This is a genomic window from Phyllobacterium sp. RCAM01083, from assembly GCF_055685835.1.
Window position 1 is genome coordinate 80001 of record NZ_JBVFZN010000004.1, and the last position, 115343, is coordinate 195343.

Sequence of the window (115343 nt, forward strand, 5' to 3'; positions counted from 1 at the left end):
GAAAACCAACCGCACGACCACAAGGCCACACCGTCAATCCCTTCGAGGCCCTACTCGAAGGATCGTCACTCGCGCAACAATCCGAAAACCACCAGAGAGCTTCCTTTAGGGCGCATTCAGCAACCGCCAGCGGCGCCCCGCCCTCGTTGTGTCGGTATATAGACCCCACCAACCAAAACTGTCAACACGCCTTTTCCAAAAAAACGCACAAAACAAAACTTTCTCAAATCCTCACAACCAACCCTGGGGATAACTCTTCAGGACACTCACACAGAAGCCAGCAAATACGGGAATTCTGCTCCCGGACAGGGGAAATGTGACAGTTATAATCCGTTAACCATACGCTGTTTTCCGGTCTCCCGGCACGGAAATATCCATTTTTTCCCGCGATGAAGATGATCGGGCCGGCCAAATGAACCGACTCGGGGCGCGAAAACAAACAGCCCGGCTTGAGACCGGGCTGTTGCATTCAGAACAGGGTGGGCGTTTTACCCCTTGTTCTTGTTGTAGACGTCAAACACCACGGCCGCGAGCAGGACCAGTCCCTTGATCACCTGCTGCCAGTCGATGTTGACGCCCATGATCGACATGCCATTGTTCATGACACCCATGATAAAGGCGCCGATGACCGCCCCCATCACCTGCCCGACGCCGCCCATCGCCGACGCGCCGCCGATGAAGACGGCGGCGATCACGTCGAGCTCGAAGCCGAGACCGGCCTTCGGCGTTGCCGTGTTGAGACGAGCGGCAAAGATCAGCCCGGCCAGCGCGGCCAGAACCCCCATATTGACGAAGGTAAGAAAGGTCAGCCGCTCCGTCTTGATGCCGGATAGCTTTGCCGCCTTCTCATTGCCGCCCATGGCGTAGATTCGCCGCCCGACGGTCATGCGTTTCGTCACGAAAACGAACAGGGCGATCAGCAGCGACATGACGATCAGGACATTCGGCAATCCCTTATAGGAGGACAGGAGATAGGTCAGGAACAGGATGATGCCGGCAATGATTAGGTTCTTGGCGGCAAACAGGGCAAACGGCTCGCCCTGATAGCCGTGCTTCTCGCGTTTGGCCCGGCCGCGCAGGCTGAAATAGATCATCAGCGCCACGAGAAGGATGCCGACCAGCATCGAGGTGATGTTGAAACCGGAACCGCCGAAGAAGTCGGGAATGAAACCGGAGCTGAGCAACTGGAACTGCGGCGGGAACGGTCCGACGGACTGGCCGCCAAGAAGCCACAGGGCCAGCCCCTTGAAAACCAGCATCCCCGCCAGGGTCACGATGAAGGACGGTATCTTGTGATAGGCGACCCAATAGCCCTGGGCCGCGCCGATGAGACCGCCCATGATCAGGCACAGAATCGTCGCCGGGATATAATGGATATGCCATTGCACCATCATCACGGCGGCAAGCCCGCCGACAAATCCCGAGACCGACCCTACCGACAGATCGATGTGACCGGCGACAATCACCAGCAGCATGCCGAGGGCCATGATGATGATGTAGCTGTTCTGCAGGACGAGGTTGGTCAGGTTGACCGGACGGAACAGCGTGCCGTTCGTGGTGAACTGGAAGAACAGCATGATCAGGATCAGCGCCAGCACCAGCCCGTATTCACGCAGATTGCCCTTCATGGGCGACCCGTCCGTCTTGGCTTCGGTCTTCGTCGGGGTTGCTGCGGTTTCAACAGTCATGATGTTTTCCCTTCGGCACGGATAATGGCGCGCATGATCTTTTCCTGGCTTGCTTCCTTGGCTGGCATTTCGCCGACGATCCTTCCCTGGTTCATCACATAGATCCGGTCACAGACGCCGAGCAGCTCCGGCATTTCCGACGAGATCATGAGCACGCTTTTGCCCTCGCTCACCAGCTGGTTGATGATGGAATAGATTTCATATTTTGCCCCGACGTCGATCCCGCGGGTCGGCTCGTCCAGCATCAGCAGGTCCGGATTGGCAAAAAGCCATTTCGACAGGACAACCTTCTGCTGGTTGCCGCCGGAAAGGTTGCCGGTTTTCTGATAGATGCTGGATGAGCGGATATTGGTCTTGCGGCGGTATTCGTTGGCCACCTTCAATTCCGCCATATCGTCCAGCACACCGCCATGCGAGACACCGTCAAGGTTGACGATGGTGGTGTTATGCTTGATGTGGTCGATCAGATTGAGCCCATAGGTCTTGCGATCTTCCGTGACATAGGCAATGCCGTTTTCGACAGCCTTGCCGATGGTCGAGACATCCACCTTCCTGCCCTTGATGAAAACCTCGCCGCTGATCTTGCGGCCATAGGCCTTGCCGAAGACACTCATGGCAAATTCGGTGCGCCCTGCCCCCATCAGCCCGGCGATCCCCACGACCTCGCCCTTGCGAACGTTGAGATTGATACCGTTGATGACGGTCCGGTCGCTGTGAACGTGATGGTGAACCACCCAGTCCTTCACTTCAAAGACGACGTCGCCAATATCCGGCTCGCGCTGGGGAAAGCGATCCGCCAGCTGGCGGCCGACCATGGAGGTCACGATCCGGTCCTCGGAGATCGCGTCCTTGTCCAGCGTTTCGATCGTTGCTCCGTCGCGCAGCACGGTGATGCGGTCGGCAACCTTGCCGACTTCGTTCAGCTTGTGGGAAATCAGGATCGACGAAATACCTTGCGCCTTGAATTCCAGCAGCAGTTCAAGCAGTGCGTCGCTGTCCTTTTCATTGAGACTCGCCGTCGGCTCATCGAGAATGAGCAGTTCGACCTCTTTCGACAGGGCCTTGGCGATTTCCACCAGCTGCTGCTTGCCGACGCCCAGATTGGTGATCAGCGTCTGCGGATCTTCGCGCAGGCCGACCTTCTTGAGCAGCGCACGCGTGCGGGTTTCCGCAGCATGCCAGTCGATAATGCCGAACTTTGCCGGTTCATTGCCCAGGAAGATGTTCTCGGCAATGGACAGAAGCGGCACAAGGGCCAGCTCCTGATGAATGATGATGATGCCTTTCGCTTCACTGTCACCGATATCGCGAAAGTGCTGTTCCTGCCCATTATAGTGAATGTCACCCTCATAGCTGCCATGCGGATAGACACCGCTCAACACTTTCATGAGGGTTGATTTTCCCGCACCGTTCTCGCCGACGAGCGCGTGAATCTCGCCCTTGCGGACATTCAGATTGACATTGTTGAGCGCTTTCACCCCGGGAAAGGTTTTGGTGATATTGCGCATTTCGAGGATAGTATCCATGCAGATCCTCATCGACGCCTGCGAGCAGCACTATAGGCTCAGATGGCGTTTCTCTTGGCAAACTTATAAAAACCCAGCGGTCGCGCACCAGCGGAACATTCCTGGCAGGCATCACGACCGGCGTAACAACAAACCCTGCGCAATGATGCGCAGGGTTTGCCGGATATCCAAGACTTATTTGATCTGGGCTTCGGTGTAATAACCGCCGCCAATCAGGATTTCCTTCCAGTTGGTCTTGTCCACTTCCACCGGCTTCAGGAGATAGGACGGAACAACCTTGACACCATTGTTGTAGGTCTTGGTGTCGTTGATCTCCGGCTGCTCGCCCTTCAGCACCTTGTCGATGACATTCGACGTCACCTTGGCCAGTTCACGCGTATCCTTGTAGATCGTGGAATACTGTTCGCCGGCGATGATCGACTTCACCGAGGGAACTTCGGCATCCTGCCCGGAAACAAACGGGAACGGCTGGTCCTTGGTGCCGTAACCGACGCCGCGCAGCGACGACAGGATACCGATCGACAGGCCATCATAGGGCGACAGAACGGCGTTGACCTTCTTGTCCGTATAATAGGCGGAAAGGAGATTATCCATGCGGGCCTGGGCGACCGCGCCATCCCAGCGCAACGTACCGACTTTGTCCATGCCGGTCTGGCCGGACTGGACGACGAGCTTGCCGCTGTCGATCAGAGGCTGAAGCACGGACATCGCGCCATTGTAGAAGAAGAAGGCGTTGTTATCGTCGGGCGAGCCGCCGAACAGTTCGATGTTGAACGGGCCCTTTGCTTCGGGAAGACCGAGCGCCTTCACGAGCGATCCGGCCTGGAGTACACCAACCTGAAAATTGTCAAATGTCGTGTAGTAGTCGACATTGCCGGAATCGCGGATCAGGCGGTCATAGGAAATGACTTTGATATTCGCATCATGCGCCTGCTGCAGCACATTGGACAGCGTGGTGCCGTCAATGGCCGCGATGACCAGAACCTTCACGCCCTTGGTGACCATGTTTTCGATCTGGGCAAGCTGGTTCGGAATGTCATCTTCCGCATATTGCAGGTCGGTGGTGTAGCCGCGTTCCTTCAGCGCCTTCACCATATTGTCTCCGTCAGCAATCCAGCGTGCGGAGGATTTCGTCGGCATCGAGATGCCAACGGCGCCCTTGTCCTGAGCAAAACCCTGCGTACCCATCGCAGAAAGCGCGATCAGGCCTGCAGCAACCATCTTAAACATTTTCACTGGTATCCTCCCAATTTCCCTAATGGACGCTATTTTAGTCGAGCATGTTTTCCGGGTGGAATCGTCTTCGTATCAGCCTCCAGCTCCTCCCAGAGCACGATCCTTGCAACACTTATCTCAAAAGTATGACTTTTGGAATAGTCCTTTCGAACCACAACAAAAAGTCTTTCCCGGCGGGCCACCAGCGCAATCAGAAAACCGAACTCGCAACCGTTTACATCGATATAATACTATTATAGTATTTTTCAAAAATCACTCGCTAAAAGTCAAGAATGAAGTGAAGCTGCCTTGCTTCGCACGATAATTCCCCGGGAGGACAGACGTGAATTTGGTTCAATTGCTCAATGCCAATGGGAAGCGGCAGGTTGCCGCGCGGGTGGATGATACGTTCCGGCACGTGAAGCGGACCCGGTCGATTCTCGAACTCGCGCACGCGGCCATTGAAGCCAAGACATCCCTCTCCAGGATCGTCGAAGAGCGCGGGCTGGGCAAAGTGCTCGACATTGAGGCCGCCTATGCCGAAGGGCGGTTGCTGTCGCCCATCGATACGCACGATCCGGCCCACATCCATCTGACGGGAACGGGCCTGACCCATCTTGGATCCGCAGCGACGCGCGATGCCATGCACCGCAAGATCGACGATGCCAAGGAAGAGACCCTGACCGATTCGATGAAGATGTTCCGCATGGGCCTTGAAGGCGGCAAACCCAAGAAGGGACAGACCGGCGTACAGCCGGAATGGTTCTACAAGGGCAATGGCACGATGCTCACCGGGCCGGGGCAGCCGCTTTTGTCTCCAGCCTTTGCCGAAGACGCCGGCGAAGAACCGGAGATTGCCGGTATCTATGTGATCGGTTCCGACGGCACGCCGTTCCGCATCGGCTTTGCACTAGCCAATGAATTCTCCGACCATGTCACCGAGCGTGTTAATTATCTCTTTCTGGCTCACTCCAAACTGCGCCCCTGCTCCCTGGGACCGGAGTTGATCGTGGGGGATCTGCCGGCCGACATCCGCGGCAGTTCGCGTATCCTGCGCAAGGGCAAGACGATCTGGGAAAAGCCGTTTCTGTCCGGAGAAGACAACATGTCCCACACGATTGCCAATCTCGAACATCATCATTTCAAATATCCCGTTTTCCGCCAGCCCGGCGATGTCCATGTCCACATGTTCGGAACCGCAACACTGTCCTTCGCCGACGGCATCAAGACAGAGAATGGCGACGTTTTTGAAATCGAAGCGCCCGCCTTCGGCTTGCCCTTGCGCAATCCGCTGAAAATACAAAAGCCGGTAAAGGTGAAAGTGGCTACACTTTAAGGTGCAAAACTGCCAGACAGGTCCGCACGCCCTGCCCGCAACAATAATCGGTACAGATGATGACAATGACGCCGTCCGTTTTCGCACGCTATCCCGGCCTGTCCGGCAAGCCAGTTTTCATTTCCGGCGGTGCAACGGGTATCGGCGAAATGATCGTCCGTGCCTTTGCGGCGGAAGGCGCCAGGGTGGGGTTTGTTGATCTTGCCGAGGCGGAAGGCAGAAATCTTGCTGAAGAACTGAATGCTTCAGGTGGCAACGTGACGTTTCGCGCCGCCGACGTGACGGATATCGGTGCCTATCAAAGAACAATCCGCGAAATCGAGAAGATCCAAGGCGCGACAACGGTTCTCGTGAACAATGCCGCCAATGACACACGCCATGACTGGCGCGAGGTGACACCGGAGTATTTCGACCAGCGCATTGCGGTGAATCTGCGCCACATGTTTTTCGCCATCCAGGCCGTTGCGCCGGCAATGATTGCCGCCGGCGGCGGTTCCATCATCAACTTCGGCTCCGTCGGCTGGATGATGGCATCGGGAGGATATCCCGGCTATGCCTCTGCCAAGTCGGCCGTCCATGGCCTCACCCGCTCCTTTGCCCGCGATCTCGGCAAACACGCCATCCGCGTCAACACGCTGGTGCCGGGCTGGGTGATGACCCAGCGCCAGCTCGATCTGTGGGTCGACGATGCGGCCAATGAATTGATCGACCGCAGCCAATGCCTGGCTGGGCGGGTCATGCCCGACGATATCGCCCGGATGGCGCTGTTCCTCGCATCGGATGATTCCAGAATGTGCTCCGCCCAGAACTTCATCGTCGACGGCGGATGGGTCTAAGGCTCTAGTCAGTGCCCGAGGCTGCGAGGACGCGTTCGGCACCATCCTGAATGACGCCGCGCATGGCTTCCTTGGCAGCCGCAACGTCCCGGTCCCTGATGGCATCGGCGATGGCCCTGTGCCGTGCAACCGAATGCATGTGGCGCTCGGTGTTGGGTATGGGCGAGCTGATGGTGAACGTTGTCACCAGCGCCACCTCGATCAGGGCACTGATCGAGCGCATGAACGGATTGCCGGAGGCTTCCGCGATGGCAATGTGGAACTGCAGGTCGCTATGGACAAAGTGTGCGGGCGATTCCCGCGTGCTGCCCATCTCTTCAACCCATTCGTAGAGCTTGGCAAGCTGCGCTTCCGTGCGCCGCAATGCGGCGAGACCCGCAGCTTCCGGCTCCAGCGCCAGGCGCATTTCCACGATGCTCGACAGGAAGGCGGCGCTGGCACCGGCCTCGAAATGCCAGACGAGAATATCCGGATCGAAAAGGTTCCAGTTGGAGCGCTCCAGCACGCGGGTGCCGATCTTGGCCTTGGGCTGGATAAGGCCTTTCGCCGCCAAGGTCTTCAACGCCTCGCGCAGAACGGTGCGCGACACGCCAAAGCGCTCGAGCAGTTCCGCGTCCCCCGGCAGAATGCTGTTCTCGGGATAGGACCCGTTGACGATCCGCAGGCCAAGATCGCGCATGACGTGGCCGTGATGCGTACGCGAATGACCCGCCGTACGAAAATCATAATTGCTGAGTTCGTTTTCGACCAATTGTATCCCTGTGACTGGCGATTTGCTTCTTGACGCTGAAGCAAATATTGATCGGCTCCACGCGCTTCGCGGACGCAGCCTGCTTCGCCAGTTCCTCCCTGACCACTATTTATAATATTATATGATCAATAACAATTCTCAATCTGAACAACGCGCAAATCCGCTGCCGCTTGCCATGGGCGCTACCCTTGAAATCCAGCCGTCACGCCGGTCAATTGCCCTCCGCTGCGCAGATCACGCCGGAAGTCCGATGGGGACATGCCGGCAATATTGCGGAACGACTTGTTGAAGGCGCTGAGCGAGCCAAACCCGCTGTCCATCGCGACCTGCAGCACATTCGCCCTGTCCTGCAGCAGCATGGCCTGCGCGTAGGACAGCCTGAGAAGGCTCACATAATTGTTCAATGTCATGCCAGTCGATTTCTTGAACACGCTCATCGCATATTTGGGATGAAGCCCCGCCGACGTGGCTATGTCGATCGAGTCGATATCCTGTAGAAAGTTGCCTGCTATAAAATCACACATTCGCGCAACCACCCTGGACGACTGCTGACTGGATTGCTCACCAGCAGACATATTCGGGCAATCAGGCACCAGGCTATAAGGCTCGAAGCCAATGCGTTCGATCCGCAGAAGCAGTTCATTGACCGCATGTTCCGCCTTCACCGGATCGCCTGATCGGGCATAGGCGTACCATCGCGTAAAGTTTTCCCTGTCGGCCGCATCGGTTGCGGCGGTGACAAGGGTCGCTCCCTGCATCAACCGGCTTGGCACGCTCTCCGGCAGACGCATGCGAAAGAAATGCACGAGCGGCAGATGCGCACCCGCGTAAATCGAATCGTCGGAGGATTCGTCCATCCGGTGCGGCTGACCGCCCCAGAACAGGCACATGTCGCCCGCATTGAGGCGGATTTTGTGATCCTTCATCCGGTAGTGCACGGAACCGCGAATGACGTAGTTGACCTCGACCTGTGCGTGCCAATGCGGCATGGCCATGACCAGCGGGTGATTGTGAAACATTTGCAGGGCGGTTGGCAGACCTTCGACACTGCTCGCCCCCGGCTGATAGATCGGCCTTTCTCCCATCTTACTTTCCGCCCAATTCATGTTCCCTTTATGAGAGACAGGCGCTCCCTTGCCGCTAGTGTAGCCATGTTCGCAAAGATCGGGCAATTGAAAAGGGAGGATTTTCAATGAGCTTCAAATTTCTTGGCGCGACAGCACTTGTCGCAGCATTGGGCATGGGTTCGGCGACCGCTTCGGCCCAGCCAACCGAAATTACCATCTGGAGCTGGGATATCGCGGCTTCGTCCCTGAAAGCATCGCTGGAAGGCTTCAACAAGCAGTTTCCGGATATAAAGGTGAATGTTCAGGATCTAGGCAATAACCAGGTCTTCGAGAAGACGCTCGCTGCCTGTGCTGCGGGCGGGGATGGCCTGCCGGACGTCGTCACCATCGAGAACTACAAGGCCGAGATTTTCTGGAACCGTTTTCCCGATTGCTTCACCAATCTGAAGGAACTCGGCTACACCAGCGACATACAAGCCAAATTCCCGGATTTCAAACGCACCGAGCTGGAAGCCGGCGATGTCCCCTATGCCATGCCCTGGGACTCCGGTCCCGTCGCCGTTTTTTACCGGCGCGACTATTACGAAAAGGCTGGCGTGGATCCCAAGAGCATAACGACTTGGGATGATTTCATTGCCGCTGGCAAGAAAATTGCCGCTGCCAACCCCAGCGTTGTCATGGCTCAGGCGGACTTCAACGGCGACAGCGAATGGTTCCGTATGATCTCCAATGAACAGGGTTGCGGCTTCTTTTCCGCCGATGGCCAGACCATCACGATCAACCAGCCCGCATGCATTGCCACGCTGGAGAAGATCAAGCAGATGAAGGACGCAGGTACGCTCACGGCAGCCAATTGGGACGAAAAGGTTCAGGCCAATACCGCGGGTACCGTCGCGAGCCAGCTCTATGGCGGCTAGTATGAGGGTACCATCCGCACCAACTCTCCCAAACTTGCGGGCAAATGGGGCGTCTACCTCATGCCAAGTCTTACGCTCAACGGGCCCCATGCGGCCAATGTCGGCGGTTCGTCATTGGCAATCAGCAGCGGCTCGCCGAACAAGGCAGCGGCCTGGACCTATCTGAACTACGTCCTCGGCACCGATGAGGGACAGATCACCATGCTCAAGAACTTCGGTCTTGTACCCTCGCTGCTCGGTGCCGAGAAGCAGCCCTTCGTGTCTGAAGCACAGCCCTATTGGGGCGGGCAGGCCATCTGGACCGATATTCTTGGCACATTGCCAAGGATCGTGGCCGGTCGCGGCACCGCATTTCAAGGTGATGCAAACGGCATCTACAAGGCAACCCAGACCAAATATTTTGCAGGAGGATATCCCGACGCAAAGGCTGCGCTCGATGATGCAGCAAACCAGATCGCATCGGCAACAGGACTGCCAATCGCTCAATGAGCTCAGTGCCGGACAGGAGTGGGAGCGCCTGTCCGGCATTCCGTTGGAAGACCTGACTATCGCCGTGGAGGACAATCGATGCAGTTGCGCAACCGGGCCGCCTATGGGTTCCTTGCCCCCTATCTCATGGTTTTTACGGCCTTCTGGATATGGCCGATCATCAGTTCATTTGTGATGTCGTTTCAGAACACCCGTGTGAATCCCTGGGTTTTCAGTTTTGGCGCCAATTGGGGCCGTCTGTTCAACGATCCCGCCTTCTATAATGCACTGAAGAACACGATGATCATCCTGATCATTCAGGTTCCCGTGATGATCACGCTGGCGACAGTCATGGCAGTGCTGCTCAATTCCCCACTCCTGAGAGCACGCGGCCTTTTCCGCTTTGCCTTCTTCGCACCCATCGTGGTCGGTGAAGTCGCCTACGCCGCCGTGTTCCGTCTCATGTTCAATCTTGATTTCGGTGTCATCAACAAGCTGCTGAACAGTGTCGGCATAGCTTCCATTTCATGGTTTGCGGACGCCCCCGCGGCCATGGCGCTTCTTATCATCGCTGTGACCTGGCGTTGGGCCGGATACAATGCGATCATCATACTGGCGGGGCTCCAATCCATCCCCGGCGATGTCTACGAAGCGGCAACGCTGGACCGCGTGAGCAAGCTCCGGCAGTTCATCCACATCACCCTGCCGCTTCTGAAACCCATCATCCTGTTCTGCGTGATCCTGTCGATCATCGGATCGATGCAGCTTTTCACCGAGCCGTTCCTCATCACCAATCGCGGCGGTCCCGGCGGCGGAACGGAGACCCTGGGGCTGTTCCTCTACCGGCAAGGCATTACCTCGCTGAACTTCGGCTACGCTTCGGCGATCGCCTACACCATGGCCGCACTGGCAGTGCTGATTTCGCTGCTCAATCTTTGGATCGGGAGGGACGAGAAATGAAGTCGCAGTCACGCTCGGCCCTGGTCCGCTCGCTGGCACTGCATGGCGTCCTTATCCCGCTGGCGATCATCTGGCTGTTTCCGCTCTGGATGATGTTCGTGTTCGCGACCATGCCGGACTACGGCATTTTCAGCCCGCAGATCGAACTTCTCCCATCCACGCATTTCCTGGAGAATTTCAGCAACCTGCAGGCGGATACGGATTTCATCCGCGCCCTGACAATCTCCATCGGCGTCGCGATCGTCTACACCGTCCTGTCGGTCCTGCTCACCTCCATGGTGGGCTGGGCCCTCGCCCGTTACCAATTCGTCGGCAAGTCCCTGGTCATCGCGATCATTCTCGGCACGATCACCCTGCCCTATTTCGTCGTGGTGATCCCGCAGTTCATCCTGGTGGCGCGCGAATTCAAACTGGCGAACACATGGATTGCGCTCATCGTCCCGCCGCTCTTCAATTCGCTGGGTGTGCTGTTCATGCGGCAGGCCTTTTCCATGATGCCGGCTGAACTCTTCGATGCCGCGCAGGTGGAAGGGGTCAAGGAATGGCAAATTTTCCTGCGCATTGCCCTGCCGCTTGCCAGGCCGACCATGGCGGCGCTCGCGATCATTCTCTTTCTCGCATCCTGGAACAATTATCTCTGGCCGCTGCTGATCAATTCCCGGCCGGGCATGCTGACCGCTCCGGTTGCGCTCGGAACATTGATCGGTCTCACCAAGGTGTCGTGGGGCGGTATCATGGCCGGCGCCGTCATGCTCACGGCACCGATCCTCGTCATTTTCATTCTTCTGCAGCGCCACTTCATCGCCGGTATCGCCGCTGGCGCCATCAAATAGGGAAACGCCGCATGGCCGAACTTTCACTCAGGAATGTCGTCAAACGTTTCGGTTCCTACGAGATCATCCGCAACGCCTGCCTCGATGTGGCCGATGGCGAGTTCGTCGTCTTCGTCGGTCCCTCCGGATGTGGCAAGTCCACGCTCTTGCGCATGATTGCCGGTCTCGAGCACATAACCAACGGCGAAATCCATATCGGTGATACGCTGGTCAATGACGTCGAGCCTGCCGACCGCGGCATTGCCATGGTGTTCCAGTCCTATGCGTTGTACCCGCACATGACCGTCGAGCAGAATCTCGCCTTCGGCCTGCGCATGACCGGCAACCCGAAAGCCGATACGGAGCGCCGGGTTCAGCGGGTGGCTGACATTCTTCAGATCAGGGAGCTCATGCAGCGCCGCCCCAAGCAGCTGTCAGGCGGACAGCGCCAGCGCGTTGCCATTGGCCGCGCCATCGTTCGCGAACCGCGGGTTTTCCTGTTCGATGAACCGCTCTCCAACCTCGATGCGGAGCTGCGGGTGCAGATGCGCGTCGAGATTTCCCGCCTGCACAAGGAACTCGGCACGACCATGATCTACGTGACTCACGACCAGACCGAAGCCATGACCCTGGCCGACAAGATCGTGGTGCTGCGGGGCGGTAATATCGAACAGATTGGCGCACCGCTCGATCTCTACGATAATCCTGCCAACCAGTTCGTCGCCGGTTTTGTTGGCTCACCCAAAATGAACTTTATGAGCGCCGAGGTTGTTGCGGCGGATCCTGACAGCATCACCATCACCCTCGTGAATCAGGGCAAAATCCGTCTCACCCTGCCCATGAACAATCCGCCACCGGCACTTGGTGAGAAAGTGACGCTTGGCGTGCGTCCCGAGCATTTCGCCAAGGCGGGTCAGGGGGATGCCGACATGACCGTCACGGTGGATGTTGCCGAACATCTCGGCAACACCAGTTACATCTACGCCAACGTCGCCGGCGGGGAACAGCTGATCATCGAGCGTGAGGAATCGCGCAATGCACTCAAGACCGACACCCTGACCATCGCCATTAAATCCAGCCACGCCCTGCTGTTCGACAAAGCGGGAAACAGGCTTCGATAAACCGGACTTCGCCTTTCCAGCCACGCTCCCGGTGGCCACAACGCACCCAAAGAGGACATAGCATGACTGACACAGCATCCATTCGCTGGGGCATTATCGGCCCCGGCACCATCGCCCGCACCTTTGCCGATGGCATTGCCCATTCGGCAACGGGAAAGCTCATCGCCATTGCCTCGCGCAATCCGGACAAGCCGGAACTCGCAACCCAGTTTCCCGGCGCCCGCATCGTCAACGGCTATGATGCCTTGCTGCGTGACCCCGAGATCGACGCGGTTTACATCGCAACGCCGCACACCGGCCATGCCGAATGGGCAATCAAGGCCATCCGCGCCGGCAAGCATGTGCTCGTGGAAAAGCCGATTGCGCTCAGCGCCTATGATGCGGATGCGATCTTCCACGAAGCCCGCAAGGCCGGGGTCTTCGCCGGTGAAGCCTTCATGTACCGGGTTCACCCGCAAACCGCCAAGCTGATCGAGCTCATCAAAAGCGGCGTCATCGGCGATATCCGTATCATCCGGTCAAGTTTCGGCTTCAACATGGGCAGCGTCAGGCCGGATCATCGCCTCTTTGCCAACGACACCGCAGGTGGTGGTATTCTCGACGTCGGCTGCTATCCCGTTTCCATGGTTCGGCTGATTGCGGGCAGCGTCGAAGGCAAACCATTTCTCGAACCAGACTTTGTCTCCGGTGCTGGTCATCTTGGCCAGACAGGCGTCGACGAATGGGCGTCGGCGCTGCTTAAATTCCCGAACGGTATCGTCGCCGAAGTCTCCTGCTCGATCATGGCGGAACAGGACAATACCCTTCGTATCATCGGCGCACGGGGTCGCATCGAGGTTGGGGATTTCTGGTATGCCTCCGGCCAACAGGGCGGTACAGGCAAGATCGAGATTTTCCGGCCCGGCGGCGTACATGAAACCGTCGAGGTGAAGGAGAACCGCTGGCTCTATGCCTTCGAGGTGGACGCGGCGGGCAGCGCCATCCGCGAAAAACGGCAGGAATTTGCGGCACCCGGCATGAGCTGGACAGACTCGCTCGGCAATCTGCGGGTGCTGGATCAATGGCGCGCCGCAATCGGACTCGAGTACAGCATTGAAAAGGCGGCGAAGCGGACAAGGACGATCTCCGGTGCCAAGCCGGTGCCCGGCAAGAGTGTACCCAAAAGGGCAATCCCCGGTCTTACAAAACCCGCTTCCTCCGTGGCGCTGGGATTTGAGTTCTTTCCGAATTTCGCCGCCGGTTCCCTCACCTTGGATGCCTATTACGAGGCGGGCGGCAATCTGTTCGATACGGCCTATATCTATGCCGGGGGAAAGACTGAGGAAATCTTCGGCGACTGGCACACCAGCCGTTCCGTTCCCCGTGAGGACATTGTCCTCATCGGCAAGGGAGCCCATTCGCCGCTCTGCTATCCCGATGCCATCGGCAAACAGCTCTCGCGGTCACTTGACCGCTTGAAGACCGATCATGTCGACGTCTATTCCATGCACCGCGACAATCCCGATATCCCCGTCGGCGAATTTGTCGACGCCATGGATGCGGAAGTTAAGGCGGGCCGGATTCGCGGCCCGTTCGGCGGGTCGAACTGGACGCAGGAGCGGATGGACGAGGCCATTGCCTATGCGGTGAAGAACGGCAAGACGGCGCCCGGTGCCCTGTCGAACAATTTCTCGCTCGCCGAAATGCTGGACCCGATCTGGGCGGGTTGCGTCGCAGCCTCGGATGAGGATTGGAAAAGGTGGCTGAACACGAAGCAGATGCCGAACTTTGCCTGGTCAAGCCAGGGCCGCGGCTTCTTTACCGATCGCGCCGGCCGTGACAAGCGGGACGATGAGGAACTGGTCCGCGTCTGGTATTCCGACAGAAACTTTGGCCGGCGTGACCGGGCGATCGAACTGGCAGGTAAACTCGGCCGCAGTCCCATTCACGTGGCGCTGGCCTATGTGCTGGCCCAGCCCTTCCCCGTCATTCCGCTCATTGGGCCACGCACCCTCGGCGAGCTTGAAGACAGCCTTTCCGCACTCGATATCAATCTGACCCCGGATCAGGTGAAATGGCTGGAAGGCTAGGCGTGGATGTGGCAAGCAAGTGGATAAAATCAGCAAGGGGGAAGCGATGAAGTATTCGGCCTGTATCGAGTGGTTGTTCGCTCCCGAGTCGCCTGATTTCGCCAACCGTATCCGCTTGGCAAGGGATGCCGGGCTTGACGCGGTCGAGTTCTGGAAATGGACGGAAAAGGACATCCCGGCTGTCGAAAAGGCATTGGCGGAAACAAAACTTGCGTTGTCCAGTCTCGTCGCGGAGCCAATGATTCCGCTGACCGATCCTGCGTCCCATGATGCCTTTCTGGTTGGTCTGCGGGCCAGCGCCGAAATGGCAAACCGGCTGGGTGCCAAGGTGCTCATCGCGCAGGCCGGGGATGATCTTCCCGGCCGCACCCGCGCCGAACAACATCTGGCCTTGGTCGATTGCCTGACACAGGCGGCCGATGTGCTGGCTGGAACCGGCGTTGTGCTGGGGCTTGAACCACTCAACACCCTTATTGACCACAAAGGCTATTTTCTTCATTCAACGGTTGAAGGTCTTGATATTATCGATGAAGTAAACCGTCCGGAAATCCGCATTGTCTACGATATCTATCATTCTCTCGTCATGGGAGAAGCGACGGCAGACGTGCTCAAAAGCCGGATTGACCGCGTTGCTCATGTCCATATTGCTGACCATCCCGGCCGCAATGAACCCGGCAGCGGCACACTGGAATTGTCAAAATCCCTGCATTGGCTGTTTGACAACGGCTACAATGGATTTGTCGGACTGGAGTACCGGCCAACCGCCGATACGCAATCGAGTCTGGAGATGACGTTCCGCACACTTGGCCCACGTTAGAAGCGTGTTTTGCTATTGAAGTGCTGAGGGGGAAGCGGGTAAGCATGGATCGATCCTTGCTTCCCGCCTGCTGGCCATCAACGTATCGTTTTTGGCAACACCAAAGAGCGGATCAGACATGAAGGATGCCGATATCCATGACCGATCCGCGCAAACGTCACACTCTGCCAACCATTGCGGATGTCGCCGAACTGGCGGGTGTCTCCCGCGCCATCGCGTCCCGGGCGCTGTCAAGTGAACCAAGGCCCGTCTCGGCCGACAAACGGGAGCGGGTATTGGCAGCGGCTGCCAAGCTTGGCTTCAAACCCAACCTCCTGGCGCGGAGCCTGACGACGAAGACCGTCAATCTCGTTGCCGTCATCGTCAACCACATCCATGATCTCTCGGATCTCGACCTGTTCGATCTCCTGATCAGTCAAATCCAGTCCATCGGCAAACAGGTGATCTTTGTCCGCGTCGGCTCGGCCGAACGGATTGACGAATTCCTGCGCAACGGCATTGCCTATCACGTGGACGCGGCCCTCGTGTTCTCCGATTTCGCCGATGCGGAAACGGTGCGGAAAATGTTCCGCAATGACAGCGTCCTGATGCTCAACGGCATGCGGGATGTGAGCTCTCCCGCGATCATTCCCGATGAGCAGGTGGGGATTGCCGCAGCGGTCACAGATGCGCGAAACAAGGGCGTGCGCAGTGCGCTCCTCGTGACAGGCCGGTCCGCCTCGCCGGTCGAACAGACACGCATCGCCGTCTACAAATCGGAACTGCAGCGCCAGGACATCAGGCTGGTCGCGGAACTGCGCGGCGACTATTCCTACCAGAGCGGCCGCCATGTGGCATCCTCGTCCGATTGGCAAACAGCGGACGCGGTGTTCTGCACATCTGACGCGATGGCCATGGGTGTTCTCGATGTGCACCGGAACGACTTTCCGGACAACCGGCCGCGGACATTCCGTCTCTACGGCTTCGACGACGTGACCCTGGCGGAATACGAGGCTTATCCGATTTCATCCATCGGCTACGACAAGGCCGCCTATATCGATGAAATCCTGAAGTTTCTGCGGGAACCTGCCCTGTTCAACGCGGGCGAGAAACTCATCCAGGTGCCGACCTACTTCGTCGCACGGTCAAGCTCCTGATCAAAATGCAAAGGCCGGGAACGATGCCCGGCCCTTGCCTTGAAATTACCAGAGCGGCGTCAGCGCCGGCGGGTTGGATTTTTCGCCCCACCACTTCTTGTAATTCGCATCATAGGCGCCGGACTGGATGTAGTCGGAGACGAACATGTCAAGCCAGCGGACGAATTCCGGATCGCCCTTGGCAACGGCAATACCGATCGGATCGTTGGAATAGAGGCCGGGCAAGGTTACCAGATTCTCGTTCTTGGTGGCGAGATAGTCGAGCAGCGACGAGTCTTCGATGGCCGCAGCGACGCGCTTCTGCTGCAGGAGCAGCACGCCATCGGGCGAGAAATTGTCGGTATAGACCAGTTCCGCCGTCGGCACGCTCTTCTTCAGGAAGCTTTCGCCTGTCGTGCCGCGGCCGACAACCACCTTCTTGCCCGCCAGGTCTTCCAGCTTGGCGATGCCGGCATCCTTCTGCACGATAACGCGCAGGCCGGCACGGTTGTAGGGAATCGAGAAATTGACGCTCTTGGCGCGTTCCAGCGTCGCGGAGGTATTGGCCACCACGATATCGAGCTGGCCGGAGACCAGCATGGACACGCGGGCATCGCCGGAAACGTCGGTGAACTCGACGGGAACGCCAAGCTTGGCCGCCAGCATGGTTGCCACATCGACGTCATAGCCGACCGGATTATTCTTGTCGTCGCGGAAACCGATGGGCTCGCCGCCAAGCGACACGCCGATGCGGACCTTTCCCTGCGCGCGAATATCGTCGATCTTCCCGGCATGCGCCACGCCTGTAAAAGCCAGTGCACCGGTCAGCGCGAGTGCTGCCAGTTTTCCAATGAACCGTTTCATGAATGTCCCCTTTGTGTTGTTTGTTGCGGATCATATTTTCGGGCAAGCCGGCGTTCGGGTTCCTCCATCCCGGCTTCCCAGAACCAGTATTTGATTTCATCGTCGCAGCGGAAACTTGCCACGTCGTGATTGCCCTTGGCGTCGATGGCATGAATGACGACACCAGCCAAGAATCCGGTGGTCAGCTGTGCGAGGTCTTCCATCGCCATATCGACCGCTGCGCGCAGGGAATGGCCGAAGCGCATGGCAAGCACGATGCTGCGGGCCGTGCCGCAACGGATGGTCATTTCACCCGTATGGGTGCAGGCGGCGGCACCATAGCGGCTGTCGGCATAGAACCCGGCACCGGCGATGGGAGAATCGCCGAGGCGCCCTGGATATTTCCAGGCCCAGCCGGAGGTGGAGGTAACCGCGTGAATGCCGTTGGCGGAATCCTTCGACAGGAACACCGTGGTATCGCGGACGCGCTCCGGGTCGGTAATGGTGCGGCTCAGGGGCGCGAGCGGAATATCTGGAAAAGCTGCCAGCTCCTCCGGCGTCAATTCTTTCTGCAACCGCTCCCACCAGACGCGTTTGCTGTCTTCATATAACGTTTCATCAAGGGGAAAGCCGATTTCCGTGGCAAAACGGCGGGCACCATCGCCGGTCAGCATGACATGCGGTAATCGTTTCATCACCGCATGCGCGAGCGCCGCGACGGGCAGCGTATCGGGAACCGCGCCGACGGCGCCAACATCCCGCGTCGTGCCATCCATCACGCCCGCATCGAACTCCATGCGCCCGAGCATGTTAGGCCAGCCGCCGAAGCCGACACTGCGGACCTTCACTTCGCGCTCGACTTCGCTGATACCGGCGACCATGGCGTCAAGGCCATGCGCCTTCTGCTTGAGGAGCTCGACGCTCCTGGCAAAACCCGGCCAAGCCTCGTTGTTCGCAATCAGGATCATTGTCAGTCTTTACGCATTTTGGAGAGAAACTGGGCGATGCGTGGCTTGGCCATGCCGCCATCGGCTGCAAAGAATTCAGCTGTCGGCAGGTCGACAACGAGCTGTCCCTTGTCGAGAAAAACGATCCGCGACGAGATGGTGCGGGCAAACTCGATTTCATGCGTGACGAAAACCATCGTCGTTCCGTCATGGGCGAGCTTGGCGAGAATGGCCAGCACATCCGACGTCATCTCGGGATCGAGCGCACTGGTGATTTCATCGAGCAGGAGATAGCGCGGCTTCATGGCGAGCGCCCGGCAGATACCGACACGCTGGCGCTGCCCGCCGGACAGTTGCGCCGGGAAGGCATCGGCACGGGCACTCAGGCCAACGGAGTCCAGAAGCGTGCGCGCATCGGCTTCCGCCTGCTTGCGCGGTATTTTCAGCACTTCCACCGGTGCGAGCGCGATGTTCTGCACGGCAGTCATATGCGGGTAAAGATTGAAAAGCTGGAAGACCGTCGCCGACCGCTTGCGGGCTTCCGACAGCTCCTTCGGACGGGAAACATCGAAATCATCGATGGTGATACGCCCGCCATCGAGCTTCTCCAGGCCGTTCATGCAGCGGATCAGGGTCGATTTGCCCGAGCCGCTGGAGCCGAGAATCGACACGACTTCACCGCTATGGACATCAAGGTCTATTCCGTCGAGTACGGTCGCAGAACCAAACGCCTTGCGTACTCCTCTCACGCTGATCATTTCACAGACCTTTCCATGCGGTGTGCGCCCTCAACCGCTTCTCCAGCTTGGCTCCGCCAAAGGCGACGAGCTTGGCCATGACATAATAAAGCCCGCCGACGACAGCCCAGACGATGAATGGTTTCAGCGTGCGCAGATTGAGAATGTTGCCGATCTTCGTCAGGTCCACCACGCCGATCACCGATATCAGCGATGTCACCTGCAGCTGGTTCACCAGAAGACCGGTCAGCGGACCGATGGCAAACGCCATGGCCTGCGGTGCGATGATGCGGCGAAGGATTTGCCAGCGCGACAAACCGAAAACCCGAGCGGCCTCGATCTGGTCGCGGCCGATGGACTCGATCGCCGACACGGCAATGACATAGACGAATGCCGCCGTATTGCCCGACAGCGTGATCACCGCGGCCTCGACCGGCGTTACATTGATCTTGGCAAAAGCAGGCAGGCCGAAGAACACGAGAAACAGCTGGACCAGAACCGGGGAATTTTTCAGCACTTCCGCGACGATAGCCACGACCTGCGCCAGCACGGGAATGCGATAGAACCGGATGACGGCCCACAGAGAGCCGATGAAAAGGCCGATGATTGTCGTTGCCAGGAAAAGCGCGAGGGAAACACTCAGCCCCTGCGCGAGCAGGACGATGTCATAGGAGGTGAACGCCGTATAACGCATCAGGCGGCCTCTGTCTGATCACGGTTGAGATAGCGATGCAACGCGCCGATGGCGAGCGAGACCAGATAGGTCAGGCAGGCATAGGCGACGAGCAGAACCGCATAGATTTCAAAGGGCCGGAATGTATCCGATGCCACGATTTTGGCCGAACCGGTCAATTCGTTCAGCGTGATCGTCGAGAGGATCGACGATGTCAGGATGAGATTGATGAAAACCGAACCCAATGGCCGCACCGAGGTCCTCAAGGCAATCGGCATGACGATCTTGCGGAAGATCGTCGGTTTGGAAAGCCCGCTGACTTCGGCCGCTTCCAGGATGCCGGGATCGATCGACAGGATTCCGGACCGGATCACATCCGAGGTAAAAGCGCCGCCCGCGATGGAAAGTGCAATGACTCCCGTGGTGAACGCATCGATATAGATGCCGATCTCCGGCAGGCCGTAGAAGAAAAAGAAGAGCTGGACGATGAACGGAATGTTGCGGAACAGATCGACATAGACATAGGCAATGCGGGAGAGAAGCGGCGACGCGGATGTGACCAGCGCTGCAACGACCGTACCAATGCACAGGCTGCCGGCAAGCGCCAGCACGCAAGCCTCAGCTGTCAGGACCGCACCTTTCACGAGAAAAGGAATGTGCGGTGCCAATATGGTCAGATCAAAGGTCAAACGTCCGTCCGGCACAAAGTGAAACCGGTTTCAGTTTTGCCTATCGCAAGGATGCTGTCAAGCGGTGGCAGCAGAAAAATGAAGTGTAGCTTAGGCCAGGAACTCGGCCCGATGCGGCGAGAAACTGTCGATCAGGCGACCCTTTTCCAGCGCCTTGACCCCATGGACGAGATTGGACGGAACAATGAAACTGCCGCCCTGCTCCAGCACCTGGCTGACGCCATCGATGGTGACTTCGAAGCGTCCTTCTGCAACATAGCTCGCTTGAATGTGCGGATGCGAATGCAGCGAGCCGACGGCATCCTTTTCGAACTGCACTTCCACCAGCATCATTTCCGGCAGATAGGCCATGATGCGTCGGCTGACGCCGGGCTCGGTCCTGGTCCAGTCAGCGGCATCTTTTGCAACAAACAGAATATGATCAGCCATGTTCACAATTCCCGGTAGCGAAAGACCGGCAACAGCCAGTCCCGATGATTGGCATTGTGACCGGAAGCAAGGGGCGCGGTCAACCAGTCGACCGCGCCGCTTTCACCTAAGCGGCCAGACGGCGGCGATTGGCGATTTCAGCCAGCTTGAATGCACGCTCGAGGCAATCCGCCTGCTCATTGGCAAACCGGTTCTCGACAATTTCCATGATCAGCATGGTATCCGGCAGGAACGTCAGCTCCTCGAAGATTTCTTCCCAGGGAATGTCGCCCCAACCGATCGGCAGATGCAGGTCACCAATGCCAAGCGCCGTTGCTTCAGCCGGATGATAGAATTTGGTCATGCTGTTATAAGGACGGCCAAAGCTGTCATGCACATGCAGATGCCCGGTGACCGGTGCCATCGCCTTGATCTGTTCGCGCCAATCGAGACCAAGCCGCGTGCTCTCGATGTAGGCATGGCTGAAATCGATCAGGCCGCACACATTGGCACTGCCGATGGTCCGTACGGTTTCGCCGACCTGTGCCGGTGTCTGGCGGTATTCCGCATCGGTGACCGCGAAAATGTTTTCCAAGGCAATCCGCACGCCGTAACCCTTGGCAACCTCGGCCATTTCGGCAAGCGCATCGCGCTCCATGCGATCGAGATCGGCAATGTGTGACTGGGCCGGCATTTTGGCACTGCCGCTGTGATGCACGAGGATGCCCGCTTCAACGCGATTGCACAGTTCCAGCATCGCGCGGACCACGGCCTTCTGATACTCCAGACGCTCGCGGTCCATGAAATTGGAGACGATCTGGCCGTGCACACTGTAGCGCAGGTCGAACTGCCGCGTGATCGCGGTCAGGCGTTCGGCGCGTCCCGGAATAATCCGGCCGCCCGAGATGATTTCCTCGCCATAAAGCGACAGCTCGGCAGCATTGGCACCGAGACCGGCAATGGTGCGAAGGGCATCTTCCAGCGTGTCAAAATTGCCCTTGCCCGTGTAGGTGCAAAAGCCAACGGCGGAAATGGTTGAATCCGAACTCATGTTTGATCCTTTCAAGTCGGGTTATGCGGCCACTGTTTTCGGAGCTGGTTGACGCGTCGCTGCCGGAGCATCATCAAGGCGCAAACCGGTTTCCTGCGAAAACAGGTGAATATGTTCGGAGGGCAACTGCAGACCTGCAACCGCGCCTTGCTCGAAGAACTGATCTTCCTCAACTGACACCGCAAAGCTCAGCCCGTCAATCTCGACGTGAACGATCCGGCCGGAGCCGAGCTCTTCGATGAAATCGACATTGGCCGGAACGCTGTTCACGGTACCGGCGGGAACGAGACGGCAATGTTCTGGACGGATTCCGACGGAAACCGCGGTCCCCGCGTTCTGGCCGCCAAGCACCGGATCGATTGCCTGCGCGATGCCGTCCAGCAGCACGTGATCGCCGCCTGCGGCAATGGTCGTGTCGAAGAAATTCATCGCCGGCGAGCCGATGAAGGTTCCGACAAACCGCGTGCGCGGACGGTGGTAGATTTCAAGCGGCGTGCCGACCTGTTCCACATGGCCCTTGTTCATGACGATCAGCTTGTCGGCCAGGGTCATGGCTTCCACCTGATCATGGGTGACGAAAACCGAAGTTGCCGACAGCCGCTTGTGCAGCCGGCGGATTTCCACACGCATCTGCACGCGCAGCTTGGCATCAAGATTGGACAGCGGTTCGTCGAACAGAAACACCTTCGGTTCGCGGATGATCGCGCGGCCCATGGCAACGCGCTGCCGCTGGCCGCCGGAAAGCTGCGCCGGTTTACGGTCGAGCAGTTCTTCCAGCCCGACGATCTTGGCTGTTTCCGCAATGCGCCGGTCGCGCTCGGTACGCGGAACACCGGCAACCCTTAGGGCATAGCCGATGTTGGCGGCAACATTCATGTGCGGATAGAGCGCGTAGTTCTGGAACACCATCGAGCAACCGCGATCGCGCGGCTCGAGATTGTTGACCACTTTGCCGTCAATTGAAATTTCGCCTGACGTAATCTCTTCAAGACCCGCAATCATGCGCAGCAGCGTAGACTTGCCACAGCCGGAGGGTCCGAGAATGACGACAAACTCGCCGGATTTGAAGTTCAGGTCGACGCCATGCAGGATCTGTGTGCTGCCATAGGTCTTGCGCACATCCTTGATGCCAATTTCAGCCATTGCTACTTCCTTTATTTCTCGGTCGAGACCAGGCCACGGACAAACCAGCGTTGCAGGACGGCAACGACGACCAGGGGTGGCAACATGATGATGAGGGCGCCTGCCATGGAGACATTCCATTCAGGCAAGGCATTGACGGATGGCACCAGCGCACGCATGGCGACCATCGCCGTCTGATAGCTGGCATCGGTGGTCATCAGCTTGGGCCAGAGATACTGGTTCCAGGCATAGACGAACATGATTGTTGCCAGCGCCAGCATATTGGTGCGCGACAGCGGAAGCAGGATGTCGATGAAGAATCGCAGCGGCCGCGCGCCATCCATCTTGGCCGCCTCTGCCAGTTCATCGGGGAGCGTCATGTAGAACTGCCGGTAAAGGAATGTGCCTGTCGCGGTCGCGATCAGAGGCAGGACCAGACCGGAATAGGAGTTCAGCAGGTTCCATTGCAGTGACAATTCGATGCCGGTGATGGTCTGGACGATCCAGCGGACGGGTTGGAACACGTCTGAAGCGATGTTGTAAGTCGGGATGACGCGCACTTCGAGCGGCAGCATCAGCGTCAGGAAAACCATCCAGAAGAAGACGTGACGCAAGGGGCTCTTGAAATAGACGATGGCAAAGGCGCTGAGCGCCGCCAATGCGATCTTGCCCGCCATGACCAGCAGCGAGGTGATGAGGCTGTTGAACAGTGCCGGGCCGAGATTGGCACGATCCCAGGCGGCATGAACATTCTTCAGGAAGTCACCGCCAGGTGTCATGTTGAAGGGCACGGCCGTGACCTCTTGCAGCGACTGGGTGGACGCCGTGAAAATCATCCAGAACGGTCCGAGAATGAGGATCAGTCCCAGGATCATGATGAAGTAGGTGACGGCGTTGAGTATGGGGGTGCGTTCGATCATCGCCGGAATCCTACTTGTAATGCACGCGCCGCTCGACGAAGCGGAACTGGATGAACGTGAACACCATGATAAGTCCGATCAGGACGAGGCTCTGGGCTGCCGCGCCGGAGTAATTCAGGCCGCGGAAGGCTTCGCTGACGATGCGGTAGACCATGACATCGGTTGCCTTGTTGGGTCCGCCTTCGGTGGTCAGGTCGACGATACCGTAGGTATCCGGGCCAACGAAACTCTCGGTCAGATTGAGAACCAGGAGAAAGAACAGGGTTGGTGCCAGGAGTGGGACCTGGATATCGAGCGCGCGGCGCACCGGGCCCGAGCCGTCCATGGACGATGCTTCCAGCAGGCTGCGCGGGATGGATTGCAGGCCGGCCGTCATGAAGATGAAGTTGTAGCCGATCCATTTCCACGCAAAACAGATGATGACGAGGATCATGGCATGGCTGCCGTACTTGGCGGGATTCCAGAGGTCGGGCGACCAGGTGTTCACCACCGCGATCAGACCGCTTTCCGGCGCAAAGATGAAGCGGAACGCCAGACCCACCGCCGGTGCGGCAATGGCATAGGGCCAGATGTAAAAGAACCGGAACAGGCTTGAGCCCTTCAACTGACGGTCAACACAGATCGCCAGGATAAAGGCGATGAACATGGACAATCCGGTCGCCGTGAAAGCGAAGAACAGGCTCAGGGACACGGAGCGCCAATATTCGCTGTCGGCAAAAACATCGCGAAAATTGTCAAAACCAACGAAGAGACGTTCGCCCGCACCGCCAAAGGCCGGTTCCAGCGTGAAAGCCCAGTTGAAAACCGAAATAGCAGGCCAATAGAAAAAGAACAAAATGAGCAGGAGTTGCGGCAATGCAAAAAGGACGGGCAACCACCAGCTTTTGAAAACAGCGCGCTTGTTCATGAGAATATTCAATTCTGCCTATGGGATGAAAAGGAAATGGCCCGGTGCGGTTCCGCTCCGGGCCATTTGAAAGCCTGCACTTAGTTCAGGACTTTTCCGGCATAGGTCTTTTCAAAGCGGCGCAGGATGACATTGCCGCGCTCGACAGCCTGGTCGAGACCGGCCTGCACAGTCAACTTGCCGAAGAAGATGCCTTCCATCGCATCGGAGATTTCCTTGCGGATCTGCGGGAAGCCGCCGAGGCGGATGCCGCGGGTATTTGCGGAAGTCGGGGTGAAGGTCAGGCTGGCGATGGCCTTTTCACGGCCCTTGAAGGCTGGCTGGTCGTAGAAGCCCTTGGCTTTCATCGCTTCAAAGCCTGTCTTGGTGACCGGGATGTAGCCGGTGACCGTCGACCACCACTCAACCATGTCCGGCTGGGCGATGAAGTTGAGGAACGCAGCGGCACCCTTGTATTCAGCTTCGGGGCGGTTGTTGAGAACCCAGAGGGATGCACCACCGACCATCGAATTCTGGCGTGCCGTTCCCTTCCAGACCGGAAGCATGGTCACGTCCCATTTCGTGCCCTGCTTGATGGTCTTGCCGACTGTGCCGTGATCGGCAATCGACGACTGGATCATCTGGCAGGTTTCGGAGGTGAAGGCTGGAACAACGTCCATGCCCAGCTGCTTGGTCTTGACCACGAACAGGCCTTCATCGGTCATCTTCTTGAAGAATGTCAGATGGTCGACCAGCTTGGTCTTGTTGAGGGTAAGTTCCGCATCGAGCCCGTCATAGCCGTTGTTCTTGGTAGCGATGGGCTGGTTATGAATGGCGGAGAACTGTTCAACCGTCGCCCAGCTGTCAAAACTGAAACCGAACGGGCAGGCATAACCGGCCGCTTTCAGCTTGCGGGCTGCGGCTTCGACATCTTCCCATGTTTCTGGCGCATTCTGGATACCGGCCTTGGTGAAGGCATCGACATTGTAGTAGAACATCGCGGTCGACGAATTGAACGGGAAGGAGTTCAGCTCGCCCTTTGCCGTCGCATAGTAATTGGCGATACCGGGGAAATAATTGCTCCAGTCGATCTTGTAGCCATTGTCTTCCATCAGCTTCTTGGCCGGGACGAAAGCGCCCGAGAGCATCAGGTCGAGCGTGCCGCCGTCGAAGACCTGCACGACGGCCGGATGCTTCTTGGCGCGATAGGCGGCAATGGCGTTCTGGACTGTTTCGGGATAGCCGTTCTGGCTGGTGCAGACGATTTCGAAATTGGCCTGGGAGTCGTTGAACTTCTTGCAGGCATCCTGCACACGCTCGCCAAGGTCGCCGCTCAGGCCGTACCAGAACTCGAACTTGACCTTCTCGGCCATGGCTGGCGTCGCGCCAAACCCGGCGGCCAGCAGCCCTGCGGCCAGACCAATTTTCACACCAAAACCCTGCATTAAAGCCCCCTGAATACGGCAATTGAGAGAATGAACCCGGGGCAGCTCTGGATAAATCCGGCTGCCTCGCTCGCGTTCAACTCTGGACGGGCTGTGTGAAAGTTTGATCGACCTTAGACGAAACTATTGTGACAATTGTTCAGCCCAGCCGCCAGGCGGCAGCCGCGCTGCGGGCAGAATCTAGCGTTGGTTGCTTACAGCAAACCACGCGCGGCAAGGTTGCGCATGAGCGCCGCCATGCCGAATGTCCATTCGGGGCACTCCGTCGACAACCGCACGGTATTGGTGAGCGCACCAAGCTGCGGATTCGATATGGTGACCACATCGCCGATCTTGTGGGTAAATCCTTGCCCCGGCGTATCGCGGTCTTCGACCGGCGCAAACAGCGTTCCCATGAACAGCATGAAGCCATCCGGGTACTGGTGATGCCGTCCGGTGGTCTGGGCGACCAGATCCAGCGGATCGCGGCTGATTTCCTTCATCGTACTGCTGCCCTTCAGCACGTACCCATCCCGGCCTTCGACCATCAGGTCAAGATCGGCATTGCGCACGTCATCGATGGAATAGGTCGCATCGAACAGCCGGATGAACGGCCCGATCGATGAGGAGGCATTGTTATCCTTTGCCTTGCCGAGCAAAAGGGCGGAGCGGCCTTCGACATCGCGCAGGTTCACGTCATTGCCGAGCGTCGCGCCCTGCACCCTGCCCTTGCTGTTGACGGCGAGCACGATTTCTGGCTCCGGATTGTTCCAGCTTGAGATCGGATGCAGACCGACCGATGCGCCCCAGCCGACGGAGGAGAGGACCTGCGCCTTGGAGAATACTTCCGCATCAGGCCCGATTCCGACTTCCAGATATTGCGACCAGACACCTTCTTCGATCAGGGCAGCCTTCACCTTGGCAGCCTCCGGCGAACCGGCTTTCAGATCGCGCAGACTGTTGCCGATGATCGGCATGATGCGTTCACGGATCTTCAGCGCCAGCGCCGGATTGCCCGCGGCCTTCTCCTCGATGACGCGCTCGATCATCGAGCGGGCAAAGGTAACGCCGCAGGCCTTGACTGCCTGCAGATCACAGGGCGCGAGCAGCCGAAGCCGCGCGGCATCGGCTTCACTTTCGACGGACTGCGCCAGAACCGTATCCAGCGGCCCGAGTTCTTCTCCGGCCTGCGCAGCGACATAGGCGGCAGGCTCGTCCAGTTCCAGCAGGTCACGCATTGTCGCCGTCTGACGTGAGGTGATGTCAAACAGCACGCCGTCGCGCACCACGACAAGGGCGGGGCCCTGCACATCGGGGCGCCAGACACGGCCAACGAAAGTTCCGGTTCTGTAGGTCTCGGTCGATAGGGTCACGGTAAAGGCTCCCGGAAGAGAGTGCTGATACGATGGATTAGTGCGCAGCGTTGCGCTTGCCGAGCCGCATGCCCGTTCCGCCATCAAACAGGTGGCTGTTCGCCGGATCGATCCCGATGTGAATCCGGTCGCCCGATTTGATCGATAGCCGCTCGCGGAAGAGACACATGATTTCCTGATCGCCCAGTTTGCCGACCACCATGATTTCCGAGCCCGTCGGCTCGACGACGCTGACGTCAACCGGGATGCCGCCGGCGGCAATCTTGATGTGCTCCGGCCGCACACCATAGATCACGTCCGCTGATCCCGTGGTTTGGATGGTCTGCGGCACGGGCAACGTGATGCCTTCCGGCGTCACGAACTGCCCTGCCCCGGCCAGACGCCCCTTGACGAAATTCATCGACGGCGAGCCGATGAACCCGGCGACGAACAAATTGGCGGGATAATCGTAGAGATCGAGCGGCGTGCCGATCTGTTCGACCAAGCCGTCTTTCATCACGACGATCTTGTCGGCCATGGTCATGGCTTCGATCTGGTCATGCGTCACATAGACGATGGTGGTACCAAGCCGCTGATGCAGCCCCTTGATCTCGCTGCGCATCTGTACGCGCAGTTTCGCATCGAGATTGGAAAGCGGCTCATCGAACAGGAAGACCTGCGGATCACGGACGATGGCGCGTCCCATGGCGACGCGCTGGCGCTGGCCGCCGGACAATTGCCGCGGAAAGCGGTCGAGCAGCTTTTCAAGACCAAGGACTTCCGCCGCGCGGCCGACCCGGCTTTCCTTTTCCTGCTTCGGGGCATTCTTGAGCATGAGCGCGAAGCCCATATTGTCGGCCACCGTCATGTGCGGATAGAGCGCGTAGTTCTGGAACACCATGGCGATGTCGCGCTCCTTGGCAGGCAGGTCATTGACCACGCGGCTGCCGATGGCAATTTCCCCGGTGGTGATTTCCTCCAGCCCGGCGATCATGCGCAGCAATGTCGATTTCCCGCAGCCCGACGGGCCGACGAGAATGACGAACTCGCCATCTTCAATATCGACGGAGACACCGTGCATCACATTGACGTTGCCGTATTTCTTGGTGACATCCTTGATCGAGACCGAAGCCATCGCGCCCTCCCTGTTCTTGAAAACCTGTTCTAGCCGCCCTTGACGGCACCGGCGGTGAGACCCGCAATGATCTGGCGCTGGGCGAAAACGGTCAGCAGCAGCACCGGCAGTGTAACGACCAGCGCCGCAGCGGCCAGTGGGCCCCAACTGACCTGCTCGAATGAAAGCATGTTGTAGACCGCGACCGGCAAGGTCCGGGTTTCACGGCTGGCCAGCACAATTCCGAAGACAAAATTGTTCCAGGAGAAGATCACCGCCAGGATCAGCGAAACGACAATACCGGGCTTGGCAATGGGCAGCGCCACCTTGACAAAGACCTGCCATGAGGTTGCACCGTCGATCATGGCGGCCTCTTCCAGTTCCATCGGTGTCGTCTCGAAATAGCCGATCATGATCCAGATCACGATGGGCACGGTCACAACCAGATGGATGATGATCTGCGGCCACAGCGTTCCCAGCAATCCCATCGTCTGGAACAGCAGGAACAGGGGAATGAGGTAGGACAGGCCCGGCGTCATGCGCGCGATCATGACAACGATGGCCGCCTTGTCGGCGCGCAGGCGGGCAATGCCATAGCCGGCAGGCACCCCGACGAGCAGGGCCAGCAATGTCGATATGCCCGTCACAATCAGACTGTTCCAGAAGTAATGCAGGAAATCGTTCGTGGCAAAAATCTGGGTGTAGTTCGACCAGGCAAACCGCTCCGGGATGAAGATCGGCGGATAGGCGCCATTATCGATCTCGTATTTCAACGACAGCGACAGCATCCAGAGAAAGAAGAAAATGGCGGGCGAAACGATCACGAACACAACGAAAGCGGTGCCCAGTGATTTCAGCGGACTACGGCGGGCCATCGGCGTCTCCCTCAGCTGTTCCATTTGGTCCGCTGGCGCAGATAAAGCAGCGCCATGGACATGGTGATGATGACGACGAAGAAGACCACGGCAATCGCCGAGCCATAGCCGATGTCGTAGTAGGAAAAGGCAACATTGTAGAGATAGATATTGATCGTCTCGGACGCCGTACCGGGGCCGCCCTGCGTCATGGCAAAGATGATGTCAAAGCTCTTCAGGGCATCGATGGAGCGGATGATCACGGCAACCATCATGAAGGGCAGGATCATTGGCAGCGTGATGTAACGGAATTTCTGCCAGCCATTGGCGCCATCGATTTCCGCACTCTCGAAGGGATCGCGCGGCATGGAAGCAAGGCCGCCGAGCACGATGAGCATGACAAGCGGTGTCCACTGCCAGGTCTCGACCAGCACCAGTGACGGGATCACCGTGTTCTGGTTGAATATCCATTCCTGCGGCCCGATGCCAACCAGTGACAGGAGGTAGTTGAGAACCCCGAGCTGCGGGTGGTACATCATGGTCCAGACCAGAGCGATGGCCACGGGCGTGGCCATCATCGGCATGACGAAAATGCCGCGCAGCAGGCCGCGCATCGGCAATTTGCTGTCGAAGATCAGAGCCGCAATGGTTCCAAAAAACAACGGGGCGATGACGGAGAGAAGCGTATAGAGCACGGTGTGCCCCATCGATTGCCAGAAGCGTGTATCGCCTGCCAGGCGGGTAAAATTCGCAAGCCCGACGAAGCTCTGTTCTCCGCCGAGATGCCACTCATTGACGCTCATCCACAGGGTGAACGCCCAGGGAAACAGAATGACCGCCCCGACAATGACCAGCGCCGGAATGACGAACGGCCAGTAACTCGGCTTGAGCCGGCGTTTGCCCGTTCTGGCTTTGGTGGTTTGTGCTTCGGTTGTCATGGTCGGGGCGGCGATTGTCATTTGCCCTCGCTGCGCGCAAGGATGGGACGGAACTCTTCCGTTGCCCGCTTCATTTCCGTTGCGGGATCGGCGCCGCCGAGAAGATTGGTCAGGCCGACACCCATCACGTCGCGGAATTCCGTGACCGGGACAATGACCGGCAGGCAGAGCTGGCTGACCTTGGCCGATGCCGTCAGCACATCAACCCATTCGGACGGCATGGTCACACCCTTGCGGACCTCCGGATCGTTGAGGATCGAATTGCGGAAGGGAACGCCGGAGCCCGTTTGCAGCAGGCGCGCGCCCATCTGCTTCGAAATGGCCCATTGGCAATAGAGGTAAGCCGCTTCCTTCTTCGATGATCCCTCGGTCACGCCGATACCATCGCCGAAGGTCGGCGCAGCCTGTACAGCCGGCCCCTTGGGCATGACGCCGTAACCGACCTTGCCGACGACCCGCGATTTCTCCGGGTTTTCCAGCGGCGGGGCAAAACCGATGCCATCCAGCCACATGGCAACCTTGCCCTGCAGGAAGTTTGACTGGCATTCGGCCCAGTTGAAACCCGTTACGCCGGGCGGTGCGGACTTTGTCATCAGGCGCTGATAGAGCGTTGCGGCCTGGATTGCTTCCGGCGTATCGGTCTGGAGATTGCCGTCGTCGATCGTGCTCTTGCCATAACCGAGCATGAGGCTGGCCCAAACCGGCGTATTGGCGTTCTTCATACCGCGGGCAACGAACCCGTATGTACCCTTGCTCGCATCGGTGAGTTTTTCTGCGGCGCTTACAAGCTCATCAAAGGATTTCGGATATTCGATGCCCTTGGCGGCGAAGAGTTCCTTGTTCCAATACAGAATCCAGTAATCCACCGAGAACGGCAGACCGCCGAAACGGCCGTTCTTGTCCTTGGCAAAGGCAAGACCCGCTTCGGCAAAATCGCTTTCGACCAATGACGGCTCGGTGAGCGTGGGGTCCTTCAGGAACGGTGTCAGATCGGCAAGCCAGCCGCCCTTCTCGAACTGCCGCTTCTGCACGTGATAGCTGATATGGATGACATCGAAGCTCGGCTTGCCGGAGGTCAGTTCGATCACGGCTTTCTGGCGCTGCTGCTGTTCCGGCGTCTGCTCGGAATTGACCTTGATTCCGGTCAATTCCTCGAATTCCTTCTGGTACTTTTGCAGAATATCGCCGCGCGGGCTCTTGATCAGGTTCACCTCGAGGGTCGTGCCTGCATATTTCTTCCAGTCGACATTGGCGAATGCCGGCTTTAGGCCGGCAAAGCTCGCCGCGCCAAGTGCTGCTGATCCGGCAAGAAATTGCCGGCGTGTCGGTTGAATCCGTTTCATGCTTATCGTCCTCCCATAATCCATTGCAGCGCCGTAACTCCCATTTCCGGCACCGTTGCGTCTAAACCTTCAGAGCGAGATTCCTTGCATTGTTGATATGCTCGGCAATGGCATCCATCGCCGTTTGCGGGTTGCGGGTCTCGATTGCCGCAATGACCGCCAGATGCTCGCGCATCACCGGAATAACGCGGCCGGTGATGCGAAACCGCTCCTGATTGATCAAGCGCATCTTGATGGCATTGATCCGATAGGCTTTCGAAATGATCCCATTGCCAAGGGAATCGATGATTGTGTCATGCAGCGACCAATCGATCGCCTGCGCGTGCAGTTCAAGCTCGGGCGTCTCTCCGTCCCTGAGAGCCTTCTCCAAGGTCTCTTCATGTTCGCGCCGCAACCTGGCCAACACCTCATCGGAAGCGGAAACACAGAATAGCGCAACCGCTTCCTTCTCCATGAAGACGCGGAACTGGAAGGCTTCGCGGATCAGATTGATATCGATATGCGCAATCTGTATCCCGCGCTGCGGCACCGTCTTCACCAGCCCCTCAGCTTCGAGACGGGGCACAACCTCGCGGATGGCCCCGAGCGGCATGCCCGTCATGGCAACGAGCTGGCGCTGCGACACGAACTGCCCCGGATGAAAGTCACGGGCCAGAAGATGTTCCGTGAAACTCGCATAGGCTTTCTCACGCAATCTTACCGGCTCGCCGCTGTCATCCATGCCTGTTCCTCCTCAGGACGCCTTCACGATTCCCCGTCAGGCGGCGGCCGCGACAAACAGACGATCAAAGACTGCCGTCAGATGCTTGCGATCGCCGTCCGGCAAGGCTTCAAGCGGACCACGCGTCCGCCGCCAGCCTTCTTCGCCCTGGTGATGGGCAACCATCGCCTTCACAGCCGGAATCACCGGATATTTCACCAGTTCATTGACAGCCGCAACCACCTCTTCATCGTCGCGCCCTTCATCGATCATACGCACGAGACGTTCGGGGTAGATATTGGCCAGACCCGAGATGGCACCCTCCCCGCCGAGCCGCACGCCCGCAGCAAGGCTGCGTTCATCGCCAATCAGGATGGCAAGGTCATTGTGCCGTGCCAGCATCTTCTCAGTATAGCTCCAGTTGCCGGAAGAATCCTTGACCCCGGCAATCGCACCAGGGAAGGCCTCACGCAACCGGCTGACCAGATCAACCGAAATCTCGACTGCCGTCACCGAGGGCAGATTATACAGAATGATGCCGCGCACATCCGCGCCAATTGCCTTGAACGCCGCCGCATGCCAGTCAAAGAGACCGTCATCGCTGACATTCTTGAAATAGGACGGCGGCGCCAGGAGAATACCGCGGCATCCCGCATCCAGTGCAAACCGTGCCTGCTCTGCCGCATCAACATGCGAATTGGCCATGACGCCAACGACAATCTGCGACGGCGCGATGCCTGCCGCAATAAATCCCTTGATGACAGCCTGGCGCTCATGGGTACCGATGGACGAGCCCTCGCCCGTCGTCCCGAACAGGGTGACGCTGCTGCAGCCGCGCTGCAGACAGGTTTTTGCATGGTGAATTGCCGAGGGCAGATCAATTGCCAGCGCCGCATCAAACGGCATCGTCAATGCCGCAGAAAGTCCAAATCGTTCAACCCGAGACAATGATTTTCCTCCCACCCTCTCAATACATAAAGACTACTAACATGTTAGTTGATAGTCAACATGCTGTCACATACATTTTTGCGAGTATGGATACAAATGTTATGAATTGAACAGCACGTGCTCGACTTCGTTCCGCGTCGGCGCACCGGTGCGTCCGCCAAACCGGGTGCATTTGATCGCTGCCGCCGCGCTGGCAAAACGCATGATCTCCTCCATGCCATGCCCTTCGGCCAGCGCCAGCGCGAAGGCGCCGTGAAACACATCCCCGGCGGCCAGCGTATCCACGGCATCAACGGCAAAAGCGGGCATATGGTGCACGATCCCCGCCTCGCCGCCCGACCAGTAGCAGCCCTTGCCGCCGCCGGTGACAGCGACAAAACCGCGATACCGGGCCGCCAAGGCAATGACGGCACGCTCGATATCCGCCTCACCGGTGATGATTTCGGCTGCCGGTTCCGAGGCGACAATATGCGATGCGAGCGGCAGCAGCCGCTCAAGGGTTTCCAGCGGCGCGACATCGGCATCGAGCACGCCATGAATGCCAGCCTCGCGCGCTGCCCTGAGCGCAGTGGCAGCAGCCAGCGGCCAGCGAACATCGGTCATCACCACATCGAATGCCCCGTATTCGATGGGCGGGATTTGTTCTGGCGCGCTCAACAGGGTCTTGTCATAGAAGGGCACGATCATGCGCTCACCCGACCTCTCGACAAAGATCGAGGAAAAAGCCGACCGCGCACCTTGGATGCGGCGGACAAAGGTGCAGTCGACCCCTTCCTCCGCCAGCTCTGCGACCACGCGATCGCCGACATGGTCCAGCCCCGCCGACGCCCACAAAGACGCGCTGCCGCCCAGCCTTGCAATGGTTGCCGCCTGGCTCGATGCCATGCCTGCCGCGATCTCCACGGCCTCCTGCGGGATGAACTTGCCGGGACCGGGCGGCAGGGTGTCCAGCCGGAAGATGGTGTCCATCGTCAGGGCACCAACGCACAGAATCCTTGGCTTCGTATTTGCCGGCATCGTCACACTATCCATATTGGCTGAATCAGCAGAAGGGTCAGGCGATAAGGAAACGTTTCATCGGGCAGGTCAAGCCGGGGGAGCCATGGAGTTTTTCGTGGAACGCCGGGAGAACCAGCGGACCAAACGATTGCCGATTGATCCCGGCAGCCCTATGGTCGCCGTCCGATCAAGTTTGATGAGACCAGTATGACTGCCACAACTGCCCGTATTGCGCGTATCATTGCCACCGAGATCAATGCCAGGCCCGAACAGGCCAATGCGGCGATTGAACTGCTGGACGGCGGCGCGACCGTTCCGTTCATTGCCCGCTACCGCAAAGAGGTGACGGGCGGACTTGACGATACGCAGCTGCGGCTTCTCGACGAACGGCTCATCTACCTGCGCGAGCTTGACGCCCGGCGCGACACCATCATCGAGTCCATCCGCAGCCAGGGCAAGCTGACCGACGAGCTGGAGACCAAGATCCTGGCGTCCGCCACCAAGGCCGAGCTTGAGGACATTTATCTCCCCTACAAGCCCAAGCGGCGCACGCGGGCCGAAATTGCCCGCGAACGCGGATTAGGGCCGCTGGCTGAAACGATTCTCGCCGACCGCCGCAGCGTTCCATCCGAACTGGCCCAGACTTTTCTTTCGGCGGATGTGCCGGATGTGAAAACGGCGCTGGATGGCGCACGCGATATTCTGGTCGAAACCTTCTCGGAAAATGCCGATCTCGTCGGCCGCCTGCGCAACCACATGAAGGACAAGGCCGTTCTGCGCGCCAGGGTCGCCGACGGCAAGCAGGAAGCGGGCGCGAAATTCTCCGACTATTTCAGCCATTTCGAACGCTGGTCGACCATCCCCAGCCATCGCGCCCTCGCCATGCTGCGCGGGCGCAACGAAGACGTGCTTTCCCTCGACATTGAAGTCGATGCCGACGACACCTCTCCGGTGAAGCCGGTGGAACGCATGATCGCCGGTGCCTATGCAATTTCCCCGAGCGGAACCGCCGCCGACAGCTGGCTGATGGACGTCGTCCGCTGGGCCTGGCGGGCGCGCCTGTCGCTCAACCTTTCCATCGACCTGATGACACAGATGCGTGAAAAGGCGGAGGAAGAGGCGATCCACGTTTTCGCCCGCAACCTGAAAGACCTGCTGCTGGCGGCACCGGCCGGATCGCGCGCAACCATGGGCCTCGATCCCGGCATCCGCACCGGCGTGAAAGTGGCTGTCGTCGATGGTACCGGCAAGGTGCTCGACACGACGACCGTCTATCCCTTTCCGCCGCGCAACGATCTGCGTGGAACCCAGGCCGAACTGGCGCGGCTGGCCGGCAAACACAAGATCGAGCTGATCGCCATCGGCAACGGTACCGGCAGCCGCGAGACAGAACGCCTTGTCGCAGACATGCTTGCCGACATGCCCTCGCCCAAGCCGCTGAAGGTGATCGTCAGCGAGGCGGGTGCTTCGGTCTATTCGGCATCGGCGACGGCTGCCGCAGAATTCCCGGATCTCGACGTATCGCTCAGAGGCGCCGTTTCCATCGCCCGGCGCCTGCAGGACCCGCTGGCGGAACTCGTCAAGATCGAACCGAAATCCATCGGCGTCGGCCAGTACCAGCACGACGTCGACCAGTATCGCCTGGCCCGCTCGCTCGACGGTGTTGTCGAAGATGCCGTGAATGCGGTCGGCGTCGACCTCAACACCGCATCGGCGCCGCTGCTGGCCCGCATTTCGGGCCTGGGAACGTCGCTGGCAGAAGCCGTGGTCGCTTACCGCAACGACGTCGGTCCGTTCAAGACCCGCCGTGACCTCCTGAAAGTCGCGCGGTTGGGGCCACGCGCCTTCGAACAATGTGCGGGCTTCCTGCGTATTCCCGACGGCACCGAGCCGCTGGACGCTTCGGCGGTTCATCCGGAGGCTTACGGCGTCGCCAAGAAGATTGTCAGCGCCTGCGGCCGCGACGTGCGTTCGCTGATGAATGACTGCGCCGCCCTGAAGGCGCTCGATCCGCGCCTCTTCGTCGACGAGCGGTTCGGCCTTCCGACGGTTCGCGACATCATCGCCGAGCTGGAAAAGCCCGGCCGCGATCCACGGCCGCAGTTCAAAACCGCGGCCTTTGCCGATGGTATCGACAACATCAAGGACCTGAAGCCGGGAATGATGCTGGAAGGAACGGTCACCAATGTGGCTGCCTTTGGCGCCTTTGTGGATATCGGCGTGCATCAGGACGGATTGGTGCATCTGTCACAACTGGCAGACCGTTTCGTCAAGGACGCCCACGAGGTCGTCAAGGCGGGGGATGTGGTGAAAGTCCGCGTTGTGGATATCGACGTCAAGCGCAACCGCATCAGCCTGACCATGCGCAAGGATGGTAGCGCCCCTGCCCCAAGGGAGCAAAGGGCTGACAGCACCGGCTTCAAGCCGAAACCGGCAGCGCAGGGCAAACCACAACCATCGACAACACAGGGTGCTTTCGGCGCGGCGCTCGCGGATGCACTTCGGAAGAAATAGTCCCGTCAGTGCATGTCCATCGGCGTCTTATGCGCAGCGATATCGTGCGGCAGGATTGTTTGCCGCTCGATCATGCGATGGACCCGGATTTCGCCGCCCCGATGCAGCGCGCGGATCCGGTCGCCAACCGCAGCATCCGCCTGCGTTCGCCGCTGGTTGTGGCGGACATATTCGACCCAGGTGGGCGTGTGGTAGGTTTCGGTCCAGATTTCCGGTTTCTCCAGATCGCGCATCAGCGCCCATTGCCCCGCACCGTCGCGGATCCGCACACGCCGCCGGTCTGACATCAGCGCGAGAAATTCGGGAATGTCTGCTTCGGCGATCTCGTAGTCGATCATGATGACAATCGGCCCACTGCGCGGCTTCAGGTCAAGCGCCAGCAGTGGTTCGCTGAACCGGTTGAGCGGATCGAGATTGAGCGACTTGAACTCCGGCAGGGCGTAGCGCAGGCCAATCACGGCACCGAGCAGCATGAGCACTCCGGAAGCGATCAGAGCCCTGTCCGCGCCGTATTGTTCGGCGGCCGCGCCCCAGAGCCAGCTGCCCGCAGCAATACCCGCAAATGTCGTCGTCTGGTAGAGCGACAGGGCCCGTCCCACCACCCAGCGCGGCGTCGACAGCTGCACCGTGACATTGAACAGCGAGAGGGCCAGGACCCAGCAGGCCCCGGCCAGCAGCAGGGCGATATTGGTGGGCCACACCGACGTGCTGACCGCCGTCACCGCCGCGCTCACCGCAAATCCGGCAAAGGCATACCGCACGATTGCCTCGCTCGAGAGGAATTCACGCAGGCGCGCACTGAGCAGCGCACCGCCGATGGCACCGATGCCGAACGAGCCGAGCATGACACCGTAGGTCAGAGGACCGCCATGGACGAGATCGCGCGCAACGAGCGGCAGGAGCGCCAGAATCGCACTGGCTGAAAGACCGAAGACAAAGCCGCGAACGACCACCTTGCCGATATTGGGCGACATGGCGACGTAGCGCAGGCCCGCCGAAATGGCGCGGCCGAGCGATTCGCGCGGCAAGGGGCTCGGATCGATTTTCGGCTGCCAGCGCATCAGGGCATAGATCACGGCGAAATAGCTGGCCGCGTTGACCGCAAACGTCGCCGCAGCACCGGCAACCGCAACGATGAGGCCGCCAATGGCCGGACCAACACTGCGCGTGATGTTGAAGCCCATGCTGTTCAGCGCCACCGCATTGGGCAGATCGTCCCGGGGAACCATGTCACCGACCGAGGCCTGCCAGGATGGATTGTTGAGAGCCGTCCCGCAGCCCAGCAGAAAGGTGAATGCCAGGAGAAGCCAGGGGGTGATGAGCCCGAGATAGGCAAAAACCGTTAGAAACGCTGAAACGACCAACATGAACCACTGTGCCACCAGCATCACCTTGCGCCGGTCGAAATTGTCCGCCAGCGCGCCGGATACCAAGGAAAAGATCATGATGGGCAGTGCCGTGGAGGCCTGCACAAGTGCCACCATGTTCACCGAATCAGAAATCGACGTCATCATCCATGCGGCACCCACCGCCTGGATCAGCGAGCCGAAATTGGAGACCAGGCTCGCGATCCAGATAGTGCGGAACGTGTCGTGCTTGAACGGGGCCAGTGGTGATGATCGGTCCGCCACCTCGTCTGCTTTCTCTTCGCTGTGCGTTGCAAATCACTTTCAGACAGTTATAGGCCTGACGTATCGGATTGCCAGCGGCCAAATGGCTTCGCCGGCATTTTCGATAGCCTGGCAACCAGTTGCAAGGACGACCCAGCCATTTGCGCCCATTAAATTCGTGTATGGAAGATAAAATGCGGCGCAGTGCAAAAACCATCCGAACAGGGGTTTTCATCCTGAACGAATTGGACTATATGACCCCGCACCGGCTTAATCAGCCACCGCACAAAAGCGGTTGTTGGGGAATAGGTTAACGGTAGACCCACGGACTCTGACTCCGTTAGTCCTGGTTCGAATCCAGGTTCCCCAGCCACTTTTTCCATCCGCACTCCCCCATATTCTGACATCGATCGTTGTTGACTTTCGATCATGCGCGGCTGACATCATACGAGCGTATCCAGCGGCAACGGCTTGAGTGGTTGTGACATTACAATGAGCAGTCTGAAATTTGGCACAAGCGGCCTTCGCGGCCTTGTAACCGAACTACCCGATGAGGTCTGCAAAGCCTATACGCTCGCATTCCTGACACACATGCAGAAAGTCAAAGGCGTTGCGTCCGGCAGCCCTTTGCTCGTTGGTTACGATCTGCGTTCCAGCAGTCCGCGCATGGCGGCCGCGTGCATGGCGGCGGCAGAAGCCTTTGGAATGCGGGTGGAAAACTGCGGTCCCTTGCCGACACCGGCACTGGCGTTTCGCGCGCTCAGCCTGAAGGCACCGGCCATCATGGTCACCGGCAGCCATATTCCCGCAGACCGAAATGGCCTGAAGTTCTACCGGCCCGACGGCGAGATCGACAAGGCCGATGAAGCCGGCATCCTGGCCGTCCTTGATCTGGAGGCGAAAAAGCCGGCGGGCTCCGACGGACAAGCGGCAATCGTGCCGGATGCGCTGCAACATTATATCAGGCGAAGCATCTCCGTTTTGAGCCCGGATGCTTTGGCCGGCACGAGAATCGGCGTTTATCAGCACAGCTCCGTTGCGGGCGATCTGATCGTCACCATCCTGCAGAACCTTGGAGCCGATGCCGTGGCGCTTGGGCATTCCACCGTATTCGTGCCCGTTGACACCGAAGCTCTCCGTCCCGAAGATATCGCATTTGCCGCCGATGCCTGCAACAAACACCAGCTAGACGCGCTGGTTTCCACCGACGGCGATGCCGACCGGCCGCTTGTTGCCGATGAAAATGGTGTTTTTCTGCGCGGCGACAGTGTTGGCCTTCTGACGGCACATTTTTTCGATGCGGATGCGGTCGTAACGCCCGTCACCTCCAATACGGCCATTGAGCTGAGCGGTCTCTTCACGAAAGTCTACCGGACACGTGTCGGATCGCCCTACGTGATCGAAGGCATGCAGCAGGCGTACCGGGATGGCTTCCAGCGAATCATTGGCTTTGAAGCCAATGGCGGAGTGCTGCTGGGTTCATCCCTCGCCATGAATGGCGGAACATTGGAGGCCTTGCCAACCCGCGACGCCATGCTTCCGATCCTGTGTGTTCTCGGCATGGCAGCCGGCAGGGGCGTTCCGGTATCGGCGCTGCTTCGGGATCTGCCCGCCCGCTTTACGCGCAGCGGCCGGCTCGAGCATGTTGCATCGACGGCCAGTGGCCCCTTCCTGCAGGGTTTGCTTGATAGTGCCCGCCGCGACGCCTTCTTCGCGCCGGTCGGCACGATCAGGGAAAGCGATGCCATTGACGGCGTGCGTGTCGTCCTTTCGACGGGCGACGTCATTCACTATCGGGCCTCGGGCAATGCGCCTGAGCTACGCTGCTATGCCGAGGCATCCGATGATGGCCGCGCCGAAGACCTGCTTCATTGGGGGTTGGCGCGTGCCCGTGCAACGCTGGGCACGCATTCATAGTCTCAGGCTTTTACCGCTCGCTCGGCTGCAACAGCCGTTTGACCGTTGATATCGTCGACTGTTCCCAAGACGGTGCTTTCCAGCCAAACACGGCAAGGAATTTTTCGGTGTTGAGACGCGAGTTCAGCGGGCGGCGGGCCTTCGTGGGGTACTCTGACGTCAGGATGTCCTTCACCTCGGCGAACGGGCCCTGCTCATCCCGGCTGGCCTGAAAGATCGCCCGGGCGAAGGTGCTCCAGTTGGTACTGCCCGTTCCGGCAAGATGATAGACGCCGAATGCATCGAACTGCGGGTCCGTACGAAGGCGGTTCGCGGCGTGCAGGATGCCGTCGGCAATATCGATGGCCGATGTCGGGTTTCCCCATTGATCGGATACCACCGACAGACTGTCCCGGCTTGCGGCCAGATGCAGCATGGTTTTGACAAAATTCTTGCCGAATGGGCTATACACCCACGCCGTGCGCAGGATGAGGTGTTTGCCGTTGGCCTGTGCGACCAAAGCCTCGCCAGCGAGCTTGGTCTGGCCGTAAACGCCGTGCGGCCCTGTTGGGTCATCTTCCGTATAGGCAGTGTCACCTTCACCAGCGAACACATAATCGGTTGAAAGATGAATAACCGGGGCTCCAGCCTGCGCTGCTGCCGCGGCAACAGCTCCAGCACCGGCCGCATTGATGGCATGGGCCAATTCAGGCTCATCCTCCGCCTGATCGACGGCCGTATAGGCCGCAGCAGATACAACGAGATCGGGCTTTGCGGCGTGTATCGCATCGAAGACGGTATCCGGCCGTGCCAGATCAAAATCCGGCCGCCCGAGGGTCACGAGTGTCACGTCAGAATAAAGTCCGGCGCGTTCGACCAGACTGCGGACAACCTGCCCCTCCCGACCCGTTACGACAATTTTCATGCCGTCCCCTTCTTCAGGGGGACAGAGCCAAGCCGTTCACCCGCATAGCTTCCGCTACGGATCGGTTCCCACCACCACGTGTTGTCGAGATACCATTGTATGGTCCGTTCCAAACCGCTATCGAAGGTCTCGGCCGGTTTCCAGCCGAGTTCACGTTCGATCTTCGACGCATCAATGGCATAGCGGCGGTCATGTCCGGGACGGTCGGTCACGAATGTGATGAGATCCCGGTAACGCGCGCCGCCCTTGCGCGGACGCTTGTTGTCGAGAATATCGCAAATGGTTTCGACAACGCTGAGATTGGTGCGTTCCGCACGACCGCCGATATTGTAGCTTTCGCCCGGCTTGCCTTTGGTCACCACCAGTTCCAATGCCCGCGCATGATCCTCGACGAACAGCCAATCGCGGACATTTGCGCCAGCACCATAGACGGGCAAAGGCTTCTCATCGAGCGCATTGAGAATAACAAGCGGAATGAGCTTTTCCGGAAAATGGAAGGGACCATAATTGTTCGAGCAGTTCGACAGAACCACCGGCAGACCATATGTCTCGTGCCACGCGCGGACCAGATGGTCCGAGGCTGCCTTTGACGCCGAATAGGGAGATGACGGTGCATAAGGCGTTTCTTCGGTAAAGATGCCGCTGTCGAATGGCAAATCCCCGAACACTTCGTCCGTGGAAATGTGGTGAAAGCGGAATTCGGACTTGGCGGGTTCGGGCAGATCACGCCAATAGGCCAGCGCCGCATTCAGCATACGAAATGTACCCACGATATTGGTCTCGATGAACGCCGCAGGGCCGTCAATGGAGCGGTCCACATGGCTCTCGGCCGCCAAATGCATGACCGCCTCAATCTTTTCGGTGCGAAGCACCTCAAGAATGGCGGCGTCATCGCAGATATCAGCCTCGACGAAGCTGTAGTTGGGATAATTCTCGATCTGTCGAAGCGATGCGAGATTGCCCGCATAGGTCAGCTTGTCGACGTTGACGACCTGATAGCGGGGATTGGACGCGAGATGGCGGCAGACCGCCGACCCGATGAAACCCGCACCACCCGTGACTAGAATTCTCATGAAAAAGCCTCTCCCTCAGGGAAAAATATCGGAACCGTCAAGCAGCGGCGCTTTCCGGTCCTTGTCGGAAAGCTGAAGCGTGGAAGCCTGCAGCGGCCAGTCAATGCCAATCGAAGGATCGTCGAAGCGGATACCACGGTCGTGTTGCGGCGAGTAATAATCCGTCACCTTGTAGATCACCTCGGTGTTCTCTTCCAAAGTGACGAAACCGTGGGCAAAACCCTTCGGGACCAGAATCTGGTTCCATTTGGCCGCCGAGACTTCAAGCGAAACCCATTTTCCGAACGTCGGGGAGCTTTTGCGAATATCGACGACCACATCGAGAATGGAGCCCTTGACCACGCGCACCAGCTTGTCCTGTGCGCGCGGCGGGAGCTGATAGTGCAGGCCGCGCAACACGCCCTTTGCAGCGGAGAACGAATGATTGTCCTGCACGAACTGCAACGTGATTCCGGCCGCGTCGAAACGCTCCGCATTGTATGTTTCGGAGAAAAAGCCCCGGTCGTCGCCGAACTTCGGCGGCAAAATCTCAAGAACGCCCTCGAGGGCGAGAGGCCTGACTTCCATCATTCTGTTCCAATCTCCGCAGCACGCCGCCGCAGATATGCGGCATATTCGGTCTTGCCCATTTTGGCTGCTCTTTCAAGTACCTGATCGGCATTCAACCAGCCCCATTCCAGGCCGATTTCCTCCGGGCATGCAATCTTGATGCCCTGCCGGTGTTCGATTGTCCGGACAAACGACGACGCCTCATGCAAGCTGTCATGGGTACCGGTATCGAGCCATGCATAGCCGCGGCCCAGTTGCTGAACCTGCAGTTCCCCGCGTTCCAGATAAATATTGTTGACACTGGTGATTTCCAGCTCCCCGCGCGACGAGGGTTCAATCGACCGCGCAATGTCCACAACATCGTTGCTGTAAAAATACAGGCCCGTCACGGCCCAATGCGACTTGGGGCGTTCGGGTTTTTCTTCAATGGACAATGCCTTGCCGGTAACCTTGTCAAAATCCACCACGCCATAGCGTTGCGGATCCTCGACGTGGTAAGCGAATACCATGCCGCCCTTGGTTATCGATGAGGCAACCTGGCATAGCTTGGAAAGGCCATCGCCGAAATAGATGTTGTCGCCCAGAATCATCGCAACACTGTCCTGGCCGATGAAGTCGCGCCCGATGATGAACGCTTCGGCCAGACCATTTGGCTGCGGCTGTTCGGCATAGGAGAAATTGACCCCGAAATCAGCCCCGTCTCCAAGCAGTTTTTGGAAGAGCGGCAAATCATGCGGCGTCGAGATGATCAGAATGTCGCGTATTCCGGCGAGCATCAGAACGCTCAGCGGGTAATAGATCATGGGCTTATCATAGATGGGAAGGATTTGCTTCGACACAGCGATCGTTAGTGGATAAAGACGTGTACCGCTGCCCCCGGCTAATATAATACCCTTCATGCGATCGCTTCCTTATGTCAATGCTACAAACTGAGCCGATATATGACGCCCTAATTGGCCACACTTGGTTTCATGCAAAGATGGCGAAATGCGGTTCACCGGTCATTGAAAAACCATTTGGCGACAACAGAAAGACAAGTCAACCGGAAGTAAATGAGAAGTCGGCGTGACCCGGATGTTTCCCACCACACAACCTATTGTTTTCACACCATGATCCTGGTTTAGAACCAAATATGCGGTCCAGGTAACACGGAACCTTAAATGCGAATTGAACAACAGCCAGAAGTCAGCGCGATCATCGTGACCTACAATCCGGATCTTGCGGGTCTTGCAGCACTTCTGAACGCAACCAGTCCGCAAGTCGCCCGTGTCATCGTCGTTGACAATGGTTCGAAAATGAATCTGGAACAATGGTTTGCAAGCCAGAGCAATCAAGCGGAATTTGTACCGCTTGACGCCAATTACGGTATTGCCAAAGCGCAGAACGTCGGGATCGACCGGGCACGCGCATCGGGTTCAAGCTTTGTTCTCCTGCTCGACCAGGACAGCATACCGGCACCAGACATGGTCGCCACGCTGCTGTCGGCGGCAAAAGCCCAGATTGCCAAGGGGGTGAAGCTCGGATGTGTCGGTCCGCGTTATGAGGACTCGCGGCAAAAAAATCCGCCTCCATTCATCAAAACGGAAGGATTGCGGCTTCGGCGGCAGACCTGTGGCACGGCCGATGCGGTCGTCGATGTCGATTATCTCATAGCATCGGGCTGCCTCATTCCGACAGCGACCCTTGATGACGTCGGCGGCATGAAAGAGGAACTGTTCATCGACTATGTCGACATCGAATGGGGTCTGCGGGCGCAACACATGGGATACCAGTCCTTTGGGGTTTGCGCCGCCGAAATGCAGCATGATCTGGGTGACAATCCGATAAAGTTTCGTGGACGGTTCATCCCGGTGCACAGCCCGCTGCGGCATTACTACCATTTCCGCAATGCCATCTGGCTTTACCGGCAGCCCTGGCTGCGCGCCAACTGGAAGATCGTCGATGCGGTGCGTCTGGTCCGGAAATTTGTGTTCTACAGTGTCTTTACAGTGCCAAGACTGCAGCACGCCGGGATGATGACGTTGGGCATTTTTCACGGTCTTTTCGGCCGCATGGGAAAGAAACCGAGCAATGGTTGAACGGAGCCTTGCCGCCATGTCCCAGGACTTCGACCTCACCATAGGCGTGGTTATTTTCAAACCCGAACAGGCCGTGCTCGCGGCCACGCTGACGAGCCTTCGGAAAGCCGTGGAGACGATTGCCCCGCTTCGCGCCAAACTCTATGTGATCGACAATTCGCCCGAGCCTGCAGACCACGGCTGGATGAGAAATCTGCTGCCTGACCTGCCACTTGAGATCATCGCAGGGCATGGCAATGTCGGCTTTGGTGCGGCCAACAACATGGTTCTGGACAGGGCGGGGAAATTTCACCTCGTCTTGAATCCCGATGTGGAAATGGAGCCGGATGCCCTGAAGCAGGCATTGACCTTCATGACCGGTGCGCCGGAAACGGGACTGATCACGCCCAAGGCGTTCAATCCGGACGGGAGCACGCAATATCTCTGCAAGCGCTATCCAGCAGTCTTCGACCTGCTTCTTCGCGGCTTTGCGCCTGCCCGCATCAAGGCAATGTTCCGCCGGCGCCTTGAACGGTACGAAATGCGCGAGGAGATCGCCAGCACCCCGTTCTGGGACCCGCCTATTGTCAGCGGATGCTTCATGTTTTTCCGCGGCGATGTTTACAGGCAGCTGGGCGGTTTTGATCCACGCTATCTCCTGTATTTCGAGGATTTCGATATTTCCCTGCGCGTTCGCAAGATAGCACGCATTGCCTATGTGCCAGCGGTCCGGATCGTGCATGAAGGCGGTCGGGCCGCAAGCAAGGGCCTTTGGCACATCCGGCAGTTCCTCCGCTCGGCCTTGATATTCTACAGGACCTATCCGCTGAAGCTTTTCTAGGCGGCTCTACTTGTCGCGGCCGTCAATCTGCCGGTTTATTGCCAAGGCGATCAGCGTGCATGCGGCACCCGACAGCAGATAGGCTCCGCTCGCGATGAGACCAAAGCGGCTCGACAGGATCAAGGCGACAAGCGGCGCGAAACCCGCACCGAACAGCCATGCGAGGTCCGTTGTCAGGGCCGATCCCGTATAGCGGTATCTTCTGGAAAAATTCGATGCGACTGAGCCGGAGGACTGGCCGAACGACAGGCCGAGAAGCAGGAAGCCGAAGACCATGAAGATGATTTCGCCGATATCGCCGCCGTCAAGCAACTGAGGGGCGAACCCGCTGAACACGGCAATGGCGATGGCTGTGGCGATGAGCAAACGGCTCCGGCCAACGCGATCAGCAATATTTCCCGAAGCAAAGATCGCCAACACGCCGACCGCCGCACCAATCGTCTCGATCATGAGGAAGCGTGCCGGTCCCTGGTCCGTGAAGAGAAAGACCCATGACAGCGGAAACACCGTCACCATATGGAAGAGTGCGAAACTGGCCAAAGGCGCGAAGGCACCGATGACCACGTGGCGGCCCTCTGTCTGCAACGTGTCGCTGACCGTCGTCGGCTGCAGTTCCCGGCGCTTGAAGAGCTCGGCATACTGTTCCGTCACGACCATGCGCAGGCGCGCGAACAGCGCCACCACATTGATGGCAAAGGCGACGAAGAAGGGATAGCGCCAGCCCCACTCCAGGAAATCCTGCGCGGAAAGGTGTGAGACAAAGAATGCAAACAGGCTGGCCGCAACCATCAGTCCGAGCGGGGCACCGAGCTGCGGGATCATGGCGTACCAGCCGCGGCGGCGTTCCGGCGCATTCAGTGCAAGGAGGGAAGCAAGACCGTCCCATTCACCACCCAGCGCCAGGCCCTGGCCGAGCCGGAAAAGCGCAAGTAGCAGCGCCGATATCCAGCCCACCTGCTCGTAACCCGGCAGAAAGGCAATCGCCACCGTCGAGCTTCCCAGGAGGAACAGGGTAATGGTGAGCTTGACGCCGCGGCCATAGGTACGGTCGATGGCCATGAAGATCACGGTTCCAAGCGGACGCGCGATGAATGCAAGCGCAAAAATTGCAAAGGAATAGAGCGTGCCCGTCAGCGGATCGACATAGGGAAAGACAAGCTTGGGGAAGACCAGGACGGAGGCGATGGCGTAGACGAAAAAGTCGAAGAACTCCGACGTACGCCCGATGATGACACCGATGGCGATCTCACCCACATTGACGTCCTCGTGGCCATGCAGGCCCTTCACGTCACGTCCGTGCGTCGATGAGGGCACCCCAATTTCCGCGCTCATGTCTCGTTGCGCTCCTCAATCCTGATTTGGCAGCTGCTGACGTCAAGCCGCGTTCACGGCTTATGCTAGCATCTCCTTTATCATTGTGACACATTAGGGAAGGATTGGGCAAATTGTCCAATGTCACTTTGAATGGGGTGCCGTTACGGATGGCGCAAATTAGCGCCGTTATCATGACAGGAACGACCTTGAAACGTTTTCTTGCCGTCGCCATACTTCCATTTCTCACCATGCTGACCGCATGCAATGCCGTCGTCATGAGCCCGTCTGGCGACGTAGCTGCACAGCAGCGGGATCTCATCGTCATCTCGACCATCCTGATGCTGATCATCATCGTACCCGTCATGCTGTTGACGGTGTTTTTCGCATGGCGTTATCGCCAATCCAATACAGAGGCGCGCTACGAACCCGATTGGGATCACTCGACGCAACTGGAACTGATCATCTGGGCCGCGCCGCTCCTCATCATCATCTGTCTTGGCGCGCTGACATGGATGGGTACGCATCTGCTTGATCCCTACCGCCCGCTGGATCGCATTGCGCCCGGCAGGCTGGTCGACAAGCAGGTCAAGCCCCTGCAGGTGGAAGTCGTGGCGCTCGACTGGAAGTGGTTGTTCATCTATCCGGAATATGGTGTGGCGACGGTCAACGAACTGGCCGCCCCGGTGGATAGGCCAATCGATTTCCGTCTGACATCGTCAGCGGTCATGAACTCGTTCTATATTCCGGCGCTTGCAGGCCAGATCTACACCATGCCGGGTATGCAGACGAAACTCAGCGCCGTGATCAACCACCCCGGCACCTTCGAAGGCTTCTCGGCGAACTATAGCGGCGCGGGTTTCTCGGGCATGAAATTTGCCTTCCTCGGCCTGTCCGATGCCGATTTTGACAAATGGATGGCCGACGTGAAAGCGCAGGGCGCCAAGCTCGATCGAAACGCCTATCTCGACCTTGAACGGCCCAGCGAAAACGAGCCGGCGCGCCGTTACGGCAGTGTCGAGACACAACTCTTCACCGCCGTGCTCAACCGCTGCGTCGAGCTTGGCAAAATGTGCATGGACGAGATGAGCTCGATCGATGCCAAGGGCGGGCTCGGGCTTGCCGGCATCAACAATGTCCACCCGCTCGAATATGACAAATACAGGCGACGCGGCGCCATTTTTGCTCCGCCGACAACCTATGTCGCACGGATATGCACGACGGAAGAGGAAGAGAGAATGCGGGCGGCCGCACAATCTCCACTGCTGTCACCACGCGACTCCTCACCAATACTCGGTGCCGGACTGCCACGCCCAACTGCCCCACTGTTCGGCGCACAGCGCCGTCCATCGAATTCCTGAACGGATTGAGTCCGACATGTTTGATAATCCCGATCTTCTCAAGGCGGTCTTCGGCCGGTTGACCCTGGAATCCTTCCCGTATCATGAGCCGATCCTGGTCGGCACATTCGCCATGGTGGCCCTTGGCGGTTTGGCGCTGGTGGGGCTTCTCACCTATTACCGCCTCTGGGGCTACCTCTGGCGCGAATGGTTCACCAGCATCGACCACAAGCGCATCGGCATCATGTACATGATCCTCGGCATCGTCATGCTGCTGCGCGGCTTTGCCGACGCCATCATGATGCGCCTGCAACAGGCCATGGCCTTCGGCGGCTCCGACGGCTATCTCCCGGCCCACCACTATGACCAGGTGTTCACCGCCCACGGCGTGATCATGATTTTCTTCGTGGCCATGCCGCTTGTCACCGGTCTGATGAACTTTGTCGTTCCGCTGCAGATCGGCGCGCGTGACGTGTCGTTCCCGTTCCTCAACAATTTCAGTTTCTGGATGACCACGGCGGGGGCGATTCTCGTCATGATGTCGCTGTTTGTCGGGGAATTCGCCAAGACTGGCTGGCTCGCCTATCCGCCGCTTTCCAACATCGGATACAGTCCCGATGTCGGGGTGGACTATTACATATGGGCGCTGCAGATCGCGGGTATCGGCACGCTCCTGTCCGGCGTCAATCTGGTGGCGACCATCGTCAAGATGCGCGCGCCCGGCATGACCATGATGAAGCTGCCGGTCTTTACCTGGACGGCGCTCTGCACCAACGTGCTGATCGTAGCGGCCTTCCCGGTATTGACTGCCGTTCTCGCCCTGCTCAGCCTTGACCGTTATGTCGGCACGAACTTCTTCACCAATGATTTCGGCGGCAATCCGATGATGTATGTCAACCTCATCTGGATCTGGGGTCATCCTGAGGTTTACATTCTCATTCTGCCGGCTTTCGGCATCTTCTCCGAGGTCACTTCCACGTTCTCCGGCAAGCGTCTGTTCGGCTACACGTCGATGGTCTATGCCACCGTCGTCATCACCATCCTCGCCTATCTCGTCTGGCTGCACCACTTCTTCACCATGGGCTCCGGCGCCAGTGTGAATTCCTTCTTCGGCATCACGACGATGATCATATCGATCCCCACCGGGGCCAAGATATTCAACTGGCTGTTCACGATGTATCGCGGGCGCATCCGCTTCGAACTGCCGATGATGTGGACAATCGCCTTCATGCTGACCTTCGTCATCGGCGGCATGACCGGCGTGCTGCTCGCCGTACCTCCGGCAGACTTTGTCCTGCACAACAGCCTGTTCCTTGTGGCGCACTTCCACAATGTCATCATCGGCGGCGTGCTGTTCGGCCTGTTTGCCGGCATCAGCTACTGGTTCCCGAAGGCATTCGGCTTCAAGCTCGATCCGTTCTGGGGCAAGATGTCGTTCTGGTTCTGGGTCATCGGTTTCTACTTCGCCTTCATGCCGCTTTATGTACTCGGTCTGATGGGTGTGACCCGGCGCTTGCGCGTGTTCAACGATCCGTCGCTGCAGATCTGGTTCGTGATTGCGGCTTTCGGCGCCGTCCTGATCGCCATCGGCATCCTGTCCTTCCTCATCCAGATCTATGTCAGCATCCGCAACCGCGAGAAGCTGGCCGACCTGACAGGCGATCCCTGGGATGGACGCACGCTGGAATGGTCGACCTCGTCGCCGCCACCGGCCTATAATTTCGCCTTCACGCCGGTGGTGCATGACCTCGATGCATGGCACGACATGAAACGGCGTGGCTACACCCGTCCGCTCGAAGGCTTCAAGGCCATCCATATGCCCAGCAACACCGGCACAGGCATCATCCTGGCGGTCCTGAGCATCATCTTCGGCTTTGCCATGATCTGGTACATCTGGTGGCTCGCGGCAGCCAGCTTCATTGCCCTGCTTGCCGTCACCATCGGACATACCTTCAATTACAAGCGCGACTTCCACATACCGGCGGAGGATGTTGTCCGCACGGAAGGTGAGCGAACCGCTCTTCTCGCAGGAGTTGCACGATGAGTTCACCAGCTTCCGCAGTGCACGGGGACGCAACCGCGCCGACGTTCTATTTGGTGGACGAGCATGATCATGCCGAAGGCGGCAGCACCATGTTCGGCTTCTGGATTTACCTGATGAGCGACTGCCTCATCTTCGCCGTGCTGTTTGCGACCTATGGCGTGCTTGGCAGCAATTATGCGGCCGGGCCGTCACCCAAGGATCTCTTCGATCTGCCGCTCGTGGCGCTCAACACGTCGATGCTGCTTTTCTCGTCCATCACCTATGGCTTTGCCATGCTCACCATGGACAAGGGACGGATTGCCGCGACGCAGGGATGGCTGGCAGTGACGGGTCTGTTCGGCCTGGCCTTCCTTGGTATCGAGCTCTACGAATTCGCGCACATGATCCATGAGGGCGCAACGCCGCAACGGAGTGCGTTCCTGTCATCGTTCTTCACGCTCGTCGGGACACACGGCCTGCACGTCACCGTTGGCCTGGTCTGGCTGGTCACGCTCATGATCCAGGTCAAGCGCTATGGCCTTATCCAGGCAAACAAGCGCCGGATGATGTGCCTCAGCCTGTTCTGGCACTTCCTCGACGTCATCTGGATCGGCGTCTTCACCTTTGTCTATCTGATGGGAATGTTGCGATGACACCAGTACACACGGATGATCACGGCCACGCGGAAGACGATGGGCATGCCCATGGTTCCCTGCGATCCTATCTGATCGGTTTTGGCCTTTCGGTCATCCTGACGGCCATTCCTTTCTGGCTGGTCATGACCGGCACACTGGACTCCAAACAGGCAACCGCATTCGCGATCATGGCATTGGCCGTGATCCAGATCGTGGTTCATATGGTGTTTTTCCTGCACATGAATGTCCGGTCGGAAAACGGCTGGAACATGATGGCGCTGATCTTCACGCTCGTCCTTGTCGTCATCACCCTGACCGGCTCCCTATGGGTCATGTATCACCTCAATACCAACATGATGCCCGGGCATGACATGAGCCAGATACCGTGATGGCCGAATAACTCCGGGACGATGCAATGGGTGATGATGGCCACTCTCCAAGCTCCCGGCCCAGAGCTCTGTGGCAACTCGGCCTCCTCGGTCTGATCGGCCTTTCGGGCGTGCTTTTGCTGACAGGACTTGGCGTCTGGCAGCTGGAGCGCCGCGTCTGGAAGCTCGACCTCATCCAGCGCGTCGAACAGCGTATCCACGCACCGGCAGTTTCCGCACCCGGTCCGTCCCAATGGCCTGGGATCGATGACACGGAAGCCTACCGTCATGTCCAGGTCCGCGGGCATTTCCGGGCCGGCCGTGACACGCTTGTAATGGCCGTTACCGAACGCGGCAGCGGTTCCTGGGTCATTTCACCATTCCAGACCGATGATGGTTTCACCGTGCTGATCAATCGTGGCTTTGTACCGGACGATGCTGCACAGGATTCATGGCAGGTGAGCGATGTGACGGCACAGGCCGTGACCGGTCTTCTTCGCGTGACCGAGCCTGGCGGCGGCTTTCTGCGGCGCAACGACCCCGCTGCCGACCGCTGGTACTCGCGCGATATCGCTGCCATTGCGACCGCACGCGGACTCGGAGAGGTAGCCCCCTATTTCATCGACAAGGATGCCGGTGCCAACGCGCAGGACCTGCCGATCGGCGGCTTGACGGTTATCCGTTTTCCTAACAATCACCTGGTTTATGCGGTCACCTGGTTTATCCTGGCGCTGATGCTGATCGCCGCGATGTTTTATGTTGGGCGGCACGAGTGGCAGGCCCGCAAATCTGCACTGTTTGACAAAGATGGGTCAGCATCGCAAACCAAGATACAACACGATCAGGAAATACAGACCTGACATGTCGAGTGAGCCATTGAACGCACGTCGCGATACCGAAACAGAACGGGTGGATCTGAAGCAAGGCAGCCCAGCGGGAAGCAGCCTGCGGGTTGGGCAAGGGTTGGCAACACCGCCAGCTGACTACACCGCCAACTGGAAGAACATGAACCTGCTGGTCCAGCTGCGCTGGATCGCGGTCATCGGGCAGGTCGTGACCATCGCCGTTGTGCATGAATGGCTCAATCTTGAGTTGCCATTGCTGCCGATGTTCCTGGTTCTGGCGGGTTTGATCGGGCTGAATCTCGCCAGTATCGTCTGGCTCCGCAACGACCAGATCACCACGCAGGCTTCCCTGTTCATTGTCCTTGTCTTCGACGTGGCAGCGCTCACGGCGCAGCTCTATTTGAGCGGTGGCGCGACCAATCCGTTTATCTTTCTGTATCTGCTGCAGGTCACACTCAGCGCCGTCTTGCTTGACGCACGCTTGACCTCGGCAATCGTCGCCATTGCCGGCATCAGTTTTGCCGGCCTGACGGTGTTCTACGAGCCAATCATTCTGCCCGGTCAGGGCCCCGACGAACTTTTCCGCCTTCACATCATCGGCATGCTCATCTGTTTCGTGCTCGACGCCGCCCTGCTCGTCGTCTTCGTTGCCCGCATCAACCGCAACCTTCGTGAGCGCGACGCCAATCTTGCCGCCCTGAAACAGCATGCGGCGGAAGAAGACCATATCGTCCGCATGGGCCTGCTTGCCTCCGGCGCGGCACACGAGCTGGGCACGCCTCTTTCTTCCCTGTCGGTCATCCTCGGAGATTGGCGGCGGGTTCCGGCTCTTGCCGCCGATCCCGATCTCGTTCAGGAAATCGATGAAATGCAGGCCGAAGTGCAGCGTTGCAAGGCCATCGTCACGGGCATTCTGCTGGCGGCAGGCGAGGCGCGCGGCGAAGCGCCCACGGTGACCACCGTCAATGCCTTCCTGGATGAACTGGTCGCCGAATGGCGGGCGGCGCGGTCCGCAACGACGCTTTCCTACGGAAATGCCTTCGGGCTCAATCTCACCATCGTTTCCGACTCGGCGCTCAAGCAGGTCATCTTCAACGTTCTCGACAATGCCTTCGACGCATCGCCGGGATGGGTCGGATTTCTGGCGGAACGCGAGGGTGATATGCTGGTGCTGCGTGTCAACGATGCCGGGCCCGGCTTCCAGCCGGATATACTGGCAAAGTTCGGCAAGCCCTACCAGTCAAGCAAGGGCCGTCTCGGCGGCGGTCTTGGACTGTTTCTGGTCGTCAACGCCGTGCGCAAGCTCGGTGGTGCCGTGCATGCCCGCAACCTGCCGCAGGGCGGCGCGTCCGTGACGCTGGAACTGCCGCTTGCCTCGCTGGCCATCGGAGTCCACGAACATGACAAATGATCGGCTGCTGGTTATCGTCGAGGACGATACGGCGTTTGCCCGGACGCTGAAACGTTCGTTCGAACGGCGCGAATACAATGTGGTGCTGGCAAGCGGACTGGAAGAACTGCGGGACATTCTGCAAACCCAGTCACCCCACTACGCCATCGTCGATCTGAAGCTTTCCGGCGCGTCAGGTCTTACCTGCGTTGAGGCGCTGCATGCCCATGATTCGGAAATGCTGATCGTTGTGCTGACGGGATTCGCCAGCATCGCCACCGCCGTGGAAGCGATCAAGCTCGGCGCCTGTCACTACCTCGCCAAGCCGTCCAATTCCGACGACATCGAAGCAGCTTTCAGCAAGGCCGCAGGCAATACGGAGATCGATCTGACTGCGCGCCCGACATCGATCAAGACGCTGGAATGGGAGCGTATCCACCAGATGCTGGTGGAAACAGACTTCAACATTTCGGAAGCAGCCCGGCGCCTTGGCATGCACCGCCGCACCCTCGCCCGCAAACTGGAGAAACGCCGGGTGAATTAACCCGGCGCTGCCCTTCACCTATCGGCCGGGCTGGTTGCGCAGCTTTTCCGCTTCCGCATAAAAGCGCTTTTCCCATTCCTTGTGATTGTCGAGCCCTTCCCGGATGAACGGGGTGAACACCGCCAGATTCATCAACATCCAGTTGACGATATTGGCTGGAAACCGCGTGGGTTTGACGAAATCGACAAAGAGAACGACGCGTGTCTTGTCCGTGTGATTCCACGCCTCATGTTCGTAGGCATCGTCAAAAATCAGCGCCTTGCCTTCATGCCAATGGCAAATCTGGTCTTTGACGCGAATGGCCAGCCTGTCTGACTGTTCGGGAACGATCATACCGACATGGAGACGCAGCACGCCATTATAGGGGCCGCGATGCGGCGGCAAATGCTTGCCGGGCTCGAAAATCGAGAACATGGCCGTCTTCAGATTGGGAATCTTCTGCACGGCCGCCCATGTCTTCGGGCAGGCCTGAATGTTCTGTTCCGATTTCACCCCGAAGCCGATCAGGAAGAAAGTCTTCCAGTTCTTGTCGGTCGAGATGGTTTTGACGTCCGTGGAAATCTCCTGGAACGCCGGCAATTCACTCTGCCGGAGAAGGACACGATCAAGTTCGGTGCGGATTTCCGGCCAGGCCTTCTCGATCTCGCTTGACCAGGGAAAGGTTGCATTGTCGTAGACGGGAGGATTGCCGAATTTGGCATATTTGAGATTGAGCCCTTCGGCCCAGGAGACAATGCTCATGAAAAAACGCGTGACCCGGCTGGGGCGATCCATCGGTGCGATACCGGCCGTCGCGAAGGATTGATCCGCATTTCCAGTTTGCAGTTGTCCTGAATCTGTTTCTTTCAATGTTCTGTCAGTCACGATCATCCCAATCATTCATTGGTCTTACCGAACGTCCGCCCGCTATCGCCATCGGAGCGCGACCAGACATTCGCACCGGCCAGATTATACGATCCAGGCGGAGTTTCTAGGTGCTGCAGCAATAATTGAGAAGCCAACTCACCTTTTTCAAAGGCTTTTTGGGCCATTCCACAGGCACAATGGCGCGGATCACGCGATCGTGAATCCGCGCAATGGGGCCCTCTCCGGTAGCGTCTGGCTAAAAGCCCAGTGTTTGCTGAGCAGGTTCAGGCGCGCCGACATGCACGCCTTCAAGTTCCAGCATGCGGATTTTGGAGGTTGAGCCGCCCGGCGCCGAGAAACCGCCAACCTTGCCGCCCGCCGCCAGCACCCGGTGGCAGGGGATGATCAGGGCAACCGGATTCTTCGCCATCGCCTGCCCTACGTCCCGTGCGGCTTCCGGCCCGGCACCGAGCTCCTTGGCCAATCCGCCATAGGTAACCGTATGGCCCCAACCAACCCGCCGGACAGCATCATATATGCGTTTGAAGAACTCGTCCTGCCCGTCAAGATCCAGTTTGATATCGGAAAAGTCCGTTTCTTCACCCTTGAAATAGCGCTTGACCGCCGCAACCGCGTCGGCAATTGCCGGCGTGGGCGCTGCGGGTTCGGCGACTGGCAGGCGCCGGAGCAAGAGCCGCTCCGTTCCCTCTGCACTCCTTGTCGGAAGCTGGAACCGCGTCACACCACGCGTATTCCAGGCAATTCCGCAAAACCCGCCTTCGGTTTCAAAGATATGATAGCTGTGCACTGTCTGACCCATGACATGGCCTCCGTCTTTCACATGTCATGAACATCATGCCGGCGGCCCCGGAATTCAACCCGTTTCTTGCACTGGAAGAATGCTGTTGCCAGCCCATGACACATTCAATGGGCTGGAGCGCCGCTTGCCTGGCCTTTCTTGGTCAGAAGCACGAAGAAAGCGGCAATGATCAGCATTGCACCCAGCACAACGAACGTGTCGCTGTAGCCCATGATCAGCGATTGCCTTTTGACCGTCTGGCCAAGCGCAATGATCGCCTGTTCACGCGCCGCAACCGGGTCTGTCACGCCATGCGCCATGAAATAGGCCGTCATCTGATCAAGCCTGCCCCGAACCGTTTCACTGAACAGATTGACCGAATTGCCAATGGTGTTGGAATGGAACTGTTCCCGTTTGGTGACGATCGTGGCGAGCATCGCCGTGCCGAATGCACCGCCGAGGTTCCGCAGCATGTTGAAGACGCCGGACGCTGCAGCGGACTCATGGCGGGCAACACCAACCATCGCGATAGCCGTCAGCGGTGCCATCACCACAGCCTGCCCGACGGCACGAACGATGTTGGGCAGCCAGAGCTGATCGCCGGAATAGTTGGCCGACATGTGAATATTCATGAAGCAGCTGCCGCCGAACACGCACAGGCCGAGAAACACGATGATTCGCGTATCAAACCGGCCCATCAGCATCGGAACGAACGGAATGATCAAAAGCTGCGGCAAGCCGGTCCAGGCCATGACCGAGCCGATCTGTTCGGAATTGTAGCCCTGCACCTGACCAAGATATTGCGGCAACAGATACACCGAGCCGTAGAGGCCGAAACCGACAAGCATGTTGGCAACGGTGCCGAGGCCAAAATTGCGCCGTTTCAACAGACGCAGATTAACGGCCGGGTTTTTCACGGTCAGTTCGATCCAGACAAACAGCGCCAGAAACACCACAGCGACAATCGTCAGGCGAACGATGAAGGGCGAACCCAGCCAATCGTTCTTATTGCCTTCTTCAAGCACCGTCTGAAGTGCACCAAGACCGATTGCCATCGCCAGAATGCCGAACCAGTCGCCCTCCCTCAGCAGGCCGAGGTTCATCGGCTGGCGCTCAAGATTGAGATAGAGCGCGGTGACCATGAAGGCGCCGGGAACGAGATTGATAAAGAATATGTACTGCCAGCCGTAATTCTCGGTGAGGTAACCGCCGATGGTTGGACCGATCGCTGGCGCAAAGGTTGCGGTGATGGCAAAGAGGGCCATGCCAACGGAATGCTGTGACCGCGGCAGCTTGGTCAGGATCAGCGTGAACGCCATCGGAATGAGCACGCCGCCGGTAAACCCCTGAATGGCCCGCAAAATGATCATCTCTTCGAGATTGCGCGCAAAGGCACAGGCCACCGAGAACGCCAGGAACAGCAGGGCATTGACCAGCAGGAAACGCCGGAAGGAAAACACCCGGCTGAGATAGTCGGTCAACGGGATGACAATGATTTCGCCGATGAGATAGGCCGTCGAAATCCACGCGCCATTGTCGACGCCAGTGCCGATACCGCCCTCGATATTGAGGAGCGAGGCATTGGTGATCTGGATATTCAGCACAGCCATGAAGGCGCCGATCAGGCCGGCAAAGACGGTAATCCACGTCTTGAGGCTTGCGGGGCGCTCCTGATCGGCAACGGGTGTGGCAGCAACGGACATTTTCTTCGTCCTATCCGGATTTGCTAGTTGGCGGCCTTAAAGCAGGCAGTCTCGCCGCACTTGGCCGCGCCGTCGGAATCCTTGAGATTGATAGTCGGGGTCACCGACATGCCGGGACGCAACAGGCCGGTGAGCTTGCTGTCATTGTTCAGGACAACCTTGACCGGAATGCGCTGCACGATCTTGGTAAAATTGCCGGTTGCATTGTCCGGCGGCAGCAGAGCAAATTCCTGGCCGCTGGCCGGTGCAATGCTGTCGACACGCCCCGTCAGGGCGACACCCGGGAAGGTGTCGACGGCGATATCGACAGGCTGGCCTTTTTTCACATCCGTGAGCTGGGTCTCCTTGAAGTTGGCGATGACGTAGACATCGTCAACCGGAACGACCGCCATCAGCTGGGTTCCGGACTGGACATACTGTCCGACACGCAGGGTGCGGTTGCCAACCACGCCATCCACCGGCGAGACGATCGTCGTGTAACCCAGATTGAGCTCGGCCTGATCTTGAACGGCCTTGTCGCGTGCAAGGGCCGCGTTCATCTTGGCCAGTTGGGCTTGCAACACGCCAACCTGTTTCTGCGCCGAAACAACAGCGCCTTCGTCACGCTGAAGCGTCGCCTTGGCAATATCCAGCTTGGATACAGCCTGCTGGGCATTCTGCACGCTTCCCGCGCCTTGCGTTGCAAGGGCACCGTAACGCTCATTGTCCTGCTGGGCGAATTTCAAGCTGGCCTGATCGACCGATACGGTCGACTGCGCCTGCGCAATCGCTGCCTGCTGCTGGTCGAGACTCGCCACGATGTTCTCTATGTCGGCCTGTGCCGCGGCGACATCAGCCTTCGCCTGCTCAAGCGCAACCACGTAATCGCGGTCATCTATTTTTGCGAGGGGCTGATTGGCACTGACGGGTTGATTGTCCGTCACAAGCACTTCGCGCACATAGCCGGAAACCTTTGGGGCAACGATGGTGGAATCGGCCTTCACATAGGCATCGTCGGTTGATTCCTGGAACCGTCCAACGGTCCAGTAGTGCCAGCCGAACTTCGCTCCCAGTCCCACAACGATCACAGCCGCGCCAATCAGCAGCAACTTTCGAACATTGCGCGGCTGCGGCTTGTGCGGCGGCTCCATCTTGCCTTCCTGCGGTGCCGACATGGCTTCGTCGGCACTCAGTGTCTTTTCAACCTTGAGATCGAGGGGTTGCGTGTTTTTGGTCATGGCGAATGCCCTTAGTTGAGGAACTAGATCGGCACGGTTCATCGGGAGAACTCGGGTTGGGGATAAATAAGGAACCCAGCAGTTCCCTAATTATGTCTGGACAATTCGGTTTGCAAGACAGAAAATGCGCGAGCAACTATTTTTGAAGACCGAAAGCAGAAGACTGGTGACAAAACCAACGGATACAATCGAAATCGAGCGGGACAATCAGGACGAAAACGCACCAGAGATCAAACGTCCGCGTGGACGGCCGCAAAACCGGTCTGACGCGGAGACGAAACACCTGATCCTGCAGACCGCCACCCATGTGCTGCTGGAAAACGGCTACACCGCGACCCGGATGGAGACGGTTGCCCGGGAGGCGGGTGTTGCGAAACGGACCATTTACCGTTTCTGGACAACGAAATCCGAACTGCTTGCGGCCATCGTGGCAGAACGCGGCGAGCAGATTGCCAGCAGGGTCGACGCTTTCCTGCGGACGATTCATCCGGAATCACTTGACCATTTGGGACTGAAACACGCGCTCGAACATATTCTGAGCGAATTTGCGCACCTCGTCCTATCCGACCAGACCGTCGCGTTCTATCGTCTGGTGACGGCCGAAGCCCTGAACTTTCCGGAAGTGGCCAGAGCCTTCTACAAGGAAGGTCCGTCGCGAAGCTCGGCCATGGTCGCCCGGTTTTTGGAACAGCAGGAAAAGCGCGGACTGATCAGGCTCGATAATTCCAGGATTGCCGCAACGATGCTGCTCGGCATGGTCACCGCAGAGCCCTTCCGTATCGCAACACTAGGACTGGCCAGCGTTCCCGAAGACCGCGAGATCGAAGAACGCGTGGCCATGGCAGCAGCGTTGTTCCTCGAGGGATGCAGCATCAGGCCAGCCAGTTCCGGATAGTTTACTCTTTCTGCAGCTCGAGATAATCCGTGAGTTCGCGTGCGGCCGCGCCCCCGGCACGATTGGCACCTATGGTGGACGCCGAAGGACCGTACCCGACCAGATGAATGCGCGGATCCTTGGCAACCTGTGTCGCCAGCCTGCCGGACATGATGATGCCGCCATTCTCCTCGCGGATCTGGAGCGGGGCAAGATGATCGAGCGAACTGCGGAACCCCGTGCACCACAAAATGACGTCGGCTCGCTGCTCCCGGCCATCGGACCAGCGTATGCCGCTCCGGGTGATCCCGGCAAACATGGGAAGCCGTTTGAGCACACCACGCGCCTGCGCTGCGCGCAGCGCCGGCGTCCACGGAATCCCGGTGACTGAGACCACCGAGCCCGGCACCAGCCCGCGTCGCACCCGGTCTTCCACAATCGCCACCGCCGCCCGCCCATCTTCCGGCGTAAACGGTGTATCGCGAAACTGCGGTTCCTGGCGCGTCACCCAGGTGGTCGACGTGACCCGGGAAATTTCGTCCAGGAGTTGCAGCGCGGAAATGCCACCACCGACGACAACGACATGCTTTCCGGCAAACTCATCCGCTGTCTTGTAGTCATGGGTATGCAGCTGCCGGCCCTCAAAATTTTCTGCGCCCGGATAGGCTGGAATATAGGGCGTCTCCCACGTTCCCGTCGCATTGATGATGCCGCGCGCGGAAAAACCACCCTCTTCGGTCTCGATACGAAAGCGCCCGTTGCGCTCGCACACGACCTTGACCGTCTGCGGCCGGTATACCGGCAATTCGAACTTCCGTTCATAGGCGGCGTAGTATTGCGGCACCGCTACCGATGCCTTGACTTCTTCACCAGCATCAACCGCCTCGACAAACCGCAGCCCCGGCAGATCGTGAACGCGATTGACCGTCGTCAAAGTCAGGGATGGCCACCGGTACTGCCAAGCGCCACCAGCACCGGGCGACTTGTCCAGAACCAGGTAATTCTTCCAGGATTTCAGGCCAAGCTGTTGCAGGTGATAGGCGGAGGAAAGACCCGCCTGCCCGGCACCGATCACGACAATATCCGCCTTCAACAGCGCGCGCGCATCGTGCTGTCCCGAGGGAGCATCCGCGCCGTTTACAGGTATGGGAGGGGCCGCTTGATCTGAAGGCATAGCCGATCATAAATTCGATCCGCGCAAATTCAAGGTCCGGCGATTGGCTTTTACACGCGACCGCCACGGCGCGTCGGCGGGGGTTTCGTCAGTTGCTCGACCAGTTCGCGCGCATGAGGATGCAAATCCTCAAATCTGCGCGCGCAGATGGCCAGATGCCGCGTGGCCCAGCTATCGGTCAAACGCACCGAATGAATGGGCATCGAGCGGCGATATCTCTTCGCTGCAGTCTCCGGGACAATCCCCAACCCGACATTCTGAGCAACCATACGGCAAATGCCTTCAAAGGTCCGCAGACGAATACGGAACGCAAGAGCATGGCCGGCACGTGCCGCATGATCACCGAGATAATCCTGCAGCGGACTGCCGGCACTCAATCCGACAAATTCCTGCCCGGCGACATCGGCGAATGCGATATGGCGACGTTCGGCCCATTGGCTCGAGCGGGCAACAACAAGCACCAGACGGTCGATGGCGAAGGGCTGTAATTCCAGACTGCCATGATCCACGGCGTCCGTGACTACACCGATATCGGCGGAACCGCCTGCCACCGCTTTGACGATCTCGGTGCTGAGACGCTCCTTCAAATCGATATCGACATTGGGCCGGACTGCGAGAAAGGCCGCAAGCCTTTCCGGCAGGAATTCCGTCATGGCCGCAGTATTCGCCATCAGGCGAATATGACTTTTCAGACCCTTCGAGAACTCGCCCAGCTCCCCGCGCATCTGCTCGATCTGCCGCAGGACAATACGGGCATGATGGGCAACCGCATCGCCAGCCGGTGTGGTTGCGACGCCGCGCCGGCCGCGTTCAAGCAGCGGGAGACCGATGACGTCTTCCATGCCGCGCAGGCGGGCACTGGCCGACGGCAACGTCATGTTGGCCTGCATGGCACCATGGGTGATGCTTCCGGCTTCCACAACCAGAAGAAAGAGACGCAGATCGGTCAGGTCGAAACGCATGCATAGGGGTGTAGCACTCAATCTGCCTTCGGCATAGCCTTAGGCAGAGTTCGGTTCTTCCGCATTGTGAACAGTACCATTCCGCGCAATGCTGGGACATGTTTGACCTGTCCGCAGCTTCCCTTCTCATGATTGCCCTGACGTTCTTCCTTGCCGGTATGGTCAAGGGTGTGACCGGAATGGGACTGCCGACCGTCGCCATGGGTATTCTCGGCACCATCATGCCTCCGGCAGGCGCAGCGGCGTTGCTGCTCGTTCCCTCTTTCGTCACCAATGTCCTGCAATTGCTTTCCGGGCCAAGCTTTGCGGTCCTCGCGTTACGGCTGTGGGCCATGATGCTCACCATCCTGCTGGGAACCATTGCAGGCGCCTGGCTTATGGCCAATGATACGGCTGGATGGACCACGATGGGTCTCGGCGCTGCCTTGATGCTCTATGCGGGGTTCAGTCTTGCCGCTCGCCAGCTGTCCGTCCCGCGCAGCCTGGAACCCCTTCTGTCGCCGCTCGTTGGCATCGTCACGGGCGTCGTAACCGGCGCAACAGGCGTTTTTGTCATACCGGCCGTTCCCTATCTGCAGGCGCTGGGTCTGACCAAGGACGATTTGATCCAGGCGCTTGGCCTGTCCTTTACCGTGTCCACCGTCGCGCTCGCAATCGGGCTGACATCGGGCGGAGCATTGCAGTTCGGCAATATGAGCATGTCAGCTCTCGCATTGGTACCTGCGCTGTTCGGCATGTGGTGTGGTCAGAAGGTGCGCGATGCCATCAGCCCTGCAACTTTCCGCCGCTGGTTCCTGGTCTGTCTCCTGCTGCTAGGGCTGGAGCTGGTTGTGAAGCCGTTGTTCTGACATCCCGCGCCCTTCTTTTTTGTTGCGCTCGCTTTCGAGAGCCGCTTAGTTTCCTCCGCCAGTCGAAATGAGAGGAATGGTCAATGTCGAAACTCTACGTTCGCAGCTTCTCTTTGTCCTTGGATGGTTACGGTGCGGGTCCTGACCAAAGCATAGATAATCCGCTTGGCGTGAACGGAATGTCCCTGCACCAATGGGCCTTCACTACACGCACGTTTCAAAAGATGTTCGGTCAGAACGGCGGCTCCACCGGCGTCGATGATGATTATGCAATACTTGGATTCAACAATATCGGCGCGTGGATTCTCGGCCGCAACATGTTCGGACCGGTCAGGGGCCCTTGGCCGGACGATAGCTGGAAAGGATGGTGGGGCGACACGCCTCCCTATCACTGTCCGGTTTTTGTTCTCACCCACTACGCGCGTCCATCCATCGTGATGGAGGGCGGAACGACGTTTCATTTCGTGACGGATGGAATTGAAAGCGCTCTGGAACGTGCCAGAGATGCAGCAGACGGAAAAGACGTGCGGGTCGGTGGTGGTGTCAGCACGATCAAGCAATACCTGCATGCCCGTCTCATCGACGAATTACATCTCGCCATTTCGCCGGTTTTTCTAGGACAGGGCGAAAACCTGTTCGCCGATATCGATCTTCTGAGCCTCGGATATAAATGCCGCGAACACATGTCCACCCCGAATGCAACCCATCTGATCATAACCAGGGACGGCTGAAAGCAAAAACCCGTGCTGAACTCTTCAGCACGGGTTGGAATGGCATTGTTGGGTTCGTCTCGACCAGCCTACTCCTGGCGCTGACCAGTCAGGCTGAGCAGCAGCTGGAAGATGTTGACGAAGTTCAGGTAGAGCGAGAAAGCGCCGAAGACAGCGAGCTTCTGTTGCGATTCGGAATCATGGCTCTCGGCATACTGCTCCTTGATCGACTGGGTGTCCCAGGCGGTCAACCCGATGAACACAAGCACACCGGCTACGGATACGACGAACTGCAGCATCGACGAGCCGAGGAAAAGATTGACGAGACTCGCGATGACCACGCCGATCAGGCCCATCATCAGGAAGGAGCTGAACTGCGACAGGTCACGCTTGGTCGTGTATCCGTAGAGGCTGGTTGCGCCAAACATCGTTGCCGCGATGAAGAAGGTACGGGCAATGCTGGTTCCGGTGAAGACAAGGAATACGGATGCCAGGGACAGGCCCATGACAGCGCAGAATGCCCAGAACATGGCCTGTGCCGACGATGCCGACATGGACTGCATCTTGAACGAGAAAAACATGACAAAGGCCAGCGGGGCCAGCATCACGACCCACTTCAACGGCGTCGAAAAGATCGGCACATAGAGAGCCGGTGTTGAGGCAACGACAAAGGCTACAAGACCTGTAACAACCAGACCAAGGCCCATGTAGTTGTAGATGCGCAGCATATGCTGGCGCAGGCCTTCGTCAAAGACCGCGGATGACTGGCCGCGCGCCGTATCCATCCCATAACGCAGAGGTGTATTCATAAACTCGGTTCCTTTCGGTTCGTTGGATCAGTAAAGGGTTTTGGCAAGGCCCAGCGCAGCCTTTTCCAGATCTGCCGTTGCAGCATCCGAAACGAGCGCATAGGCGACGTCGCCAACTTGAAAATAGGCCGCAGACGTGCCGTTCACGCGGAGAGCGCGCGGTTTGACGACATCAAACGTGCCGGGACGCACGGCAAAGAGCGAAACCGGACCAAGGCTGTCGGACCGGACTTCCATTTCGACACTCGGTCCAAAATTGGACGGAAACAGTTGAACGTCATGCACCGTCCACTTCTCAGGCATTGCGGGTATGACGATTCCGGTCGACGCGCGTATCTCCGCAGGGTCGTAGCTGCGGGTTTCCGGCTGCGAAACCATTTCGGCACGGAGCGTTGATGTCTTGTGCGCCATGATGGCGTCTGAGACGTAGGCGGGCGGCGGCGTTGCGGCGACAACTTTGGAGACGGTCAAAGGACCGAACCCCGCATGGGCCATCCAGCCCAGGGCCAGCAGCACCCCAACCGCCGCAATGCGTTGCAAACCGCCAAACAGCCGGTCCCGTCCGAGACCCCGTTCAAGCCGGTGCGCAAGTTCTGACGTTTCCGGAGACCCGGCCGTATGCCCCTGCGCCAGCGCAAGCCGAAGTTCGTCGCGCGACTGCAGATCTGACATGACACGAGCGGCCTGTTCCGGATGCTGCGACAGGTAACGCGCAATCTCAATCCGGCGAAGGGTATCGAGCTGGTCGTCGATATAGGCATCCAGATCCGCTTCGACGACGGGATCGATCGTTTCAGTCATCTCGGCCTCCTACAATTTTCAAATGACCCGCCTTTCCCAATTGCCGGTCGTTTTCGTGGGAACGAAGGGTTGCGCGGGCCCGGCTGATCCGCGACATCAAGGTACCGACCGGGATGTTCAATGTGTTCGCTGCCTCTTCATAGGAAAGACCTTCCAGCGCAACGAGATGAAGTGCAGACCTCTGCTCTTCAGGAAGAGCAAAAAATGCTTCCCGCACCTGGCCAAGCCGCACGGAATGTTCCTGTGGCGCATCGATAGCCACATCGGCAAGGGAATAGGCAGCCTCCAATGTTCGGGCCTCTACCGCGTTGGAACGCTTGACGTCGATGAACCGGTTGTGAAGGATCGAAAGCAACCACCCCCGAAGCGTATTGCCATGACGAAACCCGCTTCGCCGCTCATAGGCGCGCAAAAGCGTATCCTGGACGAGGTCCTCTGCATCCGCGTCGTTCCGGGTCAGGGAACGGGCATAACGGCGAAGAGAACCAAGCTGTCCAACAACATCAAAACGTGGCTTCGGCGTTTTCATATGGTGTATACGGAGCCCACGCGGTTTTATTCCCGTTACACGAAATTATTTTATTGTAGCACAAGGGTGACCTGTTCGCGCCGATAAGAGCGAAGCCGGGATACGGTTCGACCAGCGCTGCCGCATCACAGGCCAGACTTCATATTCCTTCAGTCCTATGCCTTTTGGTTTCGGTGCAGACGCGTTTGATGACGAGCGCAGCCGCAAAACCCAACCCCACCACGCTAAGCACGAGTATGACAGGCATCTGCGCGCCGACAAACCAATAGAAAACTGCAAACAGACCTAACAACGCCAGAAGCGCGACGAGCGCTGAACGCTCCGTGCTCACCTTAAATCGGCAACTGCCTATCATGGCCACAATGCCAATCAGGACCGCTCCCATCCCCACGATGAGTGGCAGTGCCGCCATGAGCACAGGCTCGGTTGTTCCGTCCATGCGTATTCCCGTTTCTTGAATTTCTGCTTACTGACACCACAATCATAGTCACCTTTCATTGCAACGAAATTACGGTTGCATCCCGGCAGGCAATCTATCGTTGAAGAGCGCCGGAAAAGCGCACAATTCAGCGCAATCTCCTGCCAGTCATTCTGCTGGCTGGCCGGAACCCGTGGTGGAAGGCGCAAATTCGACACGGAAGCAGGCGCCAAGCGATCTCTGCACAATGGTAATATTCCCGCCATGCAGTTCCATGATCTCCTGGACGAGTTTGAGACCGAGACCGGAGCCTTTGGTGCCCTGATGCCGTTTGAAAAACGGCTCGAACACACGCTCGCGAAGTTCAGCGGGAACGCCCTGCCCTTCATCCGCGACCTCGATCCAGTTTTGCCCGACAACCACCGCGATGGTGCCCGCACGGCCGCCGTGATCGATGGCATTCTGCACGAGATTGGTCATCACTCTTTCCAAGGCAACGGGATCGCCCTGCACGACCGCATTGGCGGCGGCGGCTTCAAAACCGACTTCATACCCCGCGGTAAATGCCAAAGGCCCCATATCGAGAACGACGCGCTGCGCGAGCTGGATGAGATCAACATCGGTGAAATGGCGCACGTCCTGCTTCAGCCGCTGCAGGTCAAGCATTTGTTCCGCCAGAACCGCCAGTCTTGCGGTGTCCTCTGTCAAAAGAGATTTGGTCATGCCTTGTGGCAACGATGCGACCCTCGTCTTGAGGATCGCTATGGGCGTGCGCAGTTCGTGGGCAGCATCAGCGAGAAAACGCTCCTGGCGGTCATAGCCTTCGTCCAGGCGACCCAGCGCTCCATTGACCGCACGCACAAAAGGCGTGACTTCCGAGGGCATGCCGGTCGACGTCAATCGTACCCCGCGTTTTTCGATGTCTATCGAATCCGCTTGTGCGGCAGCCTGTTCCAATCCCCGCAGCGATCGCCGCACGACGATGGGCGTTGCCACGAAAGCACCGAGCGCAATGATCCCGAGTATCGGAACGACAAGTTTCAGCAGGATCAGTGAAATTCCCAGGAACACCATGAAGAACGGCGCAAGCGCGGATGATCCCGTCAGTATCTGTACACGGCCAGCGTCGGTCTCGACCCAGCGCATTCGGGCCGTCGGCCTTTCCCGGTCACCGATATTCCAACCGAAGCGGGCCTGGCCAATCCGGTCCAGAGCATTTCCTATGCCGACATATTCCTCCGGGATATCACCTTCCGTCAGTTGATGCCCCTGCCCATCCCGAATGATGTACCAGAGGTCCGGCACATCTTTTCGCAACGCCCTTATTGCATCCGTATCCTTCAATATCAGGCCACCGTACGGGTCTCTTCCAATGCCCGCTTCGAGAATTTCAACGGTATTTTCCGTCGAACGGAAGTCGAACAACTGCCCGGAACCGAAAAGCACTGCGATGACAAGAATGAGCACAACGGACTGAACCGCCAGCAGCCGCCAGAACAATCGCCGCCTGAGGGATTGCGGGGGCTGCTCCGTCATGACTCTTCCCGCAGGAGATAACCCACGCCGCGAATGACATTGATCACGACTCCGGCCTTCGCATCGGCCAGTTTGCGGCGAAGTCTGGAGACGTGGGAATCGAGGGCGTTCGACTGAATCTCATCGTCAAAGCCGAAGACAGCTTCCATCAGCGCGGGCCGCGGAACCATGCGGCCGACGCGGCGCAACAGGCTTTCAAGTACCAGCATTTCGCGCCGCGGCATCTCGAGCCGGCAATTGCCGACGAGAACATCGCGATAGGCCATGTCGAAGCTCAATCGCCCCACCGTGATGATTTGCGACTGCGCCAGCCCCGGACGGCGCAGAACCGCCCGCAACCGGGCCAGAAGCTCGTCGAAGTCGAATGGTTTGGCCATGTAATCATCGGCACCGGTCTCGAGGCCACTGATACGCTCTGGCACCCGCCCCTTCGCCGTCAACACAATAATCGGCAGGGTAAGGCCATTGCTGCGCAATTTTGGAATGAGGCTCAACCCGTCACCATCCGGAAGTTGGCGATCGAGCAGCAGCGCGTCGTAGACTCCGTCATTGAGAATGAGCTCGGCATCAAAGAGACTGCCGACATGGTCCATCACCAGATTGTGGCGCGCAAACGCCGCTCTCAGCGCCGCGACCAGTTGCGGTTCGTCCTCAACCAGCAATATGCGCATCTGCCACTCCGCCCCCGATTCACCCGATTTTATCGCCACGTTCTTGCATGCGGAAGGTGCCACTCATCCACGCACACGGCGAAAGATCAATCCAACGGCCAGTTCACCCAGAAGAATAGCGCCAACAACAGCTATTCCCATCTGCAGCGGATCACGTTCCGATTGACGCAACAGGAAGCCGAGACCGACCAAGGGCGTATTCCAGACAAAGATGCCGAGAATGGTTGCCGGCAGAAAGCCTTGCAGTTTCAATCGCAAGACACCAGCTGGCATTGCCAGGAATATCCGGATGGTCGGAATGGTCTGGGCGACGAGCGTAACCCAGAACTGATTTGTCTCGTAGGCGTTGGCCATGGCGCGGTACCGGGTGACCGGCAGGAAAATATAGCGGCCGAAACGGGCGACAAGCGCATCCGTTCGTTTCTTTCCCGCCAACCGGCCAATGCCATACCAGAATAGGGCACCCAGCGTGGACCCGCAAACGGTGGCGAGCACGAGCACAATCAGGTCCGGGACGCCCGACACATATGTCGCACCGAGAAACACCAGCATGAGATAAGACGGAAGAACCGGGATCAGCTTCTCCGCGAAGGCAAGAGCGACAATGCCAAGCAATCCCATGTCCAGCAGCGATGCATAAAGCGGAGAATCCATCAGCGCGCATTCCCGAGCAAGGGAACCTGATGGCGGGTGATGCGGTAGACCGAAGCCGGCGGGAAATTGCGGAACGTCCAGCCAGTCTTCTCTGCCTTGAGGTCGAGCTTGTGCAGGAGCAAGGAGGATACCGGGCATTTGGGGCCGTAGGTAAACTGGTAAAATCCTCCATCCCGGCGTAACCGGGAAAAACATCCCGCGAGGATCGCCAGCACGATGGCGGGTTTCATCGACAGAAGCGGCAATCCGCTGATAACATTGCCGAAAACCGCATCTTCAAAGAGGCCGCGCTCCCCGATATGCCGCGCATCCATCTGGTAGAGTTTGGTATCGGGAAATCTCACCTTGAGGAGAGGCACGAACTCCGGCCCATACTCGATCAGCGTGATGTCGCGCTCTGCAATGCCGCGTTTCAGCAGGGCCGACGTGAACACGCCCGTCCCGGGGCCAAGCTCCAGAACAGGGCCGTGAGACGGCGATATGTGCTCGGTCATCAGAGCCGACAGACTGTTACTGGATGGTGTTACCGATGCGACGCGTAGGGGTGCGCGCAGCCAGGCACTGAAGAACCGAAGAATATCTGTTTGAGCCATTCAAAATCTCACATGAGGAACGTTGCGGGTTCCACCATGTGCGAGCTCAAACATTGTGACAGTCTGGCATGCCCGGCAAGAATTCACACGTTTGGTTTGGCGATTCCGGCAGGCCCTGCCGCTGGTTAAATGGCAGCACCGCCAAGCGAAGAACGCCAATATGCAACACGCTCCTTGAGACGGGCCTGACGGACATAGGCCAGTTTCTCGTCCTCCATTCGCTCAAGTTCCTCGAACACGAAATCGTCCGATGTCCCATGGTTCCAGGCCTGCTGCAGGTCCCGGCACGGATGATTGCCAAGACGGAGCGTAAACCACAGGCGGTTCTGGATCGTATCAAGGTTGGTGCTTTGGCCAATCCAGATCTTGCCCGACGCGAGGCAGCGAACGGCATAAATTCCAACGATTGCTTTTCTTTCCTTATAGGCCGCGATCGCCGCCTTTTTGTCCTCGGTCTTCATCCGTCATTCCGTTCACAAGAGTTTTCAAATCAAAGCCCCCATAGCAGTCAATCCGAATTTCGTCAATTTATTACCCGGGTGATATTGACTTTTCATTTTATAACCCGGATATAAATCAAATATCAATCGAGTACCCGTCATGACCGACCATCTTTCCCGACCCTGCACCGCTTTCGACGGCACACACCTTCTCTTGTCCGGCCCCCTGGTCGAAGTGGCTTTGGCCGTAATGAATACTTCCGAAGAAAGCGGCACTTCCGGACCTCTCCTCGTCTTTGACGACAAGACTGGCCGCGTCGTGGATCTCGATCTGCGCGGTACAAAGACCGACATCATCGCACGGTTGTTGCAGTCGTCGAAGGATGATGACGGTTGGCAAAATGCAAGCCAAGCGTCGCGGGAACCCGAGGGCGGCCAGCCCGCACCTGCACCGCGTGGGCGAGGACGGCCAAAACTCGGCGTCATTGCCCGGGAAGTCACACTTCTGCCGCGGCATTGGGAGTGGCTTGCCGAGCAAAGCGGGGGTGCATCCGTTGCGCTCAGGCGATTGATCGACGAAGCCAGAAAGGCGGGCGGCAGTGAAACCAAAACCCGTGCCGCCCAGGAAGCAGCCTACCACTTCGCATTGGCGATGGCGGGCAATATGCCCGGCTTTGAAGACGCAATCCGGGCGTTGTTTGCCGGCAACCAGACCGCTTTTGTCGAACGGGTCAGCGAATGGCCAACCGACGTGCGCCAGTATGCGATAAAGCTGGCATACGGGAGACAGTAAGCACCTCTTTCCGGGCGGGAAGGCGCACTTCGACGAAATATACGACTATCCAACCTATCAGAACTGGAGCGAAATGCCGTTCCGGAAGGGCAGGCTATTGCCTGACACTTGACATGACCCAACAGAGTATCACCCCAAGAGCTGCACGGCCCCTATGGCGCACATTCCTTGCCATCCTCCTGCCAATGATGCTGACCAATGTATTGCAGGCGGCATCAGGCACGATTGACGGAATCTTTCTGGGCCAATTTCTCGGCGTCAAAGCGATTGCAGCTGCATCGGCATTCTTTTCGATCATCCTGTTGTTGTTCTCAATCGTTATCGGCCTGAGCAGTGGTGCGACAGTTCTTATCGGTCAAGCCTGGGGTAGCGGCGACCGCGGGAAGGTCCGGACTGTGGCCGGCACGGCTTTGGGAATGATGATCCTTGCGGGTTTCATCGTCAGCATAGTCGGAAGCTTGTTTGCGCAAAAAATCATAGCGATGCTTGGGACACCCGCAGACATCCAAGCCGATGCCACGATTTATGCGCGCACAATGCTTGCAGGGATGCCGATCATCTTTACGCTTTGGCTGACAACATCGATGAGCCGTGGCGTATCCGATGCAGTGACACCGTTATTAGCTCTCTCAATCGCTACAGTCGCTTCTCTTGTCTGCACGCCTGCATTCATTCGTGGCTGGTTTGGCATACCGTCCCTTGGTGTAGCCAGCGCACCCATCTCAGCGTTTGTCGGCGCCATCATTGCGATGCTGTGGCTTGCCAGGCATTGGCGACGCAAGAATCACCCTCTTGCGCCGGATTTCCGAAAACTTTTCCAGATGCGGATCAATCTCCATCTTGCCAAAGCCATCTTGCGCATAGGCCTGCCAATGGCTTTGCAGATGCTGACGATGGCGGTGGCTGAAATGGTCCTGCTTGGATTGGTAAACCGGCATGGCGCCAATGCAACAGCAGCCTACGGGGCAATCAATCAGGTGATGCACTGGGTACAGCTTCCAGTCATGTCGCTTGGCATCACAACATCGATTTTGACCGCCCACGCCATCGGTGCAGGCCGGGCAGACAGGATCGGCAAAATCCTGCACACCGGCCTATGGCTGAATGTCGTCACAACGGGTGGCTTCGTCATCTTCGCTTATGCGTTTGCCAACCCGATTATCGGCTTGTTCATAACCGATAGTGAGGTCGTTGCTGCAGCAATACAGCTTCTGCACATTGTGCTCTGGAGTCTTCTGGCGGCCGGAGCGACCAGTGTCCTGACCGGCGTGATGCGTGGCAGCGGTACTGTGCTCAATCCGACCGGCCTGTCAATTCTCGCCATCCTGGCAGTGGAAATACCGCTGGCCTACTTCATGAATGCCAAGATCGGACTGACTGGAATATGGATTGCCTATGCCACGACCTTCGTCACGACACTGCTCTTTCAGATGCTGTACTTTCGTTTTTCATGGCAACCTCACCACATCACACGCCTGGTCTGAATGGCCAGGGTTAATCCTGCGGCGCACGCGCTGCGCGTTGCAGGATTTCGACCACCATCTCGGAGGCCTTTTCGAGCGAACGCACCGGCAGAAATTCGTAGATCGAATGAAAGTTATGGGCGCCGCAAAACAGATTGGGGCAAGGCAAGCCCTTTTCCGACAGCACCGCGCCGTCATAGCCGCCGCGCATGGGGATCGACTTCGGTGATACGCCAATCGCCCGCATCGCCTCCAGCGCCAGCTGCACCGGATAATGATTGGGGCCCTGCAAACTATCGGCGACGTTGCGATACATTGGCTGATATGCCGCTGTCACAGTCCGGGCACCGTGGAGTTGATTAAAACTCTCGACGACGGTCTCGACAAAGTGGCGCCGGTGGTCGAATCCCGCCTGGGTAAAATCGCGGATGTCGAGAACGATCCGTGTCTCGGCAACCGTACCATGGATGGATTTGACCCAGTAGTAGCCTTCGCGGTTTTCCGTATATTCAGGTCTTTCACCTGCCGGCAGCATGGCGATGAATTGCTGGGCAAAGAGCACGGCATTGCGCAGCTTGCCCTTGGCCGACATCGGGTGCGCGGTCTGCCCGTGGAAGGTGATGTGGAACTCACCCGCATTCCAGTTCTCGTGCACGATCTCGCCAATCTCACAGCAATCCAGCGTGTAGGCGAAATCGGCATTGAGGGTTTTGACATCCAGCGCTTTGGCTCCCAGAAGGCCAATTTCCTCATCCGGGACAAACACGACCTTCACCTCGCCGTGTTCAATCCCGGGGTTCGACTGAAGCGTCTGCATCGCATGCATGATCTCGGCTATGGCAGACTTGTTATCCGCACCGAGCAAGCTTGTTCCATCAGTAACGATGATCCGGTCACCGGCATAACGCGTCAGCTCGGGAAAATCGCTCGGACGCATAACGACCTGAAGCTGTTCGTTCAAGACGATATCGCCGCCTTCATACTGCACGATCTGGGCTTTGGTATCCGTATTGTACTCGCTGCTGGTGTCGAGATGGGCGACCCATGCCACGGTAGGAATCGTGCGATTCTTGTCGGTTGCATTGCTCGGCAGTGTTCCCACCACGATCGAATGCTCCCGTTCCTCGACATCCAGCCCCAGGTCACGCAACTCTCCGGCCAGCAAGCGCGCCAATACTGATTGACCGGCACTCGAAGGCAAATGATCTGCGCCGGGGACCGTCGTGGTGTTGATGCGTGTGTAGTTGAGAAATCGTTCAACAATGTCCATTGCGTTCTCTGCCTCTGATCAAAGATGCTGGTTTCGATGATTCCACTTTTCAGGACAAGCGTTTAGGTGACATATTTGTATTGCATTGCCCCGAGCCCTCGCCGATAAATTCCGATCCCATCCATGTGATACGTTGATTCCCAGAAAAGACAGGACGACATGAAACTTCCCGAGAAAATTCTTTCAGCGACTATCCTTGCCCTCGGATTGAGCGGAACAACCATGGCTGTCGCTTCCGCAAAGACATTGATTTATTGCTCGGAAGCCGCGCCAGACGGCTTTGACGCTGCGAGCACCACATCGGGTGCGACATATGACGCCTCCGCACGCAATGTTTCCAATGGCCTCATCAAGATCAAACGCGGTTCGACCGAACTGGAGCCGGGCCTCGCCGAAAGCTGGGATATTTCCGCCGACGGGAAAGAATATACGTTTCACCTGCGCAAGGGCGTGAAATTCCAGACAACGAGCTATTTTACCCCGACGCGCGATTTCAATGCGGATGACGTTATCTTTACGTTCGACCGTCAGGGGAACAAGGCCAATCCCTACAATGGTAAGGGAGTCTGGCCGCAATACAATTCCTATTCGTTCCCGAGCCTTATCGGCAAGATCGAAAAAATCGACGAGCATACCGTCAAATTCGTCCTTACCCGTCCGGAAGCGACGATGCTCGCTTCCCTTTCCCTCACATTCGCAGTCATTCAATCCAAGGAATATGCGGACAAGCTTCTGGCCGAGGGCAAGCAGGACGAATTTGGCCTGTTACCCATCGGAACAGGTCCCTACCAATTTGTCGATTATCAGCCGGACACGGCCGTTCGCTATACGGCCAATCCCGATTACTGGGGCGGGAAGCAGAAGATCGATAATCTGATCATCGCCGTAACCCCGGATGCCTCTGTCCGCTACCAGAAGCTCAAGGCTGGCGAATGCCATGTCATGGCTTACCCGAACCCGGCGGATCTGGCTGAGATGAAAACCGACCCGGCGATCAACCTCCTGCAAAAGGAAGGCTTGAACATTGCGTTCATGGCCTACAACACGCTGGTCGCACCTTTCAACGATGTGCGCGTGCGCAAGGCCATCAACATGGCCGTCAACAAGCAGGCGATCATCGACGCGGTCTACGGCTCGACCGGCATGGTTGCCGTCAACGCCATTCCGCCGGGTGTCTGGTCTTACAATGCAGCGGTCAAGGACGATGCCTATGATCCCGCGCAGTCGCAGAAACTGCTCGCAGACGCTGGCGTCAAAGATCTTTCGATGAAGATCTGGGCCATGCCGGTTCAGCGTCCCTACATGCCCAACGCGCGCCGGACCGCCGAAATGATGCAGTCTGACCTGGCAAAAGTTGGCATCAAGGCTGAAATCGTTTCCTATGACTGGACCGAGTACCTGAAGCGGTCACTGGAAAAAGACCGGGACGGCGCGGTCATTCTCGGATGGACGGGCGGCATTGCCGATCCGGACAATTTTCTTGCGGCCCTTCTGGGTTGCCAGGCTATTGGCAGCGGCAATCGCGCCAACTGGTGCAACGAGGACTTTGAAAAACTGATCCAGGCAGCCAAACTGACCACGGACCAGGCTGAGAGAACAAAGCTGTATGAACAGGCTCAGGTCGTGTTCAAGGAGCAGGCACCCTGGCTGACGATTGCCCATCAGATCGTCCAGCAACCGATTAGTGCCAAAGTGAAGGATTTCCGCGTTGATCCATTCGGCGGTAATCTGTTTGAAGATGTCGACATCGACGAATAAGATCGTTGAGCGACGGGGCCGGGACAACGCCCGGCCCCTGCGCAATTCTTTACAGTATCCGAGTATTGTTCATGCCGGTGCTGATGTGGCCAATACTGCGGCTCGGCAACATCATTGAATTACGTCTATAGATAAGTTACGCTATTACGATGCCGGGCTTTCACGATGGGGAAGCCCCTAATTTCGGCAGGCAGTATTATTAGACTAGTGACGGTTTCATGCTCTGAAAAACGCATAAACCGTATTTTCGTTCTGGACTTCTGAGATAACCAGAAATCCGCACGCAATATATTTCATACATAAACAAATTTATAAGTTGCAGAGACATGCAGAAAGACCTGAAGCCTTCCCTGATAGTTGCGGTATCCATCTGGTGCATTGCCCTGCTGGTGTATGTTTCCGTGTCGGCCGTCACGATTTTTCGGGACAAGTCGGACATGTTCGCGGCAAAGGCCAATGAGATCACAACCAGTGTTGATCGCCGCATTGCCCAGAATTTTGCTTTCGTCAAATCCCTGGAGGTTTTTTCAACCGTATCCGGTGTTGAGTCCATGAAGGTATTCAGCTCGCTGGTTCAGCATATAATGGACGCTTGCCCTCGCATACACCTGATCCATTTGTACGAGCTCCCCAAAGGCGATCACCCCTCTCACGCTACCCTCGTGGCCAGTTTTCCGTCGACCACTGACGTTGCGGCAATACCTGCAGTGCTCCCTACAGTCATTAGCCAGCCCCGTGGTATGATCCGCGGATTCGCTGATCCACGCTTTCCCGGGCGCTATTTCACGACAGCACATGTTGACAATGGCAATGCCCATTATGCCATTGTCATGCTTCTGGATGTAGCACAAATGATCAAGCCACTCCTGCTGTCCGGCTCACCGGAGGTCGAGTGGATCATTGGCGGCGTCCCTGCCATCTTGTTGAATGACGAACAGGATTCGCTTTTCACCCCCTGGCTTCGGCTCGAAAAAACAATCGTTTCCAGTCTGCCCAAAACCGCATCGGAGGACCTCACCAACTTCCCCGAAGGGACGGTGTTTCGCATAAGCGAAACTGTTGATCCGAGTGAATTGTTTAATCCGTTGGGACTTACGGCATATTGCAGTCTTTCCGCCGCAGCGGTCGCGGCAGCCTATCATACCCTGCACCAACGTCGGCTCTCCCAGCGCCTGCGGCAATCGGAGGAAGAAGCACTGGGGCGTGCCGCGAGGCTGGAAAAAGAGAACCGGCTGGAGCATGCGGCACGGGTCAATGCCATCGGGGAGCTTGCAGCCGGCATTATCCATGAACTGGCGCAGCCCCTCACATCACTGCTCAGCCAAAGCCAGGCGAGCCTCAAGATACTCGAGGAAAAAGCCCCCCGCACCGGCTTCCTGAAACAGGCAATGGATGCCAACGTCCGGGATGCAAGAAGAGCCGGCCGAATACTCGGAAAGATCCGTGATTACATTGCAAATACAGCTGCAGCCCCTGAAATCACGACGCTTAACAGCGCGATCCTGGAGATTGTCGAGATTCTCAATTTGGAGATCAAACAACGGAACGTTTCGTTGGTGCTTTGTCTTGCAGAGCCTTCGCCCGTTGCAAACATCAATCGGGTAGAGCTTGAACAAGTCGTCCACAATCTGGTCCGCAACTCGATTGAAGCACTCGGTACGTCGGAGCAGCCGCAAACGCGTATAACCATCCACACCATCGCAGATCACACCGTGAATATCATCCAAGTGTCAGACAACGGGCCCGGTTTGAGCCCGGATACGCTTGCACAGCTCTTTCAGCCCTTCTTCACAACCAAGAGCAGCGGAATGGGATTGGGTCTCTCGTTGTCCCAAAGAATAGTGCAACGCGTCGGCGGGCTGCTCACCGCTTCGAACAAAGATGGCGCGGTCTTCACGATTACCCTGCCAAAAGCGGAGACTCGTCCAGCAATAGCACCTTGCATACCGCTAGTGGCTTTCGACGCAACGAACGGAATGCAACGGGAACACAACATCAAGCATTTCACCGCCCACACCAACAAGCGATATGCCGGTTAAAGAACAAAGCGCCTCGATGCCCTACTGAACCCTCATTTTCATCTGCACAAATTCAGCCACGGATGTCGTGCCCAGTTTCTCGGAAATATTGGCCCGGTGAGCATCGACCGTCCGCAATGAGATGTTCAATGACGTTGCAATTTCCTTCGAACCCCATCCCCGGCAGACGAGATTGATGATTTCATTTTCGCGCGGGGTCAATGACGCGAACAACGCCTCGGCCTCTCGCTTTTCCAAAACAATCTCGAGAAGCACTTCAGCTTTCCTGAGCGCTTCAAAAAGCTGCTCCGGATCGACAGGCTTGGCCAGGAAATCAACGACACGCGATTGAAACGCCGTGCGGCAACTCCTCAGATCTCCATACCCGGTAATAATAATGATGGGCCAGTCAATGCCTTTGCCAATCAGTTCCTTCTGCAATTCCAGCCCGTTCAACTCCGGCATCTGCAAATCCAGAAGCAGGTATCCGGGCGGCAACAGGCTGACCTCACGAAGAAAGGTCAACGGGCCATCAAAAGCAATGACGTTGATCCTGTAGGCCTCGAAGAGCAGACAGAGCCCCTCCCGGACGGCAGCATCATCGTCAACGAGATAGACTGGATAGCGCATCAAAACGTGACCTTGTCTGGCGGCAGCAGCAATGGGCAAACGGAAACCCTGCCGTCGAGCAGGCGGAGAATACCCCGCCACACGATCACAGATTCACATGACAATGTATCCGTATTTGTACCTATACAGGGATCTGCCAGGCGATCAGATTGAAACAGCCATGGCAACGATGAGCACGGCCAGGGCGAGCGTGAAAACGAGAACCGCCACATCCGCGTCGCTGAGTCTGACCTTTGCCGTCCGAAGCGGTGATATTCCAGACCTTGGCTTGGCCTGACACGCAAGAAGCATGATGGCAATAATAGCCAGAACGTAGGTAAGATCGCGCATTCTATTCAACTATATCTGGTTCATATCCCTGTTTAAAATAATGAATTCAACATATGAAATCCATTGCAGCACCACACCCAGAATATAAAAATCTCATATGAGTTTTGATGTCCTGGAAATTTCTATGCTCGACTGGGTACAGCCTCGCGCCCCTGATCCTTATACTTTTTTGATATGATTGCCGCGAACACGCAATGGAATTCCTATCGGAAGCGTTGATACGTATTAGCCGTACTCAACACGAGAATTGCGCGAGATGACAGCGACACGGAACAAGATGCCGGCAAAGCCTGCCTCCAGGGGTACGCGCTTTCAATGCCGTCGCGTCCGTTTGCCGCCCGGCAGAGCCAGTTCCTGTCCATGCGCGGATGGAATGCAGAAGAGGACATCATGAACAGCGACAGTCAAGTTGAACGATCACGGCTAACCGGCGCGATGACAGCGATCGTCACCCCGTTCAAAGACGGGAATGTCGACTACGACGCGATCGGCGAACTGGCGGAGTGGCACATCCAGTCCGGCATAAGCGCTCTGGTTGCGTGCGGAACTACGGGAGAAGCGTCCACGCTTACCTGGGATGAACGGCTGAGGATCATCAGAACGTGCCTGAAGGTATCGAACGGCCGTGTACCCATCATTGCCGGGACCGGCACGAGCAGTACTGAACTGACCATTGCCCATACATCCGCTGCTCTTTCCTGCGGCGCGGATGCGGCCTTGATCGTCACGCCTTTTTACAATAGGCCCAATCAGGATGGCATTGTTCGTCATTTCGAAGCGATTGCCGCACGCGTTCCGATACCGGTCATTGTCTATAACGTACCGTCCCGGACCGGCGTCGATATCTCCTTGCAGGCCCTCGACCGGTTGTCGCAGATGCCTTCAATCCTTGGCATCAAGGATGCAACCGGCGACGTGAGACGGGTCGAAGAGATGCGCAACACATTCGGAGATCGCTTCATTCTCCTGTCGGGGCATGATGCTTCAGCCCACGCCTTCAACCTTTTGGGCGGCGACGGAATGATTTCGGTCATGGCCAATGTCCTGCCCCACGTTTTTGTCGCCCTGCAAAATGCCTGCATCAAAGGTGATTGGCCAACGGCGAAGTATATTCACCAGAGGCTGAAACCTCTCCTCGAGGCTTTCGAGCTGGATACGAACCCCTGCCCCATCAAGGCCGCACTGAAACACCGGCGCGGCATGCGCGACGAGGTCCGCCTGCCCCTCATCACCGTTGCCGATGATGTCGCCGCACAGATTGCATCCGCCCTGGATCACCTTGGAGGCGTTACCGCTCCTGATCATGGCGCCTCGGATGAGGCAGCGTTCAATCTCCGGGAAAAATCCCCGGTTCATCCTGCTCCACTCGCGTGGCGCGTTTAGAGTCTTTTCCCAATGAAATCACACCAGCCCGGAAGCAAGACATGACGGAAAGCAGCATGCAATATCCCGGCAACTCCAATACCCGCTGCCGTTTCATCGTCGGCCGCAATCTGGATGGCTGCTGGGTCGTTTGCGACAGGCAACGCCTTGTCGGCGGCCTCTTCGCCGACAGGGAGTCCGCCATCCATTTCGCCGTGAGTGAAAGTAAACATGAAGCTGGGGCCGTCTGGTGCGCACAGGACGGCGATTGTCTCATCGCCGATCCCTGGACCGATCTTTCAGTCCATGTCACGCCCTTTGACGACTCGTCGCATCGACAGGGCCGCTATCGCAGATCAGCCTAGATCGATTTTTCTGGATAGGATGGACAGGCGGTCTCTTGGCTGCCTGTCACGCTATATCTGTCAGACATGCGCAAAGCGTCCTCGCGTCCCCGGCGGCTCGCATTTGTTCGAGCACCCCGGGAACTCTCAGTTTTCGCGTAAAATGTGCCAACACATTCAAGTGCCTGTTTGCTTCAACGTCCGGCGTGATCAACATGAGAATGACATCTACCGGCAGATCATCAATGGCATCGAACTCGACGGCCTTCTTCAGCCTTGCCAGGCAGGCTCTTGGCTTATCGATCCCTTCCATCCGCGTATGCGGAATCGCCACGCCCTGTCCGATGCCGGTGGAACCGAGGCGCTCGCGCTTTTGCAGCGCAGCTAAGAGAGCCGCCGCCGGAACACCCGCATCCCTGCTCACAACATCCGCCATGGCATGCAGTGCCTGCGTCTTGGATGACACCTCCAGATCGTACATCACATCATCAAGATTGAGATAATCAGCCAATTTCATTCTCATTTCCAATTGCAAATCCCGGCGTACAAGCACGCGGCAATCCTAGTCGGCCTCTTTCAGACGATACCCCACGCCGGTCTCCGTCATGATGTATCGCGGCTGATCCGGCAGTTGCTCGATTTTCTGCCGGAGCTGCCGGATGTAGACGCGCAGATACTGGACATCCGCGGAGCCACCCCACACCTGTGACAGGAGAAAGCGGTGCGTGAGCACCTTGCCGGCGTGCTGCACCAGAACGCGGAGAATATCGTATTCCTTCGGCGACAGCTTCACTTCATTGCCGTCGACCTTCACAATTCGCTTCACCAGATCGACCGACAGACCGCCGGTTTCGAAAACCGGCAACTCCCCCTGCTGCTGCAGGCGATGCCGCAGGGCAACCCGAATGCGTGCGACCAGCTCGTTCATTCCAAACGGTTTGACGACATAATCATCGGCTCCAAGCTCCAGCGCCTCCACTATGCCCCGTTCATCGGTACGGCTTGACAGTATGACCACCGGAATATCCGAGCCCTCCTCGCGCCACTGGCGCAGAAGATCGAGACCGGAAACACCGGGAAGACCGAGATCGAGCAAAATCAGGTCGGGCTGATGCGCTTCCGCCTGCTCGGCCGCGCTGGTGGCATTCCCAGCCTCCAGGATATTATAGCCCTGCGTACCAAGGCCGACCCGCAACAGTTTCCGAATGGGTTGCTCATCGTCCACGACAAGGATCCTGACGCTGGAATTTGTCACGGCCTGGCATCCATGCTGGGAACGGTCCGGGAAGCCGGCATTCTAATGGTGAAAACGGCTCCTAACCGATCGGTTCTTTGTTCCGCGGTGATTGTGCCGCCCATTGCCTCAATGAATCCACGGGAAATGGAAAGCCCCAATCCGGTTCCCGCCTTGACCTGATCACCCTTGCTCACCCTGTAGAAACTGTCAAAGACCCGTTCGAGATCCTCAACGGGAATTCCCGGACCTTCGTCCATCACCTGAAGGATGACCGATCCGTCATCCGACCAGGCTTGTATCCGCAGAGCCGAACCGTCGGGGGCATATTTCGCAGCATTGTCCAGCAGATTGAAAAGCACCTGCTCAAACAGGACAGGATCAATCCTCAGCATCGGCAAGTCATCCGGTATCGAGATCTCGATCTTATGGGTTCCGATGATCTTCCTTGCCCGGCTCAGCGCCGAACCGACGATGTCCCCGGCATAGTGATAGGCGAAGTTCGGTTCCATTGCCCCGGACTCAATCCGGGTCATGTCGAGCAGATTGGCAATAAAGCGATTGAGACGTTCGGATTCGTCGATGACTGTCGAGAGAAGATCGGAACGTTCAGCAGCAGCAAGCACGGGAGAGAATTCCTTCAAGGTGCCGGCAGCACCCATGATGGCAGCCAATGGAGTCTTCAGATCATGCGAGATAGACGTCAGCAGGGCCGAACGGAGGCGGTCCGCTTCCGCCGCCAGCTTTGCCTTGTCCACATCGGCCGCCAGTTGTGTTCGCTCAATGCCAACCGCCGCCTGGTCGGCCAGGGCGTCGAGCAGGCGCTGCTGTTCAGGCGTCAACAACGGCCCCTTCTTGTCGCTGTCGAGACCGATGACACCAACGGCCATGCGGCCCGTCCGCAAGGGCAGATAAAGCCGCTTTGCGCCCGGCAGGGTATCGGCGCCCCTTCCCGCAGCCCTGTTGTTTTCCCATGCCCATCGCGCGGCCGCGATGTCGGCGTCATCCAATGTGTCGTCGGGCGGATAGCCGGCCTTCACTTCAATCGAACCTTTCTCCGGCAGAAGGAGCACGACCCGCAGTTTCAACATGGATGCGATCTGAAAGGCTGTGGCCCACAGGACATCATCGAGCGTACTCGTTCCCGCCAGCTTCTTGCTGAAGAGATAGAGATCTTCCGTTGTTCTGGCCCGTTGCCGCGCTGCCGCGGCCTGCCGCTGCACCCTCGCCGTCAAATTGCTGGCAATCACAGCGACACCGAAAAAGAAGCCAAGCGCAATCACACTTTCCGGGTCGCTGATGACCAGGGTGTAAAGGGGATCAAGGAAGAAGAAGTTCAGCACAACCGCGCTCAGCACCGACGCAAACAGGGCCGGCCAAAGTCCAACCGTCACTGCCGAAGCAAGCACGGCCATCAGGAAGACCAGGGCGATATTGCGTACATCCAGCACGCGCGAGATCAGCAGCCCCACCGCCAGCGCCCCGGCGACATATGCCGTGCTCAGGAGATAGGCCTTGAGCTGGAAACGTCCCTCCGGAATTTCCGGCGCTTTCTGACGTGCCGGTTCGCCGTTCTGCTCGTTCCCGGAAATCACATGCACGCTGATATTCCCGGCGTGCCGGATAAGATCATGCGACACCGACCCTTCGAAGAACTCGCGCCAGCGCGGCTTTGTCGGCTTGCCCGTCACAATGTGCGTTACGTTGTTCTCCCGCGCATAGCGGGCAATCTCCTCCGCGGGATCGCGTCCGGGCGTCGTGATCGCATCTCCCCCCAATTGGCTTGCCAGCCGCAAGGTGGAAGCAATGCGATCCTTGTCGTCTTCCGAGAGCCGGGTTGATCCGGGCGTTTCCACATAGAGTGCCGTCCACGGCGCACGCAAGCGGTCAGCGAGACGCCGTGCATAGCGGACAAGGGCGGTTCCTCCCTGATGATCGTCGATGCACACGACGACGCGATCGCCGGCAGCCCACGGTCCCGATATCGCGTTCGCCTGCATGTGCGAGAGAAGCTGATCGTCGACCCGCTGCGCCGTGCGGCGCAAGGCGAGCTCGCGCAGTGCTGTCAGGTTCCCGGGAGAGAAATAGTTCTCGATCGCCCGTTTGGCGGTGTCGGGAACATATACTTTGCCTTCATGCAGGCGCTTGATCAGATCTGCCGGCGTGAGATCGATGATTTCAACATCGTCCGCCTCATCGATGACGGAATCAGGCACGGTTTCCCGCACGCGCACATGGGTGATCTGGGCCACGACATCATTCAGACTTTCCACATGCTGAATGTTGAGGGTGGAGTAAACATCAATGTCGTGTCTTAAAATCTCCTGGACATCCAGGTAGCGCTTCGGATGGCGTGAACCCGGCGCATTCGTGTGTGCCAGTTCGTCCACGAGGACGAGAGCCGGACGGCGCGCCAGGATAGCGTCAATGTCCATCTCTTCAAGCTGGTGGTCCTTGTAGTTGATACCGGCTTTGGGGAGAACTTCAAAACCTTTGACAAGTGCTTCCGTTTCCTTACGCCCGTGTGTCTCGACCACACCGATAACAACATCGATGCCCTCGGCAACCGCCGCCCGTCCGGACATCAGCATCTCGTAGGTCTTTCCGACCCCCGGCGCTGCCCCCAAAAAAATCTTCAATCGACCACGGGTCTCTCGCTCGGCGTTTTCCAGCAGCGCCTCAGGCGATGGTCTTCGTTCAGTGTCGCGGCCGTCATCAGGCATGTGTCATGACCCCTTCGAAAATACCGGGAACCCGCATCGCACGTTCCCGGTATTTCAGGCTAACCGGCTTATTTCAGACCGTCGAGTGCCTGATTCAACGCCAGCACATTGATAACCGGCTCACCCATGAATCCAAGCTCGCGCGCCTGTATGTTCTGATCCACCAGCTGGCGAATGCGTGCCTCGTCGACACCTCTTGCCTTCGCCACGCGCGGTATCTGGAAATCGGCAGCTGCCGGAGAAAGATGCGGGTCCAGGCCGCTGCCCGACGCCGTAACCAGATCAATGGGGACAGGAGCAGCGCTATTCGTTTCCTTCAGTGCCGCGGCATCTGTCTTGATGCGGTCGATCAGTTTTGGATTAGTCGGTCCGAGATTGGAGCCGCCGGAAGAACTCGCATTGTATCCGTCACCGGCGGCCGATGGCCTGCCGTGAAAGTACTTGTCGGCTGCAAACGCCTGGCCGATCAGTTCGGACCCGATGACAGTGCCGTTCTTCTCGATCAGACTGCCATTGGCCTGGTGCGGAAACAGCAGTTGCGAGAGCCCGGTCATCCCCAGGGGATAGATGAGACCCGTGATCACTGTAAGGGCGATAACCATGACAATCGCGGGTTTGAGTTGTTTTAACATTGGAATGATCCTTTATGCGAGCCCAAGGCTGGTGATGACCATGTCGATCGCTTTGATGCCGATGAATGGCACGATGACACCGCCCAGGCCGTAAATCAGAAGGTTGCGGCTCAAGAGAGCCCCTGCACCGACCGCCCGGTACTTGACGCCTTTGAGCGACAGCGGAATGAGCGCAACGATGATCAGGGCATTGAAGATGATTGCCGACAGAATGGCGCTTTGCGGCGTCTGCAAGCCCATGATGTTGAGCGCGGCGAGCTGCGGGTAGAACGCCAGAAACATGGCAGGAATAATGGCGAAGTATTTGGCGATATCGTTGGCGATCGAGAATGTTGTCAGCGCACCGCGCGTCATCAGGAGCTGCTTGCCGATGCCGACGATTTCAATGAGCTTGGTCGGATCGCTGTCGAGATCGACCATGTTGCCCGCTTCACGCGCGGCCACCGTGCCGGTGTTCATGGCAACACCGACGTCGGCCTGCGCAAGCGCCGGCGCGTCGTTGGTCCCGTCGCCGCACATTGCCACGAGTTTCCCCTTGGCCTGTTCGTCGCGGATGAGCGAGAGCTTGTTCTCAGGTGTGGCCTGAGCGAGGAAATCGTCAACGCCGGCTTCCGCCGCAATGGCCGCCGCTGTCAGCGGGTTATCACCCGTGATCATCACAGTCTTGATACCCATGCGGCGCAGTTCCGAGAAGCGTTCGCGAATCCCGCCCTTGACGATGTCCTTCAGGTGAATGACGCCGAGCAGCTTGCCATCGCGTACCACTGCAAGCGGTGTCCCGCCTGCCTTGGCTATCTGATCGGCGATGGACTGCAGCTCACGCACCAGCTCGGCGCTTGCCCGGATGGTTCCCGTCGCAACGGTTATGGAATTGACATAGGCAAGAACCGCATCGACAGCTCCCTTGCGGATGGACGAGCCGTCGATATCCACGCCGCTCATGCGGCTTTGCGCAGTGAATGGCACGAACGTGGCATGCAATGTCGCCATGTCACGCGCACGAATGCCATATTTTTCCTTTGCCAATACGACGATAGAGCGGCCTTCCGGCGTTTCATCGGCCAGGGAGGCAAGCTGCGCCGCATCGGCCAGCTCCTGCTCGGTCACGCCGGTCACGGGACTGAATTCCGTTGCTTGGCGATTGCCGAATGTGATCGTACCGGTCTTGTCGAGAAGTAGTGTGTCGACGTCACCGGCGGCCTCGACGGCGCGTCCGGACATGGCAAGAACATTGAATTGGATCAACCGGTCCATGCCCGCAATGCCGATTGCCGAGAGAAGCGCGCCGATCGTGGTCGGGATAAGCGTGACAAACAGAGCGACCAGGACAACCACGGGAATGGCGCCGCCTGCATAGGTTGCAAAGCTTGGGATCGTTGCCGTTGCCAGCACGAAGATCAGGGTCATGCCGGCAAGAAGAATGTTGAGCGCAATTTCGTTGGGCGTCTTCTGCCGTTCCGCGCCTTCGACGAGCGCAATCATCCGGTCGATGAAAGTCGAGCCGGCAGCGGCAGTGATACGCACGCGCAGCCAGTCCGACAGGACCTGGGTTCCGCCGGTGACAGCCGAGCGGTCGCCGCCGGACTCGCGGATGACCGGAGCGGATTCACCGGTGATGGCAGATTCATTGACCGAGGCGATGCCTTCGATGACTTCACCGTCCGAGGGGATGATATCACCTGCCTCGACCAGCACGATATCGCCGACCTTCAGCTTCGTGCCGGGCACCAGTTTGAAGCTGGTCCGGTCGTCTCCGGTGAGAAGCTTGGCCTGCGTTTCCGTGCGCGCCTTTCGCAGTGAATCCGCCTGCGCCTTGCCGCGGCCTTCGGCGACGGCTTCGGCAAAATTGGCGAAAAGCACGGTGAACCAGAGCCAGACGATGATCTGGAATGAAAATCCGAGATCGCGGCCGCCGGTCGCCAGGTCCTTGAGGAACAGCACCGTCGTCAGGAACGAGACCACAGCAACCACGAACATGACAGGGTTTTTGATGAGGCTGCGTGGATCAAGCTTTTTGAAAGCTCCTCCGACGGCCGGTATGAGTATGCGAGAGTCCATAAGGCTCGCGGATTTGGACTGGCTCATTTGAGACTCCAGTTTTGAAATTCTTGTAACGGCAAAGCGGCGATCATGACGCTGTGACTGTGTGAAGACAGGCGTATGCCGCAAGCCAGACGATCAGCATCACCAGGGTCATGCCAAGGATGATGTCGGAGGCGCGCACGCGCTTGGCTGCCCCTCGCGCCAGCTTGCCGGCGCGAGGATGGACGTTGAATTGCAGGTAACCGTGACGCATGACTGGCTCCATCAGAAGGTCTGGCCGAGACCGATGGCGAGGTGCTCGACAATCGGTCCGACAGCCAGGGCCGGGAAGAATGTGAGACCGCCGACGATCAGGATGACGCCAATGAGAAGTCCGACAAACAAACCACCATGGGTTGGGAAGGTGCCTGCGGATTCCGGAACGGTCTTCTTGACGACCAGCGACCCGGCAATTGCCATGACCGGAATGATCACGAAGAACCGGCCCATGAGCATGCCGATGGCGAGCGTCAGATTATACCAGGTGGTGTTTCCGCTGAGACCGCCGAATGCCGAGCCATTGTTGGCGGCAGCTGATGTATAGGCATACAGGATTTCGGAGAAACCGTGCGGGCCGGAATTGCCGGTTGCAGCAACAGCCGATGGCAGCACGCATGCAATCGCCGTGAACCCAAGCATGGCAAGCGGCAGGCACAGCACGCCCAGCATGGCCATCTTCACTTCCTTGGCTTCGATCTTCTTACCAAGATATTCCGGCGTGCGGCCGACCATCAGCCCGGCAACGAAAACCGCGATCACCACATAGAGCAAGATGCCATAGAGACCGGCACCAACACCGCCGATGATGACCTCACCCAGCATCATGTTGATCATGGGCAGCATGCCGCCAATGGCCATGAAGCTGTCATGCATGGCATTGACCGCGCCGCACGATGCAGCCGTTGTGATCACGGCGAAGAGCGCCGACAAAGCGATGCCGAAGCGGGTCTCCTTGCCTTCCATATTGCCGCCATCAATCCCAAGCGCATGCACCAGCGGATTGCCGGCGGCTTCCGACCAGTAGCAGGCGGTAACACCGGCCAGGAAAAGAACACCCATAGCGGCGAAGAGAGCCCAGCCTTGACGTTGGTTTCCAACCATCCGACCGAAAACATTGGTCAGCGCGGCACCGATCGCAAAGATCGAGACCATCTGGATGAAGTTCGAGATGGCATCCGGGTTTTCAAAGGGATGGGCCGAGTTGGCATTGAAGAAACCGCCGCCATTCGTGCCGAGCATCTTGATTGCCAGCTGGGATGCGACGGGGCCGACGGCAATGGTCTGCTTTGCGCCTTCGAGCGTTGTGGCATCCACATAGGTCCCGAGTGTCTGCGGAACACCGAGATACACATAGACAAGCGTCAGAACGATGCAGATGGGGAGCAGTATGTAGAGCGTGCTTCGCGTCAGATCGACCCAGAAATTGCCGACGGACTTGCCTGACGTGCGGGCAAACCCGCGAATGAGGGCGATGGCAATCGCAATGCCTGTGGCTGCCGATACGAAGTTCTGAACCGTGAAACCGGCCATCTGAACGAGATAGGACATGGAGCTTTCGCCGCCATAGTTCTGCCAGTTGGTGTTGGTGACAAAGCTGACAGCGCTGTTGAAGGCAAGACCGGGTTCCGTTGCCGTCATGCCAGCGGGATTATAGGGAAGGATTCCCTGGAACCTCTGCAAGGCATAAAGCACAATGAGGCCGCCCAAGCTGAAGAGCAGCAATGCAGCCGTATAGGTGGTCCAGTGTTGTTCGTCGCGCTCGCTTGTTCCGGCGATACGATAAAGGCCCCGCTCCACCGGAACGAGGACGGGCGAAAGGAATGTACGCTCGCCGTTAAAAACACGCGTCATGTAACCGCCAAGCGGTTTCACAAGTAAGATGATGATCCCGCAGTAAACGAGAATCTGTATCCAGCCGTTGAGAGTCATAGGTGTAGCTTTCCAAGCCTGGTGTCAGAGGCGATCAGAAGCGCTCTGGGCGAACCAGCGCGTAAGTGAGATAGGCAAGAAGGAACAAGGTCACTCCACCTCCGAGAATGTAATCGATGGTCATTGTCTGATCCTTCCGATCACAAATTTTCGCAGGCTTTTGTATAAGCCAGCGAAATGAGAAAGAACAAAACACCAATTCCAAGAACAATAAAGTCCATCTGGAGAACTCCTTATATAGACAGCATCGATATTGCCGATCATTACTCAAAAGTATTTTCAGACAAATTGCTGAGCAAAGGAGTTATGCCGCCTCGGACATAAGAATTCGAGACGGGACACAGAGAGGAGGTATAAGGAAACTATAAGGATTTGAGGGGAATTGGCTGAATCCCGAGCAACAGCGGAACGCACGCCAAGCAGATGGAATAATTTCATAAAAAGCCATAAGCGCCCCAAGACGGAGGCATCTCGGTCAGGAAATCATTTAAATCCCAGAACTGCTCACCGGCCAACTACTCAGCAAAATGACGGCGATACCAGCGAGAATGACAAGCCATAACCGCAGGAAAATGCCCAATTCCTCACGATAGTCAGCAAGCGCAGATTTTGGACCAATCACCATCACCGCCTTCGGCGGTAATTCAGCACGCATACCATCGTGTCAGTGCAGAGCCGTACGACAGATTCTGGAACGTGGGAATGTTCCACGTGTCCTTTTCAACGATGCGGCCCGTTCAGGAGAACCAGACTGTTGTTAGGACGTTGATCCGCGCCTAAAAGACGCAGATATTTTTCTATTGGATGCGCAGGACAAAGAAATAACCAGCCCATAAGCCATGAAGAGAGCAGCCCAAACAGTCATTGCTGTGATTTGTATACCCCAAACATCTCGGAGATATTTTCAGACGACGAATACTGAATGGTCTAAAGCCGTCCTCAATCAAGGCTCAGACTGCTTTCAAAATCGCGATGAATTCATTACGGGGAAACGGCGTTTCAAAAACTGTCTCAAGTTGCAATTTTATCATGTCCAATTGGGCTAAAGTGTTGACAATCGATTTGAAGCTTAAGGGCGTAAATTGCCAAGCGTGCACGTCAACATACGAACCATTGCTTGAACGCCACTCGACAATCGACGACCGGATTCTTTCGATGTAAGCACTATCCAGGGCAGTATCATCATTGTCATTCTGCCAATGCCTCAAAGGATCGTTGTGCGTCGTCAAAGCCCGATGTTCAATAACACTTTGGGGTGAATGAACTTTTCGTTTCTCAAGATGTGCAGATATGATTTGAGCAATGCTCGATTCTGGTATCTTGTTATCGAAACAATATCTCTTGTCTGGAACAATCACGTAGTATCTGCCGCCCGGATTGAGCAAGCTTCCCACCTTGTTCAGATGGTCAACAAAATCCGGCTGATGTTCAATGCAATGTGCGCTCAGAACAGCATCGAATTTCTTATCAACGACGGACAAATCGCCAATAGGGGATACATAGTCGACAGTTGGAATAGCTTCTGTAGAGTATCCCTCCAGTTCTGCTCGCTCCGTAAGTTCGGCGCTGGTTCGAACGTCAAAATAGGAAACATTGTTTCCGACCAAGACAGGTCGAAAATATGGGCCAATCTCCAGGACAAGGCCAACATTCAACACCACTTCTTTTAATGTTTCTCTGTAGGCCAACTTAGGATTAGCTACGCCCATGAGGTCCATTGGCTGAGGGTGAGAAATATCAGGGGTTGGTTCGGGTTGAGTGATAGCTGTCGATGGATTCCAAAGAACTCTTAACTGCCGCTTGATGCGACCGGGTATTCTTGCAGCCAGTGTTTTAATCATGTGCCCCCCATTGCTCGCACGTACACGTATGCACACACTCCTGCAATATCAAATGAAGAACTATTCTCAAAATTAAGGAACCGATCACCTCGGGACGACCATCACGCAATAGGGTAAGAATTGCTCCAAATATCTCAAACGCTGTTACTTTGACATTACCGCCTCTGCGGCAATCCTCAATAGAGATACGAGAGAACGCTACCGCGAGTCGCAATCCCTGAATTTCAGGCATTCAAAGTGCCGGAACAATACCACCGCGTATTATAGGGCGTTCCTATCTTCTGCGAAGCTCGCCTTGACTCTTGGCGGCCAGCCAAGAGAAAAATCTTCCCGATCGACTGTCAGATTTGGACTGTATGCGGGATCTTCTTGAAGAATTTTACCCCATCGTTGCTGAATAAATTTTGCTTCACTTGCGAAGCGTTGCTTCTTTTCTGGTGTGTCTTCAAGGCCACGTGATGCGGACTCATGATGATAAAGCTCTGCATAGGGCGTCCACACATTGCGATACCCTGCCTCGCGAACGCGAATGCAAAAGTCGACATCGTTAAAAGCCACCTTGAGATTCTCTTCATCCAAACCGCCGACTTCCTGGAAGATATCTTTTCTTATGATCAAACAGGCAGCCGTTACAGCGCTAAGGGTTTGAATAAGCTGCGCACGCCAAAAATAGCCAGGAGCCCCTCGTGGAAGCCCCTTGTGGGAGTGCCCAGCTACTCCACCAAGACCCAATATGACTCCACCGTGCTGAAGTGTATCATCGGGATACCACAAGCGTGCACCAACAGCCCCCACCCCAGGCTGACTGGCTATGCTGATCATTTCACCAAGCCAATCAGCGGAGATGACTTCGATATCATTGTTGATCAGACCGACAAACTCTCCCTTTGCTTCCACTACGGCGCCATTATTCAAAGCGGAATAATTGAATGGTCTCGTATCACGGATAACACGAATCCGATCTTTGTGAGAAATAGCATCAAGATATCTTAGAGTATCCTCATCATCCGAATTGTTGTCGATGATGATTATCTCGTAGTTTGGGTATTCTGTTTTTTCAACTATGCTATCTATACATTGACGCAGCAGTTTTAACCCATTGCGTGTTGGAATTATCAGGCTTACCAGAGGAAGTGGATCTGGCAATTTGTAACGGGCCCGATACATGCCAAAATCCAGCAATTCCGACGTGGCATCAATTCCCATCCGTTGAAAGTGCTCATTGAGAACCTGCTGGCCAACACGAAGTGCATATCCCTTGTTATCGCCCGATTGAGCAGTGCTGTCCGCATGGCTGCGCCAATGATAAAGAACACGCGGAACGTGAATAATTTGATCGGGCTTCAATAGCTCGATAAAGCGCAAGGCAAGATCATAATCTTGAGAGCCTTCTGTGCCTTCTCTGAATCCACCAAGCTGCTTAACCATATCCGCTCGATAAACCCCCAAATGACAAATCATATTGTGCGACAGGAATAAGTCTGGATTCCAGTCGGACTTGAAATACGGACTAAAACGTTTCCCCACTTCATCAATTTTGTCTTCATCCGAGTAGATCAGTTTTGCAGTCGGGTTGCGTTCAAGTGCTTCAAAAATATGGTAAAGGGCCTCGGGCGCCAACACATCGTCTTGGTCCATTAACGCAATCCACTCGCCAGTCGCGAGTTCAAGTGCGCTATTAGAGGCTGCGGAGATGTGGCCATTGGCTTCACGAAAAGTGACCAGTATTCGCTTGTCTAGCGCCGCATATTTGAGAAGTTCTTCGCAAACTTTTGGATTTGTAGACTTATCATCCGCGATGCAAAGTTGCCAATTTGGATAAACTTGGTCACGAACCGATTGAACAGCTTCCTGCAACCATGCCAAGTTAGGATTATAGACCGGCATCACAACGGATATTTGAGGTAGTTGCTTCGGCCCTTTCAGAAGCGCTTTGACTTTCGCAGATTCTAACTGATTAAGAGATCCGTAATTATGGAGCCATTCTGAATAATCATTTCCGAATAAAAGACCTCTCGAGCTTGCAATGGAAGCTTCCCTGGTTCTTTGTATCAAACCTGATATACCCTCACGCCGAATTATCCTGATAGCGCGCCCGACCGCTGGTTTCAGGCCACCGCTGCGACGTATCATTCTCGGAAAGGTGCCAAAAATTCTTACTGCGCTACGGATCCGATTGCCAAAAAATCGATAAGGCGCTGTTAATCTCCAGCTCATTGAACGCTGGTACGCAAGAAGTTCATTAGCTTTCCGCGAGAGCTGATTTTGAAGCTCACTTCCAAGCTGGCTCGTTTCAGAGAACTTAGATTTCAGCGCAGAAATCTCCCTTCTAAGGGTATCAACGCGATGGTTCAGTTCATCGTTCTCTCGCGTCAGTCTGTCGTTCAGACTATGCTTGTCTTCTATTGCAATTTCTAAACTCTGGATATGACGAGAACACTCGTCTAACTCCTTTACTTTTACGCCCAGCGCATCTTGTTTGAGAAGAACCGCGGACTCCGCCTGAACCGCAGCACCGAGCCGGGCATAAAATTCCCTGACAGCGCCCGCTCCAGCTTCAGATTTTGTGAGATCAAACATTGCGCGGATGGCAGTTGGCAACTTCTTGCCAACACCCAGAACGCCAAGCCCATGCCCGTGAAAAAATTCAAAAGATGGATAGGCTGTGCGCAACGTTTCCCATAATTTATAGACGCCAAAGCCCCGTTCCCTGACGTTCGTGTCGTGAAAAACGACCACTGCTCGATCAGAAAGCTTCGGCCTCCAAGTTTCGAAATCGTGTTCCACATCCTCAAGAAAGTGGCGCCCGTCGATGTGAAGCAAATCTATCGTCCCGTCGCTGAAATGCGTCGAGGCCTCGTCAAATGTTGACCGCACAAGGTCGGAAAACACTGAATAGTTTTTGTCGTTGTGAGTCCTTACGGTTTCGAATACCGCATCCGAGTATTGGCCGGAATGCTCATCACCCTTCCATGTGTCAACCGCATAGCAGCGTGTGTTGATTTCAAGCCTTTGCACCGCTTGACAGAACGCGAAATAGGAAAAGCCCCCGTGGGTCCCAAGTTCGACAAAAGTCCGTGGTCTGAGCGCGTCGATGAGCCAGAATGCAAAGGGTCCATGCTCCAGCCATGCAGACTCTGCCACAATATTATTCACAGGCCAGAATGAAGCCCGGGAAAGTGCCTTGTCCAAGCCTTGCAACCCAACTGCGATCGAGGCCTCGGCTTTTGGGTTAGAACCATGATTCATGAACCTTGTTTCCTTCTCAAGACGGTCGTCCAGTGCCTATTATCTCAACCAATTTCGTTTGGCCGGCTACTTCACCAGAGTCGAGTTCAACATATGTGACTACTAGCGTTGAAAAGCCGGAGTTGCCATGGCACCCCACGCTCCCCATCCCCGTCCATTGTCTTCCAGCGTTATACTCAGGTCCAATTTTTCGCCTTCCTTGCAAGTGTCAAACGCATTTATCTGCAAATATTGCCATAAATGGGGTGGGAGCGAATCCAACTGCTTTGTATCGACAAAAATCAGCCTGCCGTTGGTTTTTACAACAAGACTTAATCCCTCGGCTGAAGGTCCGCGCAAGATTGGTACAATAACATTCTGGCACACCGCATCGAGAACATTGTACGTCACGCCACCAACGTCCTCATCGGAAGAAACCCAAGTACCACTAATCTCAGCTCCCTTGTAAGGTGTGCTGATTATGAGCGTTGGCGGTATTCCCGGACTGGCTGCAGCCCCCGAATGTATGACCTCTGTTCGAAGCGGTGCGAACTCACCCGGTTGGATCAGAAAAGGTCCCTTGGGTAAAGGCGGCAAATTCAAGCGGCAGGGCGATTCGTCTTCACCAAAAATAGCCAACAGAGATACGGGGAGAGCTGGGTCGGCAGAAGCCATGTTTACGGGCACGACAAAACCGCGATAGCTGTCGCTTAGTCCAACAGCTTTAACAACATCGGAACGAGGTTGAAGTGGGACCGTGTATCCCAGAACATTCTGACTTGAGTCGACGGCAACTATCCAACTTGGATTTTGCCGTGCAACGTTTGTCACCCAGCCAACCGCTTGCCACCCCGAAGCAGAAAGGCGCTGGACCTTATCGACGGCCCCACGTTCACAAGCTTGAGCCGGTTTATCTGTCCATTTCTTCCACCTCAATGCGGATAGTTCCGGGTTCTCTGCGAATAGATTGAGTTTGGCGTCACGCAGAAAATCAATAGCGGGCCTTATTCGGCCTGGCGTCGGGTATAATTTCAGCAATTGCTCATCAATACCCACACCAGAAGACAGAAAGTATCCAGCCTGGTTTACTGCATTCGCCTGACCGACACTTACAATATTGCCGGGCTTCAAGCTGGTCCATGCTGCAACACTCAAGGCGAGAAGAATGCACAATCCCGATCGAACCTGACGATGTGACGGCCGGTGTGCGGATCTAACTGTCACTCGAAAAAGTATAGCAAAAAGTGTCATCCACAATACAAGCATAGGTGTCGCGTAACGTGATGCCAATGCTGCGCCTGTACCCAGCGCGCTCCTCCCCCAGGCCGCGCCAACAGCCGCTGCAAAGAGAAAACTTGCGAGGGTAAAGAGCCCCACCAAAGCCTCATCAAGCGACCGTCTGCGCAGAAACGGTATTAAAATACAAATTACGAATAGAATGCTGTAAGCGCCAAACAACACCAGACCACATATCGCGGCAATAACCCCTCGATTGCTGATGGGGCTACCAAGCATGCCAAAAAAGAAAGACACAAGGTTGCCGAGTGTCTTTAGCGCAGGATCTCCGACGGAGGGTGCACCATGTGTCAAAACGACAAACGCACCAATGAACAATGCCGCGACGAATGCATAAAGCACCGTTTTAATCGGCCGGTAGCGGCGAAGAACAAACAGGATGATAATGGAAACAGGCAATGCGATGCCATTGCCCATCGAAAACACACCCAAGCCCGTTGTCACAAGCAATCCAGCGAACCACCAAGGGGATGTGACTTGCTCACGGTCACTTACTTTCAACCCAATAAGACAGCTTATCAGTGTGAAGATCAGCACGAGATAAAACTGAGGTTGGAAGCCCCAGAGCAAATTCTCCCATTGGGCCAGCGAGAATCCGGATGCAGAGAAAATTAGAAAGAATGGATAGAAATACTTATTCTCTTTATCATTGACAAACAAAAGCTTGGCCAACAGCCACGCAATACAAAATGTTGCGATGCCAATCGACACAATGAGCGGACCATTTGTTAGACTAAAAAAATAGTAATCGAGAAAGAAAAGCAGCTTTGTCGTTGCAATGACATGCTCGTTATGCGCAGCAAAAAGATACTCGAGCGAGAGTGTGTCTTGCTTTGATTTTGCCAGATCAATTGCAAATTCCCACTGATCCCAAAAAAGGGGCACCATATAGTTCCCGCGCACGAATAAAATGGAATAAATTATTAGTACCAAGGAGATCGAGCAGATCAACGCCAAGAATATCGCGTTCCTTGTGACCATTCTAAGCATTGATTATTGTCCATCCTTACGGGCGAAAGTGAATGATTTATGCGCGAGGTAGCTGGTGACAACGGGGCTCAGGACGCCGATGATATGGGCTGTCGTGTCCGCGTTCCACGTGTAATTGATCAGGGGGAAAAACCAGCGGGCCAGACCGACACTGACGAGCCAGACCTGCAGGAGCGACACCAGATTGACCAGGCCGAACCGAATGTATTCCTGGCGCACGGAGCTGCCCGACTGATCGAAGACGAACAGCTTCATCAGGATATAGGCTGTTGTCATTCCAGCCAGGTAAGCCAGCACGATTGCCGCACTGAACGGCATGATCTGCGACAGGGCAATGCGCGAGGCAATGTTCACCGCAGCTGCGATACCACCCGAAATGACAAAACGCAGAAATGGCGAGGCGACGATTGCAGTCGCTCGCTCACGCATCAGACGACCGCCTCGGCCATGGACCTGCCAAAGCGGATGCTCTCCGACACACCCCGGTCTTCGGGATAGTAAAAGCATGTGTCGGCAATCTGCAGGCCAGAGATCGGTGTCTGCACCGCTGGCAGTTTCTCGTAAAAATTGGGCTCGCACACCGGCTGGGCATACCGAAGACGGCCCACCGTTGCGTCGATGAGATCGTTTCGGGTAATGACCGGATTGATGCGCTGGATATAGCCGAACGCCTCATCAATGAACTGCTGATCCGTCCACTGCCATTTTGGCTGGCTGGTCGGCATGTAGTAGGGCACGTACACAATCGTGTCATCCACCGGGCGCAGGTTTGAAAACTCGATGATACCGGGAATATCGATGTTTTCATCGACAATGTTGAGCCAGAAATTCTTCGTGACAGACCGCTTGAGCTTGAACAGCAGACAGACAACCCCGATGTTGCGGATGGCGTCGTACCGATCCCGCCAGGACTGCGGAAGATCCGGAGCAAGTTTGGACACCAACGGCGTCGGCACCGTAGAAATCACCGCATCGCCGGGGAAAAACCTCCCGCCTGCCGTAACACCAATGACTTTCCCGTTCTCCGTTTCTATTTTTTCGGCCGGCGCCGCGAGATGCAGCCGCCCGCCCTTTGCTTCAAACGCAGATACCAGTGCCTTGACGAGGGTCTCGCTTCCTCCCTCGATATAGCCCAGCTCCTCCTGAAATATCGAACGACGGGAATTGCCGATGCGCTTGATGCGCGTGGCAATCCAAGATGCGGAGATATCGTCCGACAGTTCGTAGAACTTGAGCTGCATCAGGCGGCGCCAAAGCGTCTCATAGACTTCCTTGCCGGACCCGCGCTCGATCCATTGTCTGGCAGTCAATTTTTCAATGCTGTTGAAGACCTTTGCCTTCGTCGTCAAAAACATCTGCACGCCAGTGCGCAACTTCGCAATGAAGCTCAGATGCGGGAACATCAGCAGTGAAATGGGGCTTCCCCAAGGATGGACCTTGTCTTTCATGTAATAGGCCATGGACGTTGGCGTCCAGCGCATCTTGTCGCCGATACCGAGCTCGTCCATCAAGGCGAAGGTCGGCTTGTCGGTTTTGCAGACAAAGTGATAGTACCGCTCGATCGACAATCCACCGAAGTCAAAGTGCGCGGCCATACCGCCCGGTTTGCTGTCCGCCTCGATCAAATCAACTTCATGACCAAGCGTTACGGCCCGGTGCGCTGCGGCAAGCCCCATCGGGCCAGCACCTATGACAATGATCCTGCTCATATAAAATCCTCAGAAATCCAGAACGATGCCGGAATAGCGGGCATCAAGATATGTTTCTTCCAGCGCGGTGCGCAGCGGTGTTGCTTTGATGCCGAATATTTCCGGCCAATCGATCACCGGAAATGTTTCCGGTATGACCAGCGCTTCGAGCTGCCGGGTGGTGAACGGCGGATTGCTGTTGAACTTGCCGTACACGAACAACAGCGCCCAGAACAGGCGATAGGGCAGATGAACGATCCTGGCTTTCGGCTTAACCGTGTCATGTATCAGTTGGATGAGATCACCATAGTGAATCTGCTCCAGCCCCGATATGTCATAAGTTCCTGTCGCGCGGCTGGCCAAACCGGACGCGATGATCGCAGCGAAATCGCCGACATAAAGCGGTTGACGGATAAACTTGCCATCGCCGGGAATGGGAAAGATAGCGGTCCGGTCCATAAACCTGCGCAACCAGCCCAGATGTTTGCGATCGAACCAGCCAAACATCAGCGTCGGGCGCAATATCAGATGCGGAATGTCGCCGACGGTGTCGATGAATTTCTCTTGGGCCGTCTTGGAGCGTGTGTAGAAATCATCGGCCTGCGAGTGCACGACCGAAGAAGAAATCTGCACGAAATAGGGTATGCTGTGCTTTCGCATGGCCGCGACAATGTTTTCAGTGGCCGTGACATTGTTGTCGGTGAACTCCTGTTCGTGGAGACCGCCAATCTGCGCTTGATTGAGCACCAGGGCATCGGCACCGGCCAGTGCATCCATCCATGGGCCCGGCTTGGCGAGATCGGCTTCGATTGTCTCGATTTCCGGATGCATCCGCCGCAGCAAAGCGGTGTTTGTCGGGTGCTTATCGATACCCACGATGTTAATATCCGAGTTCGTTTTCAGCCTGGCGATCAGGTTTTGACCAACAAGTCCTGCTGCGCCAGTTATGATAATCCGTCGTGTCATATGCTCATCCGATTGAAAATCACCGTCGGCAGATTGCGGATGATCAGCATGATCAAACGCCAGCGGCCGGGGGCGTAGAAAACTGGGCCAGTGCGATCCGCGGCGCGCCGTGCCACTCGCGCAATCTGTTCGGGCGTTGCCCACAAGGCGCCTTTGCGGTTCATACCCTCCGTCATGGGCGTGATGGTTGGCCCCGGTTTGACGATGGCAGCGCGCGGACCGTTGCTGGCGAAGCGATGGGAGATACCTTCAACGAGTGTGGCAAGCCCGGCCTTGGCCGCGCCATAGACATAATTGGCCCGTCGCCCCCGATCGCCAGCCACGGATCCCAGAACGACAAGCGAACCCCTCGCCTGCCCTTCAAATACATCGGCGACAGCGAGGCACCATGCGGCAACCGAGTTGAAATTGACCTGCAATATCTCCTCTGCAACGTCCGTGGACTGCTCCGCCTCATCCTGCTCGCCCAGCACGCCATAGGCGATAAGCACATGGTCCACGCCGCCGAGCGTTGCACAGAATTGCGCAAGCGCAGAGCGCACATCCTTTGGCACTGCCAGATCATAAACGGCAGTCTCGGCGCGGATGGCGCCCCTTACCTTCAAGTCAGCGGCGATCGCGTCGAGCTTGGCTTGTTGCCGCCCGACCAGCAACAGGTCGGCACCTTCGCTTGCGTAGAGGCGAGCCGTCGCTTCGGCAATCGCCGACGTTGCTCCCAATATGATGACACGCACGAAATTATTCCTCTTCTTTACTCGCTTATCCGGCGCCAAAAGGCGGACGAGAATGCTGGATCGACATGCTGTGCAAACGTTTCCCAAGCGGGATAACCAGCGCGAAACATTGCCGCGGAAATACGCCCGTCCTTCGCAGGGTATAGCCGTCCGCCAGCTTCGCGCACGATGTCATCGAGACGGCTCAATAAATCAAGGGTCAACTGGCCACGGTTGGGGAAATCAAGGGCAAGCGTTGTACCAGCCTGTGGAAAGGACAAAAGGCCGGGCGATACCTTCTCACCGAACGTCTTGAGCACCGCAAGGAACGAGCCTTCGCCAGCCCTTGAGATGGCCTTGAGCATTTCCGTGGTCGCATCCCTTGCCACAATGGGCGGCACAACCGACTGGTATTGGTACATTCCCCGGCGGCCGTATATCCGGTTCCAATGCCCAATGCTGTCGAGCGGATAGAAATACGGCAGATAAGGGGTGGTCGCCTTGCCTGCCGCACGGCGGCCCTTGTAAAAGTACAGGCTGTTGAACAGCCCGATCGACAGATTGTTCAGGACAAACGACGGCATGGAGAAGGGCACCGTTAACTTCGGCTTTTCCACCCTTGCCATCTTTGTTCCTCTGGGTGCATGCCGTGCACGGGTGAACAAGCCTCTTCCGAGAGCGTTTCCCTTTGCCAGACAGTCCACCCACGCCACCGTGTAGTCGGCACTGTTTTCGCTCTCGGCAGCCACGGCAAAGAATTCATCCACATTGGCAAAGGGAAGCGTCTCAACGTCCATGAGTGCGCTGGGAATGCGCATCAGCTCAATTTCAGCCCATGTGATCAGTCCCGTCAGCCCAAGCCCCCCGATCGTCGCAGCGAACAATCCGGTTTGATCATCATCTCTCAGTTCGATCTCGGTGCCATCCGACCGAAGCAGCCCGATGCGGCGCACCCATCTGCCGATCGTTCCGGCAAGATGGTGGTTCTTGCCATGAACATCATTTGCAATGGCCCCGCCCAGGGTTACAAAACGCGTTCCAGGCGTGACCGGCAAAAAAAACCCGCGCCGAACGAACAGATCGAGGATATCGGCAAAAGAGATTCCGGCTTCCGCACGCAACAGTCCTGTTGCCGGATCAAACGAAATAATCCGGTCAAGCGCAGTCATGTCGACAAGCGCCCCGCCGGGATTCAGCCCACTGTCACCGTAAGAGCGGCCAAGGCCTATGGCGAGAAGACTGTGATCGGCATCACGTGCCTCTGCAATACTGCGAGGCAACTGATCCCGCCAATTCGGCCTGCTGACAAAATGCTGCCCCTGCAGGATCCCCCCCCACGAGCGGATATCGTCTGTCGAGACAAATGATCTCATAGAGCAGCCACGAAGAGCACGGCAATCAAGAAGCCGAGCAGGACACTGGGCTTGTCACGCAAAGCGAAACTGACGGGATCGTCATTCATCCGCCCCCGGTGCGCCAGCAGCCAAATCCGGCCAACCCAGATCGCAAGAAGAACGGGAATTCCACCGAGCAGATTCGGATGGGAATAAACCGATCCCGGAAGCATTTCCTCAACGATGAACAGGACCATGACCAACAGGGACGCCACGGCGGACGCTATGCCAAACGCGAGGGTTAGTGGTGCATCCTCGAGCATATAGCCCCGGCTGGCTAGGCTGTGAGACCCTGTGGAGGCGGCACGAATAATTTCCGTATGACGCTTGGCGACCGCCAGAGAGAAGAAGAAGAACACTGAAAAGGTCAAAAGCCAGGCAGATGCAGGCAGCCGAAGCAGCGTGATCCCCATGATGAGACGCGTTGTAAACAAAATGCCGATGACCAGCGTATCAAGAATAGGCACGCGCTTGAGGCCAAAGGAGTACGCAAGCGTCAGCACGAGATAGCTTGCCAATGCGAGGGTAAAATAAGGCGTTAGCAGGAGAGAACCAACAAACGCCACGACGAGACCGATGCAGGCCATCGCCAGGCCGATGGCGATCGGAAGCCGTCCGCTGGCCAGCGCGCGATTGCGCTTCGACCAATGCTGCCGATCAGCACTGAGATCGGCCAAATCATTCAGAAGATAGGTCGAGGATGTGACAATCAAGAGACAGAAAAGACCCAGAACCGTATCGCGAAGAACGGTGAAATCGCCCCAGGCATGAGCCAGAATGAGCGGAACGAAAATTAGAGCGTTCTTCGACCAGTGATGCACCCGCAAGGCTTTGAGACTATCCTTCAAAGTCAGAGGATGATTGCTGAATTCCGCTTCAATCGGCTTGCCCAGATCACGCGCTGCCTTTGCGACGCCGGTGGAAACGCCTGCTAGGACTATTCCCGCGGCCAATTTCCACACCGCCAAGTCTGCCCTGCTGTCGCCGACATAGACAAAGCCATCAGGAAAAGTACGCGCTAGATGTTCTGCCTTCACACGTCCCTTCAGATTTGCGGTATCGGAGCCGATGGCGCTCGCAAAAATGCCGATACGCCGCGAAATATTGTCAACCACTGCCTGATTTGCCGCAGAACAGAGATGAACCTCCCGGCCGGCAGCAGCTTGCTCACGCAACCACTTCACAAGGTCTTCGCGAAGCGGCAGGACCGTTGATGCCAGGTCAACCTTTGACGCCAAAGCGGCCTTCAAGGCAGCGCGGCCCCGCAGCATGCTGGGAGCAGCGCGAATAAGCGTCGCGGGTTGGGTGAAAAGAGCTGCAACCACTTGTTCGTGCAGCGTGTCAGTCAGGATAAGTGTCTTATCCAGATCAACGACGATGGGGTACCGCGTCAACTGGACACCGGCGTTCTCTGGAGTGACCTCTCCATTCAATTCGCGATATGCCAATTCCATAGCGGGCTATAACTTTCCAAGGTGACGCTGAACTCATAGCCTTCTGGCACAAATGGCTTATCGCCACAAGTCCAGGTTCCTCATGCAGTCTGCGTCAGGCCAAGCCGATATTGGGCAAACCATTGCCTCCATCAGACACGGGCGGCAGGTGCCTTCTGCATTATTCTTATCATGATGCAAGGCCGGCTGCGGCTCCGTTGCGCGCCCTGAAGCCGCCTGATCAATCAAACCGTTTGTGCCGGCCCTTCGGTCAAATTCCGGAATCGAAGATCAAAATCACGCGCGATATCGGAAAGCTTCACCTCGGCAAAACGCGACAGGAGCATTTGTTCCGCCGCGTCGAAAGCGTCAGTCAAGGCTGCGTTGACCGATTGCTCCACAAGACAATCCGGGTGGTCGATGGCTATGCCGATTGCAAACATTTCCGGTCGCCCCAATGCCTGGTGCACGTCAAGCAGCGATATTTCCTCAAGCGGACGCGCCAGTATCCAGCCCCCGCCATGCCCCTTATCGGAACGGACATAACCGGTATTTCTCAAGCCCGCCATGGTTCGCCGCACCACCACCGGATTGGTGTTCAGCATCTTCGCAATATTGTCGGACGTGATCGAACCGTCGTGCCGATCCATATGGATCAGGACATGGAGCATTCTCGATAGGCGGCTGTCATGTCTCATACTGGTTATTCTCCTTCTGTATGCATAGCACACGCGAACGATACGTAATAGAATAAGTTACATGACTATTGACGAAAATTTTCACGTAACTTATGTTGTTATCTAATTCAAATTCTGATGCGATCCGGCATTGGAAATATCGTGCCTCCCGCAATGAAGGAGCTTCCATGACCTATGATGCCATTGTTATCGGCGGCAGTTTTGCCGGTCTTTCCGCCGCCATCCAGATTGCCCGTGCTCGCCGGCGCGTGCTTCTGATTGACGCTGGCATGCCCCGCAACCGCTTCGCCGACGCATCCCATGGTTTTCTGGGTCAGGACGGCAGGCGGCCCCGCGATATCATTGGCGATGCACGGCGGCAGCTTTCCCTCTACCCGACAGTGGAGTTTATCGATAGCGTGGCTGTATCGGCCGGCAAAGCCGACGACCATTTTGCCGTCGCGTTGGCCGACGGCACCGAAAAACGGGCCATGCGTCTCATTCTGGCTACCGGCGTGAAAGATGATCTGCCTGCAATCCCTGGCCTACCTGAGCGATGGGGCGTGTCGGTTCTTCACTGCCCCTATTGCCACGGCTATGAAGTTGGCGGCCAAGCACTGGGCGTTTTGGCCAATACACCCCTGTCGGCACATCAGGCACTGCTGATATCGGATTGGGGACCGGCCACATACTTCACTCAAAATACGTTTGAGCCGGATGCGGAGCACCTATCCGATCTGGCGGCGAGGAATGTACCGATCGAACGGACACCGGTTGTCGAGCTACTGGGCAATGCACCCCGGCTTGAAGCGGTCAGACTCAGTGATGGCAGGGTTGTACCTGTCGATGCTATTTTCACCGCGCCGAAAACCAACATGGCCAGCCCGCTGGCGGAACAACTTGGCTGTGCTTTCGACGATGGTCCGCTTGGGGCATTCATTCGTGTGGACGACTGGATGCAGACAACGGTCAAGGGCGTTTATGCGGCCGGCGATGCCGCCAGTCCCATGGCCAATGCAACGATGGCCGCAGCGGCTGGTGTCAAAGCCGGGGTTGGCGCGCATCAGTCGCTCGTCTTCGCAAGATAGAGCAGGCGCCCCTGTCGCACCTTATTATGGCGACGGTTTCCGCTTGACTCAGCTGCGCGTGAAGACTCAACTATGACGAGGAAACCGCTAAGATGGAGCGACGATCATGGATGCCGATGAAGCCATTGCACTGATCTCCGCGTCTGGCATCGAACTCACCGACCGCCGCCGAAATGCCAGCAATGACGGCTGGTCTTTGAGCTTTGCCAACGGGTCCGTTGTCGATGTGAAAGACAGCGGTGCGCTGTCCGCATCCGGCAACGGAGTTGCAGAGGTGGCAAGGCTGCTTGACCTGCCCGGACAAGCCTAGAGCTTTGCTGTTTGAACAAAGAAGTCTCTGACGGCTCGGCAGCGCTATTGTTCGGGCGGGGTATAACCATCGGTCAGCGTATTGAGAAAACTGATGACGTCCTGGATCTCGTCCGGCGTGAGCGCCGGCGCTTCTCCGGCATGCCGGTCGAAGGGCGGATCCATGTTCACATTGGCTTTGGCGTCCACTGGCAGATCGTCATATTTGTCAACGCTGCCATCAGACTTGCGTGGATACCAACGCTCTGGCCTGGTTTCGCGCTCGACATAGAATTCAACGGCTTGCTGCAGAGAGTGAAACACGCCGTTGTGAAAGAACGTCTTGCGAAGCGCCACATTGCGCAGTGTGGGCGTGCGGAAAAGACCGCAATAGTCCATGCGGTTCAAGAAATCCGTCCGGAGCGGGCCACAAAGGCCCAGATCAAAATAATGGAGGTCCCTGTTTGCGGGAATCCCGGGATTGCGCGGCGCACCCAAGGCAATCAAACCGTAATCGGTAAATTGCGGCGGCGTCCCGTCATTGCCGCGCTGACTCACATGGCATGACGCGCAATTGCCTTTCGCGGGCGCATTGAACAGATCCAAGCCTCGGGCTTCCTGCGGGTTCAGCACGGCTTTTCCGGCGAGCACCGCATCGTACTTGCTCGTGTAGGGGTAAAAGGTACGGTAGTCCTGTTCGAACACCTCCAGTGCCTTGAGGGCGGTATTGACCAGAACAGATGTGTCCGGCGTGCTTGGCAGACCGGCGATTGCTGCAATCCTGGCGCCGTAATCTGCCGCGATCAGCCGCCGGGCAATGTCCTCATCGTTCTTGTTGCCCATTTCGAAATCGGAAAGCAGCGGGATCCTCGCCTGTTGCTGGCCGCGATCAACCCGGCCATCCCAAGTCAGCCCGCCGGTCGGGCCATTGTCGATGCTCTCGTCCGCATCATCTTCCGATTCAAAAAAATGTTCGGTGAACGGCGGCACAGCTTGCAAATATTTGAGCGATGGCACCGCCCTCACCCCAGGCTGCCGCAGATCGCCGCCGCCCAGCTGAACCGCAAGGCCATTGGCGGCGGCAAAGCCATGGGCCGGATCATGGCAGGACGCACAGGAGAGCTTGCCGGAGCCTGACAAGGCAGGATCGAAAAACAAGGCCTGACCGAGCGCGCCAAGTGCTTTCACCTGCTCGCGCACCTGCGCGCGCGACGGTCCCGGCGCGGCTCTGTCTGAACTTTCCGTGACCGCGCTGTGCGCTGCCACCGCAGCGCTGATCGTCGCGACGATGCAAAGGATCACCGCCCGGTGCTTTGTGCTTGTGTATCCAAGAGGCTTTATGATTAGCTTCCTCCGTCAGATCCCCGGGCACGTTTGGACGGCTTGTGGATATGGTGGAGTAAACTTGAAAAGTTATCAACATATAGCCGACAAGGAGACTGCCAGCATGCGGATAAATATGATTGCGACCGCTTCGGTGATCAGTGCCGCCATGGGTGGGCTCTCTCCCGCATCGGCGGCCGGATACAATGACGGTCATTCCAACTCTCTGAACCTGATCGACACCGTGGTGGTGATCTACGCAGAAAACCGCAGCTTTGATAATCTTTATGGCAGTTTCCCCGGAGCAGACGGCCTGCAGGGGGTTTCGGACGCAGCGCTCACCCAGCTTGACCGCGACAACACTCCGCTACGCGAATTACCGCCTGTTTGGGGCGGATTGACCGCTAAAGGCGTTACCCCACCGGTCACGCAGGCGGAGACCGAGCACCTTGCCAATCACCCCTATCGGGTCGACGATCCCCAGGGGTTCAATCTCCCCCTCGGCACAATCACCCACGATTTGTGGCACCGGTTCTATCAAAACCAGATGCAGATCAATGGCGGCAAGAACGATAAGTTCGTCGCCTATGCCGATTCCGGCGCAATGGTCATGGGGCTTTGGGACGGCTCGAAGACGGCGATGTGGAAGGTTGCGCAAAAATACACGCTTGCCGATGAATTTTTCATGGGCGGCTTTGGCGGCTCGTTCTTCAATCACCAATGGCTGATATGCGCTTGCGCGCCCCAATACGCCCATGCCGACACCAGCCCGGCCAAGCCTTCTGTCGCCGTGGTGGAACCGGATGGCGTCTCGTTGACGCTCGCTGCCAATTCACCCAAATCGGCAATCGATGGCATCCCAAAATTTGCCGGCGATGGCAATCTCACCCCGGACTTTTACGCCGTCAACACCATGCAGCCGCCCTATCAGCCGAGCGGCAACACGCCCGCAAAGAACGCCGACGCGGCGACCGCGGACCCTGCAAACCCTACAACCCTCCCGCCGCAGACCGAACCGACGATCGGCGATATGCTCAGCCTGAAGCATATCAGTTGGGCTTGGTACGGCGGTGCGTGGCAGGATGTGCTGGACCACGGCAACAAAACGCCGGTTCCCAATTTTCAGTACCATCATCAGCCGTTCAACTATTATGCGAATTTTGCGCCGGGAACAGCGGCACGCACCGAGCATCTGCTCGATGGCGGCTTGGCCGGATCGCAATTCATCAAGGCAATCGATACTGGCACACTGCCGCAAGTTGCCTTCTACAAACCGCAGGGTGATCTGAACGAGCATTCCGGCTATGCGGATATCGAGGCGGGCGATGCGCATATTGCCGACCTTATCGGGCATCTGGAAAAAAGCCCGCAATGGCCGCATATGCTGGTCGTTGTCACCTACGATGAAAATGGCGGTATATGGGACCACGCCGCACCGCCGAAAGGCGATCGTTGGGGACCTGGCAGCCGTATCCCGGCCATCATTGTCTCGCCGTTCGCCCGCCGCGGTTTCGTTGATCACACGCCGATGGACACAACCTCGATTCTACGCTTCCTGACCAAGCGTTTCGAATTGCCGACATTGCATGGGATCACGGTCCGTGACGATGCGGTTGCCTCCCACAATCAGCCGCCATTGGGCGACCTGACCAGTGCTCTCGACATGACAAACAGCCAGTAAGCGCCTGGAAAGAGGCTCAGCCCTGCTGGCTCATGCTGTATTTTATCTGGCGCATCTGGGTGATGACACGCTCCATTTCCTCGTCTGACAGGATCGGCGGTTCGCCCAAAGTGAGTGCCTGGACATAGATGCGCGATAAGGTTTCGACTTCGATTGCAAGCCAAAGGGCGGATTCAAGCGTCACCCCCAGGGATATCTGACCGTGCTGGCTGAGCAGGCATGCCAGCCTGTTCTCCAGTGCGACAATTGCATTGTCGGACAGTGCCTGCGTTCCAAAGGTGGCATAGGGCGCGCAACGGATCGTCGTTCCTCCGGCAATCCCGGTCATGTAGTGGAAACTCGGGATTGTCTTGTTGTGGCACGCAAGCGTTGTCGCATAGACCGAGTGGCAATGCAGAACCACATTGATATCGGAACGCTTCTGCAGGATATCGCGGTGAAAGCGCCATTCGGACGATGGCGGCCGCCCCACATAACTGCCATCGAAGTGCATCTCGACGAGATCGTGCGGCTGCATGGTCTCATAAGGCAGGGACGACGGTGTCACAAGAAATCCGCGATCCGTGCGCACGGAGAGATTTCCCGACGTTCCCTGGTTGACGCCGCTTGAGTTCATCAACCGGCACGTCGTCACCATTTCCCGGCGAAGATCGATGGAATCTTGTATTGATGTGGTCATTCAGGCATCTTCCCGCTGCTCGTGGCATCTCGACGGATTTATCACCGCTTACTTTGCGGAAACAAGGCGCTTAAACCTTCCGCCGAGGCTTGGGCAACGCCACGTTCGGTAATCAGCCCGGTTATGAGACGCGCGGGGGTCACATCGAAAGCCGGATTGGCAGTGGGGCTGCCCGTCGGAGAAATCTGCACGGAGGCGATTTTACCGTCGGCTGCCAGTCCCTGCACATGAGACACTTCCGCACCGGCGCGTTCTTCAATCGGAATCTCGCTGATCCCGTCATGGACGGTCCAATCGATTGTCGGGGAAGGCAAGGCCACATAGAAGGGAACGTTGTTGTCCTTGGCCGCCAGGGCTTTCAGATAGGTGCCGATCTTGTTGCACACATCGCCGTTGGCCGTCGTCCGGTCGGTGCCGACAATAACCATGTCCACCTGACCATGCTGCATCAAATGTCCGCCTGCATTGTCGACGATCAGCGTATGCGGCACACCGTGTCCGTTCAACTCCCATGCCGTCAGTTGCGCGCCTTGGTTGCGCGGACGTGTCTCATCAACATAGACATGAACGTTGATCCCCTCCTCCGCCGCAACGTAGATAGGAGCGGTTGCTGTGCCGTAATCCACGGTTGCGAGCCAGCCTGCATTGCAATGGGTGAGAATATTGACCGGCTCGCCCGGCTTTTTCCTTGCGGCAATATCGCGAATGATTTCGAGGCCGTGCAGCCCGATCTGACGATTGAGCTGTACGTCTTCCTCGGCAATGTCAGCCGCCCGGCGATAGGCGGCCGCCATGCGGTCCTTTTCCGGTAGCGGCAGCAGATATTGGCGCATCGTATCGAGCGCCCAGCGGAGATTGATTGCCGTTGGCCGGGTTTCATGCAGCTTGTCCCACACATCGTGCAGTGCGGCATCGGAGGGATCATCCGCCATGGCGATCGCAACGCCATAGGCCGCCGTCACCCCGATCAACGGTGCGCCGCGCACCCACATATCGCGGATGGCAATGGCGACATCATCGACCGTTTTCAGTGTCACCACCTTGAATTCGTGGGGTAGCCAGCGCTGATCGATAATATCGACGGAGCGACCATCATTGTTGAGCCAGATGGTGTGATAGTGACGGTCTGCGACTTTCACAGGGTAATCTCCTTTTCAAGCCGCTCAACCAAACCGTTGATTTCAGCCAAACTATGGATATGGCGCCGGTTGCAGGCCAGATGACGGCCGAACTTAAGCGCCTTGGATTCGCATCGCGCTCTCAGGTCCGGATCCTCGATCAGTTCAAAATCGGCGTTGTGAGCAAGGCCGAGAATGCGCCGGTGCATTTCAATTCCGGCGAACCCCAGCATGTCCTGCCAGATGTCATGCAGCACTTCGTTGAGCGCCTGTTCGGCGCCGAGGCTGTCATCCTGATCCTCGAACAAGGCGCGTTGATACAAGATGCCGTTGCGTTCGGTACGCCAGAGATGAGAAAACTCGGAACGGAACGTTTCCCAAATCGTCTCAATGGCTTCAAGCAGGGAACGGCGCATGTCGCGACGGTTGTCATCCTGCTCGTAACCGCGCTGCGCCAGATAATTCATCCAGAAATTGGCGAGCAGCATGCCGACATCAAAGGCGATGGGCCCGTAGAACGCAAATTCCGGATCGATGACCCGCGTCTCGCCGGATGTGACCATCACCGACCCGGTGTGCAGATCACCGTGCAGCAGGGTCTCGGCCTTTGTGGCGAACAGATGCTTGAGCCGCTGCGCTTCCACCTTGAGGTCACGGTCGGCACGCAATGCCGCGACAAGCCCGTCCAGCTGCGGCGCGGTATGCCTGTTCAGCGGGGCGTTGAAATAGGGATCCGAAAAAACCAGGCTCTCGGTGATGTCGCAAAGTTCCACGTTGTCGGCAAAGAGTGCGACATCAGCCTTGCGCGTCGCCGCTTTCATGGAAAAATCTGAGCCACGGAACAGGGTACGGGCGAGAAACAGGCCGAGATCACGGCCCGCATCGGGATACTGATTACCTTCAATCAGCCCTCGCCGCAAAATGATATGGGGTGACAGGAATTCCATAACGATGATGGCCTGCTCACCGTCGAAATGGAAAACTTCAGGCACCCTGCCCGGATCCCGGGCCGCCTGTCGTGTCAATGCATGGTACTCGAAGAATGAACGTTTCAACGGCAATGGCCAGCTCTCGCCGACCAGCCGCACATAGGGCAGTGCCTGTTTGACAATTGCACTGCCCGCGCTGCCTTCGACAATGAAGACCAGGTTTAAATTGCCGTCGCCGACTTCGCGGACCTTCCAACTCCTCCAGTCTTCACCGAGCCGTTGCAGCAGCATGGTATTTTGACCGAGACGAAGCGGCAGCGTTTCCACATTCAGGGCCTCAAACACAGGCATTTCGATATTCCTCCCTGCAGACAAGAACCGTTTCTCAGCTTTTTGTGCCCTTGCCCTCCATTTGTTAAGGCAGCAAACTGGCAAATGTCAATGGCCTTGACATTTGATGATCCGGCGTCCTAGCATGTTCGCAAGGGGAGGAGCAGATGGTCGAGGAAACCGTCTTCCGTATTGAAAAATTACGCAAATCATTTGGTTCAATCCAGGTACTGGATGGGATCGATCTGGAATTGCGTGCGGGAACTGTCACAATTCTGATGGGTGCCAACGGCGCTGGAAAATCCACGCTTGTCCGGATTATCAGCGGCGTATATGCGCGAACGTCGGGAGCAATCAGCCTCGATGGCCGGGAGTTTTCGCCGGCCTCGCCCGCGGAAGCTATTCGTGCAGGCGTTGTAACGGTTCACCAGAATATCAATGATGGCGTCGTAGCCGATCTGGACGTTGCAACGAACCTGACACTGGATCGATTGAACGGGCGTGGGGCGCGGGCAATTTTCAACCCGCGTCGCGTACGGCGGGAGGCTGCTGTCGTCGCCGAGCGCATGGGGCTGCATATCGATCTAGGTGCGATTGTTGCCGATCTGCCGCTGGCGGAGCGGCAGATGGTCGCCATTGCCCGGGCCATGGCGCATGAGCCGAAGGTGCTCATTCTCGATGAGCCGACATCGTCCCTGTCGAGCGTGGAAGCAGAACGGCTGTTTCAGGTGATCGACCGTTTGCGCGCCCGCGGTGTGGCGATCCTGTACATATCCCACCGCATGTCCGATATACGCCGGCTGGCAGACATTATTGTGACGTTGCGCGACGGCCGGATCAGCGGTGTTTTTGATGGCCCCGAGCTGGACTACGGCGGCGCAGTCAACGCCATGCTCGGTCAAAAGATCAGCCTCGGCAACGTCGTCACCAGAGATGCCAGCGCACCGGTTCTGCAGATCGAAAATCTGTGCATCGCTCCAGGAAGCCGGCCATTCTCGCTCACGCTGGGCGACGGCGAGATCGTGGCCGTCACCGGCCTCGTCGGCGTCGGCAAAACGGCCCTTGCCGAGACGCTTTTCGGCGTCCGAAGGCCGATATCGGGCAGCATGCGTCTGGACGGCCGGCCCTATGAGCCCCGCACAACCAGACAAGCCATCAATCAGGGTGTTTTCCTTGTCGCCAAGGACCGCGCAGACAGCGGTATCGTGCCGGATTTCAACATATACGAGAATATCAGCTTGCCGTTTCTTAAACGCAGCAGCTTCTTTTCGGTTTCCAACCGGCGGCGGGAAAGGAACAGGGCGCGCGCGCAGATCGCATCGCTCAGCGTCGTCTGCCGTACCGAGCGGGACGAAATGGACACCTTGTCCGGTGGCAACCAGCAGAAAGTCATGGTTGCCCGCTGGTTGAGCGAGGCATCACGCATGCTCATTCTCGATGAACCGTTTCAGGGCGTCGATATCGCCGCAAGACGGGATATCGGCTCGAAACTTCGCGCCTCCGCCGATGGGCGTGCGACCCTGGTCTTCCTGACCGAGATCGACGAAGCCTTCGAAATTGCGGACCGGATTGTCGTCATGTCGGAACACACACTCGTCGGCGAGCATCGCAACGCCGATGTCAACATCGATAAGCTGCTGGCTGAAATCGCCGGCCAGCACAGAATGGTCATTTGAATGAATACCGATACACCATCGACCTCCGCTGTTGCCCCCGCTTCAAAGCACGGGACGAAAAGCAGCGCCCTGCCTGTCCGCGATCTGGCAATCAAATACGGCTTTCTGTCTCTGCTTGCCGGTCTGATCATCTATTTCTGTATCGTGACCAACGGGTTTGCCTCGCCGCAAAGCGCGGTGTTCATTCTCCAGTCCGTCTCTATCACCGGCATATTGGCACTTGGCGTTACGGCAACGCTGGTCGTTGGCGGTTTCGACCTTTCAATCGGATCCGTGGCGACCACCGCCATGATGGCATCGTCCTACGTCATGGTGGTGATGGGCGGAGACGCCCTGACCGCGACGCTCGTCTGTCTTGCCATCGGCATCATCGTCGGGCTCATCAATGGAATATTGATTGTCTATATGCGCGTCCCCGATCTCCTCGCGACCCTGGGCATGATGTTCCTGCTGGTGGGGCTTCAGCGCATTCCGACCGAAGGACGCTCGATCGCCACGGGAATGACGTTGCCGGACGGCAGCGTCGCCAACGGTACGTTCAGCCCGGTTTTCCTTGCCCTGGGTCGTCACCGCTTCGACTTCATCCTGCCAAACCTCCTGCCGGTATCGGTCGTCGTGTTGATCGTCCTGGCCGTGCTGATCTGGTTTTTCCTCGAATACACCCGCTTCGGACGCATGATGTATGCCGTTGGCTCGAATGAGCGCGCGGCCGAACTCGCCGGCGCTCCGGTCAAAGCATACAAGATCAGCGCCTATATCATATCGGGCGTTTTTGCTTCCGTTGGCGGCATATTGCTCGCTGCGCGTCTTGGCCGCGGCGACATCGCATCGGGCAATAATCTGCTGCTCGATTCCGTCGCTGCGGCATTGATCGGCTTTGCCGTGCTGGGCGCGGCAAAACCCAATGCTTTCGGCACCGGTATCGGTGCGCTGTTTGTCGGTGTGCTGCTGCAGGGGCTGACCATGATGAACGCCCCCTACTACACGCAGGATTTCGTCAAGGGCGCGGTGCTGGTGGTCGCACTCGTGTTTACATTTGCACTCTCCAAAAGAGGCAAACGCTGAGCGGGCGGATGCCCCGAGGCAATTGGGACAAGTATAAAAAATCAAAAATGGAGGAAATGAAATGAAGGTGACGCGGAGAATTTTTGCCAAGCTCGGGTTCGGCTTGCTTGGTGCGACCATGTTGGGCGGCGCTGCATTTGCCGATGGCATGCCCGCTCCGTTTGATAATCCCGGCAAGGTCAAGATTGCCCTGGTGCGATACCTTTCGACGGGTGACTTCTTCCAGTCCTATCTTTCCGGCGTCGAGGCGCAGGCAAAGGCGCTTGGCGTTGATCTTCGCGTGCTGGACAGCCGGCAGGATGCTGCCTTGCAGTCTGACATGGTCGATCAGGCGATTGCCCTCGGTGTCAATGGGATCATCATCCAGCACGGCTTGACGGAGTCCATGAAGGATGCCGCGCAACGCGCCGTGGACGCCGGGATCAAGGTCGTTGCGTTCGACGTGAATGTCGGCAACGACAAGATACCGCAAATCGAACAGTCCGATCGCGACCTTGCCCGGCTGGCCCTGGAGCAGGCCGTCAAGGACGATGGCGACAGCTGGAAAGCCGGCTATGTCTATGTCGCAGGGATCGCGCCTCTCGACCGTCGCGACGAGACCTGGAAGGAATTCAAGAAGAAATATTCCGGCATTCATGAAGCCGCCATGTTCGGAACGATGGACAATCCGATCGCCAATTCGGTAGCCAATCAGGCGCGGTCGGTCATCTCTGCCAATCCGGACATTACCGTGATGTTTGCGCCCTATGACGAGTTCGCCAAGGGCGTAAAAATTGCCGTTGACGAGGCCGGACTTTCCTCCAGTATCAAAATCTACTCGGCGGATATTTCGACATCAGACATCGCGGCAATGCGTGAACCGGCCAGTGCCTGGACAGCGACCGCTGCGACCAATCCGGCCGTTGTCGGCCAGGTTTCGGTGCGCGCGCTGGCCATGCTGCTTGCCGGTCAGGATCCCGGTCACAACGTCATTGTGCCCCCGACACTGATCACACAAAGCCAGCTCAACAGCGCCGATATCAAGAACATGGAAGAACTGGCGGCCAAACTGCCGCAATTCGCCCATGCTGATGTCGCGGTGCCCGCATGGATGCCGCTTCCCAAGGGAAAATAACAAACGAAAAAGGCGGCCCGAAAGGCCGCCTTTTTGTTGTGTACCAGCACGTCCCGATCAGCGCAGAGCCGCTGCGATGTTCCCGCCATCAACGGTCGTCACATCGGCTGTTGTCCGCTCCGCCAGTGCGTGATGCAAAAACGCCTGGGCCACATCATCGGCCGTGACTTCCAGCCCGAGCAAATTGCCCGCCATATATTCGCTGGTCGAAAGCCCGCGGGATGCCGAACGGTTTGCAATCATCTCGTCGTTCAACAGACCGGACCGGATGCGGTCTGCGTTGACCGCATTGGAGCGTATGCCGTCCGCACCATGTTCCAAGGCATACTGGCGCGACAAGAAAAGGGTCGCGGCCTTGGGCAGGCCATAGGCACCAAATTTGGCACCCGGATTGACCGCCTGCTTGCTGGCATTGAACAGAAGAGCGCCGCCGGTCCGCTGTTGTTTCATGATGCGTACGGCACATTGCGCCACGGTCTGGTGTGCAAAAAAGTTGAGTTCGAAACTCTTGCGCAGCAAATCGTCGTCAAGGGTTGCAATCGGGCTTTCCCATGCGGCCCCCGCATTGGAAACAACGATATCGACACCGCCATAGGCGGCAACGACAGCCTCGAACGCCGCACGGACGGACGCGGGATCGGTCACATCGCAGGCCAGGCCGATGGAATCATTGCCGGCGGACCGGGCAACGGCCTCCGCCTTTGCCGCGTCGAGATCCAGCACGGCAACGTGAGCGCCCTGCTGGGCGAACAGCCTGGCGGTTGCAGCCCCGATGGCGCCCGCTCCACCGGTCACCAAGGTCACCTGGCCCGTGAGCGGCTTTGCCTTCGCACTGGCAAGCTTGGCCTGCTCCAGCGACCAGTATTCCAGATCAAACAGATCGGGCCGGCTCACCGGTTCGAACCGCCCGATGGACTCCGCATCCCGCGCCGCTTCGATCCACATCTCACCGACATCCGCGGCAATTCTGGCGTCCTTGAGCGTACGGCCGTGTCCGAACATGCCGAGGCCTGGTACCAGCGTCAGCCGCGGCATCGGATCGAGCATGATCCGCTTTCCGCTGCTGCGCTTATCATTCGTTGTGAAATAGTCGGTATAATCCGCCAT

105 protein-coding genes, 1 tRNA gene and 1 pseudogene (1 of these 107 only partly in view) are annotated in these 115343 nt (G+C 57.4%); 36 read left to right on the forward strand and 71 right to left on the reverse strand.

The window, feature by feature from the left end; translation table 11 throughout:
- Positions 1 to 488: 488 nt before the first annotated feature.
- The 3 genes from mmsB to chvE all read right to left on the reverse strand — a co-directional run bounded on the left by mmsB (position 489) and on the right by chvE (position 4444).
- Positions 489 to 1688, reverse strand: coding sequence for a multiple monosaccharide ABC transporter permease (mmsB, locus tag ACZ25R_RS04490; protein ID WP_472460194.1), 1200 nt, complete (start codon positions 1686 to 1688; stop codon positions 489 to 491).
- A complete protein-coding gene (gene mmsA, locus ACZ25R_RS04495) occupies positions 1685 to 3214 on the reverse strand; it encodes a multiple monosaccharide ABC transporter ATP-binding protein (RefSeq protein WP_472460195.1) in 1530 nt (509 codons plus the stop codon). Before mmsA ends, mmsB begins: the two co-directional genes overlap by 4 nt.
- A gap of 174 nt (positions 3215 to 3388) precedes the next feature.
- A complete protein-coding gene (chvE, locus tag ACZ25R_RS04500) occupies positions 3389 to 4444 on the reverse strand; it encodes a multiple monosaccharide ABC transporter substrate-binding protein (protein WP_288191311.1) in 1056 nt (351 codons plus the stop codon).
- A 328-nt stretch (positions 4445 to 4772) separates the two neighbouring features.
- Here chvE and araD1 point away from each other — a divergent pair, with 328 nt between their 5' ends.
- Both araD1 and ACZ25R_RS04510 read left to right on the forward strand, forming a co-directional pair.
- The gene (gene araD1, locus ACZ25R_RS04505) at positions 4773 to 5765 is read left to right on the forward strand and encodes an AraD1 family protein (RefSeq protein ID WP_472460196.1); all 993 of its coding nucleotides are present in this window, start codon (positions 4773 to 4775) and stop codon (positions 5763 to 5765) included.
- Between the two features lie 65 nt (positions 5766 to 5830).
- On the forward strand, positions 5831 to 6601 hold the full coding sequence (locus tag ACZ25R_RS04510; RefSeq protein ID WP_464663989.1) for an SDR family NAD(P)-dependent oxidoreductase: 771 nt from the start codon (positions 5831 to 5833) through the stop codon (positions 6599 to 6601).
- A gap of 4 nt (positions 6602 to 6605) precedes the next feature.
- On the opposite strand, the gene ACZ25R_RS04515 is transcribed toward ACZ25R_RS04510, so the two are convergent.
- Positions 6606 to 7280 carry a FadR/GntR family transcriptional regulator gene (locus ACZ25R_RS04515; RefSeq protein WP_105735046.1) on the reverse strand — a complete coding sequence of 225 codons (675 nt, stop codon included), beginning with the start codon at positions 7278 to 7280 and terminating at the stop codon, positions 6606 to 6608.
- 254 nt (positions 7281 to 7534) lie between these two features.
- Positions 7535 to 8458 (reverse strand): helix-turn-helix domain-containing protein, encoded by a 924-nt coding sequence (locus ACZ25R_RS04520; protein ID WP_472460197.1) that lies wholly within the window; start codon positions 8456 to 8458, stop codon positions 7535 to 7537.
- Between the two features lie 86 nt (positions 8459 to 8544).
- On the opposite strand from ACZ25R_RS04520, the pseudogene ACZ25R_RS04525 reads away from it, so the two are divergent.
- The 7 genes and pseudogenes from ACZ25R_RS04525 (at position 8545) to ACZ25R_RS04555 (ending at position 16719) form a co-directional block, all read left to right on the forward strand.
- A pseudogene (locus tag ACZ25R_RS04525) lies at positions 8545 to 9825 on the forward strand (ABC transporter substrate-binding protein).
- Between the two features lie 78 nt (positions 9826 to 9903).
- Positions 9904 to 10764 (forward strand): carbohydrate ABC transporter permease, encoded by an 861-nt coding sequence (locus ACZ25R_RS04530; protein WP_472460198.1) that lies wholly within the window; start codon positions 9904 to 9906, stop codon positions 10762 to 10764.
- On the forward strand, positions 10761 to 11597 hold the full coding sequence (locus ACZ25R_RS04535; protein ID WP_472460199.1) for a carbohydrate ABC transporter permease: 837 nt from the start codon (positions 10761 to 10763) through the stop codon (positions 11595 to 11597). The genes ACZ25R_RS04530 and ACZ25R_RS04535 overlap by 4 nt, the downstream gene beginning before the upstream one ends.
- Positions 11598 to 11608: 11 nt before the next feature.
- Positions 11609 to 12697, forward strand: coding sequence for an ABC transporter ATP-binding protein (locus ACZ25R_RS04540; RefSeq protein ID WP_472460200.1), 1089 nt, complete (start codon positions 11609 to 11611; stop codon positions 12695 to 12697).
- Between the two features lie 62 nt (positions 12698 to 12759).
- The gene (locus ACZ25R_RS04545) at positions 12760 to 14766 is read left to right on the forward strand and encodes an aldo/keto reductase (protein WP_472460201.1); all 2007 of its coding nucleotides are present in this window, start codon (positions 12760 to 12762) and stop codon (positions 14764 to 14766) included.
- 46 nt (positions 14767 to 14812) lie between these two features.
- On the forward strand, positions 14813 to 15583 hold the full coding sequence (locus ACZ25R_RS04550) for a TIM barrel protein (protein WP_472460516.1): 771 nt from the start codon (positions 14813 to 14815) through the stop codon (positions 15581 to 15583).
- A 137-nt stretch (positions 15584 to 15720) separates the two neighbouring features.
- On the forward strand, positions 15721 to 16719 hold the full coding sequence (locus ACZ25R_RS04555) for a LacI family DNA-binding transcriptional regulator (RefSeq protein WP_346304890.1): 999 nt from the start codon (positions 15721 to 15723) through the stop codon (positions 16717 to 16719).
- Between the two features lie 45 nt (positions 16720 to 16764).
- Here ACZ25R_RS04555 and ACZ25R_RS04560 read toward each other — a convergent pair whose 3' ends face one another.
- The 19 genes from ACZ25R_RS04560 to ACZ25R_RS04650 form a co-directional block, all read right to left on the reverse strand.
- Positions 16765 to 17562, reverse strand: a complete 798-nt coding sequence (locus ACZ25R_RS04560) for a transporter substrate-binding domain-containing protein (protein ID WP_472460202.1) — start codon at positions 17560 to 17562, stop codon at positions 16765 to 16767.
- Entirely contained in the window at positions 17559 to 18509 is a 951-nt protein-coding gene (locus ACZ25R_RS04565) for an isoaspartyl peptidase/L-asparaginase (RefSeq protein ID WP_472460203.1), read from the reverse strand. Before ACZ25R_RS04565 ends, ACZ25R_RS04560 begins: the two co-directional genes overlap by 4 nt.
- Before the next feature lie 2 nt (positions 18510 to 18511).
- Complete coding sequence (locus ACZ25R_RS04570; RefSeq protein ID WP_105734997.1) at positions 18512 to 19246, reverse strand: amino acid ABC transporter ATP-binding protein; 735 nt, start codon at positions 19244 to 19246, stop codon at positions 18512 to 18514.
- A gap of 1 nt (position 19247) precedes the next feature.
- Positions 19248 to 19919: an amino acid ABC transporter permease gene (locus ACZ25R_RS04575; RefSeq protein WP_472460204.1), complete on the reverse strand. Its 672-nt coding sequence runs from the start codon at positions 19917 to 19919 to the stop codon at positions 19248 to 19250.
- Positions 19919 to 20587 carry an amino acid ABC transporter permease gene (locus tag ACZ25R_RS04580; RefSeq protein WP_130272359.1) on the reverse strand — a complete coding sequence of 223 codons (669 nt, stop codon included), beginning with the start codon at positions 20585 to 20587 and terminating at the stop codon, positions 19919 to 19921. Before ACZ25R_RS04580 ends, ACZ25R_RS04575 begins: the two co-directional genes overlap by 1 nt.
- 90 nt (positions 20588 to 20677) lie before the next feature.
- The gene (locus tag ACZ25R_RS04585) at positions 20678 to 21016 is read right to left on the reverse strand and encodes a cupin domain-containing protein (protein ID WP_288191328.1); all 339 of its coding nucleotides are present in this window, start codon (positions 21014 to 21016) and stop codon (positions 20678 to 20680) included.
- A 106-nt stretch (positions 21017 to 21122) separates the two neighbouring features.
- Positions 21123 to 22046: a sugar phosphate isomerase/epimerase family protein gene (locus tag ACZ25R_RS04590; RefSeq protein ID WP_346304895.1), complete on the reverse strand. Its 924-nt coding sequence runs from the start codon at positions 22044 to 22046 to the stop codon at positions 21123 to 21125.
- 21 nt (positions 22047 to 22067) lie between these two features.
- A complete protein-coding gene (locus ACZ25R_RS04595) occupies positions 22068 to 23189 on the reverse strand; it encodes a sn-glycerol-3-phosphate import ATP-binding protein UgpC (protein WP_472460205.1) in 1122 nt (373 codons plus the stop codon).
- Between the two features lie 11 nt (positions 23190 to 23200).
- Positions 23201 to 24088 (reverse strand): ABC transporter permease subunit, encoded by an 888-nt coding sequence (locus tag ACZ25R_RS04600; RefSeq protein WP_472460206.1) that lies wholly within the window; start codon positions 24086 to 24088, stop codon positions 23201 to 23203.
- Between the two features lie 10 nt (positions 24089 to 24098).
- Positions 24099 to 24995, reverse strand: a complete 897-nt coding sequence (locus tag ACZ25R_RS04605) for a carbohydrate ABC transporter permease (protein ID WP_464663961.1) — start codon at positions 24993 to 24995, stop codon at positions 24099 to 24101.
- An 80-nt stretch (positions 24996 to 25075) separates the two neighbouring features.
- Positions 25076 to 26419 (reverse strand): extracellular solute-binding protein, encoded by a 1344-nt coding sequence (locus ACZ25R_RS04610; RefSeq protein WP_403182703.1) that lies wholly within the window; start codon positions 26417 to 26419, stop codon positions 25076 to 25078.
- 194 nt (positions 26420 to 26613) lie between these two features.
- Positions 26614 to 27771: a fumarylacetoacetate hydrolase family protein gene (locus tag ACZ25R_RS04615; RefSeq protein ID WP_464663958.1), complete on the reverse strand. Its 1158-nt coding sequence runs from the start codon at positions 27769 to 27771 to the stop codon at positions 26614 to 26616.
- A gap of 37 nt (positions 27772 to 27808) precedes the next feature.
- Positions 27809 to 28885, reverse strand: coding sequence for an ABC transporter ATP-binding protein (locus ACZ25R_RS04620; RefSeq protein WP_472460207.1), 1077 nt, complete (start codon positions 28883 to 28885; stop codon positions 27809 to 27811).
- 29 nt (positions 28886 to 28914) lie between these two features.
- On the reverse strand, positions 28915 to 29739 hold the full coding sequence (locus ACZ25R_RS04625) for a carbohydrate ABC transporter permease (RefSeq protein WP_112522346.1): 825 nt from the start codon (positions 29737 to 29739) through the stop codon (positions 28915 to 28917).
- Between the two features lie 11 nt (positions 29740 to 29750).
- Positions 29751 to 30677 carry a carbohydrate ABC transporter permease gene (locus ACZ25R_RS04630; protein ID WP_464663954.1) on the reverse strand — a complete coding sequence of 309 codons (927 nt, stop codon included), beginning with the start codon at positions 30675 to 30677 and terminating at the stop codon, positions 29751 to 29753.
- Positions 30674 to 31999 carry an ABC transporter substrate-binding protein gene (locus ACZ25R_RS04635; protein ID WP_346304903.1) on the reverse strand — a complete coding sequence of 442 codons (1326 nt, stop codon included), beginning with the start codon at positions 31997 to 31999 and terminating at the stop codon, positions 30674 to 30676. The genes ACZ25R_RS04630 and ACZ25R_RS04635 overlap by 4 nt, the downstream gene beginning before the upstream one ends.
- Positions 32000 to 32060: 61 nt before the next feature.
- Complete coding sequence (locus tag ACZ25R_RS04640; RefSeq protein ID WP_464663950.1) at positions 32061 to 32720, reverse strand: GntR family transcriptional regulator; 660 nt, start codon at positions 32718 to 32720, stop codon at positions 32061 to 32063.
- A gap of 36 nt (positions 32721 to 32756) precedes the next feature.
- Complete coding sequence (locus tag ACZ25R_RS04645; RefSeq protein WP_472460208.1) at positions 32757 to 33647, reverse strand: dihydrodipicolinate synthase family protein; 891 nt, start codon at positions 33645 to 33647, stop codon at positions 32757 to 32759.
- Positions 33648 to 33746: 99 nt separating this feature from the next.
- Positions 33747 to 34664, reverse strand: a complete 918-nt coding sequence (locus tag ACZ25R_RS04650; protein ID WP_472460209.1) for a sugar kinase — start codon at positions 34662 to 34664, stop codon at positions 33747 to 33749.
- Between the two features lie 189 nt (positions 34665 to 34853).
- Here ACZ25R_RS04650 and ACZ25R_RS04655 point away from each other — a divergent pair, with 189 nt between their 5' ends.
- Positions 34854 to 37160: a Tex family protein gene (locus ACZ25R_RS04655; protein WP_472460210.1), complete on the forward strand. Its 2307-nt coding sequence runs from the start codon at positions 34854 to 34856 to the stop codon at positions 37158 to 37160.
- Between the two features lie 5 nt (positions 37161 to 37165).
- Here ACZ25R_RS04655 and ACZ25R_RS04660 read toward each other — a convergent pair whose 3' ends face one another.
- Complete coding sequence (locus ACZ25R_RS04660; protein ID WP_464663942.1) at positions 37166 to 38791, reverse strand: MFS transporter; 1626 nt, start codon at positions 38789 to 38791, stop codon at positions 37166 to 37168.
- 278 nt (positions 38792 to 39069) lie between these two features.
- On the opposite strand from ACZ25R_RS04660, the gene ACZ25R_RS04665 reads away from it, so the two are divergent.
- Positions 39070 to 39143: transfer RNA gene (locus ACZ25R_RS04665), tRNA-Gln, on the forward strand.
- A 113-nt stretch (positions 39144 to 39256) separates the two neighbouring features.
- The gene (locus ACZ25R_RS04670) at positions 39257 to 40687 is read left to right on the forward strand and encodes a phosphomannomutase (RefSeq protein ID WP_472460517.1); all 1431 of its coding nucleotides are present in this window, start codon (positions 39257 to 39259) and stop codon (positions 40685 to 40687) included.
- A 10-nt stretch (positions 40688 to 40697) separates the two neighbouring features.
- Here ACZ25R_RS04670 and rfbD read toward each other — a convergent pair whose 3' ends face one another.
- Genes rfbD through rfbA form a run of 4 tightly spaced genes read right to left on the reverse strand, consistent with a single transcriptional unit; the run spans position 40698 to position 44112 of the window.
- Positions 40698 to 41591: a dTDP-4-dehydrorhamnose reductase gene (gene rfbD, locus ACZ25R_RS04675; protein WP_472460211.1), complete on the reverse strand. Its 894-nt coding sequence runs from the start codon at positions 41589 to 41591 to the stop codon at positions 40698 to 40700.
- The gene (gene rfbB / locus ACZ25R_RS04680; protein WP_472460212.1) at positions 41588 to 42664 is read right to left on the reverse strand and encodes a dTDP-glucose 4,6-dehydratase; all 1077 of its coding nucleotides are present in this window, start codon (positions 42662 to 42664) and stop codon (positions 41588 to 41590) included. The genes rfbD and rfbB overlap by 4 nt, the downstream gene beginning before the upstream one ends.
- Before the next feature lie 15 nt (positions 42665 to 42679).
- Positions 42680 to 43234 (reverse strand): dTDP-4-dehydrorhamnose 3,5-epimerase, encoded by a 555-nt coding sequence (gene rfbC / locus ACZ25R_RS04685; protein ID WP_464663936.1) that lies wholly within the window; start codon positions 43232 to 43234, stop codon positions 42680 to 42682.
- Positions 43231 to 44112 (reverse strand): glucose-1-phosphate thymidylyltransferase RfbA, encoded by an 882-nt coding sequence (rfbA, locus tag ACZ25R_RS04690; RefSeq protein ID WP_472460213.1) that lies wholly within the window; start codon positions 44110 to 44112, stop codon positions 43231 to 43233. Before rfbA ends, rfbC begins: the two co-directional genes overlap by 4 nt.
- A gap of 261 nt (positions 44113 to 44373) precedes the next feature.
- On the opposite strand from rfbA, the gene ACZ25R_RS04695 reads away from it, so the two are divergent.
- Together ACZ25R_RS04695 and ACZ25R_RS04700 are read left to right on the forward strand one after the other, a co-directional pair.
- Positions 44374 to 45291 carry a glycosyltransferase family 2 protein gene (locus ACZ25R_RS04695; protein ID WP_472460214.1) on the forward strand — a complete coding sequence of 306 codons (918 nt, stop codon included), beginning with the start codon at positions 44374 to 44376 and terminating at the stop codon, positions 45289 to 45291.
- Positions 45284 to 46111 (forward strand): glycosyltransferase family 2 protein, encoded by an 828-nt coding sequence (locus ACZ25R_RS04700; protein WP_472460215.1) that lies wholly within the window; start codon positions 45284 to 45286, stop codon positions 46109 to 46111. Before ACZ25R_RS04695 ends, ACZ25R_RS04700 begins: the two co-directional genes overlap by 8 nt.
- Before the next feature lie 6 nt (positions 46112 to 46117).
- On the opposite strand, the gene ACZ25R_RS04705 is transcribed toward ACZ25R_RS04700, so the two are convergent.
- The gene (locus tag ACZ25R_RS04705; protein WP_403182753.1) at positions 46118 to 47443 is read right to left on the reverse strand and encodes an MFS transporter; all 1326 of its coding nucleotides are present in this window, start codon (positions 47441 to 47443) and stop codon (positions 46118 to 46120) included.
- Positions 47444 to 47631: 188 nt separating this feature from the next.
- Between ACZ25R_RS04705 and cyoA the strand changes: the two genes are divergently transcribed.
- Genes cyoA through ACZ25R_RS04740 form a run of 7 tightly spaced genes read left to right on the forward strand, consistent with a single transcriptional unit; the run spans position 47632 to position 54567 of the window.
- Positions 47632 to 48783, forward strand: a complete 1152-nt coding sequence (gene cyoA, locus ACZ25R_RS04710; RefSeq protein ID WP_472460216.1) for a ubiquinol oxidase subunit II — start codon at positions 47632 to 47634, stop codon at positions 48781 to 48783.
- A 16-nt stretch (positions 48784 to 48799) separates the two neighbouring features.
- Entirely contained in the window at positions 48800 to 50806 is a 2007-nt protein-coding gene (gene cyoB / locus ACZ25R_RS04715; protein WP_472460217.1) for a cytochrome o ubiquinol oxidase subunit I, read from the forward strand.
- Positions 50803 to 51438: a cytochrome o ubiquinol oxidase subunit III gene (cyoC, locus tag ACZ25R_RS04720; RefSeq protein ID WP_472460218.1), complete on the forward strand. Its 636-nt coding sequence runs from the start codon at positions 50803 to 50805 to the stop codon at positions 51436 to 51438. The genes cyoB and cyoC overlap by 4 nt, the downstream gene beginning before the upstream one ends.
- Positions 51435 to 51809: a cytochrome o ubiquinol oxidase subunit IV gene (gene cyoD, locus ACZ25R_RS04725; protein WP_472460219.1), complete on the forward strand. Its 375-nt coding sequence runs from the start codon at positions 51435 to 51437 to the stop codon at positions 51807 to 51809. Before cyoC ends, cyoD begins: the two co-directional genes overlap by 4 nt.
- Before the next feature lie 26 nt (positions 51810 to 51835).
- On the forward strand, positions 51836 to 52648 hold the full coding sequence (locus ACZ25R_RS04730) for an SURF1 family protein (RefSeq protein WP_472460220.1): 813 nt from the start codon (positions 51836 to 51838) through the stop codon (positions 52646 to 52648).
- Between the two features lie 16 nt (positions 52649 to 52664).
- Positions 52665 to 54044 carry an ATP-binding protein gene (locus ACZ25R_RS04735; RefSeq protein WP_472460221.1) on the forward strand — a complete coding sequence of 460 codons (1380 nt, stop codon included), beginning with the start codon at positions 52665 to 52667 and terminating at the stop codon, positions 54042 to 54044.
- Positions 54034 to 54567 (forward strand): response regulator transcription factor, encoded by a 534-nt coding sequence (locus tag ACZ25R_RS04740; RefSeq protein ID WP_464663920.1) that lies wholly within the window; start codon positions 54034 to 54036, stop codon positions 54565 to 54567. Before ACZ25R_RS04735 ends, ACZ25R_RS04740 begins: the two co-directional genes overlap by 11 nt.
- Positions 54568 to 54585: 18 nt before the next feature.
- Here the strand turns inward: ACZ25R_RS04740 and olsC are convergent, their stop codons facing one another.
- From olsC to ACZ25R_RS04760, 4 genes are all read right to left on the reverse strand, one after another.
- Positions 54586 to 55437, reverse strand: a complete 852-nt coding sequence (olsC, locus tag ACZ25R_RS04745; RefSeq protein WP_464663919.1) for an ornithine lipid ester-linked acyl 2-hydroxylase OlsC — start codon at positions 55435 to 55437, stop codon at positions 54586 to 54588.
- A 232-nt stretch (positions 55438 to 55669) separates the two neighbouring features.
- On the reverse strand, positions 55670 to 56233 hold the full coding sequence (locus ACZ25R_RS04750; RefSeq protein ID WP_472460222.1) for a methylated-DNA--[protein]-cysteine S-methyltransferase: 564 nt from the start codon (positions 56231 to 56233) through the stop codon (positions 55670 to 55672).
- A 104-nt stretch (positions 56234 to 56337) separates the two neighbouring features.
- The gene (locus tag ACZ25R_RS04755; protein WP_463012448.1) at positions 56338 to 57915 is read right to left on the reverse strand and encodes a DHA2 family efflux MFS transporter permease subunit; all 1578 of its coding nucleotides are present in this window, start codon (positions 57913 to 57915) and stop codon (positions 56338 to 56340) included.
- Between the two features lie 23 nt (positions 57916 to 57938).
- Positions 57939 to 59132 carry an HlyD family secretion protein gene (locus ACZ25R_RS04760; protein WP_472460223.1) on the reverse strand — a complete coding sequence of 398 codons (1194 nt, stop codon included), beginning with the start codon at positions 59130 to 59132 and terminating at the stop codon, positions 57939 to 57941.
- A gap of 166 nt (positions 59133 to 59298) precedes the next feature.
- Between ACZ25R_RS04760 and ACZ25R_RS04765 the strand changes: the two genes are divergently transcribed.
- Positions 59299 to 60027, forward strand: a complete 729-nt coding sequence (locus ACZ25R_RS04765; RefSeq protein ID WP_472460224.1) for a TetR/AcrR family transcriptional regulator — start codon at positions 59299 to 59301, stop codon at positions 60025 to 60027.
- A 1-nt stretch (position 60028) separates the two neighbouring features.
- Here ACZ25R_RS04765 and ACZ25R_RS04770 read toward each other — a convergent pair whose 3' ends face one another.
- Positions 60029 to 61180 (reverse strand): NAD(P)-binding domain-containing protein, encoded by a 1152-nt coding sequence (locus ACZ25R_RS04770; RefSeq protein WP_472460225.1) that lies wholly within the window; start codon positions 61178 to 61180, stop codon positions 60029 to 60031.
- Positions 61181 to 61230: 50 nt separating this feature from the next.
- The gene (locus tag ACZ25R_RS04775; RefSeq protein ID WP_472460518.1) at positions 61231 to 62142 is read right to left on the reverse strand and encodes a LysR family transcriptional regulator; all 912 of its coding nucleotides are present in this window, start codon (positions 62140 to 62142) and stop codon (positions 61231 to 61233) included.
- A gap of 98 nt (positions 62143 to 62240) precedes the next feature.
- Here ACZ25R_RS04775 and ACZ25R_RS04780 point away from each other — a divergent pair, with 98 nt between their 5' ends.
- Positions 62241 to 62990, forward strand: coding sequence for a sulfite exporter TauE/SafE family protein (locus ACZ25R_RS04780; RefSeq protein WP_472460226.1), 750 nt, complete (start codon positions 62241 to 62243; stop codon positions 62988 to 62990).
- Between the two features lie 83 nt (positions 62991 to 63073).
- Positions 63074 to 63721 (forward strand): dihydrofolate reductase family protein, encoded by a 648-nt coding sequence (locus ACZ25R_RS04785; RefSeq protein WP_464663907.1) that lies wholly within the window; start codon positions 63074 to 63076, stop codon positions 63719 to 63721.
- Positions 63722 to 63789: 68 nt separating this feature from the next.
- On the opposite strand, the gene ACZ25R_RS04790 is transcribed toward ACZ25R_RS04785, so the two are convergent.
- From ACZ25R_RS04790 to ACZ25R_RS04830, 9 genes are all read right to left on the reverse strand, one after another.
- On the reverse strand, positions 63790 to 64509 hold the full coding sequence (locus ACZ25R_RS04790) for a Bax inhibitor-1/YccA family protein (RefSeq protein ID WP_223614215.1): 720 nt from the start codon (positions 64507 to 64509) through the stop codon (positions 63790 to 63792).
- A gap of 27 nt (positions 64510 to 64536) precedes the next feature.
- Complete coding sequence (locus tag ACZ25R_RS04795; RefSeq protein WP_472460227.1) at positions 64537 to 65310, reverse strand: anti-sigma factor family protein; 774 nt, start codon at positions 65308 to 65310, stop codon at positions 64537 to 64539.
- Positions 65303 to 65839, reverse strand: coding sequence for a sigma-70 family RNA polymerase sigma factor (locus ACZ25R_RS04800; RefSeq protein ID WP_472460228.1), 537 nt, complete (start codon positions 65837 to 65839; stop codon positions 65303 to 65305). The genes ACZ25R_RS04795 and ACZ25R_RS04800 overlap by 8 nt, the downstream gene beginning before the upstream one ends.
- A gap of 139 nt (positions 65840 to 65978) precedes the next feature.
- A complete protein-coding gene (locus ACZ25R_RS04805; protein WP_472460229.1) occupies positions 65979 to 66278 on the reverse strand; it encodes a hypothetical protein in 300 nt (99 codons plus the stop codon).
- A 147-nt stretch (positions 66279 to 66425) separates the two neighbouring features.
- Complete coding sequence (locus tag ACZ25R_RS04810; RefSeq protein WP_472460230.1) at positions 66426 to 67793, reverse strand: sensor histidine kinase; 1368 nt, start codon at positions 67791 to 67793, stop codon at positions 66426 to 66428.
- Entirely contained in the window at positions 67790 to 68464 is a 675-nt protein-coding gene (locus ACZ25R_RS04815) for a response regulator transcription factor (protein ID WP_472460231.1), read from the reverse strand. The genes ACZ25R_RS04810 and ACZ25R_RS04815 overlap by 4 nt, the downstream gene beginning before the upstream one ends.
- A 63-nt stretch (positions 68465 to 68527) precedes the next feature.
- The gene (locus tag ACZ25R_RS04820) at positions 68528 to 69118 is read right to left on the reverse strand and encodes a DedA family protein (protein WP_464663898.1); all 591 of its coding nucleotides are present in this window, start codon (positions 69116 to 69118) and stop codon (positions 68528 to 68530) included.
- On the reverse strand, positions 69118 to 69711 hold the full coding sequence (locus ACZ25R_RS04825) for a class I SAM-dependent methyltransferase (protein WP_472460232.1): 594 nt from the start codon (positions 69709 to 69711) through the stop codon (positions 69118 to 69120). The genes ACZ25R_RS04820 and ACZ25R_RS04825 overlap by 1 nt, the downstream gene beginning before the upstream one ends.
- A gap of 125 nt (positions 69712 to 69836) precedes the next feature.
- Positions 69837 to 70172 (reverse strand): GIY-YIG nuclease family protein, encoded by a 336-nt coding sequence (locus ACZ25R_RS04830; protein ID WP_472460233.1) that lies wholly within the window; start codon positions 70170 to 70172, stop codon positions 69837 to 69839.
- A gap of 139 nt (positions 70173 to 70311) precedes the next feature.
- On the opposite strand from ACZ25R_RS04830, the gene ACZ25R_RS04835 reads away from it, so the two are divergent.
- Together ACZ25R_RS04835 and ACZ25R_RS04840 are read left to right on the forward strand one after the other, a co-directional pair.
- Positions 70312 to 70944, forward strand: a complete 633-nt coding sequence (locus ACZ25R_RS04835; protein WP_472460234.1) for a DUF2239 family protein — start codon at positions 70312 to 70314, stop codon at positions 70942 to 70944.
- Between the two features lie 113 nt (positions 70945 to 71057).
- Positions 71058 to 72428, forward strand: coding sequence for an MATE family efflux transporter (locus ACZ25R_RS04840; RefSeq protein ID WP_472460235.1), 1371 nt, complete (start codon positions 71058 to 71060; stop codon positions 72426 to 72428).
- Positions 72429 to 72438: 10 nt separating this feature from the next.
- On the opposite strand, the gene pepT is transcribed toward ACZ25R_RS04840, so the two are convergent.
- Positions 72439 to 73677, reverse strand: coding sequence for a peptidase T (gene pepT / locus ACZ25R_RS04845; RefSeq protein WP_472460236.1), 1239 nt, complete (start codon positions 73675 to 73677; stop codon positions 72439 to 72441).
- A 159-nt stretch (positions 73678 to 73836) separates the two neighbouring features.
- Here pepT and ACZ25R_RS04850 point away from each other — a divergent pair, with 159 nt between their 5' ends.
- Both ACZ25R_RS04850 and ACZ25R_RS04855 read left to right on the forward strand, forming a co-directional pair.
- The gene (locus tag ACZ25R_RS04850; protein WP_472460237.1) at positions 73837 to 75435 is read left to right on the forward strand and encodes an ABC transporter substrate-binding protein; all 1599 of its coding nucleotides are present in this window, start codon (positions 73837 to 73839) and stop codon (positions 75433 to 75435) included.
- Between the two features lie 326 nt (positions 75436 to 75761).
- Positions 75762 to 77474, forward strand: coding sequence for a sensor histidine kinase (locus tag ACZ25R_RS04855; protein ID WP_472460238.1), 1713 nt, complete (start codon positions 75762 to 75764; stop codon positions 77472 to 77474).
- Between the two features lie 21 nt (positions 77475 to 77495).
- On the opposite strand, the gene ACZ25R_RS04860 is transcribed toward ACZ25R_RS04855, so the two are convergent.
- The gene (locus tag ACZ25R_RS04860; RefSeq protein WP_472460239.1) at positions 77496 to 78083 is read right to left on the reverse strand and encodes a response regulator transcription factor; all 588 of its coding nucleotides are present in this window, start codon (positions 78081 to 78083) and stop codon (positions 77496 to 77498) included.
- Positions 78084 to 78227: 144 nt separating this feature from the next.
- Complete coding sequence (locus ACZ25R_RS04865; protein WP_464663883.1) at positions 78228 to 78413, reverse strand: hypothetical protein; 186 nt, start codon at positions 78411 to 78413, stop codon at positions 78228 to 78230.
- Positions 78414 to 78728: 315 nt separating this feature from the next.
- Between ACZ25R_RS04865 and dapA the strand changes: the two genes are divergently transcribed.
- Together dapA and ACZ25R_RS04875 are read left to right on the forward strand one after the other, a co-directional pair.
- Positions 78729 to 79796 (forward strand): 4-hydroxy-tetrahydrodipicolinate synthase, encoded by a 1068-nt coding sequence (dapA, locus tag ACZ25R_RS04870; protein ID WP_472460240.1) that lies wholly within the window; start codon positions 78729 to 78731, stop codon positions 79794 to 79796.
- Between the two features lie 41 nt (positions 79797 to 79837).
- Positions 79838 to 80140 carry a hypothetical protein gene (locus ACZ25R_RS04875; RefSeq protein WP_472460241.1) on the forward strand — a complete coding sequence of 101 codons (303 nt, stop codon included), beginning with the start codon at positions 79838 to 79840 and terminating at the stop codon, positions 80138 to 80140.
- Positions 80141 to 80186: 46 nt separating this feature from the next.
- On the opposite strand, the gene ACZ25R_RS04880 is transcribed toward ACZ25R_RS04875, so the two are convergent.
- The 18 genes from ACZ25R_RS04880 to ACZ25R_RS04965 form a co-directional block, all read right to left on the reverse strand.
- The gene (locus ACZ25R_RS04880; protein ID WP_472460242.1) at positions 80187 to 80636 is read right to left on the reverse strand and encodes a PTS sugar transporter subunit IIA; all 450 of its coding nucleotides are present in this window, start codon (positions 80634 to 80636) and stop codon (positions 80187 to 80189) included.
- Positions 80637 to 80681: 45 nt separating this feature from the next.
- Positions 80682 to 81374, reverse strand: coding sequence for a response regulator transcription factor (locus tag ACZ25R_RS04885; protein WP_472460243.1), 693 nt, complete (start codon positions 81372 to 81374; stop codon positions 80682 to 80684).
- Complete coding sequence (locus tag ACZ25R_RS04890; protein ID WP_472460244.1) at positions 81371 to 84076, reverse strand: DUF4118 domain-containing protein; 2706 nt, start codon at positions 84074 to 84076, stop codon at positions 81371 to 81373. Before ACZ25R_RS04890 ends, ACZ25R_RS04885 begins: the two co-directional genes overlap by 4 nt.
- A gap of 68 nt (positions 84077 to 84144) precedes the next feature.
- Positions 84145 to 84708 (reverse strand): potassium-transporting ATPase subunit KdpC, encoded by a 564-nt coding sequence (kdpC, locus tag ACZ25R_RS04895; RefSeq protein ID WP_472460245.1) that lies wholly within the window; start codon positions 84706 to 84708, stop codon positions 84145 to 84147.
- Between the two features lie 12 nt (positions 84709 to 84720).
- Positions 84721 to 86793, reverse strand: coding sequence for a potassium-transporting ATPase subunit KdpB (gene kdpB, locus ACZ25R_RS04900; protein WP_472460246.1), 2073 nt, complete (start codon positions 86791 to 86793; stop codon positions 84721 to 84723).
- A 43-nt stretch (positions 86794 to 86836) separates the two neighbouring features.
- A complete protein-coding gene (locus ACZ25R_RS04905) occupies positions 86837 to 87004 on the reverse strand; it encodes a hypothetical protein (protein WP_223614240.1) in 168 nt (55 codons plus the stop codon).
- An 11-nt stretch (positions 87005 to 87015) separates the two neighbouring features.
- Positions 87016 to 88719, reverse strand: a complete 1704-nt coding sequence (kdpA, locus tag ACZ25R_RS04910) for a potassium-transporting ATPase subunit KdpA (protein WP_346306764.1) — start codon at positions 88717 to 88719, stop codon at positions 87016 to 87018.
- A 34-nt stretch (positions 88720 to 88753) separates the two neighbouring features.
- On the reverse strand, positions 88754 to 88843 hold the full coding sequence (locus ACZ25R_RS04915; RefSeq protein WP_163593559.1) for a K(+)-transporting ATPase subunit F: 90 nt from the start codon (positions 88841 to 88843) through the stop codon (positions 88754 to 88756).
- Between the two features lie 826 nt (positions 88844 to 89669).
- Entirely contained in the window at positions 89670 to 90560 is an 891-nt protein-coding gene (locus ACZ25R_RS04920; RefSeq protein ID WP_472460247.1) for a class I SAM-dependent methyltransferase, read from the reverse strand.
- Positions 90561 to 90821: 261 nt separating this feature from the next.
- A complete protein-coding gene (locus tag ACZ25R_RS04925; RefSeq protein ID WP_472460248.1) occupies positions 90822 to 93809 on the reverse strand; it encodes a glycosyltransferase family 2 protein in 2988 nt (995 codons plus the stop codon).
- 102 nt (positions 93810 to 93911) lie between these two features.
- Positions 93912 to 96041 (reverse strand): hypothetical protein, encoded by a 2130-nt coding sequence (locus tag ACZ25R_RS04930; protein ID WP_472460249.1) that lies wholly within the window; start codon positions 96039 to 96041, stop codon positions 93912 to 93914.
- A gap of 36 nt (positions 96042 to 96077) precedes the next feature.
- Positions 96078 to 96503, reverse strand: a complete 426-nt coding sequence (locus ACZ25R_RS04935; RefSeq protein ID WP_472460250.1) for a GtrA family protein — start codon at positions 96501 to 96503, stop codon at positions 96078 to 96080.
- Entirely contained in the window at positions 96503 to 97783 is a 1281-nt protein-coding gene (locus ACZ25R_RS04940) for an NAD(P)/FAD-dependent oxidoreductase (RefSeq protein ID WP_472460251.1), read from the reverse strand. Before ACZ25R_RS04940 ends, ACZ25R_RS04935 begins: the two co-directional genes overlap by 1 nt.
- Positions 97784 to 97792: 9 nt before the next feature.
- Entirely contained in the window at positions 97793 to 98728 is a 936-nt protein-coding gene (locus ACZ25R_RS04945) for an NAD-dependent epimerase/dehydratase family protein (protein WP_472460252.1), read from the reverse strand.
- Positions 98725 to 99462 (reverse strand): SDR family NAD(P)-dependent oxidoreductase, encoded by a 738-nt coding sequence (locus tag ACZ25R_RS04950; protein ID WP_472460253.1) that lies wholly within the window; start codon positions 99460 to 99462, stop codon positions 98725 to 98727. Before ACZ25R_RS04950 ends, ACZ25R_RS04945 begins: the two co-directional genes overlap by 4 nt.
- Before the next feature lie 17 nt (positions 99463 to 99479).
- Positions 99480 to 100814, reverse strand: a complete 1335-nt coding sequence (locus ACZ25R_RS04955) for an FAD-binding protein (RefSeq protein ID WP_472460254.1) — start codon at positions 100812 to 100814, stop codon at positions 99480 to 99482.
- A complete protein-coding gene (locus tag ACZ25R_RS04960) occupies positions 100811 to 102289 on the reverse strand; it encodes a UbiA family prenyltransferase (RefSeq protein ID WP_472460255.1) in 1479 nt (492 codons plus the stop codon). The genes ACZ25R_RS04955 and ACZ25R_RS04960 overlap by 4 nt, the downstream gene beginning before the upstream one ends.
- A gap of 224 nt (positions 102290 to 102513) precedes the next feature.
- Positions 102514 to 102966 carry an Rrf2 family transcriptional regulator gene (locus ACZ25R_RS04965; protein WP_472460256.1) on the reverse strand — a complete coding sequence of 151 codons (453 nt, stop codon included), beginning with the start codon at positions 102964 to 102966 and terminating at the stop codon, positions 102514 to 102516.
- A 167-nt stretch (positions 102967 to 103133) separates the two neighbouring features.
- On the opposite strand from ACZ25R_RS04965, the gene ACZ25R_RS04970 reads away from it, so the two are divergent.
- On the forward strand, positions 103134 to 104033 hold the full coding sequence (locus tag ACZ25R_RS04970) for an NAD(P)/FAD-dependent oxidoreductase (RefSeq protein ID WP_472460257.1): 900 nt from the start codon (positions 103134 to 103136) through the stop codon (positions 104031 to 104033).
- Positions 104034 to 104139: 106 nt separating this feature from the next.
- Positions 104140 to 104343 (forward strand): hypothetical protein, encoded by a 204-nt coding sequence (locus ACZ25R_RS04975; protein ID WP_472460258.1) that lies wholly within the window; start codon positions 104140 to 104142, stop codon positions 104341 to 104343.
- A gap of 44 nt (positions 104344 to 104387) precedes the next feature.
- Here the strand turns inward: ACZ25R_RS04975 and ACZ25R_RS04980 are convergent, their stop codons facing one another.
- On the reverse strand, positions 104388 to 105587 hold the full coding sequence (locus ACZ25R_RS04980) for a cytochrome-c peroxidase (RefSeq protein ID WP_472460259.1): 1200 nt from the start codon (positions 105585 to 105587) through the stop codon (positions 104388 to 104390).
- Positions 105588 to 105813: 226 nt separating this feature from the next.
- Between ACZ25R_RS04980 and ACZ25R_RS04985 the strand changes: the two genes are divergently transcribed.
- Positions 105814 to 107325 (forward strand): acid phosphatase, encoded by a 1512-nt coding sequence (locus ACZ25R_RS04985; RefSeq protein ID WP_472460519.1) that lies wholly within the window; start codon positions 105814 to 105816, stop codon positions 107323 to 107325.
- Between the two features lie 16 nt (positions 107326 to 107341).
- On the opposite strand, the gene ACZ25R_RS04990 is transcribed toward ACZ25R_RS04985, so the two are convergent.
- From ACZ25R_RS04990 to mtnK, 3 genes are read right to left on the reverse strand one after another with little or no spacing between them, the layout of a single operon-like run.
- Entirely contained in the window at positions 107342 to 108004 is a 663-nt protein-coding gene (locus ACZ25R_RS04990; RefSeq protein WP_472460260.1) for a class II aldolase/adducin family protein, read from the reverse strand.
- A gap of 41 nt (positions 108005 to 108045) precedes the next feature.
- Positions 108046 to 109143 carry an S-methyl-5-thioribose-1-phosphate isomerase gene (gene mtnA, locus ACZ25R_RS04995; RefSeq protein ID WP_464663854.1) on the reverse strand — a complete coding sequence of 366 codons (1098 nt, stop codon included), beginning with the start codon at positions 109141 to 109143 and terminating at the stop codon, positions 108046 to 108048.
- The gene (gene mtnK / locus ACZ25R_RS05000; protein WP_472460520.1) at positions 109140 to 110408 is read right to left on the reverse strand and encodes an S-methyl-5-thioribose kinase; all 1269 of its coding nucleotides are present in this window, start codon (positions 110406 to 110408) and stop codon (positions 109140 to 109142) included. The genes mtnA and mtnK overlap by 4 nt, the downstream gene beginning before the upstream one ends.
- A gap of 140 nt (positions 110409 to 110548) precedes the next feature.
- Here mtnK and ACZ25R_RS05005 point away from each other — a divergent pair, with 140 nt between their 5' ends.
- From ACZ25R_RS05005 to ACZ25R_RS05015, 3 genes are all read left to right on the forward strand, one after another.
- Complete coding sequence (locus ACZ25R_RS05005; protein ID WP_472460261.1) at positions 110549 to 112057, forward strand: sugar ABC transporter ATP-binding protein; 1509 nt, start codon at positions 110549 to 110551, stop codon at positions 112055 to 112057.
- A 69-nt stretch (positions 112058 to 112126) separates the two neighbouring features.
- Complete coding sequence (locus ACZ25R_RS05010; protein ID WP_165401922.1) at positions 112127 to 113122, forward strand: ABC transporter permease; 996 nt, start codon at positions 112127 to 112129, stop codon at positions 113120 to 113122.
- A 61-nt stretch (positions 113123 to 113183) separates the two neighbouring features.
- Positions 113184 to 114236, forward strand: coding sequence for a substrate-binding domain-containing protein (locus ACZ25R_RS05015; protein WP_472460262.1), 1053 nt, complete (start codon positions 113184 to 113186; stop codon positions 114234 to 114236).
- 57 nt (positions 114237 to 114293) lie between these two features.
- Here the strand turns inward: ACZ25R_RS05015 and ACZ25R_RS05020 are convergent, their stop codons facing one another.
- Positions 114294 to 115343: the 3' portion of a bifunctional aldolase/short-chain dehydrogenase gene (locus tag ACZ25R_RS05020; RefSeq protein ID WP_472460263.1), read on the reverse strand. The gene runs 1005 nt beyond the window's last position; 1050 of the gene's 2055 nt are visible here — the last part of the coding sequence; its start codon lies off the right edge, out of view — the gene reads right to left on this strand; the stop codon is at positions 114294 to 114296.

Coding starts and splice junctions, on each gene's coding strand:
- mmsB (WP_472460194.1), bottom strand. CDS start 1,688: ATGACTGTTGAAACCGCAGCAACCCCGACGAAGACCGAAGCCAAGACG.
- mmsA (WP_472460195.1), bottom strand. CDS start 3,214: ATGGATACTATCCTCGAAATGCGCAATATCACCAAAACCTTTCCCGGG.
- chvE (WP_288191311.1), bottom strand. CDS start 4,444: ATGTTTAAGATGGTTGCTGCAGGCCTGATCGCGCTTTCTGCGATGGGT.
- ACZ25R_RS04510 (WP_464663989.1), top strand. CDS start 5,831: ATGACGCCGTCCGTTTTCGCACGCTATCCCGGCCTGTCCGGCAAGCCA.
- ACZ25R_RS04515 (WP_105735046.1), bottom strand. CDS start 7,280: ATGCGCGATCTTGGCCTGCGGATCGTCAACGGGTCCTATCCCGAGAAC.
- ACZ25R_RS04520 (WP_472460197.1), bottom strand. CDS start 8,458: ATGAATTGGGCGGAAAGTAAGATGGGAGAAAGGCCGATCTATCAGCCG.
- ACZ25R_RS04530 (WP_472460198.1), top strand. CDS start 9,904: ATGCAGTTGCGCAACCGGGCCGCCTATGGGTTCCTTGCCCCCTATCTC.
- ACZ25R_RS04535 (WP_472460199.1), top strand. CDS start 10,761: ATGAAGTCGCAGTCACGCTCGGCCCTGGTCCGCTCGCTGGCACTGCAT.
- ACZ25R_RS04540 (WP_472460200.1), top strand. CDS start 11,609: ATGGCCGAACTTTCACTCAGGAATGTCGTCAAACGTTTCGGTTCCTAC.
- ACZ25R_RS04545 (WP_472460201.1), top strand. CDS start 12,760: ATGACTGACACAGCATCCATTCGCTGGGGCATTATCGGCCCCGGCACC.
- ACZ25R_RS04550 (WP_472460516.1), top strand. CDS start 14,813: ATGAAGTATTCGGCCTGTATCGAGTGGTTGTTCGCTCCCGAGTCGCCT.
- ACZ25R_RS04555 (WP_346304890.1), top strand. CDS start 15,721: ATGACCGATCCGCGCAAACGTCACACTCTGCCAACCATTGCGGATGTC.
- ACZ25R_RS04560 (WP_472460202.1), bottom strand. CDS start 17,562: ATGAAACGGTTCATTGGAAAACTGGCAGCACTCGCGCTGACCGGTGCA.
- ACZ25R_RS04565 (WP_472460203.1), bottom strand. CDS start 18,509: ATGATCCTGATTGCGAACAACGAGGCTTGGCCGGGTTTTGCCAGGAGC.
- ACZ25R_RS04570 (WP_105734997.1), bottom strand. CDS start 19,246: ATGATCAGCGTGAGAGGAGTACGCAAGGCGTTTGGTTCTGCGACCGTA.
- ACZ25R_RS04575 (WP_472460204.1), bottom strand. CDS start 19,919: ATGCGTTATACGGCGTTCACCTCCTATGACATCGTCCTGCTCGCGCAG.
- ACZ25R_RS04585 (WP_288191328.1), bottom strand. CDS start 21,016: ATGGCTGATCATATTCTGTTTGTTGCAAAAGATGCCGCTGACTGGACC.
- ACZ25R_RS04590 (WP_346304895.1), bottom strand. CDS start 22,046: ATGAGTTCGGATTCAACCATTTCCGCCGTTGGCTTTTGCACCTACACG.
- ACZ25R_RS04595 (WP_472460205.1), bottom strand. CDS start 23,189: ATGGCTGAAATTGGCATCAAGGATGTGCGCAAGACCTATGGCAGCACA.
- ACZ25R_RS04600 (WP_472460206.1), bottom strand. CDS start 24,088: ATGATCGAACGCACCCCCATACTCAACGCCGTCACCTACTTCATCATG.
- ACZ25R_RS04605 (WP_464663961.1), bottom strand. CDS start 24,995: ATGAACAAGCGCGCTGTTTTCAAAAGCTGGTGGTTGCCCGTCCTTTTT.
- ACZ25R_RS04610 (WP_403182703.1), bottom strand. CDS start 26,419: ATGCAGGGTTTTGGTGTGAAAATTGGTCTGGCCGCAGGGCTGCTGGCC.
- ACZ25R_RS04620 (WP_472460207.1), bottom strand. CDS start 28,885: ATGGCTTCGGTCTCGATCAAGGATGTCACCAAGAAATACGGCAACGTC.
- ACZ25R_RS04625 (WP_112522346.1), bottom strand. CDS start 29,739: ATGGCCCGCCGTAGTCCGCTGAAATCACTGGGCACCGCTTTCGTTGTG.
- ACZ25R_RS04630 (WP_464663954.1), bottom strand. CDS start 30,677: ATGACAATCGCCGCCCCGACCATGACAACCGAAGCACAAACCACCAAA.
- ACZ25R_RS04635 (WP_346304903.1), bottom strand. CDS start 31,999: ATGAAACGGATTCAACCGACACGCCGGCAATTTCTTGCCGGATCAGCA.
- ACZ25R_RS04640 (WP_464663950.1), bottom strand. CDS start 32,720: ATGGATGACAGCGGCGAGCCGGTAAGATTGCGTGAGAAAGCCTATGCG.
- ACZ25R_RS04650 (WP_472460209.1), bottom strand. CDS start 34,664: ATGCCGGCAAATACGAAGCCAAGGATTCTGTGCGTTGGTGCCCTGACG.
- ACZ25R_RS04655 (WP_472460210.1), top strand. CDS start 34,854: ATGACTGCCACAACTGCCCGTATTGCGCGTATCATTGCCACCGAGATC.
- rfbD (WP_472460211.1), bottom strand. CDS start 41,591: ATGAAAATTGTCGTAACGGGTCGGGAGGGGCAGGTTGTCCGCAGTCTG.
- rfbB (WP_472460212.1), bottom strand. CDS start 42,664: ATGAGAATTCTAGTCACGGGTGGTGCGGGTTTCATCGGGTCGGCGGTC.
- rfbC (WP_464663936.1), bottom strand. CDS start 43,234: ATGATGGAAGTCAGGCCTCTCGCCCTCGAGGGCGTTCTTGAGATTTTG.
- rfbA (WP_472460213.1), bottom strand. CDS start 44,112: ATGAAGGGTATTATATTAGCCGGGGGCAGCGGTACACGTCTTTATCCA.
- ACZ25R_RS04695 (WP_472460214.1), top strand. CDS start 44,374: ATGCGAATTGAACAACAGCCAGAAGTCAGCGCGATCATCGTGACCTAC.
- ACZ25R_RS04700 (WP_472460215.1), top strand. CDS start 45,284: ATGGTTGAACGGAGCCTTGCCGCCATGTCCCAGGACTTCGACCTCACC.
- ACZ25R_RS04705 (WP_403182753.1), bottom strand. CDS start 47,443: ATGAGCGCGGAAATTGGGGTGCCCTCATCGACGCACGGACGTGACGTG.
- cyoB (WP_472460217.1), top strand. CDS start 48,800: ATGTTTGATAATCCCGATCTTCTCAAGGCGGTCTTCGGCCGGTTGACC.
- cyoC (WP_472460218.1), top strand. CDS start 50,803: ATGAGTTCACCAGCTTCCGCAGTGCACGGGGACGCAACCGCGCCGACG.
- cyoD (WP_472460219.1), top strand. CDS start 51,435: ATGACACCAGTACACACGGATGATCACGGCCACGCGGAAGACGATGGG.
- ACZ25R_RS04730 (WP_472460220.1), top strand. CDS start 51,836: ATGGGTGATGATGGCCACTCTCCAAGCTCCCGGCCCAGAGCTCTGTGG.
- ACZ25R_RS04740 (WP_464663920.1), top strand. CDS start 54,034: ATGACAAATGATCGGCTGCTGGTTATCGTCGAGGACGATACGGCGTTT.
- olsC (WP_464663919.1), bottom strand. CDS start 55,437: ATGATCGTGACTGACAGAACATTGAAAGAAACAGATTCAGGACAACTG.
- ACZ25R_RS04750 (WP_472460222.1), bottom strand. CDS start 56,233: ATGGGTCAGACAGTGCACAGCTATCATATCTTTGAAACCGAAGGCGGG.
- ACZ25R_RS04755 (WP_463012448.1), bottom strand. CDS start 57,915: ATGTCCGTTGCTGCCACACCCGTTGCCGATCAGGAGCGCCCCGCAAGC.
- ACZ25R_RS04760 (WP_472460223.1), bottom strand. CDS start 59,132: ATGACCAAAAACACGCAACCCCTCGATCTCAAGGTTGAAAAGACACTG.
- ACZ25R_RS04770 (WP_472460225.1), bottom strand. CDS start 61,180: ATGCCTTCAGATCAAGCGGCCCCTCCCATACCTGTAAACGGCGCGGAT.
- ACZ25R_RS04775 (WP_472460518.1), bottom strand. CDS start 62,142: ATGCGTTTCGACCTGACCGATCTGCGTCTCTTTCTTCTGGTTGTGGAA.
- ACZ25R_RS04780 (WP_472460226.1), top strand. CDS start 62,241: ATGTTTGACCTGTCCGCAGCTTCCCTTCTCATGATTGCCCTGACGTTC.
- ACZ25R_RS04785 (WP_464663907.1), top strand. CDS start 63,074: ATGTCGAAACTCTACGTTCGCAGCTTCTCTTTGTCCTTGGATGGTTAC.
- ACZ25R_RS04790 (WP_223614215.1), bottom strand. CDS start 64,509: ATGAATACACCTCTGCGTTATGGGATGGATACGGCGCGCGGCCAGTCA.
- ACZ25R_RS04795 (WP_472460227.1), bottom strand. CDS start 65,310: ATGACTGAAACGATCGATCCCGTCGTCGAAGCGGATCTGGATGCCTAT.
- ACZ25R_RS04800 (WP_472460228.1), bottom strand. CDS start 65,839: ATGAAAACGCCGAAGCCACGTTTTGATGTTGTTGGACAGCTTGGTTCT.
- ACZ25R_RS04805 (WP_472460229.1), bottom strand. CDS start 66,278: ATGGACGGAACAACCGAGCCTGTGCTCATGGCGGCACTGCCACTCATC.
- ACZ25R_RS04810 (WP_472460230.1), bottom strand. CDS start 67,793: ATGACGGAGCAGCCCCCGCAATCCCTCAGGCGGCGATTGTTCTGGCGG.
- ACZ25R_RS04815 (WP_472460231.1), bottom strand. CDS start 68,464: ATGCGCATATTGCTGGTTGAGGACGAACCGCAACTGGTCGCGGCGCTG.
- ACZ25R_RS04820 (WP_464663898.1), bottom strand. CDS start 69,118: ATGGATTCTCCGCTTTATGCATCGCTGCTGGACATGGGATTGCTTGGC.
- ACZ25R_RS04825 (WP_472460232.1), bottom strand. CDS start 69,711: ATGGCTCAAACAGATATTCTTCGGTTCTTCAGTGCCTGGCTGCGCGCA.
- ACZ25R_RS04830 (WP_472460233.1), bottom strand. CDS start 70,172: ATGAAGACCGAGGACAAAAAGGCGGCGATCGCGGCCTATAAGGAAAGA.
- ACZ25R_RS04835 (WP_472460234.1), top strand. CDS start 70,312: ATGACCGACCATCTTTCCCGACCCTGCACCGCTTTCGACGGCACACAC.
- ACZ25R_RS04840 (WP_472460235.1), top strand. CDS start 71,058: ATGACCCAACAGAGTATCACCCCAAGAGCTGCACGGCCCCTATGGCGC.
- pepT (WP_472460236.1), bottom strand. CDS start 73,677: ATGGACATTGTTGAACGATTTCTCAACTACACACGCATCAACACCACG.
- ACZ25R_RS04850 (WP_472460237.1), top strand. CDS start 73,837: ATGAAACTTCCCGAGAAAATTCTTTCAGCGACTATCCTTGCCCTCGGA.
- ACZ25R_RS04855 (WP_472460238.1), top strand. CDS start 75,762: ATGCAGAAAGACCTGAAGCCTTCCCTGATAGTTGCGGTATCCATCTGG.
- ACZ25R_RS04860 (WP_472460239.1), bottom strand. CDS start 78,083: ATGCGCTATCCAGTCTATCTCGTTGACGATGATGCTGCCGTCCGGGAG.
- ACZ25R_RS04865 (WP_464663883.1), bottom strand. CDS start 78,413: ATGCGCGATCTTACCTACGTTCTGGCTATTATTGCCATCATGCTTCTT.
- dapA (WP_472460240.1), top strand. CDS start 78,729: ATGCCGTCGCGTCCGTTTGCCGCCCGGCAGAGCCAGTTCCTGTCCATG.
- ACZ25R_RS04875 (WP_472460241.1), top strand. CDS start 79,838: ATGACGGAAAGCAGCATGCAATATCCCGGCAACTCCAATACCCGCTGC.
- ACZ25R_RS04880 (WP_472460242.1), bottom strand. CDS start 80,636: ATGAAATTGGCTGATTATCTCAATCTTGATGATGTGATGTACGATCTG.
- ACZ25R_RS04890 (WP_472460244.1), bottom strand. CDS start 84,076: ATGCCTGATGACGGCCGCGACACTGAACGAAGACCATCGCCTGAGGCG.
- kdpC (WP_472460245.1), bottom strand. CDS start 84,708: ATGTTAAAACAACTCAAACCCGCGATTGTCATGGTTATCGCCCTTACA.
- kdpB (WP_472460246.1), bottom strand. CDS start 86,793: ATGAGCCAGTCCAAATCCGCGAGCCTTATGGACTCTCGCATACTCATA.
- ACZ25R_RS04905 (WP_223614240.1), bottom strand. CDS start 87,004: ATGCGTCACGGTTACCTGCAATTCAACGTCCATCCTCGCGCCGGCAAG.
- kdpA (WP_346306764.1), bottom strand. CDS start 88,719: ATGACTCTCAACGGCTGGATACAGATTCTCGTTTACTGCGGGATCATC.
- ACZ25R_RS04915 (WP_163593559.1), bottom strand. CDS start 88,843: ATGACCATCGATTACATTCTCGGAGGTGGAGTGACCTTGTTCCTTCTT.
- ACZ25R_RS04920 (WP_472460247.1), bottom strand. CDS start 90,560: ATGATTAAAACACTGGCTGCAAGAATACCCGGTCGCATCAAGCGGCAG.
- ACZ25R_RS04925 (WP_472460248.1), bottom strand. CDS start 93,809: ATGAATCATGGTTCTAACCCAAAAGCCGAGGCCTCGATCGCAGTTGGG.
- ACZ25R_RS04935 (WP_472460250.1), bottom strand. CDS start 96,503: ATGCGTGAGCGAGCGACTGCAATCGTCGCCTCGCCATTTCTGCGTTTT.
- ACZ25R_RS04940 (WP_472460251.1), bottom strand. CDS start 97,783: ATGAGCAGGATCATTGTCATAGGTGCTGGCCCGATGGGGCTTGCCGCA.
- ACZ25R_RS04945 (WP_472460252.1), bottom strand. CDS start 98,728: ATGACACGACGGATTATCATAACTGGCGCAGCAGGACTTGTTGGTCAA.
- ACZ25R_RS04955 (WP_472460254.1), bottom strand. CDS start 100,814: ATGAGATCATTTGTCTCGACAGACGATATCCGCTCGTGGGGGGGGATC.
- ACZ25R_RS04960 (WP_472460255.1), bottom strand. CDS start 102,289: ATGGAATTGGCATATCGCGAATTGAATGGAGAGGTCACTCCAGAGAAC.
- ACZ25R_RS04965 (WP_472460256.1), bottom strand. CDS start 102,966: ATGAGACATGACAGCCGCCTATCGAGAATGCTCCATGTCCTGATCCAT.
- ACZ25R_RS04970 (WP_472460257.1), top strand. CDS start 103,134: ATGACCTATGATGCCATTGTTATCGGCGGCAGTTTTGCCGGTCTTTCC.
- ACZ25R_RS04975 (WP_472460258.1), top strand. CDS start 104,140: ATGGATGCCGATGAAGCCATTGCACTGATCTCCGCGTCTGGCATCGAA.
- ACZ25R_RS04985 (WP_472460519.1), top strand. CDS start 105,814: ATGGGTGGGCTCTCTCCCGCATCGGCGGCCGGATACAATGACGGTCAT.
- ACZ25R_RS04990 (WP_472460260.1), bottom strand. CDS start 108,004: ATGACCACATCAATACAAGATTCCATCGATCTTCGCCGGGAAATGGTG.
- ACZ25R_RS05005 (WP_472460261.1), top strand. CDS start 110,549: ATGGTCGAGGAAACCGTCTTCCGTATTGAAAAATTACGCAAATCATTT.
- ACZ25R_RS05015 (WP_472460262.1), top strand. CDS start 113,184: ATGAAGGTGACGCGGAGAATTTTTGCCAAGCTCGGGTTCGGCTTGCTT.